Below are 115,343 nucleotides of genomic sequence, written 5' to 3' on the forward strand. Positions count from 1 at the left end.
TATGGCCATATGGGTAAAGAACCAAAGACAATCACCAAGGTTTTTGAAAGCCCTTACTCTGGTAAAGTAGAAAAAGAAGTAGAATTGTTTACATGGGAAAAATTAGATCATGTAGATGCCGTAAAAAAAGCTTTTAATCTGTAGCTTTATCTAGATAAATAGCCTTTAATCGAGTTTTCTGAATCGCATCAAAAAATTATGGTTTTCCCATACAATTTAATCGATGATTATCGTTATTTTTGTATATCCAATATTTTACACACATAAAACACTTTGATGGGGAAAAGTAATTGTGGCTTAACAATATTATTTGTGTAAGAAATAGTTACATTATTTTAAAATTTAAGGAGATGAGATTTAAGTTTGTAATATTAACTGCTTTCATAATCATAAGCAGTGTATCATTTGGTCAAGAGTTTAAAAATGACCTTACTTCTGTTAAAACGATTGACAATCAAATACAAGATGAGCAATTTAGTATTGACCAAATGTCTGATCGTCTTGTAGTAAAAACATCTATTGATAAGCAAAATCAAGATTTTTACAGCAAAAAAGAATGGAAGAAAATCAAAAAGCAATTACGTAAGAACAGAAAAAAATTCTCAAACAAAGGAAATAATATTCATTCATATAAAGTAATTGACACCATTTACTTGAATATACCAAATAGAAGAAGTAATCAATCTAGTAGAACTAGATTATCTGCCTGGTAGTTTTTCAAAAAATTATACACCATAAGTTTTTAGTAATTTCAGTCTTATATTTTTAAAAATAAGATCTAACTTTTAACAATTTGACGTTTTTTTTAGATTTCTTTATTAAAAAAAGATCGTTTTTTTCGTTAAAAAGCATCTTTTTTAGGTTAAAATTCATTTTTATCATTTTTTAGTAAAACAATTCGTACTCCTTATCATTACTGAGATTCAGAAAGAATATTCTCCTTTTTACGATAAAAAAATTTATCAGTTTTTTTATTGAAATATTCTTCAAAAAACCCAGTAAACAAGGCACTTAGGGTATAATTTCAGGGAAAAACCCCCATTAAATTTTGTGGTTTTACCGTAACCAAGATGGCTTTAATATAACTAACTTAGTAATATTCAATTTAATAGTTATTTAACAATAAAGATTATTTCTGTTAATTAATTCATAAAGCCTCAAATTAATATGAAAACAAAAATTATTACTTTAGTTACACTTCTATTCGTTTCTTATGCATCTATTGCTCAAAACTATGATGCTATAGCCAATAATCAATTAATTGCTGTGAATGAATATCAAGAACCACAGCATGAAAATTTCTTGTACACAACTTCTCAAGAAAATTCAGAAAGCTATAACCATGATATTTCTCCGAAAACAGATTCTTATTCTAACAAAAATTGGAGAAAAATTAAAAGACAAATGAGAAAAAACAAGAAAAGAGTTTCTAATTTTAAAAGCGATACCTATATTTCAAAAACATTGGATACCGTATTTGTAAATCCTTATAAAAATTACAAAACAGCCAGACTATCAGGAGGTAGATAAAATATAAATTTCCTAGAATTACATAGACAACTATTCAGTTTTAATACACACCAAAGCCTATAGTATTATAAATAACACTATAGGCTTTATTAAAAAATCAAACATTTTTGATTTACTTACTACTTACTGTTGCATCTTTAAATAATAATCAACAGAATGTTTTCCTGAACCATAAAACAAGAAAAACAAAGATAGTATAGTAACAAAAATTGCAACCACAAGATTAGTCGCATTCATATCACCAATAAAATTAATAATGACTGCACCTACAAGTAATGGAAGCTGAGCCATTACAGACCACCTGGTAAGCAATCCAAAAGCAATAAGAACCCCTCCTATTAAATGTGCAGGAACAACATAATGCATAATCAGTACAGAACCGGCTAAATTTTGTATTGGTTTGATAAGGTCGACAAGAATTTGAGTATTACTTACAAAGTTTATTCCTTTCAGAAACAAAAAGACACCTAAAGCTACCCTCAAAAGATCTAAAAAATAATAAGTATGGGCATTTGCCCATTTGTTTAACGATTTGATTGCAGACATAACAAAAGAGAATTAGTTAAACTTACTTATAAAATACTGATTTTATGAGTATTAAAAAAGAAATTCCTTACTATTAACTATCGTTTTATATATCTTAACTTTTTCACTTTCTGCAAAATATCATTTATCTCTATCAAAAATGAATCTGGTATTACAGTGAGAATTCTATTTTTAAAATCATTTACCTTGGACTTTATTTGATCTTCGTTTCTATAATATGAGAGTACAATTACACAAACACAAAATACAAATAGTATTGCTCCAACAAACGTTTGTAAAGGCGTTAACTGCCGATGAAAAAACCTATTAAGACCAAGGCCAAACCAGCTTCCATACAGAACAAAAAAATGAACAATATAAATTGATAGTGTATTCCCTCCTATTTTTGTAGTTATTCCATCTGAAAAATAGTTTTTCAACATAAGGAAAACAGCGAACAATATGCAAACATTTCCTAACCTAATAAATAAAAAATTATTATACGCTACAGACTTAAAAACAATTACATCTGTAAATCGATATAATATCATCAATATATCTGAAGAGAAATATACAAGCAGTACTCCTATACTCATCAAAACTACTTTAGCATAGAGATAAAATTGAGCTTGTTCTTTATATTTTAAAAACACAGTACCCATAAAGCTTCCAAAACAAACATATCCAAACCAAGGAAAAAGTGTAAATATAGATCCATTTCTATTGGTAAAATAATTGGCTATTGTTTTAGGTAAGAATTCTAAAATACACTTACCATACATCGGCTGAAGTATAAAAATAAGTATTCCCAAACATAAAACTATTCGTTGAAACCAGTCTTTGTCTTTACGATAAAACAGAAGATACACTCCGATTAATAATAGTAAGGAGGTTCCTATACATTGCAATACATCTACATAAAAGAAAGAAGGGTTTAAAGTTCCTCTGGATATAGCAAAAAAACTTAACCTAAGTAAATATCCCCAAAAAATGACTTTCACCGCTCTTCGAATCCCCTTTAACACCCTTGGGTTCTGCAAACCTGTCATTTTATTTTTCAATAAGAGAAATGTAAAAATAAAACCTGTTATCGTAAAAAAAGTAGGAGCAGTCATACCTCTTAAGTAAGACCATATTGAATAGATTGCATTGTCGTTATCCCTATATTCTGTACCTAGCAAAGCATGTACAAAATGCCCTTGTAACATCATAAGTATAGCAAATGATCGTATTGCATCTAAAAAATGCAATCGATTAGCCGATTTGTTCATCATTAAGATTTTTGGTTAGTAACTCCCCAAACGAGTTTTAAATTGCATTATTGTCAAAAAAGGAGCAAAACTAAAGAATTCCAAGCACTTATCGATCTACTTTAATAGAATTAGGGATCAGAAGAAAGAATTTAGCGATTTACAAACAAAGTAGGTATATTGTATACTTCAAAATTAAAAAAACGAACAAAATGAAAAATGACAAATACACAAAATTTATACTAACCATTATTGCAATTTGTTTGGTTATATTGGTTTTTAAAGATGCTAATATAGTTCCGAAAGCTCATGCCAGCGATTCTATTATTACAAAATATGGTTTGGTTCCAATTAACGAAGATGGCTCTATTACTGTCAAAATAAGCAACACTGATGAAATTGATGTAAACATCAAAAATATAGACACTTACGACAGATTAAAGGTAGACCTTAATGAAATCAGTACTCGTAATGAATTAGACATTAATATTGATGAAGTTGGAGGAAGCTCTTTATCTAGCAGCGGACCAATTAAGGTAAAAATTCAAAATTAAAAAAGTGTCTAAAAGACATTAGACACTTTTTTTAAATTCCTATTACTTTTTTTGATTATAATATTTATAGACCTGCTGCTTGATCCGTAATAGCATTCAAAGCACCTTCAATAGTTGTAAGAATAGTATCATTCCCTTCTATTTGATGTCTATCTTTTAAATAAGAAGGATCGTTATAAGAAACTCTTACTACATTCTGATCATCTTCCCAAACCAATATTTTTTGAGGAAGATCAATTGCTGTGGTTTGAGAATTCTGCATCAAAGGAGTACCTAAATTAGGATTGCCAAAAATAACAAGCCGGGTAGGATTTAATTCTTGATTTACTGAAACCGCGTTAGCCTGGTGATCTATTTCTGCTACTAATCGTAAGTTTTCGTTTCCGCTGATTGTTGCCACTAGATCATTGTACGTATCTATAAAGCTTTTAGTACTTACTTTACTTATAATTCCTTCATCCTTTGATACAGTTTCAGAATTTGATACTAGTTCTCCATCTACTGTAATCGATGCAAAATTACTCAGAGCAGTTGCTATCGTATTCAATGATTCTACTCCCTCTATCCCATGTCTGGATTTTAAATAATCTACACTATTATAAGCTATTTTCACACTATTCGAAGCAGCATCTTTGAATACAAGTAATTTTTGAGGCAAATCTAACCCCACTAGTTGATTACGTTGCATCAAAGGAGTACCAAGAGCAGGGTTACCAAAAATAATAACCTTTGTATTATCTAATTCCAAATCTACAGAAGCTGCATTGTTGGCATGATCTACCTGAGCAATGACCCTAATAGGTTCTACTGCATCCAAAGCATTAATAATAGCGCTTTCAGCAGCTTCAAAACTCGTATTACTAACCCCATATGTTAATCCTTTTATAGCAATATCATTGGGTTGTTGTTGCGTATCGTCGTCGTCACTACAAGACATAAAAAATAAAGATAAAATGAATAAATAAAACATGTTTTTCATCGTTTTGATTTTTTAGAGTAAAAAGTTAGAAATTCATCAGAGAACATTTCTCGAGTATATCTAGTAACCAAAAGAAGGAAAAAATATTCCTCTATTTGAGATAGAATTAACAATAAATTAGAAAAGAACTCTTAGAATTTAACAGTTATCAACTAAAACGATCAATTATATATACGTTGTCTACATATATACTTATGCCTTACATAAAAGAATTTATTTTTTTTAAAAGAAAATCTTCTGATCTCGCTTTTATGTTAGTCATAAAATCTATTATATTTACCGACTAACTATAAGAATCGTTTTGTAAAAAAACCTCTGTGAAAAACAGATAATTATGCATATAGCTATAGCTGGAAATATTGGAGCCGGAAAAACCACATTAACCCGATTATTGGCTAAACATTACAAATGGGAACCACATTTTGAAGATGTATTAGAAAATCCTTATTTAGAAGATTTTTATAATAAAATGGAGCGTTGGTCTTTCAATCTTCAGATTTATTTTTTGAATAGCCGTTTCAGACAAATTCTGGATATCCGTCAAAGCGGAAAAGACATTATTCAAGATAGAACTATATATGAAGATGCCTATATCTTTGCTCCAAACTTGCATGCCATGGGATTAATGACAAATAGGGATTATGAAAATTACAAATCTCTTTTTGATCTTATGGAAAATGTAGTTGAAGGGCCGGATTTACTGATATATCTTAGAAGTAGCATTCCTAACCTTGTTGCACAAATCCATAAACGAGGACGCGAATACGAAAATACAATCAGTATCGATTATCTAAGCAGGCTTAATGAACGATATGAAGCTTGGGCTCATGGTTATGATAAAGGTAATTTACTAATCGTAGATGTAGATAACATCAATTTTGTAGATAATCCAGAAGATTTAGGAAATATCATAAATCGTATTGATGCAGAATTAAATGGATTATTCTAATATGGATTTTAATGCGCTCTTTCGTTTCTTAGCAGACTTACAACAAAATAATCATAAAGAATGGATGGATGCTAATAGAAAACGCTATCAGCAAATACGAAGTTCTTTTGTTGCATGGTTAGATGAATTAGATACAAAATTGGCGACTATTGATCCTGACTATTTTCCAACACCCGGTAAAAAAGGTATTAATAGAATAAACAACAATCTTTTATTTCACCCTAATAAACCGGTTTACAAAGACCATTTTGGGGCAGGTCTCGACCAAAAGTCAAAGCAAGGCGACTTCTATATTCACATAGGTTTGTCAGAATGTTTATTGGCAGGAGGATACTGGAAACCAGATCATAAAACTCTGAATAGTATCCGAGAAGCTATTGATTATAATGGAGAAGAACTTGTAAAAATTTTGAACAAGAAAAGTTTCAAAAATACTTTTGGAGGATTATATCCGGATCAGGATCAATTAAAAAAAGCTCCCAAAGGATATAGTGCTGATCACGAATTTATTGATCTATTACGCAATCGAACTTTTGCTGTAATACACCCTTTGACCAAAGAAGATATATTAAAAGATGATTTTACAGAAAAAGTAATAAAAGTCTATAAAGAGATGTTACCCTTTAGAAGATATCTCAATCAGGCAACAACAGTGTAATTAATATATTAAAACACGAACTTACCCCCTCCTCACTCAAATGCTACGATGATTTACTTTTTGTTAAATTTTGCATCAATATAATCTACAATCACTTTTGTAGCTCCTGTATTACTATTGATAAAATGCCCGGCAATCATTCCGGTACGTTCCCTAAATTTTTGATCATTTATGAACTTATTCATAACCTCTGAGAACTCTTTTGTACTTGAAACAGAATACAACCCTGCAAGTTTTTGAAGTTGTTTGGCTTCTCTAAATTTTTCAAAATTCTTTCCAATAACAATCGGAATTCCAAAGGTAGCAGGTTCAAGAATATTATGCAATCCACCTGTACCCATTGCTCCTCCAACATAAGCTATATTACCATAGCTATACACCCTAGACAAGTACCCTATAGTATTCATCACAAATACCTGAAACTCTTTTAACGTCTTATCTTCTTTATTAGAATATAAAACAGTGGTATTCGTTATTTTTTTTGTCAGAGCGGTAACACTAGCATCTTTAATCTCATGTGGCGCAATGATAAAACAAACATGCTTTGGAGCATTATTAATAAAATTAATAAAAACCTCTTCATCCTCTGGCCAGGAACTCCCGATAACAATGCACAATCTGCCATTTACAAATTCTGAAATAAAATCAACCTCGTTGTTCATTTCTATTTGGTGACTCACTCTATCAAAACGAGTATCACCACTCAAAGTAACATTAGTAAATCTCTGGGTTTTTATTAATTCTTTTGAGACTTCATCTTGAACAAAAAAGTGATCTACTTTTTGGAGTGTTGCTCTCATAAATCCACCATACCACTTAAAAAAGGCCTGATCTTTTCTAAATGTAGTCGATATAAAGACAATAGGAATATTTTTACTTGATAGTACTTTCAAATAATTAGGCCAAAACTCATACTTTACAAAAACAGCTAAATCCGGCTGAACCAATTTTATAAATCGCTTAGTATTTGCAACTGTATCTATCGGAAGGTATACTATAATATCTGCTAATTTGCTATTCTTTTTTGCTTCATAACCCGATGGAGAAAAAAACGTAACCAATAAACGATATTCAGGATACTTTTGTTTTAACACCTCCATTACCGGAACCCCTTGTTCATACTCCCCCAGAGAGGCACAGTGAAACCATATCATCTTATCTCCTGATACAATTTTAGCTTTTAACGTTTCAAAAACTGATTTTCTACCATTCACAAACAATCTAAGCTTTGGACTAAGCAACCCAATTAGTGGTAATATCCAATTAAAAATAGCGATACAAATGTTATACAATAAACTCAAGGTTACTTTTTTAAGATACAAAAATACAGTTCTTTATCAGAAAACAATCATTCAAACAGAAAAAGAAAAACCCTCTCAAATAATAACAAAAACACAAATTAAAGTATCAAAAACAATATAAACATCATTATTTTTATTAATTTTCTAAATATTTAATAATTTTTTACACAAAAATCGATATTTATGAAACTAAAACTTACGCTACTAGCACTACTCATTTGTGCTATATCATTTTCACAAAACTTCAGAGAAGTTCAATTACCAAAACCTGAAAACATAAGCCCATTATTTGTTGGTCCTTTATTTAAATCTACAATACATTATGGTGTAAGGCCACCAAATTATAATGGAAAAGTTATTGTGTTTAATCATGGGTATATTGACTTGAATCAAGGGCAATTTTTATTTGACAATTCATTTTATCAAAACACCTATGACGCAGGATATCAAGCTGTTTTTGTAGCTACCACAAGAGGAGAAGGAATTTGGGTAAATGGTAAACTTCTGGCAGAAGCCATCGATATCGTTACCGAAAAATTTAATGTCCCACAAGTATACCTTGTTGGGCATAGCAATGGCGGCAAAGCATCTGAAGCTGCATTGATACGATATCAGAAACAAGACAAAGTAACAAAAGCTTTTGCTCTGGGTACTCCCTTTTGGGGAACCTATCTCGCAGATATTTCTCAATTACCTTTACTGAGATGGGCTTGGAGTTTGACCGGCCTTAATGAAGGCGCCCGTACATCTACAACATACTACTGTAGAGATGTAGTGCGTCCCTATCTTGATAATGATCCAAATAACATTCCTGAAAAATTTGTGATTCTCGGTGCTTCCGGTTATTATAAAGGTTCTACTATTGCCGCTCCTGGATTTTTACTTACCGGAGGGGTATTATTGCCTGTACAAGGGGCCAATGATGGTGTTGCTCCCTATAACAGTACGTTAAGACCAGGAGGAGAATATGTATTCAGGAAAAATGATCCCAGAGCTATATTCGACCATCTAGATGTTGGACTGGGTCAATTCAGCTGGAAGTATGTAAAATCATATATCGAAAATCCCTCTAAAAAAAGTAACCAAATTGTTCAAAAGAATCAAAATAGACACGTTATAGAGAGTGATCATTACATTGTATATTCTGAGAACGAATATGACAAACTACAACTTGATAAAAATGCAAAATTTGGAGTGGTAGATATTCTTCATCAACAACCTACTGCTCAATTTCAGGTTTTAGATCAAAAAAAACAGCCTCTAAGTGGTATTAAAAGTATTAACAATGGCGAACACCGCACCACCATATCTTTTTCAGAAAATAATTTAGAACTCAAAAGCAACTCTAAGTTTATTGCATTTGTGAAACAAGATAGCCGAATTAAGATGAAATTAGAAACGATATCAAAAAACAGTTTTCCTATCTTAAAAGTTAATTTGTTATCTGATACTGAAGAAATGTATACAAGCCATAATATCAATGTAACCGGAACCATAACCAAAACTGCTGAAATTGATGGAACACCAGTAGAAAATGAACCTCAAGTAATCACTTTTACAAACAAAGACAACAGTTTTTACTTCGACACACAAGAGCTACAAGATGGCGTGTATAGTTTATTTGCAAATTCAGAAAGCAATGGAGATTTTAAGAGATCAATTATATCAGGCTTTGTAGTAGGAGATATAAAGAATGGTTTTGACACCAAAGAAAATATAGCTGCAGACCTAAAATCAACTGTAAAACTGTATCCAAATGCTGTCAAAAACAATGCAATGCTTTCTATTGCTGTTGATCCATCCAAAGAAATTCATACAATACATATTTATAACATCTCTGGCAAAGAACTTAAGCAATTTACCATTCGCAAAAATCAACAAGGAAATTATAATATTTCGGATCAACTAACCACATTACAAAGAGGTATTTATCTCTTAAAAATTGATGGTTCAAATACGATTAAATTCTTGAAGGAATAATAATAACTTCAATTCAACATCTCAAAAGCTTTTTGATAATTTTTAAGTTTTCAAAAAAGCTTTTGAGACTTTTCTTATACATAATATCATATTAAAAAATAATTCTTGTATCAACGCGTTTAGAACTTAAGTTTTTTTGATGAATTACCCCCTTATTGTCATTGACAATCATATCTTATTTTGTACATTCGTGGGGTTATAACAGATAGCTATACATGAAGAAAATACAAATGGTTGACCTAAAAGGTCAATATGAAAAAATCAAAGAACAAATAGATACATCTGTTCTTGATGTTATACAATCTACTGCTTTTATAAATGGACCCGAAGTCAAAAGTTTTCAGGCAGAACTAGAGCAATATCTTGGTGCAAAACATGTAATTCCATGTGCTAATGGTACTGATGCTTTACAAATTGCTATGATGGGCTTAGGTCTAGAACCCGGAGATGAAGTGATTACTGCTGATTTTACTTTTGCCGCTACTGTAGAAGTTATTGCTTTATTAAAACTTACTCCTGTACTAGTTGATGTTGAGCCGGATTCTTTTAATATTGATCCTGAAGCAATCAAAAAAGCGATAACACCCAAAACAAAAGCTATTGTTCCTGTGCATCTATTTGGGCAAAGTGCCAATATGGATGCTATTATGCAAATTGCAAAAGAACATAACCTATTCGTAATAGAAGATAACGCGCAAGGAATTGGAGCTAGTTATAAATTCGAAGATGGTAGCGTTGCAAAAACTGGTACTATAGGTCATGTCGCCTCTACCTCATTTTTTCCATCCAAAAATTTAGGATGTTATGGAGACGGGGGTGCTATATTTACCAATGATGATGATCTTGCACATATCATACGCGGTATGGTAAATCATGGTATGTACAAACGTTATCATCATGATGTAGTGGGAGTCAACTCTCGTCTAGATTCTATTCAAGCTACCGTATTAAGGGCAAAACTCCCTAATCTTGATCAATACAACGATGCGAGAAGAGCCGCTGCAAGAAAATACAATAAAGCTTTTGAAGGTATTGAACATATTGTTACTCCAAAAGTAAAAGGTAATAGCTGTGATACTCATGAAGAAAAAATTTGCAATACCTGCAATTGCCATGTGTTTCATCAATACACACTACGCATTACTAATGGTAAACGAGATGCGCTGATACAACATTTAAATGACAATGGAATTCCTTGTGGAGTATACTATCCTATTCCTTTACATAGTCAAAAAGCATATCAAGATGAGCGCTATGATGAAGCAGATTTTCCTGTAACAAACCAGTTAGTCAAAGAAGTAATCTCTTTACCAATGCATACAGAATTAGAGAACGATCAAATTAAGTTTATTACACAGACCGTTATCGATTTTGTTCAATCATAGATAAAAACGATTTCTCATATCAATGAGGTTGTCTAGAAAGAACTAGAAGCAAAAAAGTTATCAGTCTGAGCTTGTCGAAGATATGTTTAATATCAAATAATTAAAAACTTCAACAAACTCAGTTTTGCAACAAACAGTTACTTTTTAGACAGCCTCATTCATTTAAAAAAACTAGGATAAAAGCTAAAAAATGAAGTAGTTTAGTAATTATCTATTTTGAAATTTCAAATCCAAGCCCTAACATCAACAATGGATTCTTTTTGTATCTGTTATAATATTTCTACACCTTTATTTCCAGAAATCCCTCAATTACCGGAAGCCTATATCGTATCTTATCATAACAATGAACCACAATATATTGAAAAGCAAGCTACTACAGAGGTTCTAGACAGCCTTAAAATTACTTATAAAGAAACCCCTCATCAACAACTTTTAGACATTTGTGATGTACTGAAACCATCAGCTCTAGAACAAAGGTTTCAACCCAAAAAGAGTAGAAAACAAAACCCTCTTACAGTCCTTTTAAAAGACAAAAAAACACATGAGGTTATTTATAATTTTATTGTTCGTAAACTTTCTACATTTTATAGTCTAATACAAAAACATCAATACCTTATTGTATATGCAGCAAAGAGAAAAGAAGTAGTAACACCATACAGATTACACATTGCAGCACAAAAAATAGAACCTATACTACAGTTTACAAAAACTAATGAAGGAATAGAATATGCATTCTCATTGCGAGATCAAAATGAGCATTTTATTCCAAAACACTGTACTATTCAAATTTTATTAAATACTCCTTCATGGATCGTATTAAATCAGCAATTATATCAAATTGAAGGACTCAATGCCAATAAACTCAAACCGTTTTTAAGCAAAGAAAAAGTTACCATCCAACAGAAACATATCAAGACGTATGTAGAAAAAGTGATTGTTCCTGTATTAAAAAATGTAGAAGTACAAGCGCATGGTTTTCAGATCCTTTTAAACCAAGAAATCATATCCTATACACTAGAGGTTCTTCATGATTTTATTCAAGATCGATATGTAGCCAAGGTTATTTTTGAATATGAGCATACTACTTTTGATATAAATAGTAGCAAACAAACAGCTTCTCATGTTATTTTTGAGCCAAAGGATGAGATAAAAATCATTCAAACGAATAGAGATCTTGAAGCAGAACAAAAAATCATTGATAAACTTATTACTAAAGGGCTTATTATAAATCAAAGCGGATTACTAGAAATATCTGCAAATAGTAATGATCCATACGCCATCATTGATTGGGTAAAATCACATAGTACAACACTAGAGAATGAAGGTTTCAAAAAGATATTTCCGCTAGTAATGGATCAAACCATAAATACACAACCACATCACATCGCTATTAATAGTACTCAGGAGCAGGATTGGTTTGATATCAAGGCAACGGTTACTATAGGTGAGCAAGAAATTCCTTTTGCCCGATTTATAAAAAATATCAGAAAAAATGATCGTGTGTTTTCTCTAGATAACGATACTGTTTTTATTATCCCTATGGAGTGGATGACTAGATATAAAAAACTAGCAGACTTTGGAACTGTAAAAGATCATGCTATTACAGTAAAAAAAAGTAATTATACGGTACTCAAAGATGTTGTTTCTACAACTGAACTAGAAATAGAGACAGTATCTGAAATACCATACACGTCTTCTGATGCATTAAAAGCAACCCTTCGCCCCTATCAATTAGAAGGTGTACAATGGCTTGTGAAACATTACAACAATCATCTTGGTGCATGTCTTGCCGATGATATGGGACTAGGAAAAACATTACAAACCATTGCTACTCTAGTATTTGCCAAAGAACAAATACAACCGGCCCCCGAAGATGTAAAACAAATTCAGTTTGATCTTTTTAGCAGTCCTCTAGAGGTGAAAACATTTTTAAAAGCTTTAGTCGTACTACCTTCTTCTTTGGTATTCAACTGGGCGCAAGAGATTTTAAAATTTGCTCCCGGTTTTACGATTACAAAATATGTAGGTAACAATCGCAAAAATATCACACCTTACCTCGATACGTATGATATTGTTTTAACTACATACACTACACTAGCAAAGGATATTGAAAAACTTAAAAAATTTGATTTCCATTACTTGATTATAGATGAGAGCCAGCAAATAAAAAATAAGGATTCCAAGATTTTTCAGGCGATCAATACAATCAATGCACAGCATAAAATCTCATTAAGTGGTACTCCTATAGAGAATTCGTTATCAGATTTATGGTCACAAATGCAATTTATCAATCCTGATATGTTGGGCAGTTATACTTTTTTTAAAGAGCATTTTAAAATTCCTATAGAAAAACATCAAAATCTAGAACGTATAGAAGAGTTAAAAACACTTATAGACCCTTTTATTTTGAGGCGAACAAAAGAACAAGTTGCCAAAGATTTACCCGCACTTTCTGAACAGGTAATCTATACAGAGATGCTTACACAGCAACAAAAGTTGTATGAAGCAGAAAAATCTGCGGCAAGAAATTTACTCTTGGGGTTAGATAATATTTCTACAAATAAGATCAACATCATTAATACGTTGACCAAACTGCGACAGCTAGCCAATCATCCTAATTTGTTACAAAATGATAGTGAGCATTCTTCCGGTAAGTTTGAAGATGTAACTCAATACCTAAAAACATTAGTAAAAGCAAATAAAAAAGTTTTGATATTCAGTTCATTTGTTTCTCATTTGAATATTTATAAAAAATGGTGTGATCAACATTCAATTTCTTATGTTACCCTTACCGGGCAAACGGCCACCGCTGATCGAGAAAAAGCAGTACAACGCTTTCAAAATGACACCTCTATTCCTTTATTTTTCATTTCTTTAAAAGCAGGTGGCGTAGGACTTAATTTAACACAAGCATCTTACGTAGTATTGCTGGATCCATGGTGGAATCCTTTTATAGAAAAACAAGCTGTTGCACGGTCACATCGTATCGGACAAACCAACAATGTTTTGGTTACACGATTTATTACCAAAGACTCTATCGAAGAAAAAATCATTCAGCTACAACAAAAAAAGAGGCAACTCTCTGAAGAAATCATTGCTGTAGATCATATCCCAGAGTTTATTGAAGAAGAATTAGACGAGTTATTAAAATAAAGAATTATTGTTGATCGTTTTTGGTCGATCATTGTTATTTGGATTTTAATCCTAATGGTTTGAAACACTCATTTGAAACTTTTTCGTTCAAATTTTAACCTTGACCCTTAAAATTTTGATGAATTGAGTTAAAGTTTTAGTGTTTTATCTTAAAATTCCTGCTTCAGGATCTAAATTTTTAACCTAAAACATGATCCGATGGGTAAAAAAGACGAAACGTTTAACAATAAGAGTCGAAATTTTAAGTGATATGACTCAAATTTTAACCTCCATCTTTAAAATTTTAACTCTTGGGATTAAAATTTCAACTTCACAAGTTGAAATTTCTAAACTATGGGTTGAAATTTTCATTAAAAAGACCCAAAAGAAGGTAAAAAGACGCAAAACATGATAAGCAAGTGCCTAAAACAAGTTTAAACAAAAAGATGGCAGATCATACTATAATGTTTTATAAATAATTTATAACATATGTATGCTAACCAACTAATCAATCACAAACTTTAAAAACTCTGGAAAGCAATAAACGAAACACATATTCTGCTATAGTATATAGGATACATTGCTAGCAAAAGGTTTTTTTATTCGTTTTGTCACACTTTGTATCTTTCAACTGTCTAACTTATTACAATATGGATAAGAAACTTAAAATATTGATCAAAAAAGCTAATTCTGGCGATAGAAAATCATTGGAGTTGATAATCATCGAGATCGAGAGTCTAGTATATAATCTGTCTCTTAAAATGTTGCTCTTTCCTGAAGATGCCAAAGATGCTACTCAAGAAATTTTGATCAAAATAGTTACACATTTGAGCACCTTTAATCATCAAAGTCAGTTCAAAACTTGGGTTTATCGTGTTGCTACAAATTACCTTATCAATTATAAAGGAAAAAAGTCTGTCGAATTTGCAATGCCTTTTGAAGATTATGCGAATCTTATCGATTCTGGGCACTCAAATATTGTTCGATATACAACCAATGATGGTGAGCTTTCTCTTCTAGAAGAAGAAGTCAAAGTCAGTTGCACACAAGGTCTTTTACTTTGTTTGAAACCTGAGGACAGATTGGTTTATATCTTGTCCGAAATATTAGAGTTTAATGGTAATGAAGGTGCCGAAATTCTTGGGATAAGTTCTGCAAATTTTAGAAAGAAGTTGTCTCGATCACGTGATAAAATTAGAAATTTTTTGGACAAAAAATGTGGTTTGGCAAATGCTGAAAACCCTTGTAGATGTAATAAAAAAATTGATTTTTTAATCAATCAAAACGTTATCAATCCAAAAGGATTAAGATTTGCTGAATTTACTAAACGAAGTATCGATTTAGTAAACCAAATTGGTAATTTAGAAAAGTCTGTTGCTATTTATCGTTCCACTCCAAATGTTCCCCCGCCAGAAACCATTTTGAAAACTATTAAAGAAACCATTTTATTAAAATAAACAAATGATAACCCAAAATTTCAACCTCAAACAGTTTATAATCATAACATTGATTGTTAGTATTTGGATAAATATATCAGAAGTATTCCGCTATTTTGTTTTTGTGATGCCAAGAATGAAATCCTTTTTTAAAAATCAATCAGGAATAGCAGAAATGAACTTAGGTATTTTTTCTATTTGGGGCTTTTGGGACACGCTATTAACGGCGGTTTTAGTTTTTATTTTTTGGTTATACTCCAAATCATTCGGAAACAATAATAAGTCAGTTTTGATTTCAGGCACAATAGTTTGGGTTTCAATCTTTGTTATTTTTTGGGTAGCTACGGCCAATATGGGGTTATCTAATTGGAGAATTCTTCTAATTACGATTCCTCTAAGTTTATTTGAAATGCTTGTTGGCGCCTGGATCGCCTCCAAATTATATTTGACTAATCGTTGGTCATCTTAACTTGTGGCCAACCTAAAGGTATAGCATATATTATTTTATTGTGTGTTTTGAAAGGCTAATTTGTTAATCCATTTTCAAAATCATTCAAAACAAATTCAGTTTTATTTAATAATTTATCTTTAAAGTTGGTTTTAGGAATCAGTAAAAGTCCTAACTGTAAATGTTGGTTATGATTAAATCCCATATATGCTTCGCCTACAAACCGAATAGCTACTTCATTTTTTTCTTCTGAATATCCTAAAATTGTAAAACCACTTGAATTAAATTCTGCATACCCCAATTGATTAATCGCATCAATATATTCTTTAAAAGTATTATATCCAGAAAAATCAACATCTCTTTCTTTTGCATTTTTTTGAATCCATTTATCTGATTTTAATGCTTTTACAATACTTTCTTCCGTAAAAATTTCAGTTAACGAAATTTTCCGTCTAGAATTTAAGTCAATGGTTTTAATCCCTAAGGAATTTCCAGGCACACCACATGCCAAAATACCTCCTTCTCCAAACTCATAACTATAGTACTCTCCTACCAACGAAAGGGGATTGTAATAAAAGGAATAGTCAACTTTACATTCATCCGTTTCTTCCATTTCACGTAATCTTTCAAAATCATTAACCGCATCATAAATGGTATTATTCATAAATAAAGCTCTTGATTTATAGATCTGTACTGTATTATTGCCGAATAATAAACTATCATTTTGAGAGAATACTTTTGATATCATTGTTATTGTAATAATGATAATTATATATTTGATTTTAGCTTTCATAATGACGAAATTATAAAAATAAAATATGCGTTCTATTTTGGTAGCACAATAGTTCTTCCTCCCTGAAGAGAAACCTTTTTGATAACTTTATATGGATCTCCTCCAGAGGTATTTTCTCTAACTTCTTTTAGATCTATAACATAAGTAACTTCATATGGACATTTGCAATAACAATACTCCCCATATGGTATATACTTAAGGTCTAACACATGATTCTCAATTTTGATATCAGCAAGGATACTCATACAACAATTATAATTCACTATTGCTGTAACTGTAATCATATCTTTTGTAGCCTTTACATCTTGGATTCCATATGTATTTATAGAAGAAACACATTCCCCATTTTCATCTACACACTTACTTACAGATATTTTTTTCAACAATGCACCATAAGAATTTCTAGCTTCTAATTGATTTCTCGATTCTGTAAGCACCATATCGCCTATCAATGCATTTTCTTTATTTACATACAGATAATGATGGCTTGAATCTACAATAGCATTATACTTTGACCTGTCATTTTCAGTAGAATTTTTATCAACTTGAGCATGTATTACACCAGAATATATAGAACAGTTCAGTAAAATAACAATTAAGAGTTTTGTATATAATTTCATAGATATTTTATTCACAATTTACTATGCTCAAGATATATAAGTTATTGAATCGGCATCTCCCTGAAAGCAGTGAAATACAAGTAGTACATATTTTTTGATGATGTCTCAAAAACGAAACATAACTTATAGATTATCAAAACTATACAAAAACAATTAGTTTATAGACATCTCTATTGTTTTCTGTATATATAAAAAATAGAAAACTAGCTCTTACATCTTCTCTCAAATCAGAAATGTTAACCCGTTTTGCAAGCTCATTCAATTGCTCTATATTTAGCTTCTATACACAAAACTTATACAAATTACTATTATGAAGTATTTATACACAGTGCTTTTTGTACTTATCAGCACTACTCTTTTATCACAAAAAACATATCTACATTGCGGAAAACTTATTGATACCAAAGAAGGAAAAGTATTAACTGAAAAAACAATTATTGTTTCTGAGGACAAAATTGTTAGTATCGAAAATGGGTACACAACCGGTAAAAAAACAGATATTATCATTGACCTGAAAAACAAAACGGTACTCCCCGGATTAATTGATATGCACATACATATAGAAAGTGAAACCAACCCTAAAGCTTATTTACAAAAATATACTGATAATGAGGCCGACGTTGCTTTGGCTTCTGTTGCTTTTGCAAAAACAACATTACAAGCAGGGTTCACTACTGTTAGGGACCTTGGAGGAAGTGGAGTGAACATAGCAATGAGAAAAGCTATCAATGCAGGAAAAATCGAAGGCCCCAGAATTTTTACTGCCGGAAAAATAATCTCTTCTACAGGTGGTCATGGCGACCCGACAAATGGCGGAAAGAGAGCGCTCATAGGTGATCCCGGCCCAAAAGAAGGTGTCGTAAACAGCATCGAAGATGCAAAAAAAGCTGTACGACAACGCTATAAAAATGGCGCCGATCTTATAAAAATCACCGCGACTGGAGGCGTATTAAGTGTAGCCAAAAGTGGTTCGAATCCTCAATTTACATTAGAAGAAATAAAAGCAATATGCGAAACTGCAAAAGATTATGGTTTTCATGTGGCAGCTCATGCACATGGTGATGAAGGTATGCAACGCGCTATCCTAGGGGGCGTAAAAACTATAGAGCATGGCACACTTATGAGTGAAAAAACTATGGATTTAATGAAACAACACGATGCTTATCTTGTGCCTACTATTACTGCAGGAAAAGAAGTAACTGAAAAAGCAGCAATAAAAAATTACTACCCAGAAATTATAGTTCCTAAAGCATTAGAAATTGGTCCAAAAATTCAAAATACATTCAAAAAAGCTTATGATCGAGGTGTAGGCATAGCATTTGGTACAGATGCAGGAGTATTTAAACATGGACAGAATGGAAAAGAGTTTCGCTATATGGTAGAAGCTGGTATGCCGGCAATGGCTGCTTTACAAAGTGCTACCATAACCAATGCAAAACTCCTAAACATGCAAGATCAAATAGGACAAATCAAATCAGGATTTATGGCAGATATAGTAGCTGTAAATGACGATCCCACAAAAAAAATTAATACTATGGAAAATGTAGTATTTGTTATGAAAGAAGGCAAAGTCTACAAAAACGAATAACATAAACATGATATGAAATCACCTTTGTATCATAAAAAATCAAAAAAAGTAGCTTACAAAGGTGTTTTCTACGCCTCTCTTCTCGAACTTAAATTTATATTGGTAATAGAAAATACGCTCGACATACATAACCTCGCATGAACAACAATCATATCAAAATAACTAAAACCGAACTGCTCTCAGACAACTGGTATACACTCAACAAAGTTACTTATGAATACCTGAACAAAAACGGAACTTGGGAAACTCATTCTAGAGAAGCTTATGATAGAGGTAATGGAGCTGTTATTTTATTATACAATTCTACAATCAAAAAAGTGATTCTCACCCGACAATTTAGGCTCCCTACCTATATCAATGGAAATGAAGATGGGATGCTTATTGAAGCCTGCGCCGGTCTTTTGGATAAAGATAATGCCGAAGATTGTATTCGAAAAGAAACTCAGGAAGAGACAGGTTATAATATCAAAAAAGTTGAGAAAATCTTTGAATCTTATATGTCTCCTGGTTCTGTAACAGAAATTGTATACTTTTTTGTAGCAGAATACACCCCGGCAATGAAAACAAGTGAAGGAGGAGGCCTACCTGAAGAACAAGAAAATATTGAAGTACTAGAATTAGATTTTGATCAAGCATATCACATGATCAGTACAGGAGAAATCAAAGATGGCAAAACAATAATGTTGCTACAATACGCAAAAATTAATAATTTGATATGATTTTAGCTTTTGATACTTACTATGTAGATAATACTGCCAAAACGGTATGCGTATCTTTCAAAGATTGGTCAGATGATCAGCCTAGCCATATCTATAACGAAACAATAACAGGTATTGCAGCATATGAACCTGGCGCATTTTACAAAAGAGAACTCCCTTGCATTCTTAGTCTATTAAAACAAATAGAACTTCAAGAAGTTTCCCATATACTTGTTGATAGCTTTGTACTTCTGGACGATCATGATAAATTAGGATTAGGGGGATACTTATATCAAGCACTCGACGCTACTATACCTATTATAGGGGTAGCTAAATCAGGGTTTCATAACAATACCAAAAACACTTTAGAATTAATAAGAGGCAATAGCAAAAAACCTTTATATATTTCTGCTATGGGAATACCTTTACAAGAAGCATATCTTAATATAAAAAAAATGCATGGTAATTACAGAATGCCTACTTTATTACAAATTCTGGACACCAAAACACGAGAGAATTAAGCACTATCTATAACAACAATAAATATATAAACCGTGATTATTAAACTAGCAGAAACCGAGCTCAAAACAAAATTTGGCGAGTATCGTGAAATTTTATTTTATGATGGGCAACAAGAATCTCATGCCTTGATTATGGGAGATATCGATGGCGAAGAGGATGTATTATGCCGCATACATTCTTCATGTATTTTTGCGCATCATTTTAATAGCATTGAATGTGACTGTAGAGAGCAGATGGAAATCTCACAGCAACTTATCCAAAAAGAAGGAAAAGGTATTATCGTTTGGTTAGAACAAGAAGGAAAAGGCAATGGACATCTGGCACTTTTAAAAAGTATTCCGCATAAAAGAGCAGGATTATCTCAGGCCGAAGCTTACAAAATAGCAGGTTATAAAGAAGATGCTCGAGACTTTACTCCTGCTGCAAAAATATTAAATGAGATCGGGGTAACCTCGATTCGTATGCTTACAAACAACCCTAAAAAAGTAGATACACTTACAAAGCACGGTATTGTTGTAACAGGAACACAACCTACAATTCTTGATGTTTAGATCAAAAGATGAGGGCTAAAAAGAACTAAAAGCAAAAAAATTATCAATCTGAGCCTGTCGAAAATATTCTGAAAATCAAACAATTAAAAACTTCGACAAGTTCGGTTTGACAACAAACAGTTACTTTTCAGACCTCATCAAAATATTACTTATTAGCAAAAGCTAAAACAAGCTTCTATACTTGAAGCACACCCTACAGTTATACCTCCTCCATTATTGGTACAACTACATGGAATCCCACCTTGAGGGCATTGCTCATCATCTTCTAGTTGCTGTCCTGCAAGTATCGTTTTAAGCTCATTTCTAGACAACACTCTTTTTGCATTCAATTCTAGGTTTTTTAACATTGATGTTTTCATTTTAAAAAATAATTTATGTTCAAAATTTTCCCGGTCGATTAAGGACACCCGGGATTTATGCCCATTCATCGCGAAAGAATATTTTAATACAGAGAATAGTATATGTACTTTATTAGGTATTCTATCAAATAGCACATACAGAAGAGTATAGAAGATGTAAAAAGTTACCCGCTTGATACATATTAAATAAGTTAAAATTAACTGAAAAAGCATATTGTGAATGAAAAACAATAATCCATCAAACATGTATCTTATTTTAAATTTATTTTTAATTTCACAAACAAGATTTTTATTATGAAAAGCTACACATTCAATATATTTTTAATCTTATTACATGTAGCTTTATATTGTAATGCTCAAAATAAGGCTACAGACACGATTACTAATACAGCTGCTATAAATCCATTTCAGTCCATGATTGAAGAGTCTAAGAACTATTTAAAAAATAGAGATTTAGACGGTGATAAAATATATGACAAAATCTTGTTTCAGTATTCTGGTGGAGGTCACTGTTGCTACACCATGACATTATACTTAAGTTCTCTTGATCGCATGATTACATACCCATTTGAAATGGATGGAGGTTACCTTTTTGGAGTTGATGGTAGTAACCCTGAACATTTTTATATTGATGATTATGATGATGATGGTTTACCCGAAATATTTATGGAGATATCAACATACAATGGAGAAAAATACCCTCTAAATAAAAAATGGATAAAAAAATATGGTTTTAAAACACATTATATCCTATTTGATTTTTTAGAAGGTAAAATCGTTATCAAAGATTACAAGCAATAAGTAAGTTGTTATGTTTTATGATATAAAAGGTTGTTTTCTATCTTTTTAGAACTTGTCATCAATCAATTCCATATTTGTCATTGCTCCGGCAATATTTCCTGTAGCTACAGCATAAGATACTGAGCGCATTTGACTTGAATTATCACCACAAGCAAATATCCCGGATATATTAGTTTTTTGATATGCATCTGCTTTCAAAATTCCGGTATCTGTAAATTCACACCCCAAAGATTCAGGAATTTCTGAATGTTGTTTAAAGGGTATACGAGCATATATAGCATCAAAATTTGTTTTACTTCCGTCTTCGAAAATCACATTTTTGATATATCCATTATCATGTTGAATTTCCAAAATTTTATTTTCAATGATCTGAATATTATGTTTACGTAATTTTGCCTGCTGTTCACTGCTAAAATTTGCTTTTTCAGAAGTTAAGATTACTACATCATCTGTTAAATTATGAACTAGTTGAGCAAGATGAAATGCACTATCTCCATTAGATAAAATACCTGTTTTTTGATTTCTAAACTCATATCCATGACAATACGGACAATGTATTACAGAGACTCCCCAACAATCCGAAAACCCTTTGATATCAAGCATTAAATCTTTTATCCCTGTAGCAAAAATTAATTTTTCAGCACTAAAGCTTTGTTTAGATTTGGTACTAATCTCAAAACCTATATCTGTTTTTTTTGCATGTATTGCAAAATCTTTAATCATTTTTATGGTATCATATTCCAGAACCTGATCTATCGCTTTTTGAGCAATTAAGTGTGGAACTTCACCATCATGAGTAATAAAATTATGCGAATGAGGTGTGAATCGATTGCATGGAGCTTCTCCGTCAATGATTAAAACATTTCTCAAAGAACGCCCCAACGCCATTGCAGCAGAAAGCCCTGCGTAACTGCCCCCAATTATAATCACTTCAAATTTTTCAGAATCATTCATATTATTATTTATTAAAATGTGAGGGATTAAAAAAATCAGTACTAAACGTCCTTTTTAAAACATATTTCTTATTTAATATCCCTTTTGTTTAAAAAAACCTATACAAATTTAAGAACAATTTTTATTAATGCAATTAAATTGCATTAATAAAAATTATGTAATTCATAATATCAGAAATTTTGAGGATTAATACCCTCAAGTGTAAAACATAAAAAATGATAATGAATTGTTTTTTTTGATTACTTGTGGTAATTCTTAAGGTCTGTCTGCAACTTTCAAAACATGCTCTATAGCTCGGTCTCCTGTAGTTTTTAGTTCTTCTGCTAACATTTTATATAGCTCTTTACTATTTTTAGGATATCCTAAATCTACATCCACCGGAATCCCTTTGACCTCATAATTCTTACCTTCTGGTGTTAAATATGCTTCATTAGAAAGTGTAAATGTCCATCCATTAGGGAGTACTTTTTCTAGAGCGTCAGAAAGAATACCCTCTGATGATGAGCCTATACGTGATACGTGATCTAATTGTAAAGAGGCCAGTAACATAGTTTCTACAGCACTAGCAGACCAATAGCTTTGTAGAATATATAATTTTGCCTTAAAAGTATTATCAGTAGGTTTTAAAGTATAAGTGTATGAAGATGTTGAACTACTCTCATCTCTTGCTTGCTTACGAAATGCAGTAAAAGGTTGATTTGCAAAATATTCTAGAATCTTAAAAGAAACTGTGTCATATCCTCCACCATTAAAACGTACATCCAAAATAACATGCTCTATATCACCAAAATCCTTTCTTATTCTTTGCATTGTTTTGTTTATCCCATCGACTTCGTCTTGCATAGGATTTTGGCTTGATTGATATGCATCAAGATACACTTTGGTCGCTTCTTTTTCAGACATTTTTTCTGTAAGTCCATAATAGGACTGAGTAGACATACTATTAACTTGTATATATCCTACTTTATCAGTGATTTTTCCCCAAACTGTGCGTGTAAAGTTATGTGTATTATGTTTTGGGATATACTTCTCAAAAATTGAGGTATACAGTTTTTTAATGTCTTGATCTGGTTGTGAGGTCTCATTCAGGATCTTTGCTGCTTTTTCCATTATTTTATCAGGAGCCTCTATATCAACATGTCCATCATCAAACGTTTCTAACATTTCATAAAAAATAGCGAACAGCTCGGCATCAGAGGTTTTATCTGTAATTTTATTTCGATAGGTATCATATGATTTTTTCCAGTCTATACCTCGAAGTTCAAAGTATGCATAATGATCATTGAAGGTATTCCATAAAACATCAAAATTATAAAAAGGGTCTTTCTTTTGTTTTTTTGTAAGCTTACTAACACATATTTCAGGAAGTCTGGTCAAACGATCCAAAGTGTATGTAGAAATACCTATTTTTAAAGTTAAGGTATTATCCGTTGCCATTTTATCATCGATTATTGCCGTCGGATATTTTTTAGCTGGCAAGCAGGATACTTTTGTTTGGTCATAAATAGAAATTTCTGTGTCGGTTACTTCAAAAATCCATCCATATCCTCTCATTTTCCAAACCCCTGTAATGTCACTATTGTTTTGAGCAAATATGTTTTGTGATGAAAAAGAAAATGCTATCGCGACGAGCAATAGCATTGATAATGATTTAAAATTATTTGTCTTCATGGTTTTTTTGATTGATGTTAAACCAATTAGACTAAAAGTAAAATACTTTGTTACACTTATTGTTTGTGAAATTTAAGCCTTTTTACATCTGCGCAATCGCTGTCTCTGCAGAACGATCTATCTTTTTTACTAAACCTGATAATACCTTTCCCGGACCCACTTCTGTAAAGGATGATGCACCATCTTTGATCATATTTTGAACACTTTGTGTCCACTTTACAGGTGCTGTAAGTTGTGCTATAATATTCTTTTTTATCTCTTCGGGATTTGTAACTGCCGTTGTGGTCACATTTTGATAAATAGGACACATAGGTTTGGCAAAATTTGTTGCTTCTATCGCTGCAGCAAGTTCTTCTCTAGCTGGTTCCATTAATGGAGAATGAAATGCTCCTCCTACCGGTAACACTAATGCTCTACGTGCTCCTTTTTCTTTCATCCATTCACATGCTCTGTCAATAGCTTCGACTTCTCCCGAGATTACTAATTGTCCTGGGCAGTTATAATTTGCGGCTACAACAATACCTTCTGTCGCTTCACACCCTTCTTCAACTACCTGATCTTCTAATCCCAATACTGCTGCCATTGTAGAAGGTTGTAATTCACAAGCCTTTTGCATAGCCATTGCACGTTTTGACACTAATTGTAAAGCATCTTCAAATTGAAGTGTTCCATTGGCAACCAGTGCTGAGAATTCCCCCAGAGAATGCCCTGCTACCATATCTGGCTTAAAACGGTCACCTAATACTTTACTCAGAATTACAGAATGTAAAAAAATGGCAGGTTGTGTTACTTTGGTTTGTTTGAGTTCGTCTGCTGTTCCTTCGAACATGATTTTGGTAATTTCAAAACCTAGAATATCATTGGCTTTATCAAAAAGCTCCTTTGCAATTTCAGAATTATCATAAAGATCAAGACCCATTCCTGAAAATTGTGCGCCCTGACCGGGGAATACATATGCGTTCATATGATAAGTATGTTTAAAATTTTGACAAAAGTAAGGATTAAATAAAGAATAAAAGTTTGTAATCTTTGTATTACGTAAAAAGCAATTATAAAGAAATATGATCACAAGTACATTTCTATAATTTTTTGAGCTCTATTATAATAAGAACTTCCAAACAAGTTAAGGTGTACCAAAATATAATATAATTGCCATAGTGATAATCTAGTCTTCCAACCTTCTACCAGAGGAAAAGCCTCTTGATATGCATCAAACACCTCATTTTTGAATCCTCCAAACAGATGCATCATAGCAATATCCATTTCTCTAGATGCAAAAGCAATAGCCGGATCAATCAAACAAGGATTTCCCGTTGTATCTATTATATAATTACCATTCCACAAATCTCCATGAATCAAACTCGAAGATTCTTCAGGAATAATATCTTCTAAAGTTTTATAAAATGTATCCAAATGTTTAAATATAAATCCATGTTGTAAAGCAAGGTCAAATTGTGGTTGTAATCTTTGGGTACGATAAAATAACAAAGATGTACCGCATCGAGCATTATATTGTGGTAAACTACCAATATAATTATCGTTTTCAAAACCGAATTGAGGATCTGTATATTGATGCAACCTGGCAAGGCTTCTTCCAAATATTTGCCAAAAATCTTTACATGCTACATTTTGATGCATGTATGACAGTATCAAAACGGCTGTATCATTATATTCTCCGACAAAGATTACTTTGAGTACCGTAAAAGTATTCGAATCTCTTAGAAACGTTAATCCTTTGGTTTCGGCTTCAAACATTGCAGGAAAACGAGAAGCACTATTCGTTTTAACAACAAATTTTTGAGTACTGGTCTCTAAAGCATATACTTCATTAATATCTCCACCTGCCAAAGGAGTGACTTTACATATTTTTTCTAAAAGTTGTTTTTCTAAATACGCAATAACATCTGAAGACAACATTATCTTTTTACATAAGTGATATAGGTAAAAGGGTAATTATGTTTTTCATCTTGATCATGAAACTGTTCATTTTCTACTTCCCAGATATCTGCGTCGATTAAAGGAAAAAATGCATCTGCATCAAAATCTGCATGAACTCTCGTAAGTTCTATAACATCAGCATATTCTAGACCAAGTTTATAAATTTCTCCTCCTCCTATAATAAATGGATTTGAATCATTTTTGGCCATATTTAGTGCCTCTTCCATAGTTTGCACAACAATTGCTCCACTAGCCTGATAATTGGTATTGCGAGAGATAACAATATGAATACGATTAGGTAATAACTTAGGAAACGATTCAAATGTTTTGCGTCCCATAATGATATGATGTCCAGTCGTGAGCTCTTTAAAACGTTTAAAATCATCCGGCAAATGCCAAACTAAATCATTATCCTTGCCTAGAGCATTATTTTCTCCCGCCGCGGCAATCATTGTAATTTTTTGTATCACTTCTTCTATTTTTTCTTGATGGACAGTTGTGTCTTTCTGTTGTTTTATAAAAGCTTCTTTCTTTTTTAACAATTCGTCTTTAGGATACATCAAATCAACATCTTTTTGTATTAAAGCAATTTCTTCTTTTTGTTTTATAATCAATCTTTCCATTTGGCGATCAGTCCATTCTTGCCCCATAAATTTGCTAAATAACCACACATTACAAAAATGTAAGATCAATAAAAACGACCATAATAGTATAGCGATAATGTACCAATCTATTCCAAAAAATGTAATATCCTTTCCATAGCCGAAAACCAGATTTAGAACTACAAAAAATAACGATCCCACCAAAAAAACAATAAAATGTTGAAACAATCTCTTTTTTTGGATCACACGCTTACGTGCATGTTCATATAATTCACGTTGTAAAGGGTCTATCTGGTTAGATTCTTTATTTTTTGAAAACATATTTGTTATTACCTTAGTACTGAAAAGTAAAGATATAGTTTTTAACAAAAAGCCTTCAAAATACTTATGAAGAATTTTAGAAAAGAGTTTCCCATTTTAACACAAAACACCTATCTAAATACAGCATCCTCAGGCATTTTATACAATTCACTTCTAGAATATCGACAAGAACACGATCTTGATTTTTTAATAGGTGGAAGCATCTTTAGAGAACAACAACAACATTTTTTGACTACAGTAAAACAAAGTATAGCTTCTTTTTTGGGTGCTCCTAATAGTGAAATTGTATTAGTATCTAATTTCTCTACAGGATTCAATACCATACTGGAAGGTATCAATACCAAACAAAAAGTCCTTTTACTAGACGAAGATTATCCTTCGATTAACTTTGCGGTATTAAGCAAGGGATTTGAGGTCTGTTATGCTGAAGTAAATGCTGTTGTAGAAGAAAATATTAAAACTGCCATACAAAAACATAAACCTAATGTTTTTGCTTTTAGTCTTGTACAATATATAAGTGGTATTACAATTGATCTTGAATTTATAAAAGAACTAAAACGAGATTATCCGGATATGTTGATTATTGCCGATGCGACACAATTTTGTGGTACCAAAAACTTTGATTTTGAATCTTCAGGGATAGATATTTTAGGCAGTAGTAGTTACAAATGGCTACTGGGAGGATATGGAAATGGTTTTATAATATGTAAACAAAATATTTTAGAAAGTATCACTCCTACCTCATATATCAATGCAAGTACTCATTCACCCTATGATTCTTCATATACTAATTTGCAAGCACGATTTGAGTGTGGGCATCTAGACACTCTTACCTTTGGAAGTTTACAACATTCTATTCATTTCTTGACCTCTATTGGGTTATCTAATATTGAAAAAAAAATTAATGAATTAAGTACATACTTAAAGGATGAATTAAAAATCAAAGATCTTTTAGGAAAAGATATTATACAGCGTACAAACCATAGTTCTATATTTAATATCAAAGGAGATCAAAACTTATTTAATTTTTTGAGAGAACAAAATATTATTACCTCATTAAGAGGTGAAGGAATTCGAATCAGCCTTCATTTTTATAATACAATTGAAGACATTGATGCATTATTTTCTGCACTATATCGTTATCGTTAATATCTATTGTTAAATGTTAATTAAATTGTTGAATAGCTGCCAATTATGATTTTATGTTTTTAATAATTTGTAGTAACTTAATCAAGTATTTACAATCAACAATTAAATAATCAAAAATTAAAACAATAATTATGGCGATTACCAAACAGTATTTAAAATCAAAACCTATTTGCAAAGTAACTTTTATCGTACCTGCAAAAGAAGCAAAAAGTGTAAGTGTTGCAGGAGAATTCAATGAGTGGGATACCAAAGCTACTATACTAAAAAAATTAAAAAATGGTAATTTTAAAGGAACTGTAGATTTACCAAAGGATAACAAATTTGAATTCAAGTATCTTGTAGATGGAGAATGGACTAATGAAATGGAAGCAGATGGATATCAATGGAATGATTTTGCTGCTGCAGACAACAGTCTATTAGTTGTATAATATATAATAAGGTGTTGCAGGTTATTCTACAACCTCAACACCTTTCCAAAAAGCAACGTATCCTTCAATCTGTTTAGCAAGATCACTGGTTTTAGGATAATACCATGCAGCGTCTTGATTTTCTTTCCCTTCTACATTAATTGTATAATAAGATGCTACGCCTTTCCATGGGCAGTTTGTATGTGTATCACTAGATTTAAAAAATTCTTCTTTGATACTATCTGCAGGAAAATAATGATTGTTTTCTATTACTTTCGTATCATTACTTTCTGCTATTATTTGACCATTCCAGATTGCTTTCATTATATTTAAGTTTTATGATTTAAATTACAAATTAACAGTTAACAAAAATCAATCAGCCTTAGCAAATAGATAGTTCTTATAATTTTGACCGTTATCAGAAAAAGATTTAGTAATTTTTAATCCAGATTCTTTAGCTAACCATTTTACAATATCATCATCATATTTTTGAGAAATTTCTGTATGAATACTTTCCCAAGCTTCAAAATGAACTTGTAAAGATAGATTATCAATATCTACTGTCTGTTTTTCTTTGCTTACCAAATAACTTTTGGCAGTACCGCTCTCGGGATCATATGTCTCCCAATGTAAAAACTTATCGACATCAAAATTACCTTTCAACTCTTTATTGATTCGAGCTAATACATTTTTATTAAAAGCTGCTGTTATACCAGTTTGGTCGTTGTACGCATCCAAAACTTTCTGTGGATGCTTTTTTTGATCAAAACCCATAAAAATTAGATCCTCTGTATGCATTGCATTACATAACTGCTTTAAAAATTGAATTGCTCTAGGATGCAACAAATTGCCGATATTAGAGCCTAAAACCATTATTATTTTTTTACGGTCACTCATCTGTTTTAGTTTGTCTAAAACTTCAAAGTATTCTCCTATTTGCCCTTGCACTTCAACTTTGGGCATTTCTGATTGAAGATTATTCAAAAGCCCTTCTACTGCATTTTCACTAATATCTATAGGTTTGTAGACAAAGTCAAACTTATTTCCTATTAATTCTTTGAGGAGTATTTTGGTTTTCTTTCCATCACCAGCTCCCAATTCTATAAGATCAAATCCATTTTTATCAGTATCAAAACTATTCACAATCTCAAGAGCATGAGTTTCAAAAATTTCATACTCTGCCCTTGTGAGGTAATATTCTGGCAAGGCCATTATTTGCTGAAAAAGCTTGTCTCCTATTTCGTCATAAAAAAATTTGGAAGATAAATATTTTGGAAAAGCGGTTAATCCCTCATAAACTTCTTTTTCAAAAGTAGAAGTTAAAACTTTTTGATCTTTAGAACTCATGTAAAATTAGAATTATTTATCCTTTACTAATCGCAATCCAGTAAATTGCCATCTAAGGTTTGGATGAAAAAAATTACGATATGTAGGCCTTGTATGATTTTGTGGAGTAGCTACCGATCCCCCTCTCAGTACCTTTTGATTCACCATAAATTTACCATTATATTCTCCCAGAGCACCTGGAGCTTTAGTATAATTTGGATAAGGCAAGTATGCACTTTCTGTCCATTCCCAACGCTCTCCCCATTTAAAATAGGATTGAGCGGCTTCCCATTCAAACTCTGTTGGCAAACGTTCTCCTCTCCATTGTGCAAATGCAAATGCTTCATAATAAGAAATATGAGTAACGGGAGCATCCAACTGTAAAGCTTTTAGCCCTTGCAGTGTATAGTGCTGATATTGTCCTTCAATTTTGTGCCAATATAAAGGAGCGTTAATGGCTTCGTTATTGATCCAGTCCCATGCTTCAGCATGCCAAAGCAAACTATCTTTATATCCTCCTGCATTAATAAATTCCAGATATTCTTTGTTACTCACTAATTTGTCTGCAATTAAAAAATCATTCAGAAGTACTTTGTGTACACCTAATTCATTATCATAACAAAAGTCATCATCTTTATGCCCAATTTCATAAATACCTCCTTTTACTTCAATATAACTTGAAGTATCTATAGTTGCTAAAACCTCAGAAAAGGTATCATTATATTTTGGTAACAAAGGATTATTTCCCAAAATAAACTTGATATCTGTGATTAATAATTCTTGATGTTGTTTTTCATGATGAATACCTATCTCAACTAATGTTCTTACGTCAGAACTTTCATTTTCTTCTAATAAAGTTTGCAACTTCGAAGTCACATAATCGCGGTATTCATAGACTTCACTTACCGTAGGCCTAGACAAATTTCCTCTATTTGTACGTACTACTCGTTTACCTACACTTTCATAATAACTATTAAACACATAATCAAAGTCAGAGTGAAATCGTTTGTAATCTTTTATATATTTTGACAAGATAAATTCTTCAAAAAACCAAGTTGTATGTCCTAAATGCCATTTTGGAGGTGAGACATCTACTACAGGTTGCACTACATAATCTTCTACTTGAAGTGGTGCACAAATTTCTTCTGTACAGGAACGTGTTTCTAAAAATAATGTAAGTAAATCATCAGTAATAACCATAAAAAAGAGCGTTTACAATTTTATGCAAACACTCAAATTTACTGTTTTTTATTTTGTACTACTTTTTAGCAAGGTTAATCCAATGTTAAAATTAACATTTCTAAAGGGTATTATTGTGGCTTTCGAAATGTAATAGGAACAGTATAAGCAATAGCTATTGGTTTTTCTCCCCATAGCCCAGGTTTCATTTTGGGTATAGCTCTAATAATTTTTATGGCTGCCAATTGTAAATAACGATGACCGCCTGTAACTTCTAAAACCTCTACTTTACCTTTTTTATTGATGATAAATTCTATAGTAACTGTGCCACTCAGACCTTCATCAAGAGCTTCATCAGGGTATTCAAACTTTTGAATGATATGAGTTCTTAATTTTTGATCAAAACATTGTGAAGGACTTTGTCTAGATTTCTCACACTTAGGCCATATTGGGGATATCCCTTTTTCGTTTGCATTTTCTTGAGAAAGGATAATTGCATCTTGAGCAAAAGAAAATACAGTGGTTAAAAATGTCAATAATAGTAATAGTTTTTTCATAAGTAGTTCTTTTAAATTTGGGGTGTCAAACTGCCACAGTACCTTTGATATGAGGGTGCGGATTATAGTCTACTAACTTGAAATCATCAAAAACGAAGCCAAAAATATCTTTTACCTCAGAATTAAGGATCATTCTAGGTAATTTACGAGGTTCGCGTGATAGCTGTAACTCTAATTGCTCTACATGATTATTATAAATATGGGCATCACCAAATGTATGAATAAATTCCCCTGGTTCATAGCCACAAACTTGAGCCATCATCATAGTAAATAATGCATAAGAAGCTATATTAAATGGAACTCCTAAGAAAATATCTGCGCTACGCTGATACAACTGGCAAGATAATTTGTTATTTGCCACATAAAATTGAAAAAATGCGTGACAAGGAGGCAAAGCTGCCTTTCCATTTGCTACATTTTCTGAAAAAGATTTTGAAGTATCTGGCATTACACTAGGATTCCAAGCAGAAACAAGCATTCGTCTACTATTAGGATTATTTTTCAGTGTATCAACAATTTCTTTGATTTGGTCAATCTCATTATCGTCCCAGTTTCTCCATTGGTGGCCATACACAGGTCCTAAATCACCATTCTCATCTGCCCACTCATTCCAAATACGGACACCGTTTTCATTCAAATAATTAATATTTGTATCTCCTTTTAAAAACCATAGGAGCTCATACACTATAGATTTAAAGTGCAATTTCTTTGTAGTCACCATGGGGAAACCTTCACTAAGGTCAAATCTCATTTGGTATCCAAAAACACTTTTGGTACCAGTGCCTGTTCGGTCACCTTTTTCATTCCCATTCTCTAATACATGACGAACAAGATCATGATACTGCTTCATTTTCTAACTTCCTTAACTAAATTTATAATTGTTAAAATTTTCGTAATAAATCTCAAATATACAAAAAATAGGATTCTCATTTTAGTTAACTTAAAGATTATAAAATATACAGCAAAACGCCTTTAAAATTATATTTTCTTTAATAAACTACAGTAATTATTATCCTATTATCATTCCTGCAATAGTAGCAGACAACAGAGAAGCGATTGTACCACCAATTAAAGCCTTCATCCCAAACTCTGATAACGTCTTGCGTTGCCCGGGAGCAAGAGACCCAATACCTCCAATTTGTATCCCAATAGATGCAAAATTAGCGAAACCACAAAGCATATAAGTAGCCATAATCACAGATTTATTATAAGTAAGATGCAAAGAGTTTGCCGGGTTTTTAAGATCTGCTAATTGAATATATCCTACAAATTCACTTGCTGCTAGCTTAATTCCTAATAATTGCCCCATAAGCATCATATCTTCTTTAGCTACACCAATAAGCCACATCAATGGCGCAAATATAGTTCCTAAAACGGCTTCTAATGAAAATGCATCGTATGGTGTGTTGTTAGCTATAATTGTATTTAAATTAGTAGTTTCACCGATCCATCCCAATATACCATTCAACATTGCAATAAAAGCAACAAATACTAATAACATGGCACCAACATTTACAGCTAGTTTTAAACCTTCAGTTGTTCCGTTTGCTATAGCGTCCAAAATATTTGATCCTATTTTTTCTGAAGAGACACGTACATCTACATTAATTTCTTCTGTTTGTGGAAACAGCACCTTAGAAATAACAATTGCTCCTGGTGCAGCCATTACAGATGCTGCTAGCAGATGTTTTGCAAATTGCAATCTTAAAACCGGGTCATCACCTCCTAAAAACCCTATGTAAGCAGCAAGCACTGCTCCTGCAACAGTTGCCATACCTCCTACCATAACCAATAGTATCTCAGACTTATTCATCTTTTCTAAATACGCCTTAATCAATAGAGGTGCTTCTGTTTGACCCAAAAAAATATTACCGGCAACACTTAAACTTTCTGCTCCGGATATCTTAAGTGCTTTAGTGAGCAACCAAGCTAAACCTTTTACTACTTTTTGAATAATTCCTAAATAAAATAACAATGAGGTTAATGCTGAAAAGAAAATAATAGTTGGTAATACCTGAAAAGCAAAAATAAAACCAAAAGTATCCATATCTACAACTAAACCTTCAAATAGAAATTTGCTTCCTGCTCTGGTAAAGTCTAAAACACTAACAAATAAACCTCCAATCCATTCAAATACTGTTTGCACAAACGATATCTTTAAAACCCCTATTGCAATTATCAATTGAAATCCAACACCTAATCCGACCGTTTTCCAATTAATTGCTTTTCTATTACTACTAAAGAGGTATGCAATCGCTAGTAATACCAGCATTCCCAAAAGACCTCGCAATAAACCATTCAAAGAAAATCCCTGATTAGGTATTAACTGTGCAGTTTCGGCAACAGTGGTTTCTTCTTTAACTTCTTTTTGAGCACTCAAAGAATATACCACTCCTTTTTTAGAGAGGACTAAAGTAGAATCTGTAACTTTATTGACTTTATATTTTATTATTGAATCTTCGGCATGTTCTAAAAAAAGGAGAAGAACATTGTTTTGCATTAAATAATCTCCTTTTGAAGATTCTTCTTGTGTAGCAAAAGAATAAGAAAACTGACCTTTAACAAACTGAAGGTAATCGCCTTTTTTTGCTTTGAGTACTTCTCCTGAAGTTTCTTTGATGTTTTCTAAAACCCATTTTTTCTCGATGGATTGCGCAAATGATGTTGCAAAAACAGAAAATAAGAACAGAAAAGTTAGTAATCTTTTCCTCATAAAAATTGAACTCATTTAAAAATATAATTTATCCCCCTCAAAAAGCTGTATATAAGCGAAAGGCAAAGTTATCCTCGTTTAGAAATTTCATCACGAATTCTTGCGGCTAACTCATAATCTTCATTAGAAACTGCCTGACCTAACATTTTATTAAGTTCTTCGAGTGATAAATCTTTATAATTAGTTTCTTTATCTGCTACTTCTAAGTCATCAGATACAAGTTCGTCAACCAATAAGCTATCAGGGTTACTCTCATCATCTTTTTTGGGATTCACTTTTAGGTAAATACCTGCTTGATCAAGAATATTTTTATACGTAAATATAGGTGCTTGAAAGCGTAGTGCCAGTGCTATTGCATCACTGGTTCTAGCATCTATAATCTCTTCAATTTTATCTCTCTCACATATCACACTAGAATAAAAGACTCCATCTACCAGCTTATGGATAATAACTTGTTTGACAACAATTTCAAATCTATCTGCAAAGTTTTTAAAAAGGTCATGAGTAAGGGGCCTTGGTGGCTTTATCTCTTTTTCTAAAGCTATTGCAATAGATTGAGCCTCAAAGGCTCCTATAACGATTGGTAGTTTTCTTTCTCCATCTAACTCACTCAAAATCAATGCATATGCACCATTTTGGGTTTGACTGTATGATATTCCTTTTATATTCAGTCGAACTAAACTCATATTGCTCCAAAATAAAAAAGGACCGTTTGAACATACGGACTTTTATGTAAGTTCAAACAGCCCTCAATATTGAGCACAATTTATGAAAATTATGCGTTATTCGACTTAAATTCCTTTAATTTTTCAATAAGTTTTGGCACTACTTCAAAAGCATCACCAACTATACCATAATCTGCAGCTTTAAAGAAAGGTGCTTCGGGATCATTATTAATCACTACTTTCACCTTACTTGCATTTATACCCGCAAGATGTTGTATCGCTCCAGAAACTCCTACTGCGATATATAAATTAGAAGCAACTGGTTTTCCTGTTTGACCAACATGTTCTCCATGTGGTCTCCACCCCATATCACTTACTGGCTTAGAGCATGCTGTAGCCGCTCCCAGAACATCCGCAAGATCTTCTATCATACCCCAATTCTCAGGACCTTTTAACCCTCTTCCTCCAGAAACAACTATTTCTGCATCTGCGATAGAAACTTTGTCTGTAGCTTTATCTACAGAAACAACATTTACATTAAAATCTTCTTCGGCAAGAGAAGGTTCAAAAGCTTCTGCTACTGCTGCTGCTGAATTTTCTTTTAATCCAAAAGCATTATTTGAAAGACCAATTACCTTGACATCTGTTGTTATCTCTGTAATATTAAAAGCTTTGTTAGTAAATGCAGTACGCTTTACCTTGAATGGAGATGCTCCTTCTGGTAATGCTACAACATTAGAAGCATACCCTGCATTCAAATTTACTGCAAGTAATGGTGCTAAAAACTTACTATCGGCAGAAGAACTAACAACCACAACTTTTGCATCTTCTTTTTCTGCTGCTTGTTTTAATGTATCCGCATAAGCTTTTGCATTAAATGTAGAAAGTTTATCATTTTTAACTTCTAAAACTTTATCTACACCATAAGCACCTAATTCGTTGCTATCTCCACCATGTATACTTACTGCGGTTACAGTCGTTCCTAACATATTAGCAATTTCCTTTGCATAAGATGCTACTTCTAAGGCTGCTTTTTTAAATTTACCGCCTTCACTTTCTGTATAAACTAAAACTGACATATATTTTTCTTTTAAATAGCTTTTGCTTCGTTATGTAATAAATCTATAAGCTCTTGAACATTATCTGGTGATACTAATTTTACATCACCTTTTGGAGCCGGCTTTTGAAACTGAACAGCTTTTGTTTCGTTTCCTGCCTCAACAGGTTCAATAACATTTAATGGTTTTTTTCGAGCCATCATAATCCCTCTCATATTAGGAATACGCAAGTCACTTTCTTCAACTAATCCTTTTTGCCCTCCTATTACAAGAGGTAGTTTTGCTGTAGAAGTCTCTTTACCTCCGTCTATTTCACGAGTAGCAGTAGCAACATCTCCTTCTACTTCAAGCCCGATACAAGTGTTAACAAAGTTTGATCCTGTAAGAGCTGCTACCATTCCTGGTACCATACCTCCATTATAATCTATAGATTCTCTACCGGCGATTACAAGATCATATCCACCATCTTGCACTACTTTTGCCAATTGTTTAGCTACAAAAAAACCGTCTACTGCTTCTGCATTTATTCTGATTGCATTATCTGCACCGATAGCAAGAGCTTTTCTTAATGTAGGCTCTGTCTCAGCACCACCAACATTTACTACATCTACAGATGCACCTTGTTTTTCTTTAAACCACATGGCACGTGTTAGACCAAATTCATCATTAGGATTGATCACAAACTGTACTCCATTGGTATCAAATTTAGTATCACCATCCGTAAAATTAATTTTGGAAGTTGTGTCGGGCACATGGCTTATACATACTAATATCTTCATTTTATATAGGTATTTTTTGAGAATTTAATAATAAATGCGAATGTACGAATAAAAAGTCTAATTTACTATGCATGCATAGTAAATTTTTCAATATTCGAACTTCATCAAAGGGTTTTAATTGCTACTTTTGCCTTTTCTATAGGTCAAAACAATAATAAATTAATGAAAACGATACAATTCAGAGAAGCAATTTGCGAAGCAATGAGCGAAGAAATGCGTAGAGACGAGTCTATTTATCTAATGGGTGAAGAAGTAGCAGAATACAATGGGGCATACAAAGCTAGTAAGGGAATGCTCGATGAGTTTGGTCCTGAACGCGTAATAGATACGCCTATATCTGAATTAGGTTTTGCTGGTATCGGTGTCGGAAGCGCTATGAATGGTAATCGACCCATTATAGAGTTTATGACTTTCAATTTTTCATTAGTAGGAATAGATCAGATTATAAACAATGCTGCTAAGATGCGTCAAATGAGTGGTGGTCAGTTCAATATTCCTATAGTTTTTAGAGGACCGACTGCTTCTGCAGGTCAATTAGGAGCAACACATTCTCAAGCATTTGAAAACTGGTTTGCAAATACACCAGGCCTTAAAGTAGTTGTACCTTCAAATCCAAAAGATGCAAAAGGATTACTAAAATCTGCTATTCGCGACGATGATCCGGTTATTTTTATGGAAAGCGAACAAATGTATGGGGATAAAGGAGAAGTTCCAGAAGGTGAATATACAATTCCTCTAGGTGTTGCTGACATAAAAAGAGAAGGTAAAGATGTAACGATAGTGTCATTTGGTAAAATCATTAAAGAAGCTTATAAAGCCGCTGATGAATTAGCTAAGGATAATATCTCTTGCGAAATTATTGACCTTAGAACCGTTAGACCTATAGACTTTGATGCGATTTTTACTTCGGTCAAAAAAACCAATCGCCTCGTTATTCTAGAAGAAGCCTGGCCTCTAGCAAATATTTCTTCAGAAATAACATACCAAGTGCAATCTACTATTTTTGATTATCTAGATGCACCTATTATAAAAATTAATACTGCTGACACCCCCACTCCATACTCACCTGTTCTTCTAGAAGAATGGCTACCCAATAGTAAAGATGTTATTACGGCCGTAAAAAAAGTAATGTATACATAAAATGCATTTTACACTTTTACGTTTAAGTTATAAACATCAAACACAAAAAATTATCTTAGCATTGAGGGACTTTAGTAAACATTTTAAATATTAATCTTAAAAAATTTAGATGAGATATCTGATTTTAGGAGTTTTTTTTGTCATTTTCTCTGGTTCATTCCTTTATTCACAGACCAAAGTAGGAGGACAAGTTTTTGATAGTAACAAACAACCCGTACCTTTTGCTAATATCGTTTTTGTTAATTCTACCGTTGGTACAATAACCGATGAGGATGGTAGATTTTATATGGAATCTGAAGATAGTCACTCTAGTATAAAAGTTTCTTTTGTTGGTTTTGAAACTAAAACCATAAAATTAAATAAAAAGGTTACTTATAATTTAGAAGTTATTCTACAAGAAGAAGCTTCAACTCTCGAAGAAGTAGTTATCTATAAGGGAAAAACATCGAAAAAAAACAATCCTGCCATAGATATTCTTAGAAAAATTTGGGACAATAGAAGAGAAAATGGAGTCAAAAAATTCAAACAATATGCGTATGATAAATACGAAAAATTAGAGTTTGATTTAAACACCATAGACAGTGCTCTTATTAATAGTAGGATTTTTAACGGTATGGAGTTTATTTTTGATGATGTTGATACTTCAAGAATTACCGGTAAGACTTATCTACCTATATTCTTGAATGAAGCAATTTCAAAAGTATATGGAGACAATGTCATTAATGAATACAAAGAAATTTTAAAAGGTAATAAAAATGCTGGTTTTAGTGACAATCAAACTTTAATTGCTTTTGTAAAAGATTTATACTCTGATTACGACATATACGACAACTATCTTAAGTTCTTCGATAAAAGTTTTACCAGTCCATTATCAAGAACAGGGATTGGCGTTTATAATTATGTTTTGACCGATAGTGCATATATAGGTAATAAATGGTGTTACAATATCATTTATTATCCTAGAAGAAAAAACGAGCTAACTTTCAAAGGAGACTTCTGGGTTAACGATACCACTTGGGCCATCAAAGAAATTAACTTAGAGGTGACAAAAAGTGCAAACATAAACTGGGTCAAAGATTTATATATAGAACAAGAGTTTGATGTACTCAATGATTCTATTTTCTTAATAACCAAAGATTATTTCCAGTCCGACTTTGCCCTTAATAAAAAAGAGAAATCAAGAGGTGTTTACGGAAAAAGAACTACTTTATATAACAATTATAAATTTGATATAAAGAAAGATAAAAAGTTTTATCAAAGCCAGGTAGACCCATATAACGATGATATCTACAATAGAGCTGATTCTTTTTGGGAAAATGCCAGAATGGAAGAACTCAACAAAGACGAACAGAAAGTTTATAAGCTATTAGATACACTAAAAACGGTTAAAGCCTTTAAAAGATTATATAATATAGGAACAATACTCGCTACTGGTTATGTAGAGTTTAATGGTTTTGATTTTGGTCCTGTATTTTCTACTGTAGGATTTAATGAAATTGAAGGTTGGCGTGTACGTGCAGGAGGGCGCACCTATTTTACTCGTAATGATAGATGGAGAATAGAAGGATATGGCGCATATGGTTTTAGAGATAATAAATTTAAATATGGTGTCTCAGGTAAATATCTAGTAGACAGAAAATCTCGTCTTATTGTCTCTGGTGGAAACCGAAGAGATGTAGAACAACTAGGAGCCAGTCTAACCAATACAAATGATGTAGAAGGAAGAAGTCTGGCCTCTTCATCTATAATTGCTACAGGAGATAATGATAGACTTACTTCTATTAATCTCTCCGCACTTTCTATGCAAATAGAGCCTAGAAAAAATCTAACGATTGGGGTTACCGGATCTTATAGAACTTTGAAACCTGCAGACAGATCATTATTCAGTTTAGACTTCATTGATCCAGAAACCAACGAATTAAAATCACAAATCAAACAGACAGAAATAGCAACTTCTATAGCTTATTTTCCTGGGAGAAAAACAACAGGATATGGTGTAGACAGAGTAGTTGTAAATGATGGTGATTTTGCGACTTTATTTTTAAATTATAGTGTTGGTCTCGAAGATTTTATCGAAAGTGATTTTGAATATGAAAAAGTACAATTTCTATATCAACAACCGTGGAATATTGGAGGTTTTGGTAGACTAAACAGCACACTAGAAGTAGGGAAAACATTTGGTGAGGTTCCGCTTGGGTTGTTAAGTGTAATCCCTGGTAATCAAACATATTTATCTATATATAATACATTTCCCTTACTTGATTTTTATGAATTTGTTACAGATACATATGTAACACTTCATTTAGAGCACAATTTTAATGGAAGAATCTTTTCTCGAATCCCATTACTTAGAAAATTAAACCTAAGAGAACTGGTTGGTTTTAGAGCCGCTTGGGGGGAATTATCAGATGAGAATATTTTATTAAGTGCTCCTTCTAATGAGCTATTACTAGCTCCAGATGATGAAGCATATTGGGAATACAGTTTTGGAGTTGGTAATATATTTAAAATATTTAGAATTGATTTCCATTTTAGAGGAAATTACTTTGACAACCCAGACGCAAGAAAATTTGGAGTAACAGGATCATTTGGATTCTATTTTTAAAAATAGTCAACATAAAGTGATCTTAATAAAAATAAAACACAGCAGTAAAGAAATCGTATTCTAGTTTATCTAAATATTAAATATCAAGAAAAAATATCATAATTTCTTGATTTAAATTTTAACTAAACTCTTGTAATACCTATCTTTGCCGCCCATTAAAAAGAAAACAAAGATTATGAGCGCAGCAAATAGTGAGAGCTTTGATGTACTTATCGAAATCCCTAAGGGAAGTCGAAATAAATATGAATACGATTTTGATATAAAAAAAATACGATACGACCGTATGATATTTTCTTCTATGATGTATCCGGCAGATTATGGTTTTATTCCTGAAACAATGGCATTAGATGGTGATCCATTAGATGTATTGGTATTGGTAACCGAACCTACATTTCCAGGATGTGTTATCGAAGTAAAACCTATTGGTGTTTTTCATATGACTGACGAAAAAGGACCAGATGAAAAAATTATTTGCGTACCAGTAGCAGACCCGATAGCAAGTAAGCTTGCAGATTTAAAAGAGATGAATCCTCACCTTATTAAAGAAATAGAACACTTCTTTCAAGTATATAAAGATCTGGAAGAAAAGAAAGTTGATGTAGGTGGCTGGGGAAATATAGACGAAGCTAAAGAAATTATCAGAGCTTGTGTAAAACGTTTTGAAGAATTACAGGATAAGCCAAAAGGGTTATTCAGTATCGCATAAGTTTTTTGAGACTTTAATACATTAAAAAGGGGTGTTTCAAGAAACACCCCTTTTTAATTATTAGGACTTTGACAAATTATTCACTAGAAGTTGTTACTCTTTCGAAGACAATCACATCAACTGTACCGGATATGGATAAATCATTACCTGTTTGATTATAATCACCATTTACATCCATTGAAAATGAAAAGGAAAGTGCATTCGTAGCTTCATCAAAAGTATAATCAGTTACATTAAAATTAACTACTCTTGAATTCGTAGCCCAGATATAGTCATTCAGTTCAAAAAACACTTTAAATCTTCATCTGAAACAATTGCATAGTCTTTAAAACTAAGATCAAACCTTCTAAATTCTGGAGTTTCAGATTCTGGATTAACAACATTAAACCTCTAATCAATTGAATTATCGTCATAAGAATTCGGTATGTTCAGAAACCTTTTTACATCAAAATGATATTCTAATCCATCTACGTCTCTTATCGAAAACTGATTATCATCTATATCATTAGGACTAAACTTTAGTTCTGCTTCATGGGTAAAAGGTATATTATCTGCTCTTGTTCCTGATAGATTTAATGTGATCGAACCGTATTGAGTTAACTCATCAAACCCCTCACCGTTTTCGCCAGCAAGACCATTCTCGCCATTCTCGCCATTTACCCCATCAATACCATTAACACCATCTAGTCCATTGACCCCATCTTCTCCTTCACAATTTGTAAACAGTAAACCAATACTTAAAATAAATATTGCTTTGTATAATATTTTAAAATTAAAATCCCTCATTTTTCTCGTTTTCTTTAAAATTTATTATCGTTCTACTGAAATTACTCTTTCAAATACAATTACATCAACTGTACCCGATATGGATAAATCATTACCTGTTTGATTATAATCACCATTTACATCCATTGAAAATGAAAAGGAAAGTTCATTCGTAGCTTCATCAAAAGTATAATCAGTTACATTGAAATTATCTATACCAGGATTTCCAACAGAGCTTATACTGAAAAAATTCTCATATAACTCAAAAAACTTTAAATCTTCATCTGAAACAATAGTGTAATCTCTAAGTCCAAGATTAAGCTCAAATCTCGGAGTTTCTGATTCAGGGTTAATAACAGTAAATTCTAAATCAACTGAATTATCATTATAAGAATTCGGTATATTTAGAAACCTTTGTATATCAAAACGATATTCTAATAGAATTTCGGATCTTGTCGAAAACTTATTATCGTCTATATCATTAGGACTAAACTTTAGTTCTGCCTCATGAGTAAACGGCACATTATCTGCTCTTGTTCCTGATAAATTTAATGTGATCGAACCATATTGAGTTAACTCATCAAACCCTTCACCGTCTTCACCAGCAAGACCATTTTCTCCATTTTCTCCATTTTCGCCATTTATTCCATCGACACCATCTAATCCATTAGCTCCGTCTTCTCCATCACAATTTGCTAAAAACAGTCCAATACCTAAAATAAATATTGCCCTGTACAATGCTTTAAAATTAAAATTCCTCATTTTCTTGTTTTCTTAAAAATTTACAAATTAAAATTCCTGACGTATAAAAAGAAGTCATAGAAAAGTAGATTATTCTATACCACTCTTTGTCAGAAATAAGAGTGTAAAAATAGAATTAAACACCCTTCGTGACACCACTACTTTTTGTAGAACTGATAGTGATAGATTGTAATTCAATATAGCCAAGAAACAGGTGGTTTAGACTTCAAATAAAACGAAAATAAGATCCATTCAATCCTGATTCATAATAGTGTAGATGTATGTATTTTTGAGTTTCAAATAAATAGTATATCATTATTCTACTCCGCATGATATTTGTCTGGTAATGTTAATTCGTATGCCTTCATTTGAGATCTATCCATATGATCTGTGATCATATAGTTTCTTTTATGCTTGTACTGAATCAAAATCGGGTAGTTTTCCTTTTCATTTGCATTTTTTAAACCTCCATTACAGTACTCAAAAACATTGAAGACCCAATAATTATGATCGTTCACATGTTTTAAATTCATCGTTATTATTTCATGACTCCCGTCATTATCAACATCTCTTTCAAGGCGATTTTGCTCAAACATCATGTCGTTGAATGATATTTTCGTAAAAGATTCATCCTCTTTTTGAAAAAAATATATCACTTTGACTAACATACCCATGATACCATTTCCTGTACCTTGATGTATTAATTTCACATCTTTAAACCCATCCCCATTTATATCTGAAACTATCGCTAACGTTCCACTCATTGTTATTGAAGAAAAAGAACCGGGCTCTTTTATTTGTTGAATTTGATTACTGTTTTTAAATAAACGAATTTCACCTATATCTACATTTTCTTCGAGCCAAGTCAATTGGATGGTAAGATCATCATTGTTATTAAAAAAATCACTTATTGTCAATGTACAATCATACTTCCCTTTCTTACTTATTCTATCAAAAACTTTCCAATCATCATAAGTTTTATAATCAGGAGGAGGATAATTTTGAAATGAATACTGTGCCGATATAGTATCAAACAAAAAAACAGTATAAATAATCATTAAAAATGAAGTTTTTTCAAAAGAGAAAATCATGTTATTTATGCTTTTTATTTTGATAAAATTAAAATATCTTTCCTATAAGCGTAAACCCCAAAAACAGTGATTTTAATACTATTTTAAGCTTTTAGTTATCATTTCTTCTATCAATTAAGTATTCTTTTCTATTAATGGTATTTTCACTAAATTAGGTGACTATTAACTTAAAACACACTAAATGGAATCAAATATGATTTATATGCCAATTGCTTTGGCATTACTGGGGCTAATTTATATGCTTATTAAGAAATCTTGGGTCATGAAACAAGATGCGGGTGATGGTAAAATGAAAGAGATTTCAGACCATATTTACGAAGGAGCCTTAGCTTTCTTAAATGCTGAATATAAATTACTCGCAATATTTGTTGTGATAGTTAGTATATTACTTGCCGTTGTATCTTTTGTAGTACCTACTACGCATTGGTTAATTGTTATCGCCTTTATATTTGGAGCTGTTTTCTCTGCCTTTGCTGGTAATATAGGGATGAAAATTGCCACAAAAACGAATGTTAGAACAACACAAGCCGCTCGTACAAGTCTTCCTAATGCCTTAAAGATTTCTTTTGGCGGAGGTACTGTTATGGGACTCGGCGTAGCTGGTCTCGCTGTTTTAGGGCTTACAGCATTTTTCATCATTTTCTTTCATTTTTTTATGGGTGGAGAATGGACCAATACAATGGATATGACCATTGTTCTAGAAACTTTAGCAGGATTCTCTTTAGGAGCTGAATCTATTGCGTTATTTGCACGTGTAGGTGGAGGTATTTATACCAAAGCTGCTGATGTAGGCGCTGATTTGGTTGGAAAAGTAGAAGCCGGTATTCCTGAAGATGATCCTAGAAACCCCGCTACTATTGCCGATAATGTAGGAGATAATGTGGGAGATGTAGCAGGAATGGGCGCAGACCTATTTGGTTCTTATGTGGCTACGGTTCTAGCAGCAATGGTACTAGGTAACTATATCATCAAAGATATGGGAGGAAATATTAGTAATGAAGGATTTGGTGGAATTGGACCTGTACTACTACCCGTAGCAATTGCGGGAGCAGGGATTTTTATCTCGATAATAGGAACAATGCTCGTAAAAATAAAAAGTAATGATGCAAAAGAAGCACAGGTTATGGGTGCCCTTAATATTGGTAACTGGACTTCAATTGCTTTAGTTGCAGTTTCTTGTTTTGGATTATGTACTTATATGCTTCCAGAAACTATGAAAATGGAATTTTTTGGAGAAGGACTTGTTGACATTTCTGCTATGCGCGTATTTTATGCTACACTTGTAGGGTTATTTGTTGGAGGGGTAATTTCTGCGGTAACAGAATATTATACCGGTTTAGGCAAAAAACCAATTTTAGAGATTGTACAAAAATCAAGTACAGGTGCAGGAACCAATATTATTGCAGGTTTAGCAACCGGAATGATTTCTACATTCTCTTCTGTATTATTATTTGCAGGAGCTATCTGGGCATCATATGCTTTTGCCGGATTCTATGGTGTTGCAATGGCAGCCTCTGCAATGATGGCAACAACTGCTATGCAATTAGCAATAGATGCTTTTGGGCCTATTGCTGATAATGCTGGAGGAATTGCAGAAATGAGTGAGCAGGAACCAATCGTAAGAGAACGTACTGACATCCTGGATTCAGTAGGAAATACTACTGCTGCTACTGGAAAAGGATTCGCAATTGCATCTGCTGCTTTAACATCCCTTGCCCTATTCGCTGCATATGTTACATTTACTGAAATTGATGGAATTAATATATTCAAAGCACCAGTATTAGCCATGTTATTTGTTGGAGGTATGGTACCTGTTGTATTTTCTGCATTAGCAATGAACGCAGTAGGAAAGGCAGCTATGGAAATGGTATATGAAGTACGTCGCCAATTTAAAGAAATTGCCGGCATAATGGAAGGAACAGGAAAACCTGAATATGATAAATGTGTTGCTATTTCAACTCAAGCTTCTCTAAAAGAAATGATGTTACCTGGATTATTAACTATAGGTTTCCCATTAGCAATTGCTTTTATTCCAATGATTTTTGGAATGAATCACCAAGCCATTGCAGAAATGCTAGGAGGATATATGGCTGGAGTTACTGTTAGCGGAGTATTATGGGCCATTTTTCAAAACAACGCAGGTGGTGCTTGGGATAATGCTAAAAAATCATTTGAAGCTGGTGTAGAAATTAATGGAGAAATGACATACAAAGGTTCTGATGCTCATAAAGCGGCAGTAACTGGTGACACTGTTGGTGATCCTTTTAAAGACACATCTGGACCATCAATGAATATTTTAATTAAGTTAACATGTCTTATTGGACTTGTAATTGCACCAATTCTTGGTAATCATACTACTGAAACTGCTACAGTGGCAAAAGAAAAAACATACCATCAAGTAGATGCTAGTGATCAAACAAATAAAATAGTGATTGCAAATTCTTTAGAAGAAAAAAATAAAACAAAAGGTGACAAAAACCTATTAGTCATCCAGTCAGATAAAAATAAAAAATAAAAATACGTTAAAGTTTTTATAGGCAACCTCGACTAAAAAGCGAGGTTGCCTATTTTTATCAACAAATTGATTTTATGTTTAGAAAGAAAGCGTTACGTATCAATACTTATCTAAGTTACGGCACGAATACTCTTTTCAGAGCAACGGGTCGCGCTCTCGAAGACGAGAATGTTGATTTTAGCACAAACCAAAATCTTTTTAAGACATTACATAATATATATAAACAATTTGAAAGCGATGAGATTCGTAATGTAGCTATTGATATCAAATTGCCTAATGAAGATACTATTGAAACGACCACAGACCCTGAAGGGTATTACAACATAAGTAAAAATATAGATACCTCTACTCTTGATCCTTACATAGATAATAAAGGTTGGTTAACCTTTTTTGTTTCTTACCAAAACAATACATTGTCTAGAACCATAAAAAATGAAAATGTTTTTAAAAGTCAGATGCTTATTCCTTCTAATAAAGCAGAATATGGAATCATAAGCGATATTGACGACACAATCATTCATACAGGAGTAGCATCATTATTCAAATGGAGAGTAATTGCTAATACAATCTTTAAGAATTTTGATAAGCGAACCGCTATAGAGGGGACAGTCAAATTTTATAAAAAACTACATCTCGGCACAAAAGGTACACCGGTAAACCCTTTCTTCTATGTAAGCAATAGCCCATGGAATTTATATGATTATTTAAGTGCTTTTTTCAAAAAACATTATTTCCCGAAGGGGCCTATACTTCTTCGAGATTTTAGAACTCCTTTTGACAAGACACCAAAACCTAAGACGCCTCATAAACAATCCGAAATTATTAACTTGCTTAACACATATCCACACCTAAAGTTCATATTAATTGGAGATAGTGGTGAGAAAGACGCCGATATATATACCAAAATAGCTGAATACTATCCTGAAAGAATTCTTGCAATTTACTTAAGAAATGTAAGGCATCGCAGAAAAGAAAAGCGCATCAAAAAAATGATTTCTTCATTTAATGCGTCTCCTATATTACTTTTCAAAAATGCTAACGAGGCTATAAAACATGCTAAGGAGTCAAAAATTATTATTTAATTTTTAAGACTTCTCACTTCAGAGGTCAAAGCTACCATTGCTTCTTGCAACTGTTTCATCCCTGTAGCTCCAGAATTTGCATCGATGTTAAAGCTTAATTTACTATTTACTTCCCATAATTCAACAATTTTATGAATAGGAATCGTGTAAGGTAAGTATTCAGAGTTTAATGATATCAAGGTCAAAGATGATCCATCATCATTTTTCCTTATTTTTTTTACCATTACACTATCTTCAAGCACTACAATACAAATTGCATTGGTATTAATATCAGACAGATTACCAATAGCTTTCCCTATCACCCACTCTTTGGGCTCAAATAACGGTAGCATACTATCTCCTTCGACCTGAAAACCTCTATATGTGGCATTTCTATACTCAGGCAAAGGAATATCAAAAGCCGGAAGTTGTTGATACCAATCCAGATCTTGTACATTTTGAGGATATCCGGCAGCAGCCTTTACATTGACCAGCACAATATTTTCATTATTTTGCGAATCAATTGTAACTACCTTTGGAGAAACATCGCCTTGATGTAATTGAATTTTCTTTTGATCACTTTCTCCAAACAACCACAAGGGATTGATATTAAATTCATCTAGTAATCTTGCAACTACTTTTCCAGAAATTTTTGTCTTACCGCGTTCGATGTCTGCAGTAGAATTCTTTATTTGTAAAATTTTTGCGAAGTCAGATTGGGTATAATGGTTTTCCTCTCTGATCTGCTTAAACCTTTTTATGGTCTGGTCGGTTAAATTATCCATAAAATCAGGATTTTAATTATTAAATCAGTAAACGCGCCTTTTAGATTTGGAATAATTATCAACAAATATACAAGATTTTGGAATATTTCCAATTTTAACATAAATTCTTTTTAATATTTGTGGAAAAATTCCATAAATTTGGAAAAATTACAAATACATACTACTCATGACTTCACCAACTATCCCTATCCACCAAAGAGTATCAGAAAAAGTCATTAGATATTCGTTGGATAATGCTCAATTTGCTAAAGATACATTATATCAAGAATTAATTAAAAAAGAGTTTTATTTCACAAGAAATGAAAGTATCATGAATTACAATTTTGATTTTTATGCTCCAAAATTAAAAATTGCTATACAAGTTGATACATATGCACATGAGTTTTTAGATCATCATAATATAGATGCAACCAAAAAACTTTTTATAGCTTCTCTAGGGATTACAGTGTTTAGGTTTACAGATTATCAAATACTTACCGATATAGAAGAAATTATTAGAATATTAAAAAATCAAATAAAAACCACTACCCCGAATTATGTCATTTGAAAGAATTAGAGAAAAACTTTCGATTTTGGCAGATGCCGCAAAGTATGATGTCTCTTGTGCAAGTAGTGGTGGTAAAAGAAAAAATTCGAGCAAAGGATTAGGTAACAATACCGGTATGGGTATTTGTCATAGTTATACAGAAGATGGACGTTGTGTTTCTTTACTCAAAATACTTTTAACCAATCATTGCATTTATGATTGCGCTTATTGTGTAACGCGTAAAAGTAATGATATCAAAAGAGCTGCTTTCAAGATTCAAGAAGTTGTAGATCTCACTATTAACTTTTATCGACGCAATTATATCGAAGGATTGTTTTTAAGTTCTGGTATATTCAAAAATGCAGATTTTACAATGGAACGTCTGGTAGCTGTTGCTAAAAAACTAAGATTAGAAGAAAACTTTAATGGATATATACACTTAAAATCTATTCCGGGAGCAAGCGATGAGCTTATGAGAGAAGCAGGTTTGTATGCCGATCGCTTGAGTGTAAATATAGAAATCCCTACGGTATCAGGGTTACAGCTATTAGCTCCTGACAAAAAACATGAAGATTTTATAAAACCAATGGAAAAGGTTAAAAATGAAATCATTCAATACAAAGCAGAAAAAAAAATAATTAAAAGTACACCAAGATATGCTCCGGCAGGTCAAAGTACGCAAATGATTATTGGAGCTACCGGAGAAAGCGATCAGGAAATTATGTATTCTGCTACTTATTATTATAAGAAATTCAATATGCGTAGGGTATATTATTCAGGTTATATCCCCGTATTAGAGGATAATCGATTACCCGCTATAGAAACAGAAGTCCCGATTTTGAGAGAAAATCGCTTATATCAAACAGATTGGTTACTGCGATTCTATGGATTTTCTGTAAACGAAATATTTAATAAAGATCACAAAAATCTAGATTTGGATATAGACCCAAAACTTGGTTGGGCATTACGTAACCTACATGAATTTCCTATTGATATCAATACTGCTGATAAAAGAATGCTTGCCAGAATACCGGGTATAGGAATGCAATCTGTTTCTAAAATACTGCAAGCTCGTAGATTTAGAAAATTAGATTGGTCACATCTCAAAGCAATAGGAATAGCATTAAATAGAGCTCAATATTTTATTGTTTGTAATTCTAAAGATTTTTATAAAAAAGAACTCTCCCCTATCACACTTAAAAATATCATTATAAAATCAACGCATAGCAAGTACAAAAAACATTTTAGTCAACAATTAAGTCTCTTTACCTAACATAATACTATGGAACAACAAACTACTTTATTATATGATGGAAGTTTTGACGGATTTTTATGTTGTATATACATGATTTATGATGAAAAAATCAAAAATCCCTTTATCAGAAGAGAATCAGAAAAAAGTCAGCAATTGTTTGAGAACATAGAATATGTTACTACTGAAAAGCAAAAATCAAAACGGGTTTGGCAGGGATTCATATTAAAAACTACTAGAAAACAGCAACTTGATATTTTTAAAACTTTTCTAAGCGAAATCAAAGGAGTAGAAAATACGTTGTTTAAATATATCCAGACAGTGTTTAATGATAACACCAAGTATCTAACAGATTATGGGAATAAAGATATTCTAAAAATATCTCAAGTAGCAAAGATGGTAGGTCGAGAAAAACACAGAATGGAGGCTTTTGTAAGATTTGTTCTTACCAAGGATAATATCTATATCGCAACTGTAACTCCAGACTTTAATGTATTACCTTTAATAATACCCCACTTCAAAGATCGATATGCAGATCAAAAATGGGTAATCTATGATGTAAAAAGAAACTACGGTATTTTTTATGACTTAAAAACCGTAGAAACCATTACTATGGATTATTTTTCGAAGTTAAACCATTCGATTTCTAAAGAAGCATACGCTGATAAAGAAAATAGCTTTCAAGAATTGTGGTATACATATTATAAAAATGTTAATATAACTTCACGAAAGAATAAAAAATTACATCATCAACATTTACCAAAACGATATTGGAAATACCTTACTGAGAAGAGAAAAGACCTTTAATATCAAGGGGTAACAAATTTTTTGAATTGATTCTTTTTGAATTGAACAATACAAATGGGTTATTTTGCCACTCATGGTGTGTATTTTTTCCCCAGCATAAATTTCCAATAAAGGAAATAAAACACTATGTTTGACGTTAAATAACCAAAATTAACTATATCTATTCATTATGAAAAAAGTATTTTTAGGAGTATTAGCTCTAATGTTTTTAACAGTTATCTCTTGTAAAGAAGCTACAGACAAAGCAAAAGAAGGAGAAGAAAATGTAGAAGAAGTAGCTGAAGAAACTGCTGAAAAAGTAGAAGAAACTACTGAGGAAGTTGCTGAAAATGTAGAAGCTACAGGTGATGTACCTACTTTTAGTGATCCAGCTGTACAAGAGTACGTAAATGCATACGAAGAGTACATAGCTGAGTACACTAAGATCGTAGAAAGCAAAGATATGACTGCTTTTGCTGGTTTAAGCCAAAAAGGTCAAGACTTAGCTACAAAAGCTCAGGATATCTCTGGAAAATTAACTGGAGAGGATGCTAAATTGTGGACTGACTACATGACTGCTAGTTCTAAGAAAATGCAAGAACTTGCTGCAAAAATGACAGCTCAATAAGAAATAAATCTTAAACAGATTAAGATTTATAAAAACCATCTCAAAATTGAGATGGTTTTTTTATTATAACCACTCTACCTTATTATCAATCGCATCTCTTTTTGATTGTATTTCTTCATCTTGATCATAATGCCCTAAGTATAGAAATCCCAGACAACGCTCTCCTTCTTCAAAATCAAAAAAATCGTCCATATAGTTAATTAGCTTTGGGCTGCTCCAATAGCATCCTACTTTGTGTGCCGTACAAGTAAGCCACATGTTTTGTACCGCCATTGCTGTAGAAGCTATCTCTTCCCATTCGGGGATACGTGCTTTAGCATCTCGCTGCATGCATATCGCAATGATAGCACTAGCTGCTTTACAATTAGAAATTATCTTTTTATGCTTAAATGGAGAAAAATCCTGGTCTGTTGTTATATCTGTATAGGTATCTGACAAAAAAGTACCTAGTCGATCTTTTGCCTCGTTTTGAATAATTTTGAAACGCCAAGGTTGGGTAAGTCTATGTGTAGGTGCCCAATTCGCATTTTCTAGCAGCATCTTTATAAACTCTTTTGAGACTGGTTTTTCGTTATATTGAGGTGGAAAAATTGATCTCCTTCCTCTAATAATTTCATTTATATTCATATGTTTTTTTGTAAAGTTATTATTATTGTAAAGACTAAAAATCTGAATACAAACAATTAATATAATATTGTGAATCTAAGGGTTCGATTAGATACTAAAGAACAACTTGATAATTTTTCATTATCAGGCTCTTCTTTACACAAAACTTTATCTAGTTTACGACTAATAAACATACTCTTTGGGAACCGCAGACAACTTAGCAAAGCAATTTTAAAGTATTGTAAACAACATTCTTATCAAAAAACATTTCGTATCGTAGACTTAGGTTGTGGTGGTGGTGACTGCCTGATGTATATTTCTAAAAAACTAAATAAACATGGTATAGATGCTTCTTTTACAGGGATAGACGCCAATCCTGAAAGCATCTCTATTGCTACTCAAAAAACGCTAAAGACGAACAACATAAAGTTTTTGGTTCAAGATATTTTGGAAGAAAACTTTACTTTACCAGAATGTGACATTCTCGTGAGTAGTCATTTTATTTATCATTTTAAAGATAAAGAACTTATATCTTTTCTAGAAGGCTTACCTCATCAGAATGTAAAGCATGTTATTTTAAGTGAATTGTACAGAAGTAAAATGGCTTATTTATTATTTAAAACCGTTAGATATCTATTACCCATTACAAACATGGCAAAAGAAGATGGTCTAATTGCTATACGCAGAGCTTTTTCACAACAAGAATTAGAAACCATTATTCATAAAAGCGGATACACATCTTATACGATTAGTACAAAACCTTTTTTTAGATTTACAGCAGAAATTAACATACAATAATGAAAAATATATTCCTTACAAGCATAAAAACAATACAGCAAACACCAAAGACAATGTTGGCTACCTACGCTACTATTTATTTTCTTTGGGGATTGGGAATGAATTGGTTTGGTGCAGAAGTTGAAATCGCAAGATTTTCTTATTGGTGGCAGGTAATCACCTGTTATATCCTTTATATGGTTCCTATCTCTATACTACTTAAAAAATACTCTTTTTTTAATCAATATGCATACGGTCTCGTTGCCATGGGAATATTAGAATTTCTCGGCTATTGGCTACAAACTTCTTATGCATATCCCGATAATATTTTAGACAAATTATTTAACCCACAAAACTTCAGTTTGGGTATGGCTATGTTTTTTGCACTTTATTTTCCTGCGGGAAACTGGTTAGTCAACAAAGTACACAACGCGGTATTTCAAAAAAAATAATTATAATTTTACTTTCTGGGAACCAGAACAAATTGCTTTTTACCTTGTTTTTTGATACGATATTTATTTTCTAAATCACCGGCTCCTTCTAAGTCTAATTCATCGGCAATAAAAGACAACCAATCTTGCCTGTCTACAATTGCATTATCTAATATCGCGTCAGATAAGTTTGCATCTATTAATTTTGCTCCCCATAATATTGCTTCAGAAAGGTCTGCACCCGATAAATCTGATCCGGATAGATTTGAATTTGTAAGGTCTGCTCCTGCTAGTTCTGCATTTTTAAGGTTAGATTCGATCAACCTGGCTCGTTTGAGGTCTGCATCAGAAAGATTAATTTTATGCATATTAGCACCTTTAAGTTCACTGTTTCCTAGATTGGCAGCTGGCATATTAGCATTAGAAAGGTTTGCATAATTTAACTTCGCATACTTTAAATACACTCCTCTCCCTAATGAAACTTCTTTAAGGTAGCTATACTCAAAATCTCCTGCATAAAAAATATCACTCAAAGATTGTTGTCCCAAGTCACTTTTGATCAAACTATATAATAATTGCCCTCTTTCTGAACTTATTTTTTCTTCAATTAACTGACCATCTTCTATATACTGGTAAGGCTTCATTGCTCTCGATAAACTTACAATTCTAGCTTGAAGCGTATTACTAATATTATTTTTGGAGTTTGTACCTTTATACTTTAATTCTTCATTGAGATCTCCTAATACATTATCCATTACAAATACAAGAGAAGATCTACGGTCTGCTTCGACTAAATTATTTTGATTTTCGATAAACTTATTTTGATTCATTAGCAGTTTTGTTTGAAAAATCAACACTGCGGCAGGCACTACCCCAACTAAAAAAGCAAATAATCCAATTCGGGTTATTCTCCAAATTATACTTGATGATACATCCGATACTGTATCGACAGATACCGTTTTATATTCTTTGTATTCTGTAATCGCATTATTAATGCTTTTTTTGAGTCGAGAACCTAAAATGGGAACACTAGATCTTTTTAGCAACCACCATCTAAACCTTCGTTTTCTCTCATTTCCTCTATTTATTTTATCTAATTTATCTTGAAGAAGTTTGTTTTCTTTTTTTAATCTTTCAATGTATTCTTGCTCGTTCACGTTATCTTGATTTGGTTATTTGAGACGGTAATATATAAAAAGATCTTTTGATCAAAAAAGAAAGTTTTTTCAAACAGAGTGTTTAAAGCCTGTATATTACTTTTGATTTACGTAGGTAGTGATATCTTCTGCTATATCTTTCAAAAGGGATTCTTTGTGGTCTTCTTCTACGAGATTCATTGTATTGATTAGCAACTTCATATAACCTAAAACGTATTCTTTTTTCTTTGAATCGTTTACATATTCTTTACCTTCAATTATGATAAAAGTAATCAAATTACGAATGATCAATTTTATATCTGTTATATCTAAATCCTTATCCATATCAATACAATAAGATATTTTAAAAACTTTGTAGAAGATATAAGTTTAAAACATGGATCTTGAAAAGTGATTGTGATAAAATAGCGTTATCTAGATGAAATACTTTTTAATACGATATAAAACATTAATGCCTTTCAAAAAAGATAAATCACTAATACTCAAAACTTTTAAAAAAAATAATCGCCGATGTTATCCATCAGCGACTATTCATGCATATAAAAGAGTTTGTATTAAATTCTATTTCTCTTTACTCGTGCTTCTTTCAGTTTATATTCTTCAGAACATTTTAATAACATCAAGCATACCAATACAAATGCTGAAGCTAAAATCTTGTCCATCAAAAAGTTATTATTGAAAAAAGAAAGTATAATAACAAATACTATAAAAGAAGTACCAAGTATTGTATAAAAAATTGTTTTTGAGGTAATCATTTTATTTTGCTAAAAAATTAAATCAATATATTATTGTCCTTGTCCTAAAGAAAATGATGGTTTTCCATCAAAAGCATACAAATGCTCTGTTTTGATAAAATCTATATCATTTTCGAATGCGTTTTTTAGTAAATCAATGATATGTTCTTTTTCTGTGTTACTACCTTGAGTTGCACTATATCTACAACGCCAATGATCTGTACAAAAAGTTTCATCAAATCCGTTAGGCCAAACTTTTATACCTCTATTCGTAATCATTGTTAATTCTAGCTCACCAGTATTCAACTCTTGTAATTTAGAAGCTATTTCATCCGCATCAAAACCTGGCCAATGCACAAACATATCAACGCCCATTAGTTCCTTTTTTGCCAAAGGTTTACGTTCATACCTTGGTAATCGAATTGGGCTACTATCTTCATAAATCACAGCTTTTAGGTTTTTGGGAGTTTTACCAAGGTTATCAATAACGGCTTTTGCAAATTCTTTGGTACCAACTTTTTCTTTGCTTACACTATCTTTATAGATATCGTAGGTATGCACTCCTTCTTCTATTGTAGTTAACCATGCATTTTTAACTTTTTCGGCTACTTTTGTTTGTCCGAGATGAGTAAGCATCATAATTGCTCCTTGTAATAAACCTGATGGATTTGCTAAATTTTGTCCTGCTCGTCTTGGGGCAGAACCATGTATCGCTTCAAACATTGCACATTCTTCTCCTATATTTGCCGATCCTGCTAAACCTACGGACCCCGTAATTTGAGCGGCAACATCAGACATGATATCTCCATAAAGATTTGGCATTACGATTACATCAAATGCTTCTGGAGTATCTGCCATTTTTGCTGCTCCTATATCTACAATCCAATGTTCGTTCACTATATCTGGATACTCTTCTGAAATCTCTTTAAAAACTTGATGAAACAATCCATCTGTTTGCTTCATTATATTATCTTTAGTAAAGCAAGTTACTTTCTTACGATTGTATTTTTTTGCGTACTCAAAAGCATATCTAATAATTTTTTCGCAGCCCGGTCTACTTATTAATTTTAAACACTGCATCACCTCATCAGTTTGTTGATGTTCTATCCCCGCATACAAATCTTCTTCATTTTCTCTTATGATCACAATATCCATATCAGGATGTTTTGTTTTGATAAATGGATGAAGGCTACTGCATGGTCTTACATTGGCATATAAACCCAGAAATTTTCTTGTTGTAACATTTAGGCTTTTGTATCCTTTTCCTTGTGGAGTTGTAATTGGTGCTTTTAAAAATATTTTATTTTTTCGAATTGTATCCCATGATGTTTCTGAAATCCCAGACGTATTACCATCCAGATACACTTTCTCTCCAATCTCTATTTCTTCAATTTTTAATTGAGCTCCGGCTGCCATAATAATTTCTAAAGTAGCATCCATAATTTCTGGCCCAATTCCATCTCCTTTTGCAATCGTGATTGTATCCATAAAAAGTTTTTGTTTTAGAATTACATTGCAAATGTGAGAAGAGTTTCTTATTAATTTTTATTTATATTAATTATATAAAACATAAATAAAATTAATGCTTCATTTTTTTTAAGTTCTTTTAAATAAGCAAAAAAGGTGATCTAAATACTTAGACCACCTTTTACATCAAACTTATAAAATCAACAAGTCATATCAACAAACTCTCTCTAAGTTTGTTTGAAAAGCATAGATTTTTATTCAATAGACATACGAATTTTACTTTGATACTTACAGAAATAAGCTTGGCATTAAGTTGATTACAATCATAGCAATTCCTATGATTATCCCAAGAATACCAAGTTTACCTTGTTTTGGTGCTAGTTTAGCTCTAATTTGTTCTGCTTTTGCTTTTGCTTCAGCATTTTTGGATAAAAATAACTGACTCATCAGTCCATAACCTAACATGAATCCTAAACCAGCTTCTACAACGCATCCTAATACCCAGACTGCCCACCATATTGGTGCTGTAGAAAGCATTCCTATTGCTAAAACTGCAGAGATAATTCCCCAGAGTCCCCAAAACAAAAATACAAGCCCAATCCAACCTTGATATGGTGCAACTTTGTCTAAAAGTTCTTTTGCATTTGGTTTTTTAGATAACAATAACGATGGTACTGCAATAATACTTAACAGGATTAATGAAATTCCCCAGATCATAATTATAAATTTTTAAGATTAGTATGAGACAAAATTGCGCAAAGAAGAGTTATAAAAAACCACTGAAAACAGTGAAAATGTATTTATTCCCCAAAAATATTTTTCCTTGCACAGGAAATGAAGTGCTAATCATGGGGTTTTAAACACTTTAAAAACCACCATATCTAACTAAAAATCAAGGACATAAAAACCAAAAACAATATATATTCAAATAAAAAAGCGAGTAACCAACATTAACTCGCTTGTTTAATCAAAACCGATTGATTGCGTTTAACAATCAAATACTAAGAACGTAAAAATGAAATCGCTAGTATATTTGCAGATGTACTATTTTGAAATTTTCATTTGTTTTGCAGCTCTAAACAGCATAAAAGCTATAGCTATCATAGTTATTATAGAGCAAGTATAGAAAATCGTTGGTACGTTTATGATAGTATTTTGAAAATACCATCCAGAGCATAATGCTCCAAAACCTATACCTATTTCTAGTGCAATATACATGGTTGCAATAGCCTTTCCTTTTTGATTGGGAATACTCATATCAATCGTCCATGCATTTAGAGCCGGAGATAAAATCCCCATTGCCAGACCATAAATAGCAGCACCTACCATTAGTCCTAACACTGTATGATAATACCCTATAACAATCAAGGACACCAATAGTACAATAAGCCCTATAATAATAACAGGAACGCGTCCATGAATATCAGATATTTTACCCGCTACAAAACGTATAGACAGTGAAGAAATCGTAAAAACTATAAAAAATAACCCTTTATTACTTACTCCAACAAAATCGCTCCAATCAGGAATAATTGTAAGTATCACGCCAAATGAAAGGTAAGACAATAAGACTATACATGCAGGAGCCAACACTTCTGGTGCAATGATATCTCTTTTTGATATTTTTAGAATCGAAAATGAAAAGGTTTCTTTATTCGAAAGTGTTTCAGAAACTTTTCCCATTAAAACAAATGCCAAAACTCCAATTATTGAAGAACAATAAAACAAAATAGAAAAAGAATAGTATGATTTTATTAAACTTCCTAATGCTGGACCTAGTGCTAAACCTGTACTAAAAAATAATCCTTGAAATCCTAATGCTTCTCCCCATCTTTTGGGTGGAATAATATCAGAAACGTATGCAGATATAGCAGTTGGTGTAAATCCTGTAGAAAACCCATGAAAAAGTCTTAGCAATAAAAAGCCAATCACAGTACCAAGTACAGGATACAATAATCCACAAACGACACATACTAATGTACCGACAATCATAACAGGTTTTCTACCAATACTATCAGCGAGTTTTCCACTAAATGGCCTTGACAATCCTGCTGTAAGTGTAAACAAAGAAATAATTAACCCCTTATACTCTGCTCCACCCAAACTACTCAGGTAAGAAGGTAATTCAGGGATCAACATGTTGTAACTCGCAGAAAAAAACAATGAACTTAAACAAATTAAACCAAAACGAAGATTGTAAACAGGGTGCTGTTCTGTTTTCATAATTATAAATAGAATGATTATTATACTTTTACAGGTGTAAATAAAATACTATTCATAAATTCATAAAAGGACATTTGTCCCAGCATCAATAAAATGATACGGATTAATAAAGAAGTGTTAGATTATATTACAAAATTATACTGTGCTAAGAATCATCAAGGCATAGAAATTCTTGATATCATGAGCGGACAACATATTATAGAACAGCAATCTAATGTCTATGATGTATATATCGTAAAAAGTGGTTTGGCAAAGTGTTATTTGACAGAAGATACAGGAAAAGATTTTATACAAGAGTTTTTTGGAGAAGGAGAAGTTTTTGGAGAAGTAGAAATGTTTAACGACGAACTAAGTTTTTGTACTATAGAGGCTATAAATCAAATGGAGGTTTTTAGAATAAAAAGAAATCATTTTACACAATTAGTTGAAACCGACTCAAAACTTAATAAACTTATATTAAAAACACTAGCACAAAAAATAAGATATACTGCATTAAGGCATTCATATCATCAATCGCATCCTATCAGAGTAAATTTATTAAGATTACAAAAGCAATTCCCTAATTTTATTGATGTAATCGCTAAAAGAGATATCGCCAATTATTTAGGTATTACCGAACGAAGTTTAAATAGAAATTTAAAAACTTTAAATGAATCAAAAAATAATAGATCAATAAACTGATTACTTTTGTATCCATTCTGAAATATCATCAATTATTTTTTCTCCCTCTTCTATTGATGATGATAAGTTCCAAAATGTATGAAACATTGATTCATATTCTTTAAAAGTAGTTTTTGTGCCTAACTGCTCTAAAATAATATTGATTCTTTTGTTTGATCCAATAACATCTCTGCCGTCCCAATCGAAATAAATGTTTTTGGTAATCGTATCAGATTACTTTTATCAAAAGACAACGGATATTTTAGTTGTATTTTTTGCTCATTAAGATATGCATTGTAGCAGTTCAATAAATATTTGCTATCTCCAACATCATTTTTTGAATTTGTCTTAATTGTACCACTTTGAGATGTTGGCTCTGCCCAAGGAGAGATTAAAATACAACCTTCTATTTTTAATGCATCTTCTTCTGAAAGATTCATATATGTTGAAAGTACAAGAGCGGCTCCGGCAGAATCTCCTGCCAGATATAGTTTATGACCTGAATATTCTTTTATAAAAGTCTCTACTATTTCAACTGCAAATTCTTGTGCAGCAGGATATTGTGCTTCGGGAGCTGTCGGATAAAAAGGAACCAATATTGTTGAATGTGAGGTGATAGCAACTCTAGAAGTAAATTCAATATTAGCTCTTGGAGAACCAAGAACATATCCTCCACCATGAAAATAAATTATAATTCTATCATTATAAATCTTATCATTTGTCTTAGGCATTATTTTCAAATAATTTCCTACTTCTGTCTCTAATTCTTCAATTTTGATTTGATTTTTTAGTTTTGGTTTAGGAGAAAATTGATTTGACAACTCTTTTAACCACTTTAATCCATAAATATTAGAGGATAATAGTGTGTACCTGGTTGTTGCCCAAATTAGCTCTGTTTTTAAATTCCATTTAGGGTTTTGCTTTTTACCAAATACTCTTTTTAGCAATACACCTATTATTTTCAGCAATAACCCAAATGCATATTTCAAATTATTCATATTGTATTACTTTTTAAATAGTAAGATCGGTACGTTTGCCTCTTTCTAGAAAAACAACTTTTTGCCTTAACTCCTCTTCTACCTTTGATAATTCTTTTTTTACTCCTTCATCATTTTCTTTAAAATGAGACCATCCTACATTGTGAATAGGTATCGCTATTTTTGGGTCAATAGTAGATACTGTTTTGACAAATCCTTTTGCATCCATTGTAAATTTACCAAAGCCAGTCAAATACCTAAACTCTGCACTACCTACATGTATCAAAGCATATGTGATTGGCTTTAATTTTTCAGATATTTCAAAAATTCCTTTAAAGAATACTGTATCTCCACTTATGAATACGGTGTCTTTTGATGTACTTACCTCAATATAAAAGCCTATAACTTCTCCAGAAATAAATTTAGGAAGCCAATTTGGGTGATGTTGGGCAGGTGTAGCGGTAATTTTTAAAATTGAAGAATCATTCTTGTTTTTCAACTCATAAGACTCCCATGGTTTCATCCCCTTTGCATTACTAAACTCCTTTTCTGTCTTATGAGTGGATAAAATTAAGGGAACTGATTTTGCAAACTCCTTACCTTTAGTATCAAAATTATCTTTATGCTGAGGATGACTTAATAAAATTAAATCAATCGCTTCTAGCGAAGTATTATCCAAAATAGGATTAGAATATTTTTTTGAGATGGCTCCATATCCATGATGATATATTCCACCTGCATTATCAAGCACAGGATCTGTTAATATTTTAAATCCTTCTATCTCTATCAAACAGCAGGCTGTATCTATATGAGTTACATTAATATTCATACCCCTAAGTTTATTATAAACTTAGAAAAATTAAATCATATTCAAAAACAGAGCATATTCTTTTATTTGTTTATAAAATCATCATGTTTGATATGCTTGAATAGGCAATCCATAATCATTTATTATAATGAGATGATTTTATTTAAAAAATCAATTTCTAAGCAATCGAATTATATTTTTTTCTTTTGAATTGATCATCAAACGTTCTTTTAAAAGGAAGGAAAAATTGTTTTTGACGATAATTTTGTGTTGCATAAAAAGTATTAAACCCACATGCTGTAAAAATTTTAGTTGATGCGTGAAGTAAAGAAAAAATTGGCCTTTCAGAAAAAATAAAAGTGACATTTTCATCTTTGAGCTTTTGCATTTTACTAAATGTCTGGATATAGATATGCTCACTATTTTTTCGGTATAATTGCGCCAATCTATACAATTGGATTACTTCTTCTTCTGGTCCGGAATGAAGAATGAAGAAAAAAGGAATTTGCAAATTAATTTCTTGTTTTGAGAATATAAAACCTTCTTTTATAGGCACTGAAACTGTCTTCGAAAAATTATAATGTTCGAGCATAATACCTTTTTCTAAAACAACCAAATCATCGTACTGAGGTGAAGCATATTTATCAAAATAAAATGGCTTAAGAATACGTGCTAATATCGTTTTCTTGATTTTTATGACATCTAGATTGTGTAGTTCTCCATAAAAACCACTAGGAAAAACATCAACTACAAGCTCACGAACATTAAATTGCTTTATGATTTGGAGTAAAGTTTCAAAAAACAGTATTTGATTCTTAAAAAAAGAATCAGGATAATACATCGTTTTTATTTCTTTGGGAAGAAATGTTTTATATGTTGAGTTTGTCATTATAATACATGACGAAAACTCAAGTGCTCTTACTTTAATATAACTTAATATTCTATTGAGATGCCCTAAACCTGATCCGTATGCATAAAACAATATCACTATAACTGTTTCAATAATTCTGCAAGAATAAATATTCTTTGATCTTCAGGAATTTCGTTTATCGCTAAAACTGCATATGCATAACTACTTTCATCAGAAGAAAATTGATATAAAACCTCATCATTTACCGCAATTGAAGAATCTCCTAATTGTACCTCATATACTGTATTTTCATCTTGCTTTATTTTGATCTTATCTTCATACTTTTTAATTTCAAAAGCATTTTCATTTTCTTCATTATTCGACACTTTAACTTTATCAGGGTACACTTTTATTTTCCATAATAAATTTGATTTACTATCCCTTAATTTAAAATCACCTGCTTTAAGCTTTACTTCGTACACCATAGACCCATTGGTGTAAAACTTATGCTTATCAGGTTTACTTTTGCTCATGTACTTACTTCCCGCTGCATAAACTGTTAATGGTTCTAGAGTAAATCCTCCTATTTGCTCTCCAGAAGGGCTAGAGATAATTGTTTGAGCATCAATAGTTGTTCCTTCAACACTGGTTTCTTCAACACTGGTTTCTTTTACTGTAGTCGCATCTGTAGATGAGTTATTTTCTGTTTTGGTTTTACAACTATTTGCTAATATCAAAACGCAAAATAGGAATACTGTATATATATTTTTCATACCTGTAATTTATTTAAATAATTTGTGATCTCTTTTTCTTCTGTATATTCATTACTTATTTTATCAAATAAACGATTAGAAATTTCATTTTTTGCTTCTTGATCTAACCTATGAACTTTGGTAAGTATCTCTAAAAGACTAGAAGGCTTTAATGGATTAAACAAAAAACCATCTTTTTCATGTTCGATTACATCTTTTATACCACCTACATTTGAACCAATAATCAAATTTTTTGACGCTCCTGCTTCTAACAATACATTTGGCATGCCATCATAAAAAGACGGAATCAAAACTATATCTGCCGCATGATAAAAAGTTATTAATTCATTTTTATTTACAAAAGAGAAAAACCTAACTGTAATATCAAGTTGATCAATGTATTCTTTGGTAGACGCTTCTATGTCTCCTACCATCCAAATTTCATATTCTTCTTTATGACTAAAAACAGAAAAGGTTGTTGAAAATTCTAGTATTCCTTTTTTAGCTTTTAATTGTCCTACAATTACAATTCGTTTTCTTTCTTCTGAGCTACTTTTTAAGGTATCAATTCTTTTTAATTGGCTTTTAGCCGGTTGCCATAAGTTACAGTCAATCCCATTGTGGGTAAAATATACATCAGGGTGTTGTATTAATTTGGTTATTTTATCCTTTTTTTCACTAGTAACTGTAAAAATATATTTTGATTCCTTTAGTGTATACAAAAGTGCTTCACGTCTCTTAGAAAAAATTGCCTCGTCAAAATCGTTTCCTCTTATAAACGTAACTAACGGCTTCTCTAAACATTTTGATAAAATAGGCCCTAAAACAATAGGAAGATGTCCTCCAAAAACAACTATATATTTTACATCTTCTAATATCGATAGCCCTTCTATAAACTGAAAAGCCAAATTGAGTGTAAATTCTTCTGAATTATAAACCGGTACTGCTGTATAACTACCTTGAACAGCTGCTTCTGTGCGAAATTTTTTCCTTTTATTGGTAAAATGAATCACGTGTACGTCAGCTTTATGCTTTCTAAAGTTACGAACGATTCGATCACATGATTCTGCCATCCCCCCTTTACTAGGATGATAATGTTGAGTAATAAAAAGAAGGCTCATTAGCTGTCAAAGTAAGAAGTACTGTCGTCTGTATCATCATAATAATCATAATGGTCATGCCCCATAAATAACGATCCATAATCCTCTGCTATAAAAGTCATATACTCATATTCTCTATGAAAACGTTCTATCATTTTTCTACGCCATACGTATCGATCTTTTGAATATAGCTCTATGTCTTTGGTTAATCGTGTATCTTCTTCTGTAAAACATGACAAACACAATTTTTGATCACCACCACTTGCTCCATTATTTGTCAAAGGTTTAAAAGCATGTACCCTGCAAATCGGTTTACCACATTTCATACAATTATAAACCTTTATAGCATCACAGGTACGTAGCACAAATAACCCGATAGTTTCTTCACATTTTTGTCTTTCTTCCATATAAATTTACACTCTTGGAGTTACACAACTATAACTAACATTTATCAAATTAATGAGTTCTAAAGCAAAATAATCAGAGGAGAACATTTCTATAGAACTTGATGCATATGGTTGATATTTTTCTGGATGCTCATTTCTAATATCAAATTTTCTGATTGTTTTTACGATATAAAAATCAGTATCTTCTGCTAATTGTATATCAGATGTATCAACTTCTGATTTAAGGATATACTTTGCCTTCGGAATTTTCATTTTCAATACAAAAGGATATACAGATTTATATTTTTGTTTCGTTTTTCTTTTACCGCTGGCACTTCTTTTTTTAACAACACGATTTCTCAACCGTTCTGTAAAATTAAAAGAGAGCATACATCCATCACTAAGGAAACATGAACCGTTACTAATCTCTTTTTCATAATAATAGTTACTTCCTGAAATAAATCCTCTGGTGTTAGACTGATGTTTTTCCTGTTTTACCAGGTTTGCAGATTGCATTGTATTTTTTACATTGGCTTCTAATGAAATTCTTGATTGCGGTTGTAAATCTTCTTCTATTAATGCAAAAAAAGCAGAAAAATAATCTGAAAAAAAGTCAAAACCATCTGTATAATTTTTTCTAAACTTACTTTTTGTTTTTGACGTTAATATTATCGCAACACCTATAACTGCCAAAATAAATAGGAAAAAAGGGAAGTAAAAAAAATAGTTAATTAAAAATCCCAGAGCTATCAAGATCACTGCACCAAACCAGATTTTTTTTAGTTCTTTCTTCTTTTTAATATTCGCATTTTCTCTTTGTAAAACACAGGCTCTAAAAAAACGAATCCATTTGAGAGGTGTTTTTTTTGATTTGAATCCTCTATGCAAATGAGCCCTTTCTATTGGGGCTCCACTAAATTGTTCTGCTGTTAAAACAGTTCCTTGTTGACTCATATTAAATAGCTCTTAGGTCTTCGTATACCTGATTTAGTTTTTTCAACTGTGATGACCAGGTAAATTCTTTTTTCATTTTTTCTAATGCTTGATCTGACAATGCTTTGCATTCTTCTGGGTTATCTAATAAGAAACGGATACATCGAGCTAAATCTAATTCTCTATCCGGCTCGACCAACATAGCTTCTTTTTCAGAAACAAGTTCTCTTACTACGGGTAAATCTGATGCTACCAAAGTAGTTCCACACGCCATAGATTCTAATATTTTTAGCGGGCTACACCCTTGTATAATATTTCGATCACATGCTTTTAGCGGTGCTATTGATAACTTTGCAAAATGTATATAATTATACAATGTTTCTCTTTGCAATTTTGATTTTATAATGACCCGGTCACTGATTTCTAATTTTTCTATTAATTTTTGTAATGGTTTAAACGCTTTTTCTTTTACAGACGAACAAATCAGTAATTTCAAATCTTCATAATCTTCTAAAAAGGCCATTGCTTTTAGAAGCACCTCTATTCCTTGCCATCGTTGTAGCGCTCCAAAATAAATAATATAGTTTTCTGGGGCATCATCCGGTCTTTCAAAAACATCAGGAATGTAGGCTCCATTTGGAATTACCTGAATCTTATCTTCTGAGACATTATAATCAGACATCAAAAACTTTTTTGTGGTATACGAAGGCGTTACAATAACATCAGAGTTTTTGAGACATTTTTGTTCTAAGAATTTAAGTTTATTTAAAAAATCATCTGTAAGATTCGGATAACGATAAGGGAGTTCTACAGAGGTAAGTGCATTAACCTCAAAAACTGATTTTACATTTTTGTGTGCTATGATCCCCATGCCACTCCATATGTCTCTAAAATGCGCAATTTCAATATCATTGACATTTCTTTCTATTTCTAAAAAGATTTCTTCAGAAAATAAAGAGGCTTTTTCCAGATAGTTTAATTTTTCTTCAGCATAATATCTTTTAATCAAAATATTTTCATGCTTCTGTACAGCAGGTAGCTTATCATTCCCCCTCAAACACAATAATCTAAGTTCGTCGCCATGAGTAGACAACTCAGATATCATTTCTTTGATGTGGGTAGATGATCCTTTAGAACTAGGAAACACATCATAAGCGGCATAAACGTTTAGCATAGTATAATGTTAAAACGATACTCTTGTAGGTTCTCGCTGTGAGGCATCTTGAATTTCAAAGAAAGTCCCTTTATCAAAGTTGAACATATTAGCAATAATATTAGAAGGAAAACTCTCTATAGCAATATTATTATCTTTTACTGTACCATTATAATACCTGCGCGCCATCTCAATTTCTTCTTCTATTGCGCTCAACTCATTTTGCATTTCAATAAAATTTTGATTTGCTTTTAATTCGGGATAGTTCTCTGCAATAGCAAAAAGATTCATCATAGAGTTTTTAAGTGCATTTTCTGCGTTTCCTTGATCGGATACTGTATTTGCATTTTGAGCCAGATTTCTTGATTTGGTAACATTTTCAAAAAGTTCTTTTTCGTGACTGGCATATCCTTTTACGGTTTCCATAAGATTAGGTATCAAATCATTTCGCTTTTTAAGAAAGACATCAATACTACTCCATCCTTCTTCCATAAGGTTTTTCTTACTAACCAAACCATTATAAATCGAAATTCCTGCTACAAACAATAGAACAATAAGTCCTAAAACAATAATCATAAATATACTCATAGTTGACATACAATTTTAATCACAAAAAAATGAAACTCAAGATCGAACAAAGATCATTATTTTCATGATTTGTTAAAAATATAAATAAATATTGACAGATCGTTACATTATCCTAGTAGAATGCTTTATAAATACCTAAACTAATTCTTATCACAAATTTGTTTACACAAGACAATACTATCTTGGTTTTGTTTGATATTGTTACTTTTATACTTTAGAAGTGATGGAAATATATCCTTTATGGGATTGTTGTAGCATATTATGAAGAATAAAATAAAAACGGTATTAATAGTTATTGTAATTTCATTAAGAGTTTGTAATGTATTTGGGCAAACAGACATGCTGAAAATGTATAATATCCCAACAACTGCAAATGAACCTGAATTGAAACTTCATTCAAAAATTTTTGTTTCCAATTTAATTGACTTTAATAATGGCGATTTTGTTTGTTATGAATATAAAAACGAAAAGTTCGGTAAACATTTAAGAGTTCATCGACTATTAGGCAAATCTGGTGATCTTATTGAGGTTAAAGACGGGGTTCTTTACCTAAATAAAAAAAATATTGATAAAAGTATGGCTTTGAAACATTTCTATATTCTTGACCCAGATGAATTCCAAAAATTACTAGATAAAGAGCTTATTGAGGAAAAAGATATTGCTTATAGGACAAAGGATAAAATCTTTATTTTTCTAATTAATAAAATAGCACAGAAACATGGACTATCATCAAAAATACAGATTGAACCTAAAAACCGAACAGATAAGAAAATTGTAAAAAAGTATAATAAAAATTGGAATAGAGATAATTTCGGGCCATTAAAAATTCCTGAAGGGAAATGTTTTGTGATTGGCGATAATCGTCATAATTCAGAAGATTCTAGATATATTGGACTTATAAATAAATTGGACATTGTTGGCACAGTAATCCGAAAATAAGACACTACAACATTATTAGACCTAATTATGAAAATGAGAAATACTTTAATTTTATTATTAATAATATCAATACAATTTACCAAAGGTCAAACAAAAACTGATTTAGATATAGGCTTCCCTATTGGAAAAAAAAGAATCAAAATATTTGACAAAATCTCTAAAGAAGATAATTAAAAGTACTCAACTCAAAATTTATGCTCCGGCTAATTTTGAAAAAACTGACTTTGATAAACCTGATAAAATTAATTTTGAATTGCTTAAAAAGGTTCTTTGGTTGACTAAAGACAATTCTGATTTTGACTTTGGAAGGCCTAAATCCGGAAATATAAGAACAGCATCAATAGAAATTAAAAATAAGATCCTTAAACTCAAGGAATTTGTAATTGAAGATCAAAGTTCTATAAGAGCATATGTCGAAGTTCATATGAGCTTAAACAATTTAGGCGAATGGAAGGTGATTAATCTATCAATTTCTGAATATAAAGGTTGTTATTGTGATTTAGAAAGCTCTTGCGAAGAAGTAACAACTAACTTTTTTCCTGATAACCAACAGATAAAGAAAACCTTCTCTTATCCCAATGGTTGTTGGAATCAAGGCGTCTTTTTTATCAACGAATAATAAATAATTACTAGCTTCACAACCAAAATCTCTAAAACAAAATAGTTATTCAAACTTTTAACAGCAATTAAAATTAGAAATGAAATAATCATGAAAAAAATGACCACTAGGCTCAGTTAAAACTTAGAGATCAATAACTTGCCACAATCGACAGATTACAATTATCATCTAATACAGCAGGCTATCTACAGTTTTCTTTACATGGCACAGTTCTAAAGCATAGAAACCTAAATAAAAACATACAACAAAAGTATTTACCTAAATCAAAAGGGCATTTTACATTCATAAAAGCTAAGTTGGCTCATTTCATTTTCAACCTTATAAGTAAGTTGGATATTTTTGAACCCTAAATAACATTTTTTTGTATTTATGGGTTTTGTTTAAAATAGTATTATAGAAACAGACATCTCCTTTAGTACATTACTCAAAACTAAAGATTAACAAAAACAACGACTATGCCAATCAAATCTATACATCTGCTTCTTTTTTGTATTCTTTTTATAAATATTACCTATTCACAAAACCAATTGATTCATGGGGATGATGCTGAAAGTATTTCGATACAAAAATTACAATCGACCTCAACCATTTTTGGAGATTTAGGAATCACAGAATATACTGTAGAGATTTTTAATTCCTTAGAAAGACAACTTTCGGGAGAATTACAATTTCCGCTATCAGACCAGCAAACAATTATTGGATATGCACTAGATATCAATGGAGAACTTAGAGAAGCGGTTGGAGTAGACCGAGCAAAAGGAAGAGCTGCTTTTGAAAATATTGTAAGCCGCTCTATTGATCCGGGCTTATTAGAAAAAACAGAAGATAATAATTTTAAAACAAGAGTATATCCTATACCTGCCAAAGGTAGCAGAACTATCAAACTTACAATCCTGGATAAATTAATATGGGAAAATGGAACAATGCGTTTTAAGCTTCCTGTACATTTTAAAGAAAAAATAGCTCAAAAAGACATCCAAATCAATTTTGTTGGATTTACAGATCAAATACAATTTTCGAAAATAAAATCATTTGATATCAACAAAAAAAACGGAAATATATCATTACAATCAAACACTGTAAAAAACTTTGATATCACAATAACGCCAGTGCAACAATCATTCTCGTACTATCAAAAAATCAAAGGTCAATTTTATTATTACACTACAACACCCGTTTTAAAAAACAACAAAACTAAAACACTACCTAAAAACATTACAGTACTTTGGGATCACTCCAGATCAAGAAAAGGACAAGTAGATACCGAAATTGAGTTTTTAAAGGCATTGGCAAAGAGACTACAACATGTCAATATCAATATAGTTCTATTTAATACTCAAATAACAGAGACCAAAAAGATAAATATCAAAAATGGTAATACTAAAAATCTAGAACGGTTTCTGAATGCTATCCCATATGATGCAGCTACACAATATGGATGCATTACTCAATTTCCAAAGTCAGACATTACATTATTATGCAGCGATGGATTATCTAATTTTGGGGATATTAACTTCAAAAATAGCGATGGGATATTACATACAATAACAGCACAAGCCTCAGGTAATCCTTCACGTTTAAAAGCCATTGCGACTTCACATGGCGGCGCATATATTAATTTGCAAAACAAAACCTTAGACAATAGTATTTCAGAATTACTAGAAGAAGCTTCTCTTTTTTCAGGATGTAAAGAAAACGAATTTACCGAATATTATCCAGAGCAAAACACTCGCATTTCAAACGCACGTCTCTCAATAGTCGCCAAGGGAAAACATACTAAAACCATTACCCCTACAATCAATCATAAAACAGATACATTAAACCCAATCACCCCTATTAAGATAGATACTTCTATCATAGATTTAGAACAACTATTTGCCATAGAAAAAATAAATAATCTAAGTCTTTATCCAGAAAGATACAGAGATCAAATAACATCTTTAGGATTGCAATACAATCTATTAACAGATTACACATCACTTATTGTACTTGAAAATATTGAAGACTATATAGAAAATGAAATTGTGCCTCCAACTCGTAAATTGAAACAATTATATTTTGATAATCTAGCGGTAGCCAAACTAGAAAAAGAGGAGATCATAACCGAAGTTTTCTGGGAACAAAACGAAGCTTTAAACGATTTATTAATTTGGAGATTTCCTGAAAAAGAAGAAGAACTAGAACGAGTTCTAGAAGCAGCTGAGAAAAATCTAGAAGCAATTGAAGACCGTATTGAAGTTAAAAGGGAAAAGTTAGAAGCTTTATTAACAGAAAAAAAATCATTAATCACTCCTAAAACTGAAGCCCCAATCATTGATGAAAATTATGAAACTCCCTCTTCTGGGGATGCCAATATAAACATAACAGTAACACAGAATGGTGACGAATATCTTGTTAGTGGAACGATAAGGGAGAATAACGAATACGGACTACCTGGGGTTAATGTCTTTATAAATTCTGGAACAATAGGCACTCAAACCGATTTTGATGGAAATTTCTCTTTAACAGTACCTATCAACACAACATTGAATTTTTCTTTTATTGGTTATCAAGGCGTGCAACAAACTATTACTCCGGGAAGTCATCAAATTGATATGCCAGAAGATAATGCTGTACTCGAAGAAGTAGTAGTGACCGGGGTTGCCAGCAATAACCCTAAATACAAAAATAAGATCGATTTTTTAGAAAACGCACCAAACATAGACGATTATCAAGTATTCAGTTATAATAAAGAACTGATTATCAAAAGAAAAAACGAGCATATTATTTTGGGAGAATCTCCGTTGGTATTTGTAGATTACGATGACGATGACTTTGACACGCTACGTTGGGAAGATGGACAAGATGAACTTAAATATTTAGATTGGGATGATATTTTTTCGCTAGAAATCATACCCCAAAAAAAAGCAAAACAACTTGGTGGTGATATTGCAAAGAGTGGAATCATCTTTGTTTACACAAAAGATTTTGTTGAAGATGACGCAATATCAATTCCTATCGTGTATAACAAACATATCATTCATGAACTCTCTAAAAAAGTATGGAACAATATTCCAAAATCTTTATTAAAAATTAAAAAATATAAACCTCAGAAGCGATATCAAAAATATCTAAGCCTTGTTACAAATCAAGAACAACCCGTAGGGTTTTATATGGCCGCAGGAAGTATTTTTAAAGAGGATGCACCAGAAATCGCAGCTAAAATCTGGTCTAATATTGCAGAAATACAATTAGACAATCATGAAAACATGAGAACACTTGCCTATTTGTTACGCTCTACAGGGTATTATAAAGAAGCCATACCTATTTTTGAAAAAATTCTAGCTTTACGACCAGACGAGCCTATTGCGCATAGAGATTTAGCCGTTACTTACGAACTCAATAAAAACTACACCAAAGCAGCAAAAGTGCTGAAAGAAGCATTAGAAGGGAGCTGGATTGAAAGAAATCGCGACCCTGATGACTATGTAGAGGTTTTAAATACATTATACAATGATTACAATACCATAGCTGTAAAAGATAATAATCTTAAAAAAGAAAAATACATGGTCACGGGTGATCTAAGAGCCGTATTAAATTGGACATCTAGCAATACCGATATCGATTTGCATTTGATCACTCCTGCTGGAGAAGATTTCTACTATAGTAACGATGAATCAGAAAATATTAGGTACAATACTGATATTACTCAAGGCTTTGGACCTGAAGAAATCATTGTAAAAAATGCTAAAAAAGGTACATACAAAATACTGATTGATTTTTTTGCAGATCGCCAGCAAACTATTCATGGCCCGGTTGGAGTGTCTATAGAAATCTATAAATACTTTGGCACCGATAAAGAGGAACGTATAGAAAAAGTACTAACATTAACCAAAGAGCAAGACGATATACTAGGCGCTTTGATTGAGTTTTAAATTAAATTTATATGATTAGTATAATATGAGGTTGTGAGACCGCTGTGCTTTGAGGAGTGAGGTTTGAGGAGCTTAAAAGTTAAACTCTGTAGTAATTATTCTGTACTTTTTACTTTCAATTTCAAAACTGTAATTTTATATGATGAGCTACAATCAAAACCCATGTAAAACTATTGCTAAGGATTACAAAAGTACTTCGATCTATTTAATGATGCCATGCAATCCCAAAATGTAGCATTAAAAAGCTTTTTCTTGCTCCTCCTAAGTATATAATTACAGAGATTACCCCCTTAACTATAAGGGTATGACGCCTGAAAAAACTATTTACAAGTACTTCTATAATCCTTCGAAGTACTTATATAACCTTTACTACTACTTACGTAATACCTTTGAAGGATTAAACAATAAATGATAAACATAAGTTAAGCGTCAAAAAACATTCTAACTAGGAATAAAAAAGATATCATTAGGCATAAAAGGCTCAAAAAAAGTGCTTAGCAGTACTATAAATAGTCTCAATTCATCTTATCGTTTTGAAGATTCTATAGGTATAACACTATGAGTTTTTTGTAACTTGAAGAATTCATAGTATTTAAGAAGTTTGAAATAAAAAGATCAATCAAAACTTGGTATAAAAAAATAACCCTTTGAAAAATCAAAGGGTTATTAAGTACTGAAGGCGGGACTTGAACCCGCACGGGCATTACTGCCCATTGGATTTTAAGTCCAACGTGTCTACCAATTCCACCACTTCAGCATGGACTATATGATTGTCTCAGAGCGAAAGACGGGATTTGAACCCGCGACCCTCACCTTGGCAAGGTGATGCTCTACCCCTGAGCTACTTTCGCAGTAAGTTATGAACTTCGCAACTCTTGATTGCGGATGCAAATTTAATACAATTCTAGTAATAGCAAAGCCTTTTTTCAAAAAAGAATTAAAATTTATGCTAACTAACACGCTTTCAAAAGTATAAAAATTTCTTTTTTTACTTGATTCTATAGTAGCGACTCCAAAATGTATCAAGAACTAATCTTTATTAAACCTGAGGGGCTTTTTTTCTGGTCAACATCCTTTTGATCTCATTAAGTTTCATTAATGCCTCTACCGGAGTAAGGGTATCAATATCAATATGCAGGATTTCTTCTTTGATTTCTTCGAGCAATGGATCATCTAGGTTAAAGAAACTCAACTGCATCTCATCATCATCTTGCATTTTTTTGATCTTATCGGTGAGCTCTTCGCTACTATGTGATTTTTCTAATTTTTTGAGCATTTTATTAGCTCTATGCAGCACTTGTTGAGGCATTCCTGCCATTTTGGCCACATGAATCCCAAAACTATGTTCGCTACCGCCAGGAACGAGTTTACGTAAAAAAAGAACATTATCTTTTAGTTCTTTGACGGATACATTATAATTTTTGATACGGTCAAAGGTTTCACACATCTCATTTAACTCATGATAATGTGTAGCAAAAAGGGTTTTGGGTTTTGCAGGATGCTCATGCAAAAATTCACTGATTGCCCATGCTATAGAGATTCCATCATAGGTACTGGTTCCTCTTCCTATTTCGTCTAATAATACAAGACTACGATCAGAAATATTATTCAAAATACTGGCTGTCTCGTTCATTTCTACCATAAATGTAGACTCTCCCATAGAAATATTATCACTCGCTCCTACTCTGGTAAAAATTTTGTCAACAACTCCTATTTGAGCTTCTGCAGCAGGGACAAAGCACCCCATTTGTGCTAATAATACGATTAGGGCTGTTTGTCTCAAAATAGCAGATTTACCACTCATATTAGGTCCTGTAATCATAATCATCTGCTGGTCCTCTCTATTCAATAGAACATCATTGGCAATATATTGTTCTCCCGGGGGTAGTTGTTTTTCTATTACCGGATGCCTACCTTCTTTAATCTTTAACTCATGCGATTCATCTACAACGGGTAGTACATATTGATGTTCTGTAGCCAATTGTGCAAAAGAACACAGACAGTCTAACTGACCTATTAAAGATGCATTGAGCTGAACGGGTTTGATATATTCATTCATCCAAATCACCAGATCATTAAATAATTGTTGTTCTAATGCCAATATCTTTTCTTCTGCCCCCAGAATCTTTGCTTCATACTCTTTAAGCTCTTCTGTAATATATCGTTCTGCACTGACCAAAGTTTGTTTTCGAATCCAAGTATCCGGCACTTTGTCTTTGTGCGTATTTCTAACTTCTATATAATATCCAAAAACATTATTAGACGCTATTTTCAAAGAGGTTATTCCTGTAGCTTCTGTTTCGCGCTCCAGCATTTTATCCAGATAATCTTTTCCGGAGTACGCAATAGCACGTAGCTCGTCTAATTCATCGAGATACCCTTCTGCAATCGTATTTCCTTTTAATACATTCACGGGCGCATCTTCATTAAGAGTTTCTTTAATCTTATTGCGAAGTACTTCACAATCGTTCAAAGTATCTCCTATTTTCTTTAGCGCTTCATTATCACTTTGAGAAGCCTGTGCTTTTATAGGCACAATAGCTTCTAGCGAGTTTTTGAGTTGCACTACCTCTCGGGGATTGACTTTGCCTGTTGCGATTTTAGAAATAAGTCGTTCAATATCACCGATATGTTTGATTTGCTGTTGAATTTTCTGATGCAATGCTGTTTGCTCAAGAAAATATTGAACAACTTGGTGTCGTTGTTGAATCGCCGATACATTTTTAAGTGGTAATGCCAACCATCTTTTTAGCATTCGTCCTCCCATAGGAGAAATTGTTTTATCAATAACATCCAGAAGCGTCACTGCATTATTGGCATTGGCATGATACAATTCGAGATTGCGAATCGTAAAACGATCCATCCAAATATATTGATCTTCGGCAATACGTTGTATCGAAGTGATGTGCTGTAGCTTGTGATGTTGGGTTTCGTTAAGGTAATGAAGTACAACCCCTGCTGCAATGATACCTTCTGATAAATGATCTACACCAAAACCTTTTAAAGAATTGGTTTCAAAATGTTTATATAATGTTTCATGAGCGTAATCTTCTTTAAACACCCAATCTTCCAGAAAAAAAGAATGATAATCTTCTCCGAAATCCTGATAGAAAGCTTGCTTTTTAGGTTTGGTAACAAGTACCTCACTTGGTGCAAAATTTTGCATCAGTTTGTCAATATGTTCTGCATTACCTTGAGCGGTTAGAAACTCTCCTGTAGACACATCCAAAAATGCAATACCTATCTCTTTTTTACCATAATGCAATGCACATAAAAAATTGTTGGTTTTACTTTGTAATACCTCATCATTAAGTGCTACTCCGGGAGTAACTAATTCTGTAACGCCACGTTTTACAATTGTCTTGGTTTGCTTGGGATCTTCAAGTTGATCGCATATGGCTACACGTTCTCCTGCTTTTACCAGTTTTGGGAGGTATGTATTCAATGAATGGTGCGGAAAACCTGCCAAAGCTGTCTCGTGCTCGCTTCCATTTCCTCTCTTGGTCAGAACAATATTAAGAATAGCAGCTGTTTTTATGGCATCTTTTCCAAAAGTCTCATAAAAATCTCCAACTCTAAATAATAATAAAGCATCTGGATATTTTGCTTTAATTGCATTATATTGTTTCATCAAAGGGGTTACCTTTTTACCGCTCTTTCCTGCCATTCAAACCTTTATTTTAGTAATGTTGCTAAAGTAGTTATTCTACTATTCTTTTAGAAAAATCAACTTTACGAGTTATTCATTTTTATTCACAATTCACTATGAAGTATGCGGTACATATTTTTGATACGAATATGATACTATCGATAAAAAGAAAATTATACTTTTGGTTAAAAATTTGAGTACTCCCATCAAACAACAAAAAATACTACACACTTGAAAATGAATAGAAAACTTAAAAATAGTGAACTGGTTCGCAAAACAGTAGACGAATTTAAAGCTTCAGAAAAAACACCCTTAATTATTATTCTAGACAACATACGAAGCCTAAATAATATTGGTTCGGTTTTTAGAACTGCAGATGCATTTTTAATCAAAAAGATATACCTATGTGGGATTACGGCAACTCCTCCTCATAAAGATATCCAAAAGACTGCTTTGGGAGCAACGGATACTGTAGATTGGGAGCACAAAAAAGATACTTTGGCATTAGTTCAAGAACTAAAAGAAAAAAATGTTACTGTTTTATCGATCGAGCAGGCAGAAAACGCTGTAATGCTCGATGATTTTGAACCTAAAAAAAATCAAACGTATGCGATTATTTTTGGTAATGAAGTAAAAGGAGTGCAACAAGATGTTGTTTCAGAAAGTGATCAGGTTATCGAGATTCCTCAGTTTGGCAGCAAGCATTCTCTTAATATTTCTGTAAGTACGGGAGTTGTAGTATGGGATCTGTTCTGTAAACTTAATCGTTAACTAGCTCCTTATTTTTTTGTTCTCGCATCTAAAAGAATATATACAAATCGTTCAAAACACTTTGTTTGTTAATCATCTGATATTACCTTCACTCTAAAACCTGTTGAATTAAAATAAAATCTAGTGACAGGGCAAAAGATTTTTGGTTAACTTAGAATACAAAAGTCACTGAAAATAACTTTAAAACAATCTAATGAAATTTTTTTATGCTTTTTTAATAGTAATGACGATTATACTAGGTTGCAAAAAAGAATCAAAGCAAAAAGAAGAACCTTCACAAACAAGTATTGTTGAAAAAACCACTAATGAGGAAATAACCAATACTAGTGAAACAGATAGAACCAAAAGATTAACGAAATACAAAAATAGAGTTGACAGCATTAATAAACTTTTAGACTGGAAAAAGACTAAATCTATACTCTGGAAATCTAAAACCGGAGATTTGGGTTTCAAGACACAAGGCGGAATGGAAGATGTTATTGTAGAGGTTTATATTAAATACTTATCTGATGGAAGACCTTTGGTCGAAGTCATTCACTTGCCTACATTCAAATACTTAGGAAGTTCTTTTTATAAAGACAAAAATCATATTTATACGTTCTACTCAATGGCTGGTGGCGGAAAAATATGGATAGTTGACAATGCTGATATAAAAACATTCAAAGTTATAGGAGGTTGTTATGCAAAAGACAAAAACTACATTTTTGGAGAAAGAGCTATGAAAATGGACGCTGTGGATTACAAAACATTTAAAACTTGTAACGATTGCGGGTGTTATGCAAAAGATAAAAATGGGTACTATTTCTGGGATAGCAAAATTGATATCAATGACATTACACACCAAGAAACTTTGGCAATCATAGAAAAGCTAAAAAAAATGTAATTCTTAGTGGTTATATAAGAAGTAATGAGGGTTTGAATTAATAATTGTTTTTACTTTTTAAAAAAATGAAGCAAAAAAATGGTTTCTCTAGAAAGAATACCATTTTATTCATTAGTTAAATAAATTCCATCTTATTTAAAGCTCAAAAGCTCCACATCAATTGATCTCTTTAAGTATAGAAATATAATCTTCTCTATTGGCAACAAAATCTTTGGTCGACACATCTATAATTTTCACCTCAAATTCTTTTTGCGCTTTCATGAATTGCAAATATCCTTTATTAATCTTTTCTAGATATTCGGGTGGTATTTTCTGCTCATATGTTCTACCTCTTTTCTTTATATTTTCAAGAAGCCGTTCTGTATTCTGATACAGATATACATACAATCCTGGTTTCGTTAAATTACGATACATGAGATCAAACACTTTTTTGTAAAGCGTAAATTCATCTGGTTGCAAAGTAACTTTAGCAAAAATCAAAGATTTAAAAACATCATAATCACTCACCACAAAGTCTTTGAACAGGTCAAATTGAGCAATATCATCTTGTAACCGTTGGTAACGGTCTGCCAAAAAAGACATCTCCAATGGAAAAGCATAACGTTCCATATCTTCATAAAACTTTGGCAAAAACGGGTTATCTGCAAAACGTTCCAAAATCAACTTAGCATTGTATTCTTTTGCCATGTATTTTGCCAGACTTGTCTTACCTGCTCCGATATTACCTTCGATAGTAAGGTATTGATATTTTGATAAATGATATCTATCCTTAGGGTTAACTAATTGCGCTTCTAAAAGGGTTATAACAGACGTATCATTTGTTTGATTAAGCAATTCATTAACGGTTTGTTGTAATACAGGATGCATTATATCCCTTGCTATATTGGCTAAAGGTTGTAATACAAATTTCCTATCCTGCATTGCCGGGTGCGGAACAGTTAATATTGAAGTTTCAATCACCTCATCAGAAGACAATATAATATCTAGATCGATAGTTCTCGCCTCGTATCCTTCTGTAGAAGTTCGATTTCTTCCTAATTGCGTTTCAATCTTTAATAATTTATCGAGAACAACCGCTTCGGTTTCATAAGTATCAATTGCAATACATGCATTATAAAAATCATCACTATCAAATCCCCATGCTGGTGTCTGATAAATACTAGAAATAGAAACCACATCACCTATAGAAATGTATATCTCATCAACTGCTTTTTGCAATAATGCCAACCTGTCTCCTTTGTTACTTCCTAATGAAATGTGTATGCTTCGAGATGTTTTCAATATAAGTTTTTATTTTTTCTGAAAAGAACTCCTTATTTTTAGGGGCAAATTAAAGAAAACAAAACTACTTCGCCTTATTTTTGGAGAACGTATTTTTAATTATTATTTATTTTGAAAGAAATTTCTTTGCGCCTAAAAGATAAACGTTTTGCTTACCGAATATATCTCATTCTTGGTGCATTGTTTATATCATCACTTGTTGCCTCAAATCTTATTTTTCAAAAGTTTTTTTACTGGGACTTTTTTGGAGTGTATACATTTGAAATTTCAGTAGGCATTTTACCGTATCCTATTACATTTTTAATCACGGATATTATTAGTGAAATATTTGGTAAGAAAAAAGCCAATCAGATTGTTACAGCAGGTATTTTTGCCTCTTTCTTTTCGCTATTAATTATCTATACAGCATCTTCTGTACCTGCAACTTCATGGTCACCAATTGACGATGATACTTTTGACACTGTTTTTGGAGCCACAGCCATTGCTGTTTTTGCATCTATGATTGCATATCTTTTTGCTCAATATATAGATATTCAGATTTTTCATTTCTGGAAACGTTTAACAAAAGGAAAACATTTATGGCTTCGTAATAATTTTTCTACTTTCTCTTCTCAATTTATAGACACTGCAACAGTACTTTTACTACTATGCGCTACAAATGTTATTGCCTGGGATCGTTTTACCACACTGCTGATTAATGGTTTTTTATTTAAAGTACTGGTCGCAGCACTAGATACGCCTATATTATATATAGCTGTATATGCATTAAGAAAAAGATTTTCATTAAAGTCTAGTGATGAGGTCGAACTTGATATCTAATCTTGTGTATTCGCATTCAAAACAGAATAACTTCAACATAGCAAACAAGACATAACCTTTCACTTTTTTTAACGATTTTTACGCTTCAAATTCAATAAAATCTAACAAATAGTTAACTAAAAAAGTGATATTTTATATCTGCAAATTATTATTTTGCCCAAAAGCCTTAAAATGATGAAAAAAGCCCTTAAAATCTTAGGTATAGTGTTTTTACTTTTTATTGTAGCGGTAATCTCTATTCCGTTTTTATTCAAAGACACTATCAAAGATAAAGTAAGATACATAGTGAATGAACATGTAAATGCTAAAGTTGATTTTGCAGATTTAGATATTAGTTTACTTCGAAGTTTCCCGCAAGCATCTGTGGTAATCGACGAGTTCTCGATTATTAATAATGCTCCGTTTGAGGGTGATACCTTAGCATATGCTAAAAAAATTGCTTTGGACATGTCTATAAAAGAACTCTTTAAAACTGCAAAAGATGAAATAAGCGTTCAAAAAGTAATTATAGACGAGGCTAATATTGCAGTAAAAACAGATGTTTCTGGAAACTCTAATATAGACATAGCTAAAGAAACAAAAGAAACCTCTGAGCCCGAACCCAAAGAAGAGGAAGGTGTTTTTACTTTTGCTTTAGAACACTACGAAATCAATAATAGTAAAATTCTGTACAAAGATGATGTGAGCGAGATATTTTTAGAAATGACAGCACTCAACCATAGTGGAGATGGTTCTGTTTCTGGACAAAAAGTATTGTTAGATACAAAAACCAATACTGGTGCATCTTTTGGAATGGGAGATACAAAGTATTTAAACAACAACAAGCTTCAACTTGATGCACAAATAGAATTAGATCTAGAAAACCAAAAATATACATTCAAAGAAAACAAAGCACTTATCAATCGTTTACCGCTTGAGTTTGCCGGTTTTGTACAATTATTTGATGATTACACAGACATAGACCTCAATTTCAAAACACCAACTTCGGATTTTAAAAACTTTTTGGCGATCATTCCCGAAGTATATGCCAAAAATCTTGATGGTGTCACAACCAGTGGTGATTTTTCTATCGATGGTATGATCAAAGGTCGATCAGACGATACATATATCCCAAAAATGGATATCAAAATATTATCTCACAATGCTTCTTTCAAATATCCTGATCTCCCAAAAGGAGTTAGCAATATAAACATCGACACCAATATTAAAAATGAAACCGGTAGAGTTGATGACACTTATGTAAAAATCGGTAATTTAACCTTCAAAATAGATCAAGATGCATTTGCCGCCAAAGGAAGTTTAAAGAATCTTACCAAAAATATGATTGTAGATATGATCATAAAAGGTTCATTAAATCTTGCAAATCTAGACAAAGCATACCCATTAGAATTAGAACAGGAGCTTAATGGAATCGTAAAAGCAGATATCAATACGCATTTTGATATGCAATCTTTAGAAAAAGAACAGTATCAAAATATCAAAACATCTGGTACTGTCAACATTAGTAAATTCACCTACGCTTCTCCTGATGTTCCTAATGAAATCAAAATAGAAAGTGCAAACGTTAATTTCAACCCGCAAACTATCGTATTAGATAAAATGACAGCAACAACAGGGAGATCTGATATTTCTGCAACAGGAACAATTAATAACTTGATGGGCTTTTTGTTTGCAAAACAAGACTTAAAAGGAAATTTTGATGTAAACTCAAATGTTTTTGCTGTAGATGATTTTATGGTTAGTAGTGAAGAAGATGAAGAAGAACAAACTAAAGATGAAATTGCTAAAACCGCTACAGAAGATGAAACCATGAGGATTCCTTCATTTATAGACGCTACACTAAATTTTGATACTAAAAAAGTATTTTATGACAACCTTGAACTTAATAACACCAAAGGAACTGTCGTTATAAAAGAAGAAACAGCATATTTAAAGAATGTCACTTCTTCTATTTTTGATGGAAATATTGCTCTTAATGGTAATGTTTCTACAAAAGAAAAGGCACCTACTTTTGATATGGCATTAGACTTGAGTAAGATCGATATTACAAAATCATTCAATGATCTGGATTTAATCAAGGGATTAGCTCCAATTGCCAAAGCTTTGACCGGTGACCTCTCTTCACAAATAAAATTAAACGGTAATTTGAATGAAAACCTCACTCCTATTCTGACGTCTTTAAAAGGTAATGCACTTGCAGAGATTTTAAATGCGCAAGTATCTACTACCAAAACTCCCTTTTTGGCAAATCTAGACAGTAAACTCAATTTTATCAACATTGATCAACTTAACTTGAAGGATATCAAAACAAATCTGAGTTTTGATGATGGTCAAATCAATGTAAAACCCTTTGAATTTGATGTAGAAGGGATTAAGGTAAAAGCAGGAGGTAGTCATAGCTTTGATCAAAATATGAAATATGATATTAATCTTCAGGTACCTGCCAAATATCTTGGCGACGAAGTTGGTAGCCTTATGTCTCAACTTAACGATCAGGAAGCAAATACAATGACGGTTGGCTTACCGATTGGGATATCAGGAAATTTTGCAAATCCAAAAATTAATTTGAATGCAGGAGATGCTGTAAAAGAGCTTACACAACAACTCATAAGCAAACAAAAAAACAAACTAAAAGGAGAAATCGTTGGCAAAGGCGAAGAAGCGCTTACAAAACTATTGGGAGGGTCTAAAACACCATCAGACTCTTCAAAAACCAAGCAAAATAGCACAGAAGAATCAATAAAAAATACTGCAAAAAACATCCTTGGAGGATTCCTTAACAGAAAAAAGAAAAAGGATACTGTAAAAAATTAAAAAGACTATTCAAATATTTTTGATATTTAATCTTAAAATACAAGTATGAGATGAAGGGATTTACGTATCAAAATATTAAATTTGAAAATACTTACTAAAATTTATACACGAATGAGACTATTCTTTATTGCAATCGTAACACTTCTGATGTTACAACAAAATTATGCTCAAACTCAAAAAAACGTTTTTTTTAATGAGAAAGCACTAATTAATAAGTTCCATACCATTAATCAACTTAAAAATCTAAAAAAAGGAGAACTTATAACCTTGTATACAGAACGTGTAACAGAAATCGTAACAGTACTCCCATACTTATCCTTAACTAATGAAGCTAACATCAAGCTTTCTGATATCGGAATTAAAGAGAATTCTGACCATTTAAAAACGTTGAATAAACATCATATCGCAACAGAGCAAGCAATAGAAAGCAACAGCAATCTAATTACTGAATTTATCCCTTATGCAGATACAGAAAAAATTATCTGGGCCATCTTATATTTTGAAGAAGTTATTAAAAAAATAAGAATCGGGTACGACAACAATTTTTAATACAACATACCGATTTTGCATTATAAATAGAGAAGATAATAAACATTAATTCTCTATTCTAAATCTTAAAAATCTTTTAGTAATTCTTTTTGCTAAAAGATTTTTTTTATTGCAAGTATTGAAAAAAATAAACCTGTAAAGATCAAAATATACCAGATATCTACTTTTACTTTTTAACAATCAATATTAGAATTAATATTTAATTAACATTAAGTTAAAAAAAGTAAATTTTCAGCACTTTCTTTCTGCATTCAATCGATTCTAACAACTCTGACAGATACTCATCGCAAGATTAGACAATTACATATATACCAACAATATTTGCTATAATTTGAAAAATAAAATGTAAGAATAATACTCATAATATTATTGTAATAAATGTAATTATGACGTTAAACTTACAAATTTTGCGGTAAACGCGTAACCAACTTTCTATAAACTGTTATATCTTAGCTTCGCAAAATTGGAAGAAAGAAAATTCTTCCAAATTGTTGAACCCCCAAAATAATAACTATGAAAAAAAGATATTTTCTCATTGCGTGTATCTCGTGTTTCTTGTTTTCTTCATTTATAGCTAAAGCTCAAAATTTTAATGCCAATGATTTAGATTGGACAGAAGATTGGACTAATTTTTCTCCTAACAGAACAAATTACCCAGAAGCAGAAGAAAAACTTCCAAATATCATCGACACTCATACATTTCTCACAAATGATGTTGTCTACTTAATATCTGGTGATGTTTACGTAACAAACAATGCTTCTTTAACTATTCAAGAAGGTACCGTGGTAAGATGCGATTATGAAAACCCTGCCAATCTTATTATTACCAAAGGTTCTAAATTGATTGCTGCGGGATCAAAAGCCAGTCCGATTGTTTTTACATCTGCCAAGCCTCCAAAATCCAGAAATAGTGGTGACTGGGGTGGTATTATTATTGCAGGTTCTGCAACAGTAAATACAGTATCCGGTGGTGGTTCTATCGATGGTGATTTTTTACCACAATATTCGGTTTATGGAGGTAATTATGATGAAGAAGAAACAACTGTATTACGTTACGTAAGAATAGAATACCCAGGTAATCAAACCAAAAGAAAACAAGGTATAAATGGTTTATCATTATATGCATTAGGCACTTCTTCTATTATTGAAGATGTAATGGTTAGTTATGCCGGAAAAGATTCATATGACATACATGGAGGAAAAAATAATTTAAAAAACTTAATTTCTTACAAAGCTGTTGATGATGATTACCAAGTTGCTGAAGGATTTAGAGGGACATTTAATCAAATTATGGCAGTTCGTCATCCTTATATCAATAGTCCACAAGGTTCTTATGCTTTAGAAGTTGATGGTTATAACAAACAAACCGGATACATAAGACCTAACTTTACTACAGATGTAACTATTACTAATGCTACATTTGTAAATTTATCAGACAAATCTAATTACCAGCATACCACAGCAGCTATATCCATAAAGCACTCTGGTACCGCTTATGTAAATAATTCTAAAATTTCTGGTTTTTCTGATATTGTAAAATTCGACAATACATATACTTCTTTGGCTATCATGAAAAAGGCTTTTATGATGGATAATAGCTTTTTTAACATTCATGGAACAGGTGTAGAAATCGAAAATACTGCGATAAAAGGCACCCAAGATATATTAAAGTACAACAGGTTTACAAAAGATTTTGTATCTGTTAATGATTTATTCAATGATCCCCAAAACAAAGTGTCCCCGAGATTTAATTTAAAACAATCTCTGAATAACTATATGGTAATGCAATAGCAGAAACCATATAGTTATTTTTAAATGGTTAATTAATCAAAAACCGATAACATGTTAAAGATACTATCAAGCTTTATTTTTTTGATTTTAACAAATATGATTATAGCTCAAAAAACTAATGAAGCTGTATTTTTCACAAAAAACAATCTAATTAAAAGGTTTCATACTATAAATGATCTGGAAAACTTAAAAAAAGGAGATTTAATTAAGTTATACCAAGAACGTGTAGAAGAAATTGTTATCGCGCTTCCGTTATTATCATTAACAAATGAAGCTGGATTGCGACTAAGTGATCTTGGGATCAAAGAAGATTCTAAACACCTTAAGGTATTAAAGAATAATACCGAAACAACAAGAGAAAGCCTAGAAGTTATTAATAAAACTATAGAAGAACTAGTAGCCTATGCTGACACAGAAAAAATCATATGGGCAATTCTATATTATGAAGAAGTTATAAAAAAAATGAGACTTGGCTCTAGTGGAAATTTTTAAACCCCTCAATCTATTCACATATACTCAATGATATAAAAGTGGTTGTAACAACCACTTTTATTTTTTTACACACTTAGTAAGATTATCGAATCAATTACAACTAATACATTAAGATAACAGAAGTGATATGATTTTATTTTACTTATTATTAGGAGTAATAACCGCGATAGTTGGAGCATTACCTCTTGGCGCAGTTAATATTGCCGTTATTAATTCTTCAATAAAAGAAAACATAAAAGGTGCAGCTCAAATAGCACTCGCTGCCGGAATTGGTGAAATCCTATTGGCTCTTTTTGCTTTACATTGTAGTATTGAGCTCGTTGATTTCTTTGAGCAACATATTTGGATTCAAACAGTTTTTATTATTTGTTTTTTTGTTGCAGGATTATATTATTTCTTTATCAAAAGCAAAAGCGCAGCTAAAAATAAAACTATTGTTGCCAAAAAAACTTCACGCTCTAAATATATTTTAGGATTCTCGTTGGCAGTGCTTAACCCCCCTGTAATCATATATTGGATCCTAGCCATTTCTATGGTAAACAAATACATATTTAAACTCACAATCCAAAATTCTTTAATATCATTATCCCTTTTTTTCTTGGGTATTTATATAGGAAAAATAAGTACTTTGTACGTTTATGGAAGATGGGGGAATAAAATTGCCAAAAAATCAAGTAATTCAACTAATAAACTATCTAGGCTAATCGGAGTTGTTTTAGTCATTATTTCGATTTTCCAAAGTGTTAATGTTTTTCTTTCCTAATTAAATAAGATTTCAATACTATTTTTTAATTCTTTTATACATGTATTTTATCTGACTCTGTGTTATTTTTGTAGCATAAAGAAGGTAAAAAGTATAAAAAATGGAGAAGCCTGATCATTCATTAGAGTTGTCAAGAGAAGAAATGAAACAGTATGGATACAAAATTATCGATCATATTGTAGATCATTTTGAAACCCAAGACACAAAGAAACCGGTTACCATTGCATCTAGAGAAGAAATGGATTCTTTATTAACAGAAGAAATCCCTAATGAGCCTACTGCTGCAAATCAGGTTTTGGATTTTGTGATGCAACATGTAATCCCAAATAGTAACATCGTATCACATGCTAAATCATTTTCTTTTGTACCTGGGCCTAGCAACTATATCAGTGCTATGGCAGATACTATCGCAACAGGATTTAATATATTCTCCGGTGGCTGGGCAGCATCTCCTGCAGCAGCCGAGTTAGAAATCGTAACCATGAACTGGATGTTAGAAGTTTTTGGATTTCCGACAAAAAATGGAGGAGGCATTTTTACCAGTGGTGGATCAATGGCTAATCTTACAGCTTTGGTAACTGCAAGAAGAATAAAATGCGGTCAAGATTTTTCTAAAGCAACAATTTATCTTTCAGATCAAGCACATTCTTCAAACATCAAAGCCATAAAAGTAATTGGTTTCAAAAAAGAGCAAATTCGCATCATACCTACAGACATTGAATTTAAGTTATCCTTGAATAAGCTTAAAAATGCTATTGCCAAAGACCGCCTCGAGGGACTACAACCTTTTTGTATGATTGCTTCTGCCGGAACCACCAATACAGGAACAGTAGACCCTTTGAATGAAATTGCAGATATATGTAAAGAAGAAGATTTATGGTTTCATATCGATGGAGCTTATGGAGCAGCAGCGATGCTAAGTAATAAAAAACCACTTTTAAAAGGTATTGAACGAGCTGATTCTCTTACTATGGATCCTCATAAATGGTTTTTTCAACCTTATGAAATAGGATGCTTATTGGTCAAAGATCATAATTGGCTGAGTAGCACTTTTACCGAAAAACCCGAATACCTTAGAGATGTTGAGGGTAATGAATCTGAAATTAATTTTTATGATCATGGAGTTCAATTAACACGCAGGTTTCGCGCACTCAAATTCTACATGTCTTTAAAAACATTTGGACTCAACACCTTCAAAAAAGCAATACAATACAATATCGATCTTGCTGAACAAACAGAAGCGATACTGAGAAAAAGTAGAAACTGGGAGATCGTATCACCAGCAACCTTAGCAATAATAAACTTTAGATTTAACCCAATTGATCGCAACTTAAATGAAAAAGAGTTAGATCTGATCAATCAAAATATTTCTAACAAGATTGTATTTTCGAGAGAAGCGCTTTTAGTAACTACTGTACTACAAGGTCAAATCGTCCTGAGAATGTGCCTTATAAACCCAAGAACCACCATACAAGATATTCAAAATACCTTAGAAAAATGTGAGATCTATGGCAATGAAGAACTAAAAGTTAAAGTATAAACATTTTCTTTGCTTAAAGAATAGAAAGCTTCACTACGTAGCCTTCACTATTTCTTACATTAAAAACGGTATTATCTTCAAAAATAAGATACTGCCCCTTGATACCTTTTAAGACTCCTGAAAAATGAGGTGTTTTCTCTAGGTTAAGACTTTTTAATTTTTCAGGATATTGTAATACAGGAAAATTGAGTTCGGTTTCCTTATTATTCTCTATAAAATACTCCTGAACTTCTTCTGGAAGAAATTCTCTAAGTGCATTTTTATGCTCAATCAAGTCTTGATCTACAACATCATTCTTCAGCATATTACGCCAATTTGTTTTATCAGACACCCTTTCTTTGAGGGCAACTTCAGTTATCCCTGCCAGGTATCTATTAGGCACCTCAACAATTTCTATTGCTTCATGAGCACCTTGATCTATCCATCTGGTTGGTACTTGAGATTTTCTGGTAACCCCTACTTTTACATTACTGGAATTCGCCAAGTAAACAATATGAGGTTGTAATTGTGCTTTTTTCTCATATTCTAAATCTCTATCCTCTATATCCAAATGTGCAGTACTCAATTCTGGTCTCATTACCCAATCACCCACTTTTGCACTACTATAAAAATCATCATAACAATATCCCTGTCTAAAAATCTTTTTATTCTTACCACAAGACAAACATTGATACCCAACAAATTCAATATCAATTTTTTTATCTAATAATTGATTTACATGAATAAAATCAGAGTCAAAAACCAAAAAATATTGAATCGGTTCACCTACCTCTGTTTGCATTTTAGTTAGTACGCCTTGATATTGCATAAAATTGTGTTATAAAATAATCAGATATGAAGAATGTGATTATTTTTATTATTTTAGTTTTCTGTTGATTATGATCAAAGATAACATAACCATTATTTCTGGATAAATATACATCAAAAAATGCCAATCCCATTAGTTAATTCTATAGCCAGCTGGTTTTTGAAAAAACGTATTCATCAGATGGAACTTTTTATTAAGTATCCAAATGAAGTTCAGCTCGAACTATTACACATATTGTTAGATACTGCTAAAAATACAGAATTTGGAAAGACTTATGATTTTGCTAGTATCAACAATTACGAAACGTTTAAAGAAAGAATTCCTGTTCGATCATATGAAGACTATGAGCCTATGATCGAAAGAAGTCGATTAGGGGAGCATAATATTTTTTGGCCAACTCCAATCAAATGGTTCGCAAAATCCAGCGGGACTACAAATGCAAAAAGTAAATTCATTCCTGTAAGTCAAGAATCGCTAGAAGACTGTCATTTTGCTGCAGGAAAAGACCTTTTGTGCATGTATCTTAACAATAACGAAAATGCAAAACTGTTTACAGGAAAAAGCCTTAGACTAGGAGGAAGTAAAGAATTGTACAAAGAAAATGGCACTTCTTTTGGTGATCTTTCTGCTATTATTATCGACAATATGCCATTTTGGGCCGAGTTTAGCTCTACACCGGGCAATGAAATATCATTAATGAGCGACTGGGAGTATAAAATGAAGGCAATTGTAAATGAGACAATACAAGAGAATGTTACAAGTTTGGCAGGTGTACCTTCATGGATGCTGGTATTGTTAAATCAAGTTTTAGAAACCACAGGAAATGATCATCTGTTTGATATCTGGAACAATCTAGAAGTCTATTTTCATGGTGGCGTAAGTTTTGAACCTTACAAAGAACAATACCGTAAAATATTACCGAGAACATCCTTCAAATATTATGAGATATACAATGCCTCTGAAGGCTTTTTTGCTATACAAGATCGCAATAATTCTTCTGAGTTATTACTGATGCTGGATTATGGTATATTTTACGAGTTTATCCCTATGGATACTTATGGAACAGAAAATGAAACTATAATTCCTTTAAGTGAAGTTACTGTAGGAAAAAATTATGCAATTATTATTACTACAAATGCTGGATTATGGAGATATAAGATCGGAGATACAGTACGTTTTACTTCTCTTAATCCTTACAAAATAAAAATATCAGGACGAACCAAGCACCATATAAATGTTTTTGGAGAAGAATTGATTATTGAAAATGCAGAAGAAGCGCTGAAACAAACAATAAAAGCAACTAATTGCGAAATTGTAGATTATACTGTAGCTCCTATCTTTATGGAAAATCGTAAAAAAGGAGCTCATGAATGGATTATTGAATTTAAAACATACCCCAACAACATCGAAGAATTCACCAAAATTCTTGATCTAAACCTACAAGAAGTAAACAGTGATTATGAAGCAAAAAGATACAACAACACTACCTTAAATATGCTACAAATAAGAGTAGCAAGGCCAAATTTATTTTACGATTGGTTAAAAAGCAACAATAAATTGGGTGGACAACACAAGATTCCTCGATTATCGAATAAGAGAAATTATGTAGACGAACTTATTGCGCTAAATACAATAAACTCTTATTCTTCTTAATTTTTTTAAGATTTTTTTTACGGTTTAACCGTAAAAAACCTATGTAAGAATTGCTTTTTTTATGTTAAAAAACAGTATTTCATCGACTCAAAAAAGCACTTAATCTAAAAGTTATAAAATCATTTTTTGGGTATTGTTTTTCATACTAAATTTGTAATCAGATAGTTATAAAATCACTAAAGTCCCAAAGTATGAAAAGTGTAATTTTTTGTTTCTTCTTATTTGTGTTTGCAGGAATCAATGCTCAGGAGATTAAATCTGAAGACAATACTGTTAACTCTAATACAACAATTGTTAACAGTAAACAAACGAATAAATCTATTCCATGTAATAAGTCTTTAGAAAATGATGTTTGTTTGGCTGAACAGTCAAAATTTCATTTTTACAAAGCGCTTATTCGTCAAAATAATTTAGAAGAAGAACTTTCTTCAAACAAAAAGAGTATAAAAGTAGCATTAAAAAGTACTGAAGATATCATAAAAAAGAATAAGAACCGAGTATCTTATTCTGAATAAAAAGTTTTTATAAGGGTAACATATCGTCAGCAAAAAGGCATCTTGATTATGAATCAAGATGCTTTTTTAATTTTATAAACTAAAATGATACTTTCTATACTATCAGTTTTTACGAAACTGCTTTTAATTTTTTAATGGTAGACTTATTCAATTTCTTTTCGGCATAATCTTTTGTCACTCTAAAATCGGTTTCTTCGCTTTCGGGTAACTCATACATTGCATCTGTCAAAATAGCTTCACAAAGCGATCTCAACCCTCTTGCTCCAAGCTTATATTCCATCGCTTTTTCTACTATATAATCAAGTGCTCCATCTGTGATAGAAAAAGCTATATTATCCATCTCGAACAGCTTAGTATATTGTTTTATAATTGCATTTTTAGGAGCTGTAAGAATAGATCTTAGCGTTTCTTCATCAAGAGGGTTCATATATGACAATACAGGAAGTCTTCCTATAATCTCAGGTATTAGACCAAACTCTTTTAAATCTTTTGGAATAATGTATTGTAATAGATTATCCTTTTCTATTGCATCTTCGCTTTTAGAGGCACTATATCCAACTGCTTGCATATTCAAACGCTTTTGAATGATTTTTTCGATTCCATCGAATGCTCCTCCCGCAATGAACAAAATATTTTCTGTATTTACCTCTATGAACTTTTGATCAGGATGTTTTCTACCTCCTTTTGGCGGAACATTAACAACAGTACCTTCTAAAAGTTTTAAAAGAGCCTGCTGTACTCCTTCTCCAGAGACATCTCTTGTAATACTAGGATTATCACTTTTACGAGCTATTTTATCTATTTCATCAATAAAAACAATACCTCTTTGTGCCTTTTCCAAATTATAGTCTGCCGCTTGTAATAAACGAGTTAAAATACTCTCTACATCTTCTCCTACATAACCTGCCTCTGTCAAAACCGTTGCATCTACGATTGCCAAAGGTACGTTAAGCATCTTTGCGATTGTTTTAGCCATTAAGGTTTTACCGGTACCCGTTTGCCCTACCATAATGATATTACTTTTTTGTATTTCTATATCATCATCGGTATTAGGCTGCAGTAAACGTTTATAATGATTATAGACTGCTACAGACATGATTTTCTTTGTAAAATCTTGTCCGATCACATACTCATCCAAGAATTTCTTGATAGCCATCGGCTTGCGTAGCATTAATTCACTACTAAGTTCTCCGGTTTCTTCATCCTTGGCTTCTTCGACTACAATTCCATGTGCCTGTATAATACATCTATCACAAATATGAGCATCAAGTCCAGCTATAAGCAAATTAGTTTCGGGTTTTTTTCTCCCGCAAAAAGAGCATTCTAAATCTTCTTTCGCCATCGTTTTTATTTAATTTCTTCCTGAAAATATAAGGTAAATAAATATATCTTCACATTTATGCTAAAACCTTTAAAAGGAATATTCTATTTTTATAAGTATTATTCATTTCTAAAGTATGCGTTTGATAAGACACATATCAAAAAAGCAACTTACAAAATGAATCTATATATTAAACAAATTAGAGGGAAAAATTCCTCCCTCTAATTTGTTTTTTTTATTCTCTTGATAAAATTTCATCTATCATTCCATACTCTAATGCCTTATCAGCCTTCATCCAGTAATCTCTATCACTATCTTCATAAACCTTTTCATAAGACTGTCCTGAATGTTTAGAAATGATTTTATATAATTCTTCTTTCAGTATTAGAATCTCTCTAGCAGTAATTTCTATATCACTAGCCTGACCTTGTGCACCTCCTAATGGTTGATGAATCATAACTCGGCTATGAGGAAGTCCTGAACGTTTTCCTTTTTCTCCTGCACACAATAAAACAGCTCCCATAGAAGCCGCCATACCCGTACAAATTGTTGCTACATCAGGCTTAATAAATTGCATAGTATCATAGATACCTAAACCTGCATATACACTACCTCCAGGAGAATTTATATATATCTGAATATCTTTTGAAGAATCTACACTTTCTAAAAATAATAATTGAGCTTGTACTATATTAGCTACATGATCATTAATCCCGGTTCCTAAAAAGATAATACGATCCATCATCAATCTAGAAAAAACATCAAAAATAGCAATATTCATTTGACGTTCTTCTATAATATTTGGAGTCATCCCGACCGGATACATACTACTTATAATATCATTGTAATAATTGCTATTAATACCGTGGTGCTTAGTCGCATATTTTTCGAATTCTTTGCCGTAATCCATATTTGTATTCTGAGATTTAGTGATAAAAAAAGCGTTAATCTAATTATAGTTTAACGCTTTAAATATAAGTATAAATTCCTTAGTAAATTGACATCAATTACTATTTGTAAACTTCTTTTATAAATTCGTCAAAACTTAATTCTTTTACTTTAAGTTTAACATTTTCTTTAAAGTAATTAAGTAATTTTTTACTCATTAATTGTTCAGAAATTCTCTTAACTTCATCTTGATTTGATAAAATTCTTGCAGCTATATCTTCTAACTCTTTATCTTCTGGCGAGTTTTGTCCGAATTGAGCCATCTGCGCTTTGATTAGGTCTTTTGCAAAGTCTTTTAATTCGTCAAAAGTTACTTGAAGTTCATTATCACTAATCAGTTTACCTTCTATCAATTGATAACGTAGTCCTTTTTCGCTTTTTTCGAATTCATCCTTTGCTTCATCTACTGTAAGAGGCTTCTCTCCTGTTGCTTGAATCCACTTTTGAAGAAACTCAACAGGAAGATCAAATTTTGTATTTTCTAAAGCACTTTCTGTTACATCATTAAGAAGTTGTTGATCAGACTGCTGCTCGAATTGCTTTTCTGCATCACCCTTGATTCTTTCTTTTAATTCGGTAACTGTTTTTACGATATCAGGTCCGTATAACTTATCAAACAACTCTTTATCAAGATCTGCTAATTCTTGTTTATTTATCTCTGTAATTGTAAAAACAACTTCGATATCTAAGTCATTAGCACTATCGTTATCTATTTTTAGCGCACTAACTAAATCATGATTATCAGCAAATAAACCTTTAGTTTTCAGCTTAATCTCATCTCCTACTTTAGAACCTAAAAATTTATCAAGATTTCTTTTTCCCTTGATTTTATCTAAAGAAACTGTATAGTTGTTATCTATTTCTTTCTCTTCATTTTTAAAAGTACCTGCCACTAGAAACTCTTGTTCTACAGTTTCTTGAGGAACAAGTTTACCATATTGTTTTTGGATAGTATTGATCTGATTATCGATCATCTCATCATTTGCAACTATCTTATAATGGGTAATTGATTTCTTACCTGTAAGCTTTACTTCGAATTTTGGCGCTAAACCAAGTTCAAATTCGAAAGAGTAATCATCACTATCCCAATTAAAACCTTCTTTTTCTTTAGGTAGTGGATTCCCAAGAACATCAAGTTTTTCTTCGGTAAGATATTTGTTTAGTGCATCTTGCAACAACTTATTAACCTCATCTACCAAAACAGCTTTTCCATATTGCTTTTTTACCAATCCCATTGGTACATGACCTTTTCTAAATCCAGGGATGTTAGCATTTTTACGATAATCTTTAAGTATTTTTTCTACTTTATCGTTGTAATCAGCCTTAGCAATATCTACAGTTACTACAGCATTTAATTCGTCTAGTTGCTCTTTTGAAATATTCATTATCTCTTCGTTTACTACTAAAAATTGGGATGCAAAAGTAACACTTTTTTAAATCACAACAAATTTTTAACTCCTTGAAAAACAGTAAACGTCTTATTATTTTTTATCCTTCTTTATAAAAGAATGCAATATCGATTCAAAAATAGATAATAAAATACTGAAAATTAAAGCCCAGAGCCATCCACTTACATTGAATCCTGCAATAAAATAATCTGCTAATAATATGATTGAAGCATTGATCACCAATAAAAAAAGCCCCAGAGTTATTATTGTAACAGGAAGCGTAAGAACAACCAATATTGGTTTTACAATACTATTTAAAACTGCAATAACCAAAGCAACGACAAAAGCGCTTAGATAATTGTTCACAGTTACTCCCGGAAGAATCTCAGCTAATAATAATACTGCTATGGTACTTAAAATTAATTTTAGAAGAAATTTCATAATACCAAAGATAAATCTTAATCAGTAAAATAAAAAAAAGGCTGTCCAAAAAGATTTAGGTAATCTTCTTAAAACAGCTTCTTCTTAATGATCAAAATACTATATCGGTACAACTCTACAGTATTCAAACTTACTATTTGGCTTTATATCATCAAAACATGTAAGGATCTTGACAAAACAATGGAATACAATGAGTTGGAAATCTCTCAAACAAGTAGCAACAACTAGAATCATCACATATAAAATCAAGAGTTGGGCAATCTTGTGAGAATCCACCATTAATTTGTTTTTGAGCTTCTTTGTTTAGTACTTTTCCTATCGCTAATAAGGATTTTTTCATGATGTTTTAAGTTTTAATTATTTATAGTTTTAAATTGAATATTTATTAACAGGTACAACGATTTTCGTTTTCGTACCAAACTACTGTACCACCTCCTACTTTAATTTGTTTGCACCCCATTTCTTTATAATTTTCTACCTAGATTAAATAACGTTTTTTTCTTATTTAAGGTTCAAGGTTAGTACTTTTAAAACCATATAACTTCCTGAAAGCTTTTCTACATTTACTAATTGAGTTGTAGAAAATAACCCCTCTAAGAACTATAGTTTTTCTTGACAAGAAAATGTAATTTTATTTTAAAATCGAACCAAAAGAAGATGTGGTACCTTTTTATATATTAAATATAGCAATGGACTAAAAATTTTAAGTTGTTATCAAGAAAAAACGATAAGATTCTAGTCAAGTATACCTTTGAGACAAAGCTTACATCAGAATTTTACATCCTCATTCAAAAAAAAAGAAGCCGTCTTTGTAGACAGCTTCCTTAAATTATATATGTAACAATATATTAATTCACTTCATTACTTACAGTAATAGTTCCAAAATCCGCAGGATTTACTGAAGGTAAACTTGCTCCATATGTTGATTCTACAGCCCCTATAATTCCATTAGTCACTATAGCATGTGCTCTAGGCGTTGGATGAACCCCATCCAATGAAAATCCACCTCCTGTAACAAATTGAGAGGTTACAATTCCTCCATTGTAAGGAATACCCCCATTTGCTGCTTGATTTAAATCACTAGCTACATCGTATAGAGCTAAACCGTTTGCAGCTGCTAGTGCAGAAATAGTTGCATTATATGCTGTTCTAGCATTTTCTATTGCTGTTTGTTCTGCAGGTATCAAAACAAATTGATCTTCTAAAGGAAGACTAACTCCTTTTACTGATAATTGACCCGCTAATTCAGCAGGAACTCCTAAATTAATAAGTTCTGTAACTCTATCTGTATCAGGTTGTCCTATGATACCTGAACTAGTAAGAACTAATAGATCTTCTGCAGTTGCTTGTCTTGCTTGACCATATTGCGCAGCAATAATTGGTGCTAAAGGACCAAAGGCAGGTGTAATCGCTGTAGTAAGATTAGCTGTTATATCTACTAATGATTCATCTTTGATTACTACTGGACTAGCAGAAGTAGTAGAAAACTGTATTGCTCTTTCTGGCACCCCTAATGCTGTAAATGCAGCATTAAGACCGGCAAAAGTTTGATTAAGTGCTGGTATTTGTTCAGCAAAATCCTGATTTAAAGGACTTAATGGAGCAAAAGGAACTGTTGTAAAAAATGGCAACGAAGTTACACTAGGTAAGTTCAATAAGACCCCTTTAGAACCATTAGCAATTAACCCATTCACTAACTGACTATACACTCCCGCAAAAGTCATATTATTGGTAATATCATTAGGGCCGTAATTCATAGGATTTAACTCCCCTGTAATATTATGATCCATCCCTACTCCACCAGAAGTAGCGTAACTTAAGATATCATTGTTTCCTATCCACAAAGTAAAGAATGTTGGATTTTGAGCAACTGCATCTCCTAAAACAGTAGCATTTGCACTAGAAGCAAAACGAACAAAATAAGGGTTTGACGCTGGAGGGCTAACTTGTAACCCAGCAGGATTACCATATCCTTCGGCTACCAAGTGATAACTTTTTGCACCTGGCACACCCATATTACTAAATGAAGCACCTAAACTACTAAAATCAGTAGAAGGACTACTACCCGTAAATCTTTCAGGGCTTGGACTTCCATCTTCACCAAATGCCAAAACTAATCTTGGAGGAAATGCTTCTGTTGCACCGGCAAACCCTCCTACATTATCCGCCATCAAAGGCTGAGTGAACTCGCCACCACCCGCAAGCGAAAATTGCTTAGACAATATGTTTGGAAATGAATTTTCTTGACCTGTGATGTATAAAGCACCATCCGCAAAACCAGCTGTAAGTGAATTACCTAAGGCAATAAAATTACTAAAATCAGCTTCTCCACTTTTATAAATCCCAGATTCGTCTATTGGATTATCAAATTCTGGTTCACAAGCAATTAATCCTAATGCCAGAATGGCTAAATATTTTATATTATTCTTTATCATAGCAAATTACATTTTATAAGTTAGACCAATACCTGGTGCAAAAGCACTAGATTTATATGTTCCTCCAAAAGGCTCTCTGGCACCAGTAGTTGGATTTGTACCAAAATCATAAGAAGCATCAACTTCTTCGAACCTTAAATAAAAGAAAGAGGCATCTATAGCCAACTTAGGTGTAACTGCAAAACTTAAACCACCAGAAAAACCATCTGAGTCATTACGAGGTGTTTCTGGAGCAAAGAATCCAGGTTGAACAGGAGTTTCGTCTCGATAATATCCTGCTCTAAGTGCGATTTTTTCTGTTGCCTGATACTGTACTCCAAACCTATAAACCGAAGAGTTCTTATAGTTACGTGGATTACTTGAATCAGGGTTTCTTGGATTATTAAAATTAATATCTAAAGACTCATAAACATCCCAATATTGTCTGTTATAATCAAAAGCAAATAACCATTTTTTATATTCATAAGATAACCCTACAGTTAATTCTGCAGGAAGCGGTAGCTCTGCTACAAAACCATCGGTACCATTCTGAGGTGCGTTAGGCGAATTTGGAAAATTAGAGAAAGTAGCTTCTCCATCTTCTGATTCTATAATAATTTCACTTCTGTAACTAAAACCTACATGAAAATTCTCTGTTGGATTAAACATTGCTCCAACACTCCATCCCCAGTTAGTTACTCCAGAATCTTCTATGGTTACATTAGATCTATTTCCATTTATATCCGTAGTTGTTCTACCTGCATTTCGATTAAATTCTACATTACCTACTACAAATATAGGTCCTCCTCCAATACTGAAATACTCAGAAAGTTTAAATGAAACCACAGGCTGAATATAAATTGAAGATAAATCAATATTATTAACCAATTGTGAACCTGCCCAATCTGTAGGCCAAGTAACTTCACTACCGTATGGAGTATAAACACCAAGACCTAGCGCCATCCAATCATTAACCATGTAAGAAGCATAGATATTAAGCGGTGTTCCTATAGAGTTATCGGTTTCTGCAGAAATTCCTAAATCTTCATTTTGGAAAATCACATCTGTAAAAATACCACTAACACCAACACTTACATTAAGTTTATTTTCTAAGTATACAAGTCCCGCAGGATTAAAGAACACCAGTTCTGCGCTATTTACAACAGCAACACCAGTATGTCCCATAGCCATCGCCCTTTGTCCCTGTACACTAACTCTATATCCACCCGCATATGTAACCAGAGTCACAGATACGAATAGAATTAATAATAATAGTTTTCTCATAAATAAGTTTTAGAATTGTTTTTGTTTTATAAGGGTTTTGAAAAATTGATGTTCCAAATTTAATAGAAAATACCAATTATCCAACAAAAACACTAAAATATTATGCATACATAGCTTTTTTTGTCTATTTTTTGATAAATCTCAATAATTCCCGAAGAAAATCTTTTGGGTTTTCTGCATGCAACCAATGCCCAGCAGAAGGAATTTCTCTAAATTCTGAGCTAGGGAATTGCTCTTGAATTTGCGCTATATCGTCTTGTAAAATATAGTTAGAACGTGCTCCTTTCAGAAAAAGTGTCTTTCCAGTATAACGATACTGTTCCGGGAGTTCAACACCTATCTCTGAAGCATTTTTAATAAGAGCATCGAGATCCATTCTTAATCCTAAAACTCCTTTTTCTTTCCAAAATAAATTTTTAAGCAGAAACATCCTAACTCCCTGATCAGGAACATAATGACTTAATTCTTCATCTGCTTCTTTACGAGTTTTGATAATCTCAAAATCCAAACTACTTAAGCCATCCAAAATATCTTGATGATGTAACGGATAGTACTTGGGTCCAATATCTGCAACGATTAACTTGTTTACTTTTTCAGGATATTTTGCAGAAAAAAGCATAGATGTTTTACCTCCCATAGAATGTCCTAAAAGCTGTATTGTCTCTAAATCATGATTCTCACAGTACACAATTAAATCTTGTGCCATAATATCATAACTAAAAGCACTATCATGCGGGCTTCTGCCATGATTTCGCTGATCAACCAAGTGAACCTGAAATCCTTGCTCTGCAATTTTTTTACCCAAAGTTTTCCAATTATCCCCCATTCCTAAAAAACCATGAAGAATTACAAATGGAATACCTTCTCCTATTATATTACTATGTAACTTCATAAAATCACCTTATTTAAGCTTATGTAAATACATATTGACTACATTTTCTAAACCAAGATAAATAGATTCACTAATTAAAGCATGCCCGATAGAAACCTCTAATAAGCCGGGAATACTTTCTTTAAAGAACTGTATATTTTGTAGAGAAAGATCATGCCCTGCATTAACTCCCAAATTAAAATCCATGGCTAATTCTGCACACTTTACATATGGTTTGACACTATCTTTGTTTCCTTTTTCATACTGCAATGCAAATTCTTCTGTATATAATTCTATACGGTCTGTACCAATAGTAGCTGCACCTTCTATCATATCTAAGACCGGGTCTACAAAAACAGAAGTTCTAATATTATTACGTTTGAATTCAGAAATAACCTCTGTTAGAAAAGAGGCATGTTTTTTTGTATCCCATCCAGAATTACTTGTTATCGCATCTTCTTTATCAGGAACCAAAGTAACCTGTGTTGGACTAACCTCTAACACCAAATCAATAAATTTTGGTATCGGATTCCCCTCTATATTGTATTCTGTATGTACAATTGGTTTTAGATCATAAGCATCTTGATACTTGATATGCCTCTCATCCGGCCTTGGGTGTATTGTGATCCCTTGCCCTCCAAAATCTTGAATATCTTCTGCTACTTTTAATAAATTAGGCACATTACCACCCCTAGAATTACGCAGTGTAGCAATCTTATTAACATTAACACTTAATTTTGTCATAGTTTTTGATATGGTTTCTCTAAAAAAGCAAAAATACAAACTTGATTACGCGATGATTGTTTATTTTTTGATTATTTTGCGTGATATAGTTGTTTATAGATTATGAAGACTAACTTATATATTGTTAATGAAATAGAACCATTGGATATATCTGTAAAGGTAACAGATGCCCAATTGTTTATTAAAGATCGAACATATACTCATTTTCCTGTAACAAAAAAAGGAGTATATCTTGGGTGTATCCCAGAAGCAGACATCAGATGTTTTGAAACAGATAAGACTTTAGACGCCTATCAATATGCCTTAGAGGGGTTTTATGTGAGGCAAGATGATAATTGGCTTGATATATTAGAATCTTTCGCTCAAAACAACTCTAACATCATGCCTATTTTAGACGATGATAACCGTTATATTGGGCTCTTTGAATTAGGCGACATTATGAACCTTTTCAACGAAACACCATTCCTTAGTGAACCAGGCAACATTTTAATAGTAGAAAAAGGAATTCAAGATTACTCTTTTAGTGAAATATCACAAATTGTTGAATCTAACAATGCAAAAGTTCTAGGGTTATTTATTTCAAATATGCAAAATGATGTTGCACAAATAACACTTAAAATAAGTGATAGTGATATCAACAATATAGTACAAACCTTTAGAAGATATAGCTACAATATCGTATCGAGACATCAAGAAGATACTTTTTTAACTAACTTAAAAGAAAGGTCTAAGTATCTAGAGAAGTATTTGAATATTTAACAACCTTTTACCAACCAAAAAATTAACAAACACAACTGTAATGAAGATCGGTATATATGGCCAGTTCTATCATAAAAATTCTGAAATTTATATTCAGCAATTACTAGAAACACTAGATAAAAAAGGTGCAGAAGTTGTTATTGAAAAAAATTTCTTAGAACTTATTAATCTTCATAAAGACATAGACAAAACATATTCGCATTTTAGCACTTTTGAAGAATTAGATAATTCTTATGACCTTTTTTTTAGCATAGGAGGAGACGGCACAATTTTAAAAACCATTACTTATGTAAGAGACCTTGGTATCCCCATTGCCGGAATCAATACCGGAAGGCTTGGTTTTTTGGCTACAATCCAAAAAGAAGAAATCAAAGACAGTATAGAACTTATTTTAGACAAAAAATATTATCTATCCCCAAGAAGCTTAGTTACAATAGAAACATTATCCAAAACAGGAGAATTTGGAGTTTTGAACTTTGCCATGAATGAAATTGCGGTAAGTAGAAGAAATACTACCTCCATGATAACTGTACATACAAGTTTGAACAATGAATTTTTGAATTCATACTGGGCAGATGGATTAATTATATCAACCCCCACAGGATCGACAGGGTATTCTTTAAGTTGTGGTGGACCAGTTATTATGCCAGAGGCAGAAAGTATGGTTCTTACCCCTATTGCGCCTCATAATCTAAATGCCAGACCCCTTGTAATCCCGGATAATCTGGAAATCAAATTACAAATCTCTAGTAGAGAAGATAGTTATCTTGTTTCTCTGGATTCTAGAATACATACTTTACCCAATGAAACCACGATTGTAATAAAAAAAGCTCCTTTTCAAATCAACATGGTAATATTAAAAGAAAATAGTTTCCTAAAAACACTACGTAAAAAGATGCTTTGGGGAGAAGATAAACGAAATTAGACAATAAAAAGGGCTAAAAAGTGTTTTTTAGTCATACTATTTTACTCAAATTCTTGTGTACTAAAGTTAATTGTTATATTTGCAAACTTTTGAAAATCTATGAGATACTTAGCATCAATTATAATCGCAGTGTTTTTTACACAACAAATAGCATCACAAACCTATGAAGTAGGTCTAATTGCAGGAGGTGCAAATTATATTGGAGATGTAGGATCTACTTATTACATATCACCAAATGATGTAGCTTTTGGTGCAATAGCAAAGTGGAACAGAAGTAAACGTCACGCCTTCAGAGCTTCTTTTCTATATGCAGGACTAGATGGAGATGACAGTAAAGGCGACGAAAGAAGAGAAGAAAGAGGTTTGACCTTTGACAATTCTGTAAAAGAACTATCAATAGGAATGGAGTTTAATTTTTGGGAATGGTATTTATATGATGGAGAGTCTCAATTTACCCCATACCTTTATACTGGTATAACTGCTTTTAATTATGACGAATTATTTTTGAATGCAGATAATCGTATTGAATCCTCGGGTGATGCATGGAGCTTTGCAATCCCGATGGTAGTAGGAATCAAAAAGACTTTGGGTAGAGATTTTGTAATTGGTGCAGAAATTGGTGCACGATATACATTTACAGATAATTTAGACGGTAGTGATCCTGGCAATGATTTAGGCCAAGGATTTGGTAATTTAAACAATAATGACTGGTATGTATTCACAGGTATTACACTCTCTTATACGTGGGGGAGAATACCTTGTCAATGCGCATTCTAAAAATGATTAATAAAGAACAATTAAATTCTAATATTCCTGAACATGTAGCCATCATTATGGATGGTAATGGTCGGTGGGCTAAAAAGAAAGGCTTTTTTAGAGCTGTAGGTCACGAAAACGGAACGAAAGCTGTAAGAGAAACGGTAGAAAGTTGTGCAGAAATAGGTGTAAAATATCTTACCCTTTATGCTTTTTCTACAGAAAATTGGAATCGACCAAAACTAGAAGTAGACACTCTTATGAAACTTCTGGTAAATTCTCTTAAAAATGAGATTAAAACCCTACAAAAAAACAACATAAAACTTAATGCAATAGGGAATTTAAAATTATTACCTACAAAAGCAAGAACAGAACTTCTCGAAGTAATAGAAAAAACCAAATCTAATGACCATATGACCCTTACTCTTGCGTTAAGTTACGGAAGTAGAGAAGAACTCATAAAAACTATAGAAGAGATCAGTATTAAAGTTAAAAATGGCGTAATTTCGCCACATCTTATAAATGAATCAGTCATTAATGAGCATTTGTATACCAAAAACTTACCAGATGTAGACTTATTAATACGTACAAGTGGAGAACAGCGTATTAGTAATTTTCTATTATGGCAAATTGCGTATGCAGAATTATATTTTACAGAAGTATTATGGCCCGACTTTAAAGAAGCAGATTTATTAGAGGCCATATTCAATTATCAAAAAAGAGAGAGAAGATTTGGAAAAACTAGTGAGCAGCTCAGTTAAAGAAATGACAAAAAAATTACCTTTTAAAAAGTATTTTACAATATTAATTTTATTTGTTTCATTATCAATTTCAGCACAAAACATCCCTGGAAGTAATGGCAAAGAGTATATTATTGGCGAAATAAAAGTTACCGGAATTACGAGTTATAATGAGAATACAGTAATCACTTTTACAGGACTTAAAAAGGGTGAACGTATTTTTCTTCCCGGAGACAGAATTAGTAAAGTCATCAAAAAACTCTGGGACTTAGAACTATTCAGTGATATTAATTTCTACATCTCTAGTATTGAAGGTGAAGTAGCAAACCTGGAAATTAATATCCAAGAAGTACCAGAATTAAAAGAAGCTCGTGTAAGAGGAATCAAGAAAAGAAAAGCCGAAGAACTGATCAAAGATAACGGATTAGTAAAAGGAGCAAAAGTAACTGAAAACCTCATCACTACCACAAGAAACTTTATCACTAATAAGTATAGAAAAGATGGTTTTCTTAATACCAAGGTCAATATAAATATCATTCCCGTAAAAGATACAGTAGCCACCAACAAGGTAAACATGGTGGTACAGATAGACAAAGGTGACAGAGTTAAAGTAGACAGAATCAATATTACAGGTAACGAACAGCTTTCTGATGCCAGAGTAAGAAAAGCAATGAAAAATACAAAACGTAAAAGACCATTACGTTTTTGGAAACGTTCTAAGTATATCAAAGCTGATTACGAAGAAGATAAAGACAAAATCATTACTAAATATAAAGAAAAAGGATATAGAGATGCTCGTATTGTATCAGATAGTCTAATCGTAGAAGACAACAATAGTGTATCTCTAAATATTAATGTAGAAGAAGGTAATAAGTATTATTTTGGGAACATTAATTTTTTAGGAAATAGTGTATATACCGATAGACAATTGGCACGTCAACTTGTTATCAAAAAAGGAGATGTTTATAATGGTGTACTATTAGAGAAACAAATATCTGATAACACCAAACCAGATGCAGATGACCTTACTAATCTCTATCAAAATAACGGATATCTCTTCTCTTCAATTGATGCGGTAGAAACTAGAGTTTATAATGACACCATTGATTTTGAAATTAGAATTAGAGAAGGTAAACTTACTTATTTTGACCATATCACAGTAACCGGAAACGATAAAACAAATGATCATGTTGTCTACAGGATTTTAAGAACTAAACCCGGACAACGTTATAGCAAAGACCTTGTTGTTAGAACAGTTCGAGAGATAGGTCAATTAGGATTTTTTGATCCAGAACAATTAGAACCACAATTTCAAAATGCGAATCCACAAGCTGGTACTATTGACATCAATTTTCCTGTTGTAGAAAAAGGTTCAAGTCAGATTGAATTACAAGGTGGTTTTGGTGGAGGTGGTTTTGTAGGTACCTTAGGTCTTGCATTTAATAACTTCTCTATCCGAAACATTTTTAATAAAGAATCATACAGCCCACTTCCTATGGGAGATGGTCAAACGCTAAGAATTAGAGCTCAAGCCAGTAGGTTCTTTCAAACGTATAGCCTATCTTTTATAGAACCATGGTTAGGAGGTAAAAGACCTTATCAGCTTTCTACATCGTTCTCTCACACTATTCAGTTTTTGTTTAATAACAGAACTAGAGATGTAGATAGAGACAGTAAATTTCTTATTACAGGTGGATCTGTAGGTATTGCCAAAAGATTAAACTGGCCTGACAACTACTTTACTTTATCACAAGCACTAAGTATAAGGCATTATAACCTACAAAACTATAACACAAGATTATTTACTTTTGGTGATGGATCTTCTAATGATTTATCATATACTATCGGTATTAGTAGAAACAACACCACTGTAAACCCTATTTTCCCTACAGGAGGATCAGAATTTAATATCAGTGCCAAATTATCGCTTCCTTATTCATTATTTGATGGTGTAGATTACAGTGAACTTTCTGAAAGAAGAGATGCATTAGAAGAAGAACGAAGTAACCTAGATGCATCTGACCCAAGAGGCACCTTTAGAGCATCAGAAATTAATGCCGAAATAGGAGAAATAGATCAAAAACGATTTAGATGGCTAGAGTATTATAAATTAAAATTTAATGGAAGCTGGTTTACAAGTTTAGTTAATGTAGGGAAAAAACCACTTGTATTAAGAACAAATGTAGAATATGGATTTTTAGGAGCGTATAACAATAATAGAGGTAACATTCCTTTTGAACGATTTTTCTTAGGAGGGGTTGCTCTTGGAGCGACTGCTTTAGACGGTAGAGAACTTGTTGCGTTAAGAGGATATCCTGATCAGTCACTAATACCAGAAAGTAGAAGTGATAATCAAAATTTTGATGCAGACGGGGCAACAATTTATAACAAATACTCGTTAGAACTTCGTTACCCTATTACTCTAAAACCTGCTGCATCTATATATATGTTAGGGTTCATAGAAGGTGGAGCTTCTTATGATAGCTTCAGGGATTTTAATCCTTTTCAATTAAATCGTTCTGCTGGAGGAGGTTTACGTATCTTTATGCCAGCATTTGGATTATTAGGTATTGATTTTGGGTATCGTTTCGATCCTATACCAGGCACAAACGATTCTCAAAAATGGCAAACCCACTTTATTATAGGGCAACAGTTTTAGTTTTGGCACGATTATTTCAATATATACACAAATCATGAAAACAAAAGGTCTCTTATTAGCTATCATTCTCGGTTGCTTGTTTAGCATAAGCATTACACAAGCTCAAAAAGGTATAAGAATAGGTTATATCGATATGGATTATATTCTTGAAAATGTACCCGAATATAATGAAGCGTCCGCAGACCTGGAAAGCAAAGTTCAAAAGTGGAAAGTTGAGATCGAAGCTGAATTAAAAAGTGTTGAAGAAATGCGTAAGGACCTAAACAATGAACGGGTTCTGCTAACCAAAGAACTTATTGAAGAACGAGAAGAAGATATATTATTTAAGGAAAAAGAAATCCTTGAGTACCAACAAAAAAGATTTGGTCCTAATGGAGATCTTTTCATACAAAAAAAGAGATTAGTACAACCGGTGCAGGATCAAGTATTTGTTGCCGTACAAGAAATCGCAAAAAACAAAAAATACGATTTCATATTTGATAAATCTGCTGACTTAGTTATGCTATATTCTGCTGATCGTTTTGATATAAGTGATCAGGTATTATTGCGAATCAATAGAGCTTCAAAAAGAAAGCAACTTAATAGCAAAAAAGAAAAGAAAGCTTTAGAAAGAGCAGAAAAGAGAAATGCTGAACAAGAAAAAGAAGTTACTGACAGAGAAAAACAAGCACAAAAAAGACTATCTGACAGAGAAAAGCTATTAGAAGAGCGAAAAGCAGAAAGAGATTCGATAAGAGCTGCAAAGAAGAAAGAATTTGAAGAAAGAAGAGCTAAATTATTAGAATTACAAAAAAGAAAACGCGATTCGATAAGCGCACTAAAAGCTAAAAAAGAAAAATTGAAGGATGAAAAGGATCAAGAGACTTCCTCTAGTTCTGAAAATGAAGAAAAACCTTAAAAATTGGGAAATTAATTTTATAAATTTACAACATTATTTAATATTTACTTACAAATGAAACAATTTAGAACATTACTAGTAGCTATTGCAATTACTATAGGAACATCAAGCTTTGTAAATGCTCAATCCAAAGTAGCACACATCGCATCACAAGAGCTTGTAGAAGCAATGCCGGCATTTAAAGCAGCTAAAAGTGAGATAGAAAAACTTAACAAGACTTATGATGCTGAAATAAGAAATATGGTACTAGAGTTGCAAAACACTATCAAGAAATATTCTCAAGAAGCTGAAACAAAAACTGACGAAGAGAACTTGAAAAGACAACAAGAAATTCAAGCTACTGAGAAAAGTATCAGTGATTATAGATCTAATGCATTAAAAGACTTACAAAAGAAAGAACTTGAACTTATGAAGCCTATTTATGAAAAAGCTCGTACTTCTATTCAAAAAGTAGCTAGAGCACAAGGTTTCCAATATGTTCTTGATTCTACTACAGGAACAGGAGTGATTATGGCTGATGGAAAAGACCTTATGGCAGATGTTAAAAAAGATTTAGGAATTTAAAAAACTTAATTCTATCTTTTATATAATAAAGAATATTAAAACAGTAAGGCATTTACCTTACTGTTTTCTTTTTTATATCTAAATTATCTTCTAAAGATGCAAAATCAAGCTATTGGCATTTTTGACTCAGGCATAGGAGGCACCTCTATTTGGAAAGAAATTGTTGATTTATTACCAAATGAAAATACTATTTACCTTGCAGATAGCAAGTACGCCCCTTATGGAAGACGCAGTAAAAGCGAAATTATTGATTTAAGCATCAAAAACACAAATACACTATTAGAGCGTAATTGTAAGATCATAGTTGTTGCTTGTAATACTGCAACTACTAATGCAATTCAAATATTAAGAGATACTTACCCTGTACCTTTTATTGGGATAGAACCAGCAATCAAACCTGCTGCTATTCATACTCAAACAAAATCAGTAGGGATACTAGCCACAAAAGGCACTTTATCCAGCGAGTTGTTTACTAAAACATCTGATTTATACGCTCAAAATATCAAAGTTACAGAAGTAATCGGATCGGGTCTAGTAGAGCTTATAGAAGAAAATAAAATTCATTCTGAAGAAATGAAATCTCTACTACAATCTTATCTTGCTCCAATGCTAAAAAACGATATAGATTATTTAGTATTAGGGTGTTCTCATTACTCTTATTTGGTGCCTATTTTACAAAATTTACTTCCAAAAAAAATTACAATTATTGACTCTGGAGAGGCTGTTGCAAGACAAACACGTGCAATGCTTTCTAAGCATCAAATCCTTAATCAAAATAAAAAATCCGGCACACATCAATTATACACTAACGGAAATCCAATCGTTCTTAAAAACATTCTTAAAGATCTCAAGAGAGAGTATACAATAGATTGTTTACATTTTTAATATTTATAGAGAACTTCTATTTAAAATAATCTAAAAGCCCGGCTTTTTTTGAAGAAGAAACGAGTAACTCTTTTCCTGAACTTAATAATACACTTCCTCCTTTTCCTTTTTTATATCGCACAACTTTATTTACATTAACCAAATAACTTTTATGCACTCTGGCAAAGCCGTGTTGGTGCAATGATTCTTCAAAGTATTTGAGTGTTTTACTGACCAACTTTTGCCCTTGCTCAAGATATATTTTTGTATAGTTATCATCAGCTTCACAATAAAGAATTTCAGAAATCTCTAAAACTTCAAAACCATCTTGTTGCGGTATCGTAATTTTTCCTTGTACCGTATTGATTTTTGGCACCAAAACCTTATCCTGCAAAGCAATCTCACGTTGTTTGATATTAGTTACATGCTCTACCGCTTTAATAAGATTATCGATCGCTATAGGTTTTAATAAATAATAGGTCGCTTGCGCATTTAAAGCCTCTACAGCATAATGATCGTAGGCAGTCACAAAAACGATTTCAAAATTACGATCGGGTATCTGCTCTAACAAATCAAAAGCGTTACCATAAGGCATTTCTACATCTAGAAACAAAACATCGGGAGTATTTGTTTTCAATAATATTAGCGTTTCTTGTACGCTCGCTGCTTCTCCAAGAATCGTTACAGAAGGACAATACTTTGTCAAATAATTTTTGAGTATTAATCTACTATTGGCTTCATCATCTACAATAATCGCAGTTAACTTCACTGTTGTTGTTTTTATAATGTTATTTATCTTTTTTGAGAATTAATTTTACCTGAGTCCCTTCTTCATTATCATCAAGATCAGAAATAAATACATCTACTTTATCTTTATACATTTTATTAAGAATTGCAATACGTTTCTTAATATTTCCCATTCCTTTAGATTGTTGTTTTTTTTGATTTTGGGTTTTAAGTTCTTTAGATTTTTTCCTTCCAATACCATTATCTGCAATGGTAATAGATATACTATCACTGTTTTCTTTTTTGAAACCAATAGAAAGCAATCCCTTTTCTTTTTTATATCGTAACCCATGCCATACAGCATTTTCTACATAGGGTTGTAATAACATTGGAGGTATTACATACTCTTCTATTTTTATATCCGGATCAGTATCTATAGTATATTCAAATTTATCTTGAAATCTAAAATGTTCTAATTGCACGTACAACTTTAATAGTTCTATCTCTTTTTCCAATGGAATAAAATCCTCTTCACTGTTCTCAAGAACAGCTCTCATCAACAATGAAAAATCTGTAAGATATCGATTTGCCGTTCTTTCATCGCTGGTTGCAATAAAGGTATTTACAGAATTTAAAGCATTAAAAATAAAATGCGGATTCATTTGAGAACGCAAAGACTTCAGAGAAAGAAGATTATTTGCATATCGTTGTTGTTTCATATTACGAAACATTAAATATGCAGCAAGAAGTAATAAGAAGGTTAATCCAATTAAAAAATAGATAATAATCTGTTGTCGTAAACTTTGTTGGTTTGCTATCTCTTGAGAAGCAAAGGCTAGTTCGTAACGAGTCTCATTAAGTTCCCGGTCTTTTTCTAGAGTAGCAATTCGGTTTGCTCTTTGCGCTAACTCTCTACCAAAACGAGCTGCTTGTGAAATTTCTTGCTCTTTCTGGATATACAGTTTATCTACGATAACTTCATATTCTTCAAAAGCATCTGATGCTTTTTTTAATTCTCCTTTTTCGCGATAGACTTCCCCTAGTTTTCTTGTTGCATCTTTTTGAACAATTAAATCATTTTTTGACTCTGCTTCTTTAATACTTTCTTTTAGATAAGGTATTGCTTCATCATAAGCTTCTTGAGCCGCAAAAGCGTTAGCAATTTTATAATTTTGTACTTGAGTTGTCAAAGATTTATCTTCTTCTGCATTTATTTCTACTGGTGCAAGCTCCTGCTGTTCTTCTAGCTCTTCTATATCTTCTAATGTTTCTATTCTAAGTTGTATTTCTCTATCAAAACTATTACTCTTATTATAAAAATCAGCTGCTACTGCTCTTTGTTTAGCAGCCGTTTTTTTGTCTTGTTGTTCTGCCAACTCTACAGAATTATCAAAAAATGCTCTGGCGCTCGCAATATTCCCTTCGTCTTGTAAGACCTTTGCTAGCTTTGAGTTTAATAAAATGACTTTATCATCTAATCTCCTTCGTTTACTTTCTTTTAAAGCTTTATCGTAGTTATTTCGAGACTTTGAGTATTTTTTTAACTCTTTATAACTATCTCCTAATCCTTCATAAACTGATATTTTTTGATCAGAAGTTATTCTAGAATTTTCTAATTCTTTATATGTACTTAATGCTGATTGATAATTATTATCGTCTAGATGTGACTTAGCTAATTTAATTTTTACAGCAGCGTTATACTTATTATTTAAACTTATCTGATAATTAGTTGCCGCCAGATCAGGTTGTTTCCAATAACTATATACATCTGCCAAGGATTCAAAAAGTTCTGCTTTTTTATCTTTTGCTAATGGATCATCATCTCTTATCGTTTCTAGTGCTTTAGTAATAAACTCTATACTAATAGCTGCATCTTTTTTTAATGCTATTTTTGCACTATTTAGATATCCTTTATATTGAGATTCTCTTTTTCTTTTTGAGCTAAGTCGTAATTTTGATGAAGGGTTATCTTCAACTTGAATATCGATTTTTTGTCCATCTTTTATCGTATACTGAACTGTATGAAAACTATCATGGTTTACAATCAGTTCGTCTCCTACTTGGGCTTTGATTTCAAAATCACCTAAAGCATTTGTGATAACCCTACCCTTTCCTATTACAATTACCTCAACGCCATTGATAGGTTTACGTGTATTTTTTTCTTTTACAGAACCCTTTATTGTCATTAACTTACTTGATCGCAAGGGGCTTTGTTGCCCCAATAAAATCATAGGCAAAAAACAACAACAAATAATGAGTATTCCAATATTTTTCATTTTAAATATAATGATCCATAGTAATATGGTATAAATCCAAGTAAACTTAACCTATTTCACCCAAAAAATAAAATCGTTATTTGTATCACACTTCCTTTTTTACTTGTTTTTACAATATAATTAGTAACCTCACTCATTAAAACGTCGAATTCACTAATTAACATCGTCAACTCCCTAATTATCAATTTTTAATTAAGAAAGTTCATTTTAGTTTTACTTCAAATTATAAAAAGAGAAGAAAATGAAAATATTTTTGGCATGGAGTACATTATGTATACTCACCAGTATATCTTGCAATGCAAAACATAAATCGGATACAACAGCATTGCTGGCAACAGAACAAAATCATGTGATTGCTACTACAAAAACAGACCCTGATACAAGAAATATTCAAGTTGCATTATTATTAGACACCAGCAATAGTATGGATGGATTAATCGACCAAGCCAAAGCACAATTATGGGAGATCGTTAATGAGTTATCATATGCAAAATGTGGAAATCACAAAATAAAACTAGAAATAGGTCTTTATGAATATGGCAATGATGGTTTGCCTTCTCAAGAAGGTTTTATTAGGCAAGTGCTTCCTTTTTCTGAAGACCTTGATGAAATCTCAAAAGAACTATTCTCATTAACGACAAATGGTGGTAATGAATATTGTGGAAAAGTAATTAATACATCCATCAATCAATTAGCATGGAAAAAGAATAATGATCATTTAAAACTCATTTTTATAGCAGGTAATGAGCCTTTTAACCAAGGCCCTGTAAATTATACTGATGCTGCAACAGATGCCTTAGAAAAAGATATTACGATAAATACAATTTTTTGCGGAAATTATCGACAAGGTATTGATACCATGTGGAAACATGGTGCTGATATAACAAAAGGTGAATATAGTGCGATCGATCATAATCATGAAACAGTACATGTAGCGACACCATACGATGATATGATGCTAAAACTAAACAATCAACTCAATAGTACATACGTATATTATGGGAGTCATGGTGCTAAGAAAAGTATGCTACAAGCAGAACAAGATAAAAATGCAATATCATACAGCCCAGCAAATGCAGTAAGTAGAACAGTGAGCAAAAGCTCTGGTTTTTATAAAAATAAAAGTTGGGATTTAATTGATGCAGCAGAAGACGGATCTTTTGAGTTAGAAGAGGTAGCTCAGGAAGAACTTCCTACTGAATTAAAAGAAAAATCTAAAGATGAATTAAAAAAATATGTAGCACAGAAAAGTGAAGAACGTAAGAAAATACAGCAAAAAATTCAAGATTTAAATAAAAAACGAGTTGAATACATCAAAAACAACAGCAAAAAAGGTGCATCTAACTTAGAATCTGCCTTATTAAAAGCAATAAAAAAACAAGGGCAGCAAAAATCATTTACATGGAAAGAATAATCTCTTTTCTATAAGATTAAACCTAAAAAGCCCTGAATTAAATTGTTCAGGGCTTTTTAATATATTGTAGAATATTTATTAAAATATTAGTTTTTAGAATTCACAGCAGGACATTTACAGTTCCAACGTTCTTTTCGTTTTCCAAAATCGTATCCTAGTGTGATTTGGTGAAATCCACCATTATCCAAAACAACGGAGTTAGATTGATAACTATAAGTATATCCCACTAGCCATTTTTTATAATTAACACCCAAAAACGGTGTAAAATATTGCAAGCGCTGGCTTTCTACGGTTGTTCCATCTTGAGAAAATTCTGCACCATCAAAACTTCTTCTATAAGAAAGTCCTCCCCATAGTGTTCCAAATCCAAATTCTCTATACACCTTTAGATTAGCGTCTATTGTACTCTCTTGCGTTTCATCTGTTGCCTGGTATAAAATAGAAGGTTCTAAGCTCCAAGATTCGTTCAAACTTAAAAGGTAGCCTAACGAGAATAAATATCTACGTTGGTTATCAGATTCTTGTATTGGTGTATTATTATCAAAAATATCGCGCGTAGTAGGTAAAATATTTTTTACAGTAAAATGAGCATACCATTCTAGAAAGTGATATGACATTCCAAAATCGACATTATAATACCCATCTTTTTGTACCCTGTCTAATATTACAGGATCTGGATCAACAGGATCATCAAGACCTCGAATATCCAGATTAGATTGTATAAAACCTGCACTTAGACCAAAAGAAAGCATATTTAAATCTGTTCTATCTCTAGAAAACAACAAATGATAGGCATAAGTAAGATAAAAACCTGTTTGAGAAAAACGTCCATTCTCATCACGATACATGATCGCTCCCATTCCGGATTTTTCTCCTAATCTAAAATTAACATTTAGTGTCTGTAAGTTCGGAGCATTACTAACGTCAAACCATTGTTTTCTGGCTGTAAGTCTAATCTTATTGGCATTAGACGCTCCTGCCATAGATGGATGTACTAGATATAAATTATCAGATAAATAGTCTGAATACACGGGAATGCCTTCTTGAGACAATACACATTGAGAAATCAATGCCAAGAATAGTACATAAAGAAATTTAAAGTTCATTTCGGGCTTTATAATTTACGGGGCCAAATAGAATTTGTGAATTTTAGTTAAACTACAAAAAACACATACTATTGTAAACATTTTGTTATAATCTATAAATAAATTATTGTCTTACAACGATTTCAAAGATATAAATTTTTGTTATAAATCGAGCCTTACCTGATATTTTTGAATTTGAATCGTTAAAAACCAATAGGATAAGGCGCTATACAATGATTTGGCACAGGTTTTTAGTAAATTTGCTAAAAATTAAAGAATGGAAAAGAATTTTGAAATTAAAATAGAGCCTACCTCGAATGCCGGTATTGTAAAATTTGAAGCAAATTATTTTCTTACAGAACATACCAGCTATGAATATGAAAATATTGATCAGGCAAAAAATTCACCTCTCGCTCAACAACTTTTTTATCTTCCTTTTGTAAAAAGAGTATTTATTGCTCAAAATTTTGTTGCTATTGACAAATATGAAATTGTAGAATGGGCAGATGTACAAGATGAAGTAGCAGAACAAATTAAAAACTACTTAAATAGCGGTCAACCTGTAGTAACAGAAAATACAACTACCAAAAAAGTACCTATAACAATATACGCAGAAAGCACCCCCAATCCTGCAGTACTAAAATTTGTTGCCAACAAAAAACTCGTAACTACAGGCCATGAGTTCAAAAATATAGATGATACCAAAGATGCCCCCTTAGCAAAAGAATTATTTCATCTTCCATTTGTAAAAGAAGTATATATTGATGAGAATTATATTTCTATCAGTAAGTACGATATGGCAGATTGGAATGAAATCACTCTGGAGATAAGAGAGTTTTTACGCAACTACTTAGAACAAGGAAAAGAAGTTCTTTCTGCAAATGC

The 115,343-nt window shown here is 32.1% G+C and carries 109 protein-coding genes and 2 tRNA genes (2 of these 111 cut by a window edge); 54 read left to right on the forward strand and 57 right to left on the reverse strand.

What is annotated here, in order from left to right:
* The 3 genes from metK to FHK87_RS11600 form a co-directional block, all read left to right on the forward strand.
* Positions 1-144 carry the 3' end of a methionine adenosyltransferase gene (gene metK / locus FHK87_RS11590; RefSeq protein WP_140592978.1) on the forward strand. It extends 1,113 nt beyond the left edge of the window, so the window shows 144 of its 1,257 coding nt (coding positions 1,114-1,257); its start codon lies off the left edge, out of view; its stop codon occupies positions 142-144.
* A 206-nt stretch (positions 145-350) separates the two neighbouring features.
* Positions 351-713 carry a hypothetical protein gene (locus FHK87_RS11595; protein ID WP_140592980.1) on the forward strand — a complete coding sequence of 121 codons (363 nt, stop codon included), beginning with the start codon at positions 351-353 and terminating at the stop codon, positions 711-713.
* A gap of 454 nt (positions 714-1,167) precedes the next feature.
* Positions 1,168-1,530 carry a hypothetical protein gene (locus tag FHK87_RS11600; RefSeq protein WP_140592983.1) on the forward strand — a complete coding sequence of 121 codons (363 nt, stop codon included), beginning with the start codon at positions 1,168-1,170 and terminating at the stop codon, positions 1,528-1,530.
* A 123-nt stretch (positions 1,531-1,653) separates the two neighbouring features.
* Here the strand turns inward: FHK87_RS11600 and FHK87_RS11605 are convergent, their stop codons facing one another.
* Together FHK87_RS11605 and FHK87_RS11610 are read right to left on the reverse strand one after the other, a co-directional pair.
* Positions 1,654-2,076, reverse strand: a complete 423-nt coding sequence (locus tag FHK87_RS11605) for a DoxX family protein (protein WP_140592985.1) — start codon at positions 2,074-2,076, stop codon at positions 1,654-1,656.
* A gap of 77 nt (positions 2,077-2,153) precedes the next feature.
* Positions 2,154-3,329: a heparan-alpha-glucosaminide N-acetyltransferase domain-containing protein gene (locus FHK87_RS11610; RefSeq protein WP_140592987.1), complete on the reverse strand. Its 1,176-nt coding sequence runs from the start codon at positions 3,327-3,329 to the stop codon at positions 2,154-2,156.
* A gap of 188 nt (positions 3,330-3,517) precedes the next feature.
* Between FHK87_RS11610 and FHK87_RS11615 the strand changes: the two genes are divergently transcribed.
* Positions 3,518-3,859, forward strand: a complete 342-nt coding sequence (locus FHK87_RS11615; protein ID WP_140592989.1) for a hypothetical protein — start codon at positions 3,518-3,520, stop codon at positions 3,857-3,859.
* A gap of 64 nt (positions 3,860-3,923) precedes the next feature.
* Here FHK87_RS11615 and FHK87_RS11620 read toward each other — a convergent pair whose 3' ends face one another.
* Positions 3,924-4,838, reverse strand: a complete 915-nt coding sequence (locus tag FHK87_RS11620) for a DUF302 domain-containing protein (protein ID WP_140592992.1) — start codon at positions 4,836-4,838, stop codon at positions 3,924-3,926.
* Between the two features lie 334 nt (positions 4,839-5,172).
* Here FHK87_RS11620 and FHK87_RS11625 point away from each other — a divergent pair, with 334 nt between their 5' ends.
* Positions 5,173-5,787: a deoxynucleoside kinase gene (locus tag FHK87_RS11625; protein ID WP_140592994.1), complete on the forward strand. Its 615-nt coding sequence runs from the start codon at positions 5,173-5,175 to the stop codon at positions 5,785-5,787.
* 1 nt (position 5,788) lies between these two features.
* Positions 5,789-6,445, forward strand: a complete 657-nt coding sequence (locus FHK87_RS11630) for a DUF2461 domain-containing protein (protein ID WP_140593934.1) — start codon at positions 5,789-5,791, stop codon at positions 6,443-6,445.
* A gap of 53 nt (positions 6,446-6,498) precedes the next feature.
* On the opposite strand, the gene FHK87_RS11635 is transcribed toward FHK87_RS11630, so the two are convergent.
* Positions 6,499-7,746, reverse strand: a complete 1,248-nt coding sequence (locus FHK87_RS11635) for a 3-deoxy-D-manno-octulosonic acid transferase (RefSeq protein WP_140592996.1) — start codon at positions 7,744-7,746, stop codon at positions 6,499-6,501.
* Positions 7,747-7,929: 183 nt separating this feature from the next.
* Between FHK87_RS11635 and FHK87_RS11640 the strand changes: the two genes are divergently transcribed.
* From FHK87_RS11640 to FHK87_RS11660, 5 genes are all read left to right on the forward strand, one after another.
* Positions 7,930-9,726, forward strand: coding sequence for a T9SS type A sorting domain-containing protein (locus FHK87_RS11640; RefSeq protein ID WP_140592999.1), 1,797 nt, complete (start codon positions 7,930-7,932; stop codon positions 9,724-9,726).
* 215 nt (positions 9,727-9,941) lie between these two features.
* Positions 9,942-11,111, forward strand: coding sequence for a DegT/DnrJ/EryC1/StrS family aminotransferase (locus tag FHK87_RS11645; protein ID WP_140593001.1), 1,170 nt, complete (start codon positions 9,942-9,944; stop codon positions 11,109-11,111).
* 249 nt (positions 11,112-11,360) lie between these two features.
* On the forward strand, positions 11,361-14,264 hold the full coding sequence (locus tag FHK87_RS11650; RefSeq protein ID WP_140593003.1) for a DEAD/DEAH box helicase: 2,904 nt from the start codon (positions 11,361-11,363) through the stop codon (positions 14,262-14,264).
* Between the two features lie 629 nt (positions 14,265-14,893).
* A complete protein-coding gene (locus tag FHK87_RS11655; RefSeq protein ID WP_140593005.1) occupies positions 14,894-15,700 on the forward strand; it encodes an RNA polymerase sigma factor in 807 nt (268 codons plus the stop codon).
* Positions 15,701-15,704: 4 nt separating this feature from the next.
* Positions 15,705-16,148 (forward strand): hypothetical protein, encoded by a 444-nt coding sequence (locus FHK87_RS11660; RefSeq protein ID WP_140593007.1) that lies wholly within the window; start codon positions 15,705-15,707, stop codon positions 16,146-16,148.
* A gap of 55 nt (positions 16,149-16,203) precedes the next feature.
* Here FHK87_RS11660 and FHK87_RS11665 read toward each other — a convergent pair whose 3' ends face one another.
* Both FHK87_RS11665 and FHK87_RS11670 read right to left on the reverse strand, forming a co-directional pair.
* A complete protein-coding gene (locus tag FHK87_RS11665) occupies positions 16,204-16,920 on the reverse strand; it encodes a hypothetical protein (protein ID WP_140593009.1) in 717 nt (238 codons plus the stop codon).
* Between the two features lie 32 nt (positions 16,921-16,952).
* Entirely contained in the window at positions 16,953-17,540 is a 588-nt protein-coding gene (locus FHK87_RS11670) for a hypothetical protein (protein WP_140593012.1), read from the reverse strand.
* Positions 17,541-17,850: 310 nt separating this feature from the next.
* On the opposite strand from FHK87_RS11670, the gene FHK87_RS11675 reads away from it, so the two are divergent.
* The 4 genes from FHK87_RS11675 to FHK87_RS11690 all read left to right on the forward strand — a co-directional run bounded on the left by FHK87_RS11675 (position 17,851) and on the right by FHK87_RS11690 (position 20,899).
* Positions 17,851-19,128, forward strand: coding sequence for a metal-dependent hydrolase family protein (locus FHK87_RS11675; protein ID WP_140593014.1), 1,278 nt, complete (start codon positions 17,851-17,853; stop codon positions 19,126-19,128).
* Between the two features lie 137 nt (positions 19,129-19,265).
* Positions 19,266-19,847 carry a GDP-mannose pyrophosphatase NudK gene (gene nudK / locus FHK87_RS11680; protein ID WP_140593017.1) on the forward strand — a complete coding sequence of 194 codons (582 nt, stop codon included), beginning with the start codon at positions 19,266-19,268 and terminating at the stop codon, positions 19,845-19,847.
* Complete coding sequence (locus FHK87_RS11685) at positions 19,844-20,347, forward strand: endonuclease V (protein ID WP_140593019.1); 504 nt, start codon at positions 19,844-19,846, stop codon at positions 20,345-20,347. Before nudK ends, FHK87_RS11685 begins: the two co-directional genes overlap by 4 nt.
* A 33-nt stretch (positions 20,348-20,380) precedes the next feature.
* Positions 20,381-20,899 (forward strand): GTP cyclohydrolase II, encoded by a 519-nt coding sequence (locus tag FHK87_RS11690; RefSeq protein ID WP_140593022.1) that lies wholly within the window; start codon positions 20,381-20,383, stop codon positions 20,897-20,899.
* 152 nt (positions 20,900-21,051) lie between these two features.
* Here FHK87_RS11690 and FHK87_RS11695 read toward each other — a convergent pair whose 3' ends face one another.
* A complete protein-coding gene (locus FHK87_RS11695; RefSeq protein ID WP_140593024.1) occupies positions 21,052-21,258 on the reverse strand; it encodes a hypothetical protein in 207 nt (68 codons plus the stop codon).
* Positions 21,259-21,552: 294 nt separating this feature from the next.
* Between FHK87_RS11695 and FHK87_RS11700 the strand changes: the two genes are divergently transcribed.
* A complete protein-coding gene (locus tag FHK87_RS11700) occupies positions 21,553-22,059 on the forward strand; it encodes a hypothetical protein (RefSeq protein WP_140593026.1) in 507 nt (168 codons plus the stop codon).
* Positions 22,060-22,104: 45 nt separating this feature from the next.
* Here the strand turns inward: FHK87_RS11700 and FHK87_RS11705 are convergent, their stop codons facing one another.
* From FHK87_RS11705 to FHK87_RS11725, 5 genes are all read right to left on the reverse strand, one after another.
* On the reverse strand, positions 22,105-23,013 hold the full coding sequence (locus FHK87_RS11705; RefSeq protein WP_140593028.1) for an NAD(P)/FAD-dependent oxidoreductase: 909 nt from the start codon (positions 23,011-23,013) through the stop codon (positions 22,105-22,107).
* Between the two features lie 255 nt (positions 23,014-23,268).
* Positions 23,269-24,684 (reverse strand): S41 family peptidase, encoded by a 1,416-nt coding sequence (locus FHK87_RS11710; protein ID WP_140593030.1) that lies wholly within the window; start codon positions 24,682-24,684, stop codon positions 23,269-23,271.
* A gap of 82 nt (positions 24,685-24,766) precedes the next feature.
* Complete coding sequence (gene fabD, locus FHK87_RS11715) at positions 24,767-25,648, reverse strand: ACP S-malonyltransferase (protein ID WP_140593032.1); 882 nt, start codon at positions 25,646-25,648, stop codon at positions 24,767-24,769.
* Positions 25,649-25,749: 101 nt separating this feature from the next.
* Positions 25,750-26,601 carry a fructosamine kinase family protein gene (locus FHK87_RS11720; protein ID WP_140593034.1) on the reverse strand — a complete coding sequence of 284 codons (852 nt, stop codon included), beginning with the start codon at positions 26,599-26,601 and terminating at the stop codon, positions 25,750-25,752.
* Entirely contained in the window at positions 26,601-27,545 is a 945-nt protein-coding gene (locus FHK87_RS11725; protein WP_140593036.1) for a dihydrofolate reductase, read from the reverse strand. The genes FHK87_RS11720 and FHK87_RS11725 overlap by 1 nt, the downstream gene beginning before the upstream one ends.
* A 66-nt stretch (positions 27,546-27,611) precedes the next feature.
* On the opposite strand from FHK87_RS11725, the gene FHK87_RS11730 reads away from it, so the two are divergent.
* Both FHK87_RS11730 and FHK87_RS11735 read left to right on the forward strand, forming a co-directional pair.
* Positions 27,612-28,694, forward strand: coding sequence for an aminotransferase class V-fold PLP-dependent enzyme (locus tag FHK87_RS11730; protein ID WP_140593039.1), 1,083 nt, complete (start codon positions 27,612-27,614; stop codon positions 28,692-28,694).
* A 131-nt stretch (positions 28,695-28,825) separates the two neighbouring features.
* Complete coding sequence (locus FHK87_RS11735; RefSeq protein WP_140593042.1) at positions 28,826-29,122, forward strand: isoamylase early set domain-containing protein; 297 nt, start codon at positions 28,826-28,828, stop codon at positions 29,120-29,122.
* A gap of 21 nt (positions 29,123-29,143) precedes the next feature.
* Here FHK87_RS11735 and FHK87_RS11740 read toward each other — a convergent pair whose 3' ends face one another.
* From FHK87_RS11740 to FHK87_RS11780, 9 genes are all read right to left on the reverse strand, one after another.
* Positions 29,144-29,425: a DUF427 domain-containing protein gene (locus FHK87_RS11740; RefSeq protein ID WP_226294212.1), complete on the reverse strand. Its 282-nt coding sequence runs from the start codon at positions 29,423-29,425 to the stop codon at positions 29,144-29,146.
* 48 nt (positions 29,426-29,473) lie between these two features.
* Positions 29,474-30,448, reverse strand: coding sequence for an L-histidine N(alpha)-methyltransferase (locus FHK87_RS11745; RefSeq protein WP_140593047.1), 975 nt, complete (start codon positions 30,446-30,448; stop codon positions 29,474-29,476).
* A 12-nt stretch (positions 30,449-30,460) separates the two neighbouring features.
* Positions 30,461-31,627 carry an ergothioneine biosynthesis protein EgtB gene (egtB, locus tag FHK87_RS11750; RefSeq protein ID WP_140593050.1) on the reverse strand — a complete coding sequence of 389 codons (1,167 nt, stop codon included), beginning with the start codon at positions 31,625-31,627 and terminating at the stop codon, positions 30,461-30,463.
* Positions 31,628-31,737: 110 nt separating this feature from the next.
* Entirely contained in the window at positions 31,738-32,163 is a 426-nt protein-coding gene (locus FHK87_RS11755) for an energy transducer TonB (RefSeq protein WP_140593053.1), read from the reverse strand.
* Positions 32,164-32,188: 25 nt separating this feature from the next.
* Positions 32,189-33,013, reverse strand: a complete 825-nt coding sequence (locus FHK87_RS11760) for a thymidylate synthase (RefSeq protein WP_140593056.1) — start codon at positions 33,011-33,013, stop codon at positions 32,189-32,191.
* A 159-nt stretch (positions 33,014-33,172) separates the two neighbouring features.
* The gene (locus FHK87_RS11765; protein WP_140593058.1) at positions 33,173-34,876 is read right to left on the reverse strand and encodes a NupC/NupG family nucleoside CNT transporter; all 1,704 of its coding nucleotides are present in this window, start codon (positions 34,874-34,876) and stop codon (positions 33,173-33,175) included.
* A 68-nt stretch (positions 34,877-34,944) separates the two neighbouring features.
* Positions 34,945-35,562 carry a bifunctional nuclease family protein gene (locus FHK87_RS11770; RefSeq protein WP_140593061.1) on the reverse strand — a complete coding sequence of 206 codons (618 nt, stop codon included), beginning with the start codon at positions 35,560-35,562 and terminating at the stop codon, positions 34,945-34,947.
* A gap of 89 nt (positions 35,563-35,651) precedes the next feature.
* On the reverse strand, positions 35,652-36,620 hold the full coding sequence (locus tag FHK87_RS11775) for an electron transfer flavoprotein subunit alpha/FixB family protein (protein WP_140593063.1): 969 nt from the start codon (positions 36,618-36,620) through the stop codon (positions 35,652-35,654).
* 11 nt (positions 36,621-36,631) lie between these two features.
* Positions 36,632-37,378: an electron transfer flavoprotein subunit beta/FixA family protein gene (locus tag FHK87_RS11780; RefSeq protein WP_140593065.1), complete on the reverse strand. Its 747-nt coding sequence runs from the start codon at positions 37,376-37,378 to the stop codon at positions 36,632-36,634.
* A 162-nt stretch (positions 37,379-37,540) separates the two neighbouring features.
* Between FHK87_RS11780 and FHK87_RS11785 the strand changes: the two genes are divergently transcribed.
* The 3 genes from FHK87_RS11785 to FHK87_RS11795 all read left to right on the forward strand — a co-directional run bounded on the left by FHK87_RS11785 (position 37,541) and on the right by FHK87_RS11795 (position 41,829).
* Positions 37,541-38,518 carry a pyruvate dehydrogenase complex E1 component subunit beta gene (locus tag FHK87_RS11785; protein WP_140593068.1) on the forward strand — a complete coding sequence of 326 codons (978 nt, stop codon included), beginning with the start codon at positions 37,541-37,543 and terminating at the stop codon, positions 38,516-38,518.
* 109 nt (positions 38,519-38,627) lie between these two features.
* The gene (locus FHK87_RS11790; protein ID WP_140593071.1) at positions 38,628-41,123 is read left to right on the forward strand and encodes a DUF5686 and carboxypeptidase-like regulatory domain-containing protein; all 2,496 of its coding nucleotides are present in this window, start codon (positions 38,628-38,630) and stop codon (positions 41,121-41,123) included.
* A gap of 175 nt (positions 41,124-41,298) precedes the next feature.
* On the forward strand, positions 41,299-41,829 hold the full coding sequence (locus FHK87_RS11795; RefSeq protein ID WP_140593073.1) for an inorganic diphosphatase: 531 nt from the start codon (positions 41,299-41,301) through the stop codon (positions 41,827-41,829).
* A 76-nt stretch (positions 41,830-41,905) separates the two neighbouring features.
* Here FHK87_RS11795 and FHK87_RS11800 read toward each other — a convergent pair whose 3' ends face one another.
* The 4 genes from FHK87_RS11800 to FHK87_RS11815 form a co-directional block, all read right to left on the reverse strand.
* Complete coding sequence (locus FHK87_RS11800) at positions 41,906-42,121, reverse strand: hypothetical protein (RefSeq protein WP_140593076.1); 216 nt, start codon at positions 42,119-42,121, stop codon at positions 41,906-41,908.
* Positions 42,122-42,219: 98 nt separating this feature from the next.
* A complete protein-coding gene (locus tag FHK87_RS11805) occupies positions 42,220-42,615 on the reverse strand; it encodes a hypothetical protein (protein ID WP_140593078.1) in 396 nt (131 codons plus the stop codon).
* 24 nt (positions 42,616-42,639) lie between these two features.
* Complete coding sequence (locus FHK87_RS11810; protein ID WP_140593080.1) at positions 42,640-43,356, reverse strand: hypothetical protein; 717 nt, start codon at positions 43,354-43,356, stop codon at positions 42,640-42,642.
* Positions 43,357-43,655: 299 nt separating this feature from the next.
* Complete coding sequence (locus tag FHK87_RS11815; RefSeq protein WP_140593083.1) at positions 43,656-44,393, reverse strand: hypothetical protein; 738 nt, start codon at positions 44,391-44,393, stop codon at positions 43,656-43,658.
* Between the two features lie 214 nt (positions 44,394-44,607).
* Between FHK87_RS11815 and FHK87_RS11820 the strand changes: the two genes are divergently transcribed.
* Positions 44,608-46,941 carry a sodium-translocating pyrophosphatase gene (locus tag FHK87_RS11820; protein ID WP_140593085.1) on the forward strand — a complete coding sequence of 778 codons (2,334 nt, stop codon included), beginning with the start codon at positions 44,608-44,610 and terminating at the stop codon, positions 46,939-46,941.
* 74 nt (positions 46,942-47,015) lie between these two features.
* A complete protein-coding gene (locus tag FHK87_RS11825) occupies positions 47,016-48,023 on the forward strand; it encodes an App1 family protein (protein ID WP_140593087.1) in 1,008 nt (335 codons plus the stop codon).
* Here FHK87_RS11825 and FHK87_RS11830 read toward each other — a convergent pair.
* On the reverse strand, positions 48,020-48,787 hold the full coding sequence (locus FHK87_RS11830) for an XRE family transcriptional regulator (RefSeq protein ID WP_140593090.1): 768 nt from the start codon (positions 48,785-48,787) through the stop codon (positions 48,020-48,022). The genes FHK87_RS11825 and FHK87_RS11830 overlap by 4 nt on opposite strands.
* Positions 48,788-48,953: 166 nt before the next feature.
* Here FHK87_RS11830 and FHK87_RS11835 point away from each other — a divergent pair, with 166 nt between their 5' ends.
* The 4 genes from FHK87_RS11835 (at position 48,954) to FHK87_RS26225 (ending at position 51,979) form a co-directional block, all read left to right on the forward strand.
* The gene (locus tag FHK87_RS11835) at positions 48,954-49,334 is read left to right on the forward strand and encodes a DUF559 domain-containing protein (protein WP_140593092.1); all 381 of its coding nucleotides are present in this window, start codon (positions 48,954-48,956) and stop codon (positions 49,332-49,334) included.
* Positions 49,324-50,586, forward strand: coding sequence for a putative DNA modification/repair radical SAM protein (locus FHK87_RS11840; protein ID WP_140593094.1), 1,263 nt, complete (start codon positions 49,324-49,326; stop codon positions 50,584-50,586). Before FHK87_RS11835 ends, FHK87_RS11840 begins: the two co-directional genes overlap by 11 nt.
* Before the next feature lie 9 nt (positions 50,587-50,595).
* Positions 50,596-51,372, forward strand: coding sequence for a TIGR03915 family putative DNA repair protein (locus FHK87_RS11845; RefSeq protein WP_140593095.1), 777 nt, complete (start codon positions 50,596-50,598; stop codon positions 51,370-51,372).
* A 169-nt stretch (positions 51,373-51,541) separates the two neighbouring features.
* Positions 51,542-51,979, forward strand: coding sequence for a hypothetical protein (locus tag FHK87_RS26225; protein WP_226294213.1), 438 nt, complete (start codon positions 51,542-51,544; stop codon positions 51,977-51,979).
* Between the two features lie 63 nt (positions 51,980-52,042).
* Here the strand turns inward: FHK87_RS26225 and FHK87_RS11850 are convergent, their stop codons facing one another.
* A complete protein-coding gene (locus FHK87_RS11850) occupies positions 52,043-52,606 on the reverse strand; it encodes a nitroreductase family protein (RefSeq protein ID WP_140593097.1) in 564 nt (187 codons plus the stop codon).
* Positions 52,607-52,675: 69 nt separating this feature from the next.
* Between FHK87_RS11850 and FHK87_RS11855 the strand changes: the two genes are divergently transcribed.
* Together FHK87_RS11855 and FHK87_RS11860 are read left to right on the forward strand one after the other, a co-directional pair.
* Positions 52,676-53,383 (forward strand): methyltransferase domain-containing protein, encoded by a 708-nt coding sequence (locus tag FHK87_RS11855; RefSeq protein WP_226294214.1) that lies wholly within the window; start codon positions 52,676-52,678, stop codon positions 53,381-53,383.
* Positions 53,383-53,814, forward strand: coding sequence for a hypothetical protein (locus FHK87_RS11860; RefSeq protein WP_140593101.1), 432 nt, complete (start codon positions 53,383-53,385; stop codon positions 53,812-53,814). Before FHK87_RS11855 ends, FHK87_RS11860 begins: the two co-directional genes overlap by 1 nt.
* 8 nt (positions 53,815-53,822) lie before the next feature.
* Here the strand turns inward: FHK87_RS11860 and FHK87_RS11865 are convergent, their stop codons facing one another.
* From FHK87_RS11865 to FHK87_RS11885, 5 genes are all read right to left on the reverse strand, one after another.
* The gene (locus FHK87_RS11865) at positions 53,823-54,950 is read right to left on the reverse strand and encodes a pentapeptide repeat-containing protein (RefSeq protein ID WP_140593104.1); all 1,128 of its coding nucleotides are present in this window, start codon (positions 54,948-54,950) and stop codon (positions 53,823-53,825) included.
* A gap of 96 nt (positions 54,951-55,046) precedes the next feature.
* Positions 55,047-55,274, reverse strand: coding sequence for a hypothetical protein (locus tag FHK87_RS11870; RefSeq protein ID WP_140593106.1), 228 nt, complete (start codon positions 55,272-55,274; stop codon positions 55,047-55,049).
* A 461-nt stretch (positions 55,275-55,735) separates the two neighbouring features.
* Complete coding sequence (locus tag FHK87_RS11875) at positions 55,736-57,172, reverse strand: NADP-dependent isocitrate dehydrogenase (RefSeq protein ID WP_140593109.1); 1,437 nt, start codon at positions 57,170-57,172, stop codon at positions 55,736-55,738.
* A gap of 267 nt (positions 57,173-57,439) precedes the next feature.
* On the reverse strand, positions 57,440-57,868 hold the full coding sequence (locus FHK87_RS11880) for a hypothetical protein (protein ID WP_140593112.1): 429 nt from the start codon (positions 57,866-57,868) through the stop codon (positions 57,440-57,442).
* A 327-nt stretch (positions 57,869-58,195) separates the two neighbouring features.
* Entirely contained in the window at positions 58,196-59,374 is a 1,179-nt protein-coding gene (locus FHK87_RS11885) for an MFS transporter (RefSeq protein ID WP_140593115.1), read from the reverse strand.
* Positions 59,375-59,467: 93 nt separating this feature from the next.
* Between FHK87_RS11885 and FHK87_RS11890 the strand changes: the two genes are divergently transcribed.
* Positions 59,468-60,055, forward strand: a complete 588-nt coding sequence (locus FHK87_RS11890) for a Crp/Fnr family transcriptional regulator (protein WP_140593117.1) — start codon at positions 59,468-59,470, stop codon at positions 60,053-60,055.
* A 128-nt stretch (positions 60,056-60,183) separates the two neighbouring features.
* Here the strand turns inward: FHK87_RS11890 and FHK87_RS11895 are convergent, their stop codons facing one another.
* The 9 genes from FHK87_RS11895 to FHK87_RS11935 all read right to left on the reverse strand — a co-directional run bounded on the left by FHK87_RS11895 (position 60,184) and on the right by FHK87_RS11935 (position 67,581).
* Entirely contained in the window at positions 60,184-61,032 is an 849-nt protein-coding gene (locus tag FHK87_RS11895) for an alpha/beta hydrolase fold domain-containing protein (RefSeq protein ID WP_140593119.1), read from the reverse strand.
* Between the two features lie 13 nt (positions 61,033-61,045).
* Positions 61,046-61,840, reverse strand: coding sequence for an MBL fold metallo-hydrolase (locus tag FHK87_RS11900; RefSeq protein WP_140593121.1), 795 nt, complete (start codon positions 61,838-61,840; stop codon positions 61,046-61,048).
* 157 nt (positions 61,841-61,997) lie between these two features.
* A complete protein-coding gene (locus FHK87_RS11905; protein WP_140593123.1) occupies positions 61,998-62,807 on the reverse strand; it encodes a hypothetical protein in 810 nt (269 codons plus the stop codon).
* Positions 62,807-63,442 carry a hypothetical protein gene (locus FHK87_RS11910; RefSeq protein ID WP_140593125.1) on the reverse strand — a complete coding sequence of 212 codons (636 nt, stop codon included), beginning with the start codon at positions 63,440-63,442 and terminating at the stop codon, positions 62,807-62,809. The genes FHK87_RS11905 and FHK87_RS11910 overlap by 1 nt, the downstream gene beginning before the upstream one ends.
* Positions 63,439-64,542 (reverse strand): glycosyltransferase family 4 protein, encoded by a 1,104-nt coding sequence (locus FHK87_RS11915; protein WP_140593127.1) that lies wholly within the window; start codon positions 64,540-64,542, stop codon positions 63,439-63,441. Before FHK87_RS11915 ends, FHK87_RS11910 begins: the two co-directional genes overlap by 4 nt.
* Positions 64,542-64,928 carry a hypothetical protein gene (locus tag FHK87_RS11920; RefSeq protein WP_140593129.1) on the reverse strand — a complete coding sequence of 129 codons (387 nt, stop codon included), beginning with the start codon at positions 64,926-64,928 and terminating at the stop codon, positions 64,542-64,544. The genes FHK87_RS11915 and FHK87_RS11920 overlap by 1 nt, the downstream gene beginning before the upstream one ends.
* A 6-nt stretch (positions 64,929-64,934) precedes the next feature.
* The gene (locus FHK87_RS11925) at positions 64,935-65,861 is read right to left on the reverse strand and encodes a hypothetical protein (RefSeq protein WP_140593131.1); all 927 of its coding nucleotides are present in this window, start codon (positions 65,859-65,861) and stop codon (positions 64,935-64,937) included.
* 1 nt (position 65,862) lies between these two features.
* Positions 65,863-67,014: a glycosyltransferase family 4 protein gene (locus tag FHK87_RS11930; protein WP_140593133.1), complete on the reverse strand. Its 1,152-nt coding sequence runs from the start codon at positions 67,012-67,014 to the stop codon at positions 65,863-65,865.
* 9 nt (positions 67,015-67,023) lie between these two features.
* The gene (locus FHK87_RS11935; RefSeq protein WP_226294215.1) at positions 67,024-67,581 is read right to left on the reverse strand and encodes a LemA family protein; all 558 of its coding nucleotides are present in this window, start codon (positions 67,579-67,581) and stop codon (positions 67,024-67,026) included.
* Between the two features lie 261 nt (positions 67,582-67,842).
* On the opposite strand from FHK87_RS11935, the gene lepB reads away from it, so the two are divergent.
* From lepB to FHK87_RS11950, 3 genes are all read left to right on the forward strand, one after another.
* Positions 67,843-68,520, forward strand: coding sequence for a signal peptidase I (lepB, locus tag FHK87_RS11940; RefSeq protein ID WP_140593135.1), 678 nt, complete (start codon positions 67,843-67,845; stop codon positions 68,518-68,520).
* A 145-nt stretch (positions 68,521-68,665) separates the two neighbouring features.
* Positions 68,666-69,139, forward strand: a complete 474-nt coding sequence (locus FHK87_RS11945) for a hypothetical protein (RefSeq protein WP_140593137.1) — start codon at positions 68,666-68,668, stop codon at positions 69,137-69,139.
* Between the two features lie 455 nt (positions 69,140-69,594).
* A complete protein-coding gene (locus tag FHK87_RS11950; protein WP_140593139.1) occupies positions 69,595-73,053 on the forward strand; it encodes a VIT domain-containing protein in 3,459 nt (1,152 codons plus the stop codon).
* 671 nt (positions 73,054-73,724) lie between these two features.
* On the opposite strand, the gene FHK87_RS11955 is transcribed toward FHK87_RS11950, so the two are convergent.
* From FHK87_RS11955 to mutS, 3 genes are all read right to left on the reverse strand, one after another.
* Positions 73,725-73,810: transfer RNA gene (locus FHK87_RS11955), tRNA-Leu, on the reverse strand.
* Between the two features lie 22 nt (positions 73,811-73,832).
* Positions 73,833-73,904: transfer RNA gene (locus FHK87_RS11960), tRNA-Gly, on the reverse strand.
* Between the two features lie 188 nt (positions 73,905-74,092).
* Complete coding sequence (gene mutS, locus FHK87_RS11965; protein ID WP_140593141.1) at positions 74,093-76,720, reverse strand: DNA mismatch repair protein MutS; 2,628 nt, start codon at positions 76,718-76,720, stop codon at positions 74,093-74,095.
* 219 nt (positions 76,721-76,939) lie between these two features.
* Between mutS and FHK87_RS11970 the strand changes: the two genes are divergently transcribed.
* Together FHK87_RS11970 and FHK87_RS11975 are read left to right on the forward strand one after the other, a co-directional pair.
* Entirely contained in the window at positions 76,940-77,473 is a 534-nt protein-coding gene (locus FHK87_RS11970) for an RNA methyltransferase (RefSeq protein WP_140593143.1), read from the forward strand.
* Positions 77,474-77,666: 193 nt separating this feature from the next.
* Entirely contained in the window at positions 77,667-78,356 is a 690-nt protein-coding gene (locus FHK87_RS11975) for a DKNYY domain-containing protein (protein WP_226294216.1), read from the forward strand.
* Positions 78,357-78,512: 156 nt separating this feature from the next.
* Here the strand turns inward: FHK87_RS11975 and folK are convergent, their stop codons facing one another.
* Entirely contained in the window at positions 78,513-79,637 is a 1,125-nt protein-coding gene (gene folK / locus FHK87_RS11980) for a 2-amino-4-hydroxy-6-hydroxymethyldihydropteridine diphosphokinase (protein ID WP_140593146.1), read from the reverse strand.
* A gap of 111 nt (positions 79,638-79,748) precedes the next feature.
* Between folK and FHK87_RS11985 the strand changes: the two genes are divergently transcribed.
* The 7 genes from FHK87_RS11985 to FHK87_RS12015 all read left to right on the forward strand — a co-directional run bounded on the left by FHK87_RS11985 (position 79,749) and on the right by FHK87_RS12015 (position 88,405).
* Complete coding sequence (locus FHK87_RS11985) at positions 79,749-80,456, forward strand: queuosine precursor transporter (protein ID WP_394344922.1); 708 nt, start codon at positions 79,749-79,751, stop codon at positions 80,454-80,456.
* A 171-nt stretch (positions 80,457-80,627) separates the two neighbouring features.
* Positions 80,628-83,270, forward strand: a complete 2,643-nt coding sequence (locus FHK87_RS11990) for an AsmA family protein (protein WP_317133543.1) — start codon at positions 80,628-80,630, stop codon at positions 83,268-83,270.
* A gap of 111 nt (positions 83,271-83,381) precedes the next feature.
* Positions 83,382-83,819 carry a hypothetical protein gene (locus FHK87_RS11995; protein ID WP_140593148.1) on the forward strand — a complete coding sequence of 146 codons (438 nt, stop codon included), beginning with the start codon at positions 83,382-83,384 and terminating at the stop codon, positions 83,817-83,819.
* A gap of 513 nt (positions 83,820-84,332) precedes the next feature.
* Positions 84,333-85,610, forward strand: a complete 1,278-nt coding sequence (locus tag FHK87_RS12000) for a hypothetical protein (protein WP_140593151.1) — start codon at positions 84,333-84,335, stop codon at positions 85,608-85,610.
* Positions 85,611-85,661: 51 nt separating this feature from the next.
* Positions 85,662-86,102, forward strand: coding sequence for a hypothetical protein (locus tag FHK87_RS12005; RefSeq protein WP_140593153.1), 441 nt, complete (start codon positions 85,662-85,664; stop codon positions 86,100-86,102).
* A gap of 127 nt (positions 86,103-86,229) precedes the next feature.
* Complete coding sequence (locus tag FHK87_RS12010) at positions 86,230-86,865, forward strand: LysE family transporter (RefSeq protein WP_140593156.1); 636 nt, start codon at positions 86,230-86,232, stop codon at positions 86,863-86,865.
* Positions 86,866-86,965: 100 nt separating this feature from the next.
* Positions 86,966-88,405: a pyridoxal phosphate-dependent decarboxylase family protein gene (locus tag FHK87_RS12015; protein WP_140593159.1), complete on the forward strand. Its 1,440-nt coding sequence runs from the start codon at positions 86,966-86,968 to the stop codon at positions 88,403-88,405.
* A 13-nt stretch (positions 88,406-88,418) separates the two neighbouring features.
* On the opposite strand, the gene FHK87_RS12020 is transcribed toward FHK87_RS12015, so the two are convergent.
* Entirely contained in the window at positions 88,419-89,213 is a 795-nt protein-coding gene (locus tag FHK87_RS12020; RefSeq protein ID WP_140593161.1) for a DUF2797 domain-containing protein, read from the reverse strand.
* 120 nt (positions 89,214-89,333) lie between these two features.
* Between FHK87_RS12020 and FHK87_RS12025 the strand changes: the two genes are divergently transcribed.
* Positions 89,334-90,866, forward strand: a complete 1,533-nt coding sequence (locus FHK87_RS12025; protein WP_140593164.1) for a GH3 auxin-responsive promoter family protein — start codon at positions 89,334-89,336, stop codon at positions 90,864-90,866.
* 191 nt (positions 90,867-91,057) lie between these two features.
* The gene (locus FHK87_RS12030) at positions 91,058-91,381 is read left to right on the forward strand and encodes a hypothetical protein (RefSeq protein ID WP_140593166.1); all 324 of its coding nucleotides are present in this window, start codon (positions 91,058-91,060) and stop codon (positions 91,379-91,381) included.
* Between the two features lie 109 nt (positions 91,382-91,490).
* On the opposite strand, the gene clpX is transcribed toward FHK87_RS12030, so the two are convergent.
* The 8 genes from clpX to FHK87_RS12070 form a co-directional block, all read right to left on the reverse strand.
* Positions 91,491-92,723, reverse strand: coding sequence for an ATP-dependent Clp protease ATP-binding subunit ClpX (gene clpX, locus FHK87_RS12035; RefSeq protein WP_140593169.1), 1,233 nt, complete (start codon positions 92,721-92,723; stop codon positions 91,491-91,493).
* 214 nt (positions 92,724-92,937) lie between these two features.
* The gene (gene clpP, locus FHK87_RS12040) at positions 92,938-93,612 is read right to left on the reverse strand and encodes an ATP-dependent Clp endopeptidase proteolytic subunit ClpP (protein ID WP_140593171.1); all 675 of its coding nucleotides are present in this window, start codon (positions 93,610-93,612) and stop codon (positions 92,938-92,940) included.
* A gap of 100 nt (positions 93,613-93,712) precedes the next feature.
* Entirely contained in the window at positions 93,713-95,035 is a 1,323-nt protein-coding gene (tig, locus tag FHK87_RS12045) for a trigger factor (protein ID WP_140593174.1), read from the reverse strand.
* Between the two features lie 96 nt (positions 95,036-95,131).
* A complete protein-coding gene (locus FHK87_RS12050; protein ID WP_140593177.1) occupies positions 95,132-95,479 on the reverse strand; it encodes a phage holin family protein in 348 nt (115 codons plus the stop codon).
* A gap of 848 nt (positions 95,480-96,327) precedes the next feature.
* Complete coding sequence (locus tag FHK87_RS12055) at positions 96,328-97,914, reverse strand: SGNH/GDSL hydrolase family protein (protein WP_140593179.1); 1,587 nt, start codon at positions 97,912-97,914, stop codon at positions 96,328-96,330.
* 6 nt (positions 97,915-97,920) lie between these two features.
* Positions 97,921-99,177, reverse strand: a complete 1,257-nt coding sequence (locus FHK87_RS12060; protein ID WP_140593181.1) for an OmpP1/FadL family transporter — start codon at positions 99,175-99,177, stop codon at positions 97,921-97,923.
* A 124-nt stretch (positions 99,178-99,301) separates the two neighbouring features.
* Complete coding sequence (locus FHK87_RS12065) at positions 99,302-100,069, reverse strand: alpha/beta fold hydrolase (RefSeq protein WP_140593183.1); 768 nt, start codon at positions 100,067-100,069, stop codon at positions 99,302-99,304.
* A 9-nt stretch (positions 100,070-100,078) separates the two neighbouring features.
* Positions 100,079-100,792, reverse strand: a complete 714-nt coding sequence (locus FHK87_RS12070) for a pyridoxine 5'-phosphate synthase (RefSeq protein ID WP_140593185.1) — start codon at positions 100,790-100,792, stop codon at positions 100,079-100,081.
* Between the two features lie 102 nt (positions 100,793-100,894).
* Between FHK87_RS12070 and FHK87_RS12075 the strand changes: the two genes are divergently transcribed.
* The 8 genes from FHK87_RS12075 to murI all read left to right on the forward strand — a co-directional run bounded on the left by FHK87_RS12075 (position 100,895) and on the right by murI (position 108,978).
* Entirely contained in the window at positions 100,895-101,551 is a 657-nt protein-coding gene (locus FHK87_RS12075; protein WP_140593187.1) for a CBS domain-containing protein, read from the forward strand.
* 40 nt (positions 101,552-101,591) lie between these two features.
* The gene (locus tag FHK87_RS12080; protein WP_140593189.1) at positions 101,592-102,476 is read left to right on the forward strand and encodes an NAD kinase; all 885 of its coding nucleotides are present in this window, start codon (positions 101,592-101,594) and stop codon (positions 102,474-102,476) included.
* A gap of 99 nt (positions 102,477-102,575) precedes the next feature.
* Positions 102,576-103,253 carry a type IX secretion system protein PorG gene (gene porG / locus FHK87_RS12085; protein ID WP_140593191.1) on the forward strand — a complete coding sequence of 226 codons (678 nt, stop codon included), beginning with the start codon at positions 102,576-102,578 and terminating at the stop codon, positions 103,251-103,253.
* Positions 103,241-103,993, forward strand: coding sequence for an isoprenyl transferase (locus tag FHK87_RS12090; protein ID WP_226294217.1), 753 nt, complete (start codon positions 103,241-103,243; stop codon positions 103,991-103,993). Before porG ends, FHK87_RS12090 begins: the two co-directional genes overlap by 13 nt.
* 4 nt (positions 103,994-103,997) lie before the next feature.
* Positions 103,998-106,631, forward strand: coding sequence for a BamA/OMP85 family outer membrane protein (locus FHK87_RS12095; protein ID WP_140593195.1), 2,634 nt, complete (start codon positions 103,998-104,000; stop codon positions 106,629-106,631).
* A gap of 34 nt (positions 106,632-106,665) precedes the next feature.
* Positions 106,666-107,529 (forward strand): OmpH family outer membrane protein, encoded by an 864-nt coding sequence (locus tag FHK87_RS12100; protein WP_140593197.1) that lies wholly within the window; start codon positions 106,666-106,668, stop codon positions 107,527-107,529.
* 54 nt (positions 107,530-107,583) lie between these two features.
* Positions 107,584-108,093 (forward strand): OmpH family outer membrane protein, encoded by a 510-nt coding sequence (locus tag FHK87_RS12105; RefSeq protein WP_140593199.1) that lies wholly within the window; start codon positions 107,584-107,586, stop codon positions 108,091-108,093.
* Positions 108,094-108,189: 96 nt separating this feature from the next.
* Positions 108,190-108,978 carry a glutamate racemase gene (murI, locus tag FHK87_RS12110; protein WP_140593201.1) on the forward strand — a complete coding sequence of 263 codons (789 nt, stop codon included), beginning with the start codon at positions 108,190-108,192 and terminating at the stop codon, positions 108,976-108,978.
* A 16-nt stretch (positions 108,979-108,994) separates the two neighbouring features.
* Here murI and FHK87_RS12115 read toward each other — a convergent pair whose 3' ends face one another.
* Both FHK87_RS12115 and FHK87_RS12120 read right to left on the reverse strand, forming a co-directional pair.
* Positions 108,995-109,726 (reverse strand): LytR/AlgR family response regulator transcription factor, encoded by a 732-nt coding sequence (locus FHK87_RS12115; RefSeq protein ID WP_140593203.1) that lies wholly within the window; start codon positions 109,724-109,726, stop codon positions 108,995-108,997.
* Between the two features lie 19 nt (positions 109,727-109,745).
* A complete protein-coding gene (locus FHK87_RS12120; RefSeq protein ID WP_140593205.1) occupies positions 109,746-111,959 on the reverse strand; it encodes a histidine kinase in 2,214 nt (737 codons plus the stop codon).
* 241 nt (positions 111,960-112,200) lie between these two features.
* Here FHK87_RS12120 and FHK87_RS12125 point away from each other — a divergent pair, with 241 nt between their 5' ends.
* A complete protein-coding gene (locus FHK87_RS12125; protein ID WP_140593207.1) occupies positions 112,201-113,373 on the forward strand; it encodes a vWA domain-containing protein in 1,173 nt (390 codons plus the stop codon).
* Positions 113,374-113,459: 86 nt separating this feature from the next.
* Here the strand turns inward: FHK87_RS12125 and FHK87_RS12130 are convergent, their stop codons facing one another.
* On the reverse strand, positions 113,460-114,479 hold the full coding sequence (locus FHK87_RS12130; RefSeq protein WP_140593209.1) for a PorP/SprF family type IX secretion system membrane protein: 1,020 nt from the start codon (positions 114,477-114,479) through the stop codon (positions 113,460-113,462).
* A gap of 256 nt (positions 114,480-114,735) precedes the next feature.
* Between FHK87_RS12130 and FHK87_RS12135 the strand changes: the two genes are divergently transcribed.
* A protein-coding gene (locus tag FHK87_RS12135; RefSeq protein ID WP_140593211.1) for a NifU family protein crosses the window boundary here: on the forward strand, positions 114,736-115,343 show its 5' portion. The gene runs 298 nt beyond the window's last position; only the first 608 of its 906 coding nucleotides appear in the window; the start codon lies at positions 114,736-114,738; the stop codon falls past the right edge of the window.

The sequence above is a fragment of the Aquimarina algicola genome (assembly GCF_006443095.1).
GTDB classification, from domain to species: Bacteria; Bacteroidota; Bacteroidia; order Flavobacteriales; family Flavobacteriaceae; genus Aquimarina; species Aquimarina algicola.

What these genes read in the sequence shown, in the direction of transcription:
- FHK87_RS11595 (WP_140592980.1), top strand. Translation starts at nt 351, where the DNA reads ATGAGATTTAAGTTTGTAATATTAACTGCTTTCATAATCATAAGCAGT.
- FHK87_RS11600 (WP_140592983.1), top strand. Translation starts at nt 1,168, where the DNA reads ATGAAAACAAAAATTATTACTTTAGTTACACTTCTATTCGTTTCTTAT.
- FHK87_RS11605 (WP_140592985.1), bottom strand. Translation starts at nt 2,076, where the DNA reads ATGTCTGCAATCAAATCGTTAAACAAATGGGCAAATGCCCATACTTAT.
- FHK87_RS11610 (WP_140592987.1), bottom strand. Translation starts at nt 3,329, where the DNA reads ATGATGAACAAATCGGCTAATCGATTGCATTTTTTAGATGCAATACGA.
- FHK87_RS11615 (WP_140592989.1), top strand. Translation starts at nt 3,518, where the DNA reads ATGAAAAATGACAAATACACAAAATTTATACTAACCATTATTGCAATT.
- FHK87_RS11620 (WP_140592992.1), bottom strand. Translation starts at nt 4,838, where the DNA reads ATGAAAAACATGTTTTATTTATTCATTTTATCTTTATTTTTTATGTCT.
- FHK87_RS11625 (WP_140592994.1), top strand. Translation starts at nt 5,173, where the DNA reads ATGCATATAGCTATAGCTGGAAATATTGGAGCCGGAAAAACCACATTA.
- FHK87_RS11630 (WP_140593934.1), top strand. Translation starts at nt 5,789, where the DNA reads ATGGATTTTAATGCGCTCTTTCGTTTCTTAGCAGACTTACAACAAAAT.
- FHK87_RS11640 (WP_140592999.1), top strand. Translation starts at nt 7,930, where the DNA reads ATGAAACTAAAACTTACGCTACTAGCACTACTCATTTGTGCTATATCA.
- FHK87_RS11645 (WP_140593001.1), top strand. Translation starts at nt 9,942, where the DNA reads ATGAAGAAAATACAAATGGTTGACCTAAAAGGTCAATATGAAAAAATC.
- FHK87_RS11650 (WP_140593003.1), top strand. Translation starts at nt 11,361, where the DNA reads ATGGATTCTTTTTGTATCTGTTATAATATTTCTACACCTTTATTTCCA.
- FHK87_RS11655 (WP_140593005.1), top strand. Translation starts at nt 14,894, where the DNA reads ATGGATAAGAAACTTAAAATATTGATCAAAAAAGCTAATTCTGGCGAT.
- FHK87_RS11660 (WP_140593007.1), top strand. Translation starts at nt 15,705, where the DNA reads ATGATAACCCAAAATTTCAACCTCAAACAGTTTATAATCATAACATTG.
- FHK87_RS11665 (WP_140593009.1), bottom strand. Translation starts at nt 16,920, where the DNA reads ATGAAAGCTAAAATCAAATATATAATTATCATTATTACAATAACAATG.
- FHK87_RS11670 (WP_140593012.1), bottom strand. Translation starts at nt 17,540, where the DNA reads ATGAAATTATATACAAAACTCTTAATTGTTATTTTACTGAACTGTTCT.
- FHK87_RS11675 (WP_140593014.1), top strand. Translation starts at nt 17,851, where the DNA reads ATGAAGTATTTATACACAGTGCTTTTTGTACTTATCAGCACTACTCTT.
- nudK (WP_140593017.1), top strand. Translation starts at nt 19,266, where the DNA reads ATGAACAACAATCATATCAAAATAACTAAAACCGAACTGCTCTCAGAC.
- FHK87_RS11685 (WP_140593019.1), top strand. Translation starts at nt 19,844, where the DNA reads ATGATTTTAGCTTTTGATACTTACTATGTAGATAATACTGCCAAAACG.
- FHK87_RS11695 (WP_140593024.1), bottom strand. Translation starts at nt 21,258, where the DNA reads ATGAAAACATCAATGTTAAAAAACCTAGAATTGAATGCAAAAAGAGTG.
- FHK87_RS11700 (WP_140593026.1), top strand. Translation starts at nt 21,553, where the DNA reads ATGAAAAGCTACACATTCAATATATTTTTAATCTTATTACATGTAGCT.
- FHK87_RS11705 (WP_140593028.1), bottom strand. Translation starts at nt 23,013, where the DNA reads ATGAATGATTCTGAAAAATTTGAAGTGATTATAATTGGGGGCAGTTAC.
- FHK87_RS11710 (WP_140593030.1), bottom strand. Translation starts at nt 24,684, where the DNA reads ATGAAGACAAATAATTTTAAATCATTATCAATGCTATTGCTCGTCGCG.
- fabD (WP_140593032.1), bottom strand. Translation starts at nt 25,648, where the DNA reads ATGAACGCATATGTATTCCCCGGTCAGGGCGCACAATTTTCAGGAATG.
- FHK87_RS11720 (WP_140593034.1), bottom strand. Translation starts at nt 26,601, where the DNA reads ATGTTGTCTTCAGATGTTATTGCGTATTTAGAAAAACAACTTTTAGAA.
- FHK87_RS11725 (WP_140593036.1), bottom strand. Translation starts at nt 27,545, where the DNA reads ATGTTTTCAAAAAATAAAGAATCTAACCAGATAGACCCTTTACAACGT.
- FHK87_RS11730 (WP_140593039.1), top strand. Translation starts at nt 27,612, where the DNA reads ATGAAGAATTTTAGAAAAGAGTTTCCCATTTTAACACAAAACACCTAT.
- FHK87_RS11735 (WP_140593042.1), top strand. Translation starts at nt 28,826, where the DNA reads ATGGCGATTACCAAACAGTATTTAAAATCAAAACCTATTTGCAAAGTA.
- FHK87_RS11740 (WP_226294212.1), bottom strand. Translation starts at nt 29,425, where the DNA reads ATGAAAGCAATCTGGAATGGTCAAATAATAGCAGAAAGTAATGATACG.
- FHK87_RS11745 (WP_140593047.1), bottom strand. Translation starts at nt 30,448, where the DNA reads ATGAGTTCTAAAGATCAAAAAGTTTTAACTTCTACTTTTGAAAAAGAA.
- egtB (WP_140593050.1), bottom strand. Translation starts at nt 31,627, where the DNA reads ATGGTTATTACTGATGATTTACTTACATTATTTTTAGAAACACGTTCC.
- FHK87_RS11755 (WP_140593053.1), bottom strand. Translation starts at nt 32,163, where the DNA reads ATGAAAAAACTATTACTATTATTGACATTTTTAACCACTGTATTTTCT.
- FHK87_RS11760 (WP_140593056.1), bottom strand. Translation starts at nt 33,013, where the DNA reads ATGAAGCAGTATCATGATCTTGTTCGTCATGTATTAGAGAATGGGAAT.
- FHK87_RS11765 (WP_140593058.1), bottom strand. Translation starts at nt 34,876, where the DNA reads ATGAGGAAAAGATTACTAACTTTTCTGTTCTTATTTTCTGTTTTTGCA.
- FHK87_RS11770 (WP_140593061.1), bottom strand. Translation starts at nt 35,562, where the DNA reads ATGAGTTTAGTTCGACTGAATATAAAAGGAATATCATACAGTCAAACC.
- FHK87_RS11775 (WP_140593063.1), bottom strand. Translation starts at nt 36,620, where the DNA reads ATGTCAGTTTTAGTTTATACAGAAAGTGAAGGCGGTAAATTTAAAAAA.
- FHK87_RS11780 (WP_140593065.1), bottom strand. Translation starts at nt 37,378, where the DNA reads ATGAAGATATTAGTATGTATAAGCCATGTGCCCGACACAACTTCCAAA.
- FHK87_RS11785 (WP_140593068.1), top strand. Translation starts at nt 37,541, where the DNA reads ATGAAAACGATACAATTCAGAGAAGCAATTTGCGAAGCAATGAGCGAA.
- FHK87_RS11790 (WP_140593071.1), top strand. Translation starts at nt 38,628, where the DNA reads ATGAGATATCTGATTTTAGGAGTTTTTTTTGTCATTTTCTCTGGTTCA.
- FHK87_RS11795 (WP_140593073.1), top strand. Translation starts at nt 41,299, where the DNA reads ATGAGCGCAGCAAATAGTGAGAGCTTTGATGTACTTATCGAAATCCCT.
- FHK87_RS11805 (WP_140593078.1), bottom strand. Translation starts at nt 42,615, where the DNA reads ATGAGGGATTTTAATTTTAAAATATTATACAAAGCAATATTTATTTTA.
- FHK87_RS11810 (WP_140593080.1), bottom strand. Translation starts at nt 43,356, where the DNA reads ATGAGGAATTTTAATTTTAAAGCATTGTACAGGGCAATATTTATTTTA.
- FHK87_RS11815 (WP_140593083.1), bottom strand. Translation starts at nt 44,393, where the DNA reads ATGATTATTTATACTGTTTTTTTGTTTGATACTATATCGGCACAGTAT.
- FHK87_RS11820 (WP_140593085.1), top strand. Translation starts at nt 44,608, where the DNA reads ATGGAATCAAATATGATTTATATGCCAATTGCTTTGGCATTACTGGGG.
- FHK87_RS11825 (WP_140593087.1), top strand. Translation starts at nt 47,016, where the DNA reads ATGTTTAGAAAGAAAGCGTTACGTATCAATACTTATCTAAGTTACGGC.
- FHK87_RS11830 (WP_140593090.1), bottom strand. Translation starts at nt 48,787, where the DNA reads ATGGATAATTTAACCGACCAGACCATAAAAAGGTTTAAGCAGATCAGA.
- FHK87_RS11835 (WP_140593092.1), top strand. Translation starts at nt 48,954, where the DNA reads ATGACTTCACCAACTATCCCTATCCACCAAAGAGTATCAGAAAAAGTC.
- FHK87_RS11840 (WP_140593094.1), top strand. Translation starts at nt 49,324, where the DNA reads ATGTCATTTGAAAGAATTAGAGAAAAACTTTCGATTTTGGCAGATGCC.
- FHK87_RS11845 (WP_140593095.1), top strand. Translation starts at nt 50,596, where the DNA reads ATGGAACAACAAACTACTTTATTATATGATGGAAGTTTTGACGGATTT.
- FHK87_RS26225 (WP_226294213.1), top strand. Translation starts at nt 51,542, where the DNA reads ATGAAAAAAGTATTTTTAGGAGTATTAGCTCTAATGTTTTTAACAGTT.
- FHK87_RS11850 (WP_140593097.1), bottom strand. Translation starts at nt 52,606, where the DNA reads ATGAATATAAATGAAATTATTAGAGGAAGGAGATCAATTTTTCCACCT.
- FHK87_RS11860 (WP_140593101.1), top strand. Translation starts at nt 53,383, where the DNA reads ATGAAAAATATATTCCTTACAAGCATAAAAACAATACAGCAAACACCA.
- FHK87_RS11870 (WP_140593106.1), bottom strand. Translation starts at nt 55,274, where the DNA reads ATGGATAAGGATTTAGATATAACAGATATAAAATTGATCATTCGTAAT.
- FHK87_RS11875 (WP_140593109.1), bottom strand. Translation starts at nt 57,172, where the DNA reads ATGGATACAATCACGATTGCAAAAGGAGATGGAATTGGGCCAGAAATT.
- FHK87_RS11880 (WP_140593112.1), bottom strand. Translation starts at nt 57,868, where the DNA reads ATGATCTGGGGAATTTCATTAATCCTGTTAAGTATTATTGCAGTACCA.
- FHK87_RS11885 (WP_140593115.1), bottom strand. Translation starts at nt 59,374, where the DNA reads ATGAAAACAGAACAGCACCCTGTTTACAATCTTCGTTTTGGTTTAATT.
- FHK87_RS11890 (WP_140593117.1), top strand. Translation starts at nt 59,468, where the DNA reads ATGATACGGATTAATAAAGAAGTGTTAGATTATATTACAAAATTATAC.
- FHK87_RS11895 (WP_140593119.1), bottom strand. Translation starts at nt 61,032, where the DNA reads ATGAATAATTTGAAATATGCATTTGGGTTATTGCTGAAAATAATAGGT.
- FHK87_RS11900 (WP_140593121.1), bottom strand. Translation starts at nt 61,840, where the DNA reads ATGAATATTAATGTAACTCATATAGATACAGCCTGCTGTTTGATAGAG.
- FHK87_RS11910 (WP_140593125.1), bottom strand. Translation starts at nt 63,442, where the DNA reads ATGAAAAATATATATACAGTATTCCTATTTTGCGTTTTGATATTAGCA.
- FHK87_RS11915 (WP_140593127.1), bottom strand. Translation starts at nt 64,542, where the DNA reads ATGAGCCTTCTTTTTATTACTCAACATTATCATCCTAGTAAAGGGGGG.
- FHK87_RS11920 (WP_140593129.1), bottom strand. Translation starts at nt 64,928, where the DNA reads ATGGAAGAAAGACAAAAATGTGAAGAAACTATCGGGTTATTTGTGCTA.
- FHK87_RS11925 (WP_140593131.1), bottom strand. Translation starts at nt 65,861, where the DNA reads ATGAGTCAACAAGGAACTGTTTTAACAGCAGAACAATTTAGTGGAGCC.
- FHK87_RS11930 (WP_140593133.1), bottom strand. Translation starts at nt 67,014, where the DNA reads ATGCTAAACGTTTATGCCGCTTATGATGTGTTTCCTAGTTCTAAAGGA.
- FHK87_RS11935 (WP_226294215.1), bottom strand. Translation starts at nt 67,581, where the DNA reads ATGAGTATATTTATGATTATTGTTTTAGGACTTATTGTTCTATTGTTT.
- lepB (WP_140593135.1), top strand. Translation starts at nt 67,843, where the DNA reads ATGAAGAATAAAATAAAAACGGTATTAATAGTTATTGTAATTTCATTA.
- FHK87_RS11950 (WP_140593139.1), top strand. Translation starts at nt 69,595, where the DNA reads ATGCCAATCAAATCTATACATCTGCTTCTTTTTTGTATTCTTTTTATA.
- mutS (WP_140593141.1), bottom strand. Translation starts at nt 76,720, where the DNA reads ATGGCAGGAAAGAGCGGTAAAAAGGTAACCCCTTTGATGAAACAATAT.
- FHK87_RS11970 (WP_140593143.1), top strand. Translation starts at nt 76,940, where the DNA reads ATGAATAGAAAACTTAAAAATAGTGAACTGGTTCGCAAAACAGTAGAC.
- FHK87_RS11975 (WP_226294216.1), top strand. Translation starts at nt 77,667, where the DNA reads ATGAAATTTTTTTATGCTTTTTTAATAGTAATGACGATTATACTAGGT.
- FHK87_RS11990 (WP_317133543.1), top strand. Translation starts at nt 80,628, where the DNA reads ATGATGAAAAAAGCCCTTAAAATCTTAGGTATAGTGTTTTTACTTTTT.
- FHK87_RS11995 (WP_140593148.1), top strand. Translation starts at nt 83,382, where the DNA reads ATGAGACTATTCTTTATTGCAATCGTAACACTTCTGATGTTACAACAA.
- FHK87_RS12000 (WP_140593151.1), top strand. Translation starts at nt 84,333, where the DNA reads ATGAAAAAAAGATATTTTCTCATTGCGTGTATCTCGTGTTTCTTGTTT.
- FHK87_RS12005 (WP_140593153.1), top strand. Translation starts at nt 85,662, where the DNA reads ATGTTAAAGATACTATCAAGCTTTATTTTTTTGATTTTAACAAATATG.
- FHK87_RS12010 (WP_140593156.1), top strand. Translation starts at nt 86,230, where the DNA reads ATGATTTTATTTTACTTATTATTAGGAGTAATAACCGCGATAGTTGGA.
- FHK87_RS12015 (WP_140593159.1), top strand. Translation starts at nt 86,966, where the DNA reads ATGGAGAAGCCTGATCATTCATTAGAGTTGTCAAGAGAAGAAATGAAA.
- FHK87_RS12020 (WP_140593161.1), bottom strand. Translation starts at nt 89,213, where the DNA reads ATGCAATATCAAGGCGTACTAACTAAAATGCAAACAGAGGTAGGTGAA.
- FHK87_RS12025 (WP_140593164.1), top strand. Translation starts at nt 89,334, where the DNA reads ATGCCAATCCCATTAGTTAATTCTATAGCCAGCTGGTTTTTGAAAAAA.
- FHK87_RS12030 (WP_140593166.1), top strand. Translation starts at nt 91,058, where the DNA reads ATGAAAAGTGTAATTTTTTGTTTCTTCTTATTTGTGTTTGCAGGAATC.
- clpX (WP_140593169.1), bottom strand. Translation starts at nt 92,723, where the DNA reads ATGGCGAAAGAAGATTTAGAATGCTCTTTTTGCGGGAGAAAAAAACCC.
- clpP (WP_140593171.1), bottom strand. Translation starts at nt 93,612, where the DNA reads ATGGATTACGGCAAAGAATTCGAAAAATATGCGACTAAGCACCACGGT.
- tig (WP_140593174.1), bottom strand. Translation starts at nt 95,035, where the DNA reads ATGAATATTTCAAAAGAGCAACTAGACGAATTAAATGCTGTAGTAACT.
- FHK87_RS12050 (WP_140593177.1), bottom strand. Translation starts at nt 95,479, where the DNA reads ATGAAATTTCTTCTAAAATTAATTTTAAGTACCATAGCAGTATTATTA.
- FHK87_RS12055 (WP_140593179.1), bottom strand. Translation starts at nt 97,914, where the DNA reads ATGATAAAGAATAATATAAAATATTTAGCCATTCTGGCATTAGGATTA.
- FHK87_RS12060 (WP_140593181.1), bottom strand. Translation starts at nt 99,177, where the DNA reads ATGAGAAAACTATTATTATTAATTCTATTCGTATCTGTGACTCTGGTT.
- FHK87_RS12065 (WP_140593183.1), bottom strand. Translation starts at nt 100,069, where the DNA reads ATGAAGTTACATAGTAATATAATAGGAGAAGGTATTCCATTTGTAATT.
- FHK87_RS12070 (WP_140593185.1), bottom strand. Translation starts at nt 100,792, where the DNA reads ATGACAAAATTAAGTGTTAATGTTAATAAGATTGCTACACTGCGTAAT.
- FHK87_RS12075 (WP_140593187.1), top strand. Translation starts at nt 100,895, where the DNA reads ATGAAGACTAACTTATATATTGTTAATGAAATAGAACCATTGGATATA.
- FHK87_RS12080 (WP_140593189.1), top strand. Translation starts at nt 101,592, where the DNA reads ATGAAGATCGGTATATATGGCCAGTTCTATCATAAAAATTCTGAAATT.
- porG (WP_140593191.1), top strand. Translation starts at nt 102,576, where the DNA reads ATGAGATACTTAGCATCAATTATAATCGCAGTGTTTTTTACACAACAA.
- FHK87_RS12090 (WP_226294217.1), top strand. Translation starts at nt 103,241, where the DNA reads ATGCGCATTCTAAAAATGATTAATAAAGAACAATTAAATTCTAATATT.
- FHK87_RS12095 (WP_140593195.1), top strand. Translation starts at nt 103,998, where the DNA reads ATGACAAAAAAATTACCTTTTAAAAAGTATTTTACAATATTAATTTTA.
- FHK87_RS12100 (WP_140593197.1), top strand. Translation starts at nt 106,666, where the DNA reads ATGAAAACAAAAGGTCTCTTATTAGCTATCATTCTCGGTTGCTTGTTT.
- FHK87_RS12105 (WP_140593199.1), top strand. Translation starts at nt 107,584, where the DNA reads ATGAAACAATTTAGAACATTACTAGTAGCTATTGCAATTACTATAGGA.
- murI (WP_140593201.1), top strand. Translation starts at nt 108,190, where the DNA reads ATGCAAAATCAAGCTATTGGCATTTTTGACTCAGGCATAGGAGGCACC.
- FHK87_RS12120 (WP_140593205.1), bottom strand. Translation starts at nt 111,959, where the DNA reads ATGAAAAATATTGGAATACTCATTATTTGTTGTTGTTTTTTGCCTATG.
- FHK87_RS12125 (WP_140593207.1), top strand. Translation starts at nt 112,201, where the DNA reads ATGAAAATATTTTTGGCATGGAGTACATTATGTATACTCACCAGTATA.
- FHK87_RS12130 (WP_140593209.1), bottom strand. Translation starts at nt 114,479, where the DNA reads ATGAACTTTAAATTTCTTTATGTACTATTCTTGGCATTGATTTCTCAA.